Origin of the sequence: Paucisalibacillus globulus DSM 18846 (assembly GCF_000482485.1) — a bacterium.
Taxonomy (GTDB): domain Bacteria; phylum Bacillota; class Bacilli; order Bacillales; family Amphibacillaceae; genus Ornithinibacillus; species Ornithinibacillus globulus.
The window spans coordinates 1-115,343 of record NZ_KI519437.1 but is presented as its reverse complement, the minus strand read 5'-3'; the positions used below and the strand labels follow the sequence as shown (position 1 = coordinate 115,343).

General features: G+C 36.6%; 120 protein-coding genes, 1 pseudogene and 2 riboswitches (1 of these 123 running past the window's edge). Of the genes and pseudogenes, 67 read left to right on the top strand and 54 right to left on the bottom strand.

The window, feature by feature from the left end; genetic code table 11:
* The 5 genes and pseudogenes from dltA to K332_RS22760 form a co-directional block, all read left to right on the top strand.
* Window positions 1-417: the 3' portion of a D-alanine--poly(phosphoribitol) ligase subunit DltA gene (gene dltA, locus K332_RS0116015; RefSeq protein WP_026908378.1), read on the top strand. It extends 1,086 nt beyond the left edge of the window; 417 of the gene's 1,503 nt are visible here — the last part of the coding sequence; the start codon falls outside the window, past its left edge; the stop codon is at window positions 415-417.
* The gene (gene dltB, locus K332_RS0116010; protein WP_026908377.1) at window positions 414-1,571 is read left to right on the top strand and encodes a D-alanyl-lipoteichoic acid biosynthesis protein DltB; all 1,158 of its coding nucleotides are present in this window, start codon (window positions 414-416) and stop codon (window positions 1,569-1,571) included. Before dltA ends, dltB begins: the two co-directional genes overlap by 4 nt.
* A 15-nt stretch (window positions 1,572-1,586) precedes the next feature.
* Complete coding sequence (dltC, locus tag K332_RS0116005; protein ID WP_026908376.1) at window positions 1,587-1,823, top strand: D-alanine--poly(phosphoribitol) ligase subunit DltC; 237 nt, start codon at window positions 1,587-1,589, stop codon at window positions 1,821-1,823.
* Entirely contained in the window at window positions 1,823-2,983 is a 1,161-nt protein-coding gene (gene dltD, locus K332_RS0116000; RefSeq protein ID WP_026908375.1) for a D-alanyl-lipoteichoic acid biosynthesis protein DltD, read from the top strand. The genes dltC and dltD overlap by 1 nt, the downstream gene beginning before the upstream one ends.
* A 323-nt stretch (window positions 2,984-3,306) precedes the next feature.
* Window positions 3,307-4,661, top strand: a pseudogene (locus K332_RS22760) (SLC45 family MFS transporter).
* Window positions 4,662-4,823: 162 nt separating this feature from the next.
* Here K332_RS22760 and K332_RS22755 read toward each other — a convergent pair.
* Window positions 4,824-5,300 carry a PAS domain-containing protein gene (locus tag K332_RS22755; protein ID WP_051359501.1) on the bottom strand — a complete coding sequence of 159 codons (477 nt, stop codon included), beginning with the start codon at window positions 5,298-5,300 and terminating at the stop codon, window positions 4,824-4,826.
* A gap of 577 nt (window positions 5,301-5,877) precedes the next feature.
* On the opposite strand from K332_RS22755, the gene K332_RS0115980 reads away from it, so the two are divergent.
* Window positions 5,878-6,462: a DUF1062 domain-containing protein gene (locus tag K332_RS0115980; protein WP_026908373.1), complete on the top strand. Its 585-nt coding sequence runs from the start codon at window positions 5,878-5,880 to the stop codon at window positions 6,460-6,462.
* A gap of 90 nt (window positions 6,463-6,552) precedes the next feature.
* On the opposite strand, the gene K332_RS0115975 is transcribed toward K332_RS0115980, so the two are convergent.
* Window positions 6,553-6,756: a resistance to Congo red protein gene (locus K332_RS0115975; protein ID WP_026908372.1), complete on the bottom strand. Its 204-nt coding sequence runs from the start codon at window positions 6,754-6,756 to the stop codon at window positions 6,553-6,555.
* A gap of 347 nt (window positions 6,757-7,103) precedes the next feature.
* Here K332_RS0115975 and K332_RS0115970 point away from each other — a divergent pair, with 347 nt between their 5' ends.
* Window positions 7,104-9,173 carry a methyl-accepting chemotaxis protein gene (locus K332_RS0115970; RefSeq protein WP_036689145.1) on the top strand — a complete coding sequence of 690 codons (2,070 nt, stop codon included), beginning with the start codon at window positions 7,104-7,106 and terminating at the stop codon, window positions 9,171-9,173.
* A 316-nt stretch (window positions 9,174-9,489) separates the two neighbouring features.
* Entirely contained in the window at window positions 9,490-9,927 is a 438-nt protein-coding gene (locus tag K332_RS22750; RefSeq protein WP_026908370.1) for a hypothetical protein, read from the top strand.
* A 240-nt stretch (window positions 9,928-10,167) separates the two neighbouring features.
* Here the strand turns inward: K332_RS22750 and K332_RS0115960 are convergent, their stop codons facing one another.
* The 3 genes from K332_RS0115960 to K332_RS0115950 all read right to left on the bottom strand — a co-directional run bounded on the left by K332_RS0115960 (window position 10,168) and on the right by K332_RS0115950 (window position 12,310).
* On the bottom strand, window positions 10,168-10,563 hold the full coding sequence (locus K332_RS0115960) for an NUDIX hydrolase (RefSeq protein ID WP_026908369.1): 396 nt from the start codon (window positions 10,561-10,563) through the stop codon (window positions 10,168-10,170).
* Between the two features lie 118 nt (window positions 10,564-10,681).
* Window positions 10,682-11,704: a serine hydrolase domain-containing protein gene (locus K332_RS0115955; protein ID WP_051359500.1), complete on the bottom strand. Its 1,023-nt coding sequence runs from the start codon at window positions 11,702-11,704 to the stop codon at window positions 10,682-10,684.
* 183 nt (window positions 11,705-11,887) lie between these two features.
* A complete protein-coding gene (locus K332_RS0115950; protein WP_026908367.1) occupies window positions 11,888-12,310 on the bottom strand; it encodes a PH domain-containing protein in 423 nt (140 codons plus the stop codon).
* A gap of 1,070 nt (window positions 12,311-13,380) precedes the next feature.
* On the opposite strand from K332_RS0115950, the gene K332_RS0115945 reads away from it, so the two are divergent.
* A complete protein-coding gene (locus K332_RS0115945) occupies window positions 13,381-14,631 on the top strand; it encodes a hypothetical protein (RefSeq protein WP_026908366.1) in 1,251 nt (416 codons plus the stop codon).
* Window positions 14,632-14,708: 77 nt separating this feature from the next.
* Here the strand turns inward: K332_RS0115945 and K332_RS24730 are convergent, their stop codons facing one another.
* A complete protein-coding gene (locus K332_RS24730; protein WP_281170930.1) occupies window positions 14,709-14,843 on the bottom strand; it encodes a hypothetical protein in 135 nt (44 codons plus the stop codon).
* Window positions 14,844-14,989: 146 nt separating this feature from the next.
* Here K332_RS24730 and K332_RS0115935 point away from each other — a divergent pair, with 146 nt between their 5' ends.
* Window positions 14,990-15,325 carry a MazG nucleotide pyrophosphohydrolase domain-containing protein gene (locus tag K332_RS0115935; RefSeq protein WP_026908365.1) on the top strand — a complete coding sequence of 112 codons (336 nt, stop codon included), beginning with the start codon at window positions 14,990-14,992 and terminating at the stop codon, window positions 15,323-15,325.
* A 102-nt stretch (window positions 15,326-15,427) separates the two neighbouring features.
* Here the strand turns inward: K332_RS0115935 and K332_RS24250 are convergent, their stop codons facing one another.
* The 6 genes from K332_RS24250 to K332_RS0115910 all read right to left on the bottom strand — a co-directional run bounded on the left by K332_RS24250 (window position 15,428) and on the right by K332_RS0115910 (window position 18,284).
* Window positions 15,428-15,547, bottom strand: a complete 120-nt coding sequence (locus tag K332_RS24250; RefSeq protein WP_169727370.1) for a hypothetical protein — start codon at window positions 15,545-15,547, stop codon at window positions 15,428-15,430.
* Between the two features lie 176 nt (window positions 15,548-15,723).
* Window positions 15,724-16,002, bottom strand: a complete 279-nt coding sequence (locus K332_RS22745; RefSeq protein ID WP_245604724.1) for an SDR family NAD(P)-dependent oxidoreductase — start codon at window positions 16,000-16,002, stop codon at window positions 15,724-15,726.
* A gap of 130 nt (window positions 16,003-16,132) precedes the next feature.
* Window positions 16,133-16,300: a hypothetical protein gene (locus K332_RS24570; protein ID WP_245604722.1), complete on the bottom strand. Its 168-nt coding sequence runs from the start codon at window positions 16,298-16,300 to the stop codon at window positions 16,133-16,135.
* 114 nt (window positions 16,301-16,414) lie between these two features.
* On the bottom strand, window positions 16,415-16,726 hold the full coding sequence (locus tag K332_RS24565; RefSeq protein ID WP_026908363.1) for a DUF1565 domain-containing protein: 312 nt from the start codon (window positions 16,724-16,726) through the stop codon (window positions 16,415-16,417).
* 599 nt (window positions 16,727-17,325) lie between these two features.
* On the bottom strand, window positions 17,326-17,790 hold the full coding sequence (locus K332_RS0115915) for a hypothetical protein (RefSeq protein ID WP_026908362.1): 465 nt from the start codon (window positions 17,788-17,790) through the stop codon (window positions 17,326-17,328).
* Between the two features lie 14 nt (window positions 17,791-17,804).
* Window positions 17,805-18,284 carry a GyrI-like domain-containing protein gene (locus K332_RS0115910; protein ID WP_026908361.1) on the bottom strand — a complete coding sequence of 160 codons (480 nt, stop codon included), beginning with the start codon at window positions 18,282-18,284 and terminating at the stop codon, window positions 17,805-17,807.
* Between the two features lie 98 nt (window positions 18,285-18,382).
* On the opposite strand from K332_RS0115910, the gene K332_RS0115905 reads away from it, so the two are divergent.
* From K332_RS0115905 to K332_RS0115880, 6 genes are all read left to right on the top strand, one after another.
* Window positions 18,383-19,345: a helix-turn-helix transcriptional regulator gene (locus tag K332_RS0115905; RefSeq protein WP_026908360.1), complete on the top strand. Its 963-nt coding sequence runs from the start codon at window positions 18,383-18,385 to the stop codon at window positions 19,343-19,345.
* A 320-nt stretch (window positions 19,346-19,665) separates the two neighbouring features.
* Complete coding sequence (locus K332_RS0115900) at window positions 19,666-20,703, top strand: phosphate/phosphite/phosphonate ABC transporter substrate-binding protein (RefSeq protein ID WP_026908359.1); 1,038 nt, start codon at window positions 19,666-19,668, stop codon at window positions 20,701-20,703.
* A gap of 110 nt (window positions 20,704-20,813) precedes the next feature.
* A complete protein-coding gene (gene phnC, locus K332_RS0115895; protein WP_026908358.1) occupies window positions 20,814-21,587 on the top strand; it encodes a phosphonate ABC transporter ATP-binding protein in 774 nt (257 codons plus the stop codon).
* Between the two features lie 5 nt (window positions 21,588-21,592).
* Window positions 21,593-22,408, top strand: coding sequence for a phosphonate ABC transporter, permease protein PhnE (gene phnE / locus K332_RS0115890; RefSeq protein WP_026908357.1), 816 nt, complete (start codon window positions 21,593-21,595; stop codon window positions 22,406-22,408).
* Window positions 22,409-22,422: 14 nt separating this feature from the next.
* Window positions 22,423-23,229 (top strand): phosphonate ABC transporter, permease protein PhnE, encoded by an 807-nt coding sequence (gene phnE / locus K332_RS0115885; RefSeq protein WP_026908356.1) that lies wholly within the window; start codon window positions 22,423-22,425, stop codon window positions 23,227-23,229.
* A gap of 120 nt (window positions 23,230-23,349) precedes the next feature.
* A complete protein-coding gene (locus K332_RS0115880) occupies window positions 23,350-24,924 on the top strand; it encodes a bifunctional metallophosphatase/5'-nucleotidase (RefSeq protein ID WP_026908355.1) in 1,575 nt (524 codons plus the stop codon).
* Between the two features lie 682 nt (window positions 24,925-25,606).
* Here the strand turns inward: K332_RS0115880 and K332_RS22735 are convergent.
* From K332_RS22735 to K332_RS0115855, 4 genes are all read right to left on the bottom strand, one after another.
* Window positions 25,607-26,590, bottom strand: coding sequence for a M23 family metallopeptidase (locus tag K332_RS22735; RefSeq protein ID WP_245604720.1), 984 nt, complete (start codon window positions 26,588-26,590; stop codon window positions 25,607-25,609).
* Between the two features lie 204 nt (window positions 26,591-26,794).
* Window positions 26,795-27,487 carry a YetF domain-containing protein gene (locus tag K332_RS0115870; protein ID WP_026908354.1) on the bottom strand — a complete coding sequence of 231 codons (693 nt, stop codon included), beginning with the start codon at window positions 27,485-27,487 and terminating at the stop codon, window positions 26,795-26,797.
* A gap of 249 nt (window positions 27,488-27,736) precedes the next feature.
* Window positions 27,737-28,771, bottom strand: a complete 1,035-nt coding sequence (gene adhP, locus K332_RS0115860; protein ID WP_026908353.1) for an alcohol dehydrogenase AdhP — start codon at window positions 28,769-28,771, stop codon at window positions 27,737-27,739.
* 95 nt (window positions 28,772-28,866) lie between these two features.
* The gene (locus tag K332_RS0115855; protein ID WP_026908352.1) at window positions 28,867-29,625 is read right to left on the bottom strand and encodes an SDR family oxidoreductase; all 759 of its coding nucleotides are present in this window, start codon (window positions 29,623-29,625) and stop codon (window positions 28,867-28,869) included.
* Window positions 29,626-29,924: 299 nt separating this feature from the next.
* On the opposite strand from K332_RS0115855, the gene K332_RS24560 reads away from it, so the two are divergent.
* On the top strand, window positions 29,925-30,077 hold the full coding sequence (locus tag K332_RS24560; RefSeq protein ID WP_245604719.1) for a hypothetical protein: 153 nt from the start codon (window positions 29,925-29,927) through the stop codon (window positions 30,075-30,077).
* Window positions 30,078-30,115: 38 nt separating this feature from the next.
* Window positions 30,116-30,820 carry a GGDEF domain-containing protein gene (locus K332_RS22730; RefSeq protein ID WP_245604717.1) on the top strand — a complete coding sequence of 235 codons (705 nt, stop codon included), beginning with the start codon at window positions 30,116-30,118 and terminating at the stop codon, window positions 30,818-30,820.
* A 114-nt stretch (window positions 30,821-30,934) separates the two neighbouring features.
* Here K332_RS22730 and K332_RS0115845 read toward each other — a convergent pair whose 3' ends face one another.
* Window positions 30,935-32,176, bottom strand: a complete 1,242-nt coding sequence (locus K332_RS0115845; protein WP_026908351.1) for a metal-dependent hydrolase family protein — start codon at window positions 32,174-32,176, stop codon at window positions 30,935-30,937.
* Window positions 32,177-32,218: 42 nt separating this feature from the next.
* Window positions 32,219-33,388 (bottom strand): hypothetical protein, encoded by a 1,170-nt coding sequence (locus K332_RS0115840; RefSeq protein WP_026908350.1) that lies wholly within the window; start codon window positions 33,386-33,388, stop codon window positions 32,219-32,221.
* Window positions 33,389-33,826: 438 nt separating this feature from the next.
* On the opposite strand from K332_RS0115840, the gene K332_RS0115835 reads away from it, so the two are divergent.
* Window positions 33,827-34,183, top strand: a complete 357-nt coding sequence (locus K332_RS0115835) for a hypothetical protein (RefSeq protein ID WP_051359499.1) — start codon at window positions 33,827-33,829, stop codon at window positions 34,181-34,183.
* A 55-nt stretch (window positions 34,184-34,238) separates the two neighbouring features.
* Here K332_RS0115835 and K332_RS0115830 read toward each other — a convergent pair whose 3' ends face one another.
* The 4 genes from K332_RS0115830 to K332_RS0115815 all read right to left on the bottom strand — a co-directional run bounded on the left by K332_RS0115830 (window position 34,239) and on the right by K332_RS0115815 (window position 38,054).
* Window positions 34,239-35,243 (bottom strand): FecCD family ABC transporter permease, encoded by a 1,005-nt coding sequence (locus tag K332_RS0115830; RefSeq protein WP_026908348.1) that lies wholly within the window; start codon window positions 35,241-35,243, stop codon window positions 34,239-34,241.
* Window positions 35,240-36,250, bottom strand: coding sequence for a FecCD family ABC transporter permease (locus K332_RS0115825; RefSeq protein WP_026908347.1), 1,011 nt, complete (start codon window positions 36,248-36,250; stop codon window positions 35,240-35,242). Before K332_RS0115825 ends, K332_RS0115830 begins: the two co-directional genes overlap by 4 nt.
* A 93-nt stretch (window positions 36,251-36,343) precedes the next feature.
* The gene (locus tag K332_RS0115820) at window positions 36,344-37,258 is read right to left on the bottom strand and encodes an iron-hydroxamate ABC transporter substrate-binding protein (protein WP_026908346.1); all 915 of its coding nucleotides are present in this window, start codon (window positions 37,256-37,258) and stop codon (window positions 36,344-36,346) included.
* Window positions 37,212-38,054: an ABC transporter ATP-binding protein gene (locus tag K332_RS0115815; protein ID WP_026908345.1), complete on the bottom strand. Its 843-nt coding sequence runs from the start codon at window positions 38,052-38,054 to the stop codon at window positions 37,212-37,214. Before K332_RS0115815 ends, K332_RS0115820 begins: the two co-directional genes overlap by 47 nt.
* A gap of 189 nt (window positions 38,055-38,243) precedes the next feature.
* Here K332_RS0115815 and K332_RS0115810 point away from each other — a divergent pair, with 189 nt between their 5' ends.
* On the top strand, window positions 38,244-39,293 hold the full coding sequence (locus tag K332_RS0115810; RefSeq protein WP_026908344.1) for an NAD(P)/FAD-dependent oxidoreductase: 1,050 nt from the start codon (window positions 38,244-38,246) through the stop codon (window positions 39,291-39,293).
* 491 nt (window positions 39,294-39,784) lie between these two features.
* Here the strand turns inward: K332_RS0115810 and K332_RS24555 are convergent, their stop codons facing one another.
* Window positions 39,785-39,934 (bottom strand): hypothetical protein, encoded by a 150-nt coding sequence (locus tag K332_RS24555; protein ID WP_245604716.1) that lies wholly within the window; start codon window positions 39,932-39,934, stop codon window positions 39,785-39,787.
* 191 nt (window positions 39,935-40,125) lie between these two features.
* On the opposite strand from K332_RS24555, the gene K332_RS0115795 reads away from it, so the two are divergent.
* The 7 genes from K332_RS0115795 to K332_RS24885 all read left to right on the top strand — a co-directional run bounded on the left by K332_RS0115795 (window position 40,126) and on the right by K332_RS24885 (window position 44,895).
* The gene (locus K332_RS0115795) at window positions 40,126-41,295 is read left to right on the top strand and encodes an amino acid deaminase/aldolase (RefSeq protein WP_245604743.1); all 1,170 of its coding nucleotides are present in this window, start codon (window positions 40,126-40,128) and stop codon (window positions 41,293-41,295) included.
* Complete coding sequence (locus K332_RS0115790; RefSeq protein ID WP_026908341.1) at window positions 41,295-42,632, top strand: D-arabinono-1,4-lactone oxidase; 1,338 nt, start codon at window positions 41,295-41,297, stop codon at window positions 42,630-42,632. Before K332_RS0115795 ends, K332_RS0115790 begins: the two co-directional genes overlap by 1 nt.
* 219 nt (window positions 42,633-42,851) lie before the next feature.
* Complete coding sequence (locus K332_RS24035) at window positions 42,852-43,094, top strand: DUF3159 domain-containing protein (RefSeq protein ID WP_156914219.1); 243 nt, start codon at window positions 42,852-42,854, stop codon at window positions 43,092-43,094.
* 141 nt (window positions 43,095-43,235) lie between these two features.
* On the top strand, window positions 43,236-43,490 hold the full coding sequence (locus tag K332_RS24030) for a hypothetical protein (protein ID WP_156914218.1): 255 nt from the start codon (window positions 43,236-43,238) through the stop codon (window positions 43,488-43,490).
* A gap of 297 nt (window positions 43,491-43,787) precedes the next feature.
* Complete coding sequence (locus tag K332_RS0115780; RefSeq protein WP_036689142.1) at window positions 43,788-44,210, top strand: hypothetical protein; 423 nt, start codon at window positions 43,788-43,790, stop codon at window positions 44,208-44,210.
* Window positions 44,211-44,319: 109 nt separating this feature from the next.
* A complete protein-coding gene (locus K332_RS22715) occupies window positions 44,320-44,691 on the top strand; it encodes a transposase zinc-binding domain-containing protein (protein ID WP_051359498.1) in 372 nt (123 codons plus the stop codon).
* Window positions 44,692-44,769: 78 nt separating this feature from the next.
* Complete coding sequence (locus K332_RS24885) at window positions 44,770-44,895, top strand: transposase (protein WP_084288071.1); 126 nt, start codon at window positions 44,770-44,772, stop codon at window positions 44,893-44,895.
* 44 nt (window positions 44,896-44,939) lie between these two features.
* Here K332_RS24885 and K332_RS0115770 read toward each other — a convergent pair whose 3' ends face one another.
* The 5 genes from K332_RS0115770 to K332_RS0115745 all read right to left on the bottom strand — a co-directional run bounded on the left by K332_RS0115770 (window position 44,940) and on the right by K332_RS0115745 (window position 50,088).
* Complete coding sequence (locus tag K332_RS0115770) at window positions 44,940-45,527, bottom strand: hypothetical protein (RefSeq protein ID WP_026908339.1); 588 nt, start codon at window positions 45,525-45,527, stop codon at window positions 44,940-44,942.
* A gap of 61 nt (window positions 45,528-45,588) precedes the next feature.
* Complete coding sequence (locus K332_RS0115765) at window positions 45,589-45,792, bottom strand: hypothetical protein (protein ID WP_026908338.1); 204 nt, start codon at window positions 45,790-45,792, stop codon at window positions 45,589-45,591.
* 225 nt (window positions 45,793-46,017) lie between these two features.
* Window positions 46,018-48,108 (bottom strand): anthrax toxin lethal factor-related metalloendopeptidase, encoded by a 2,091-nt coding sequence (locus tag K332_RS24305; protein WP_211237426.1) that lies wholly within the window; start codon window positions 48,106-48,108, stop codon window positions 46,018-46,020.
* A 257-nt stretch (window positions 48,109-48,365) separates the two neighbouring features.
* A complete protein-coding gene (locus K332_RS0115750) occupies window positions 48,366-48,812 on the bottom strand; it encodes a GNAT family N-acetyltransferase (protein ID WP_026908337.1) in 447 nt (148 codons plus the stop codon).
* Between the two features lie 85 nt (window positions 48,813-48,897).
* Window positions 48,898-50,088: a coenzyme F420-0:L-glutamate ligase gene (locus tag K332_RS0115745; protein WP_026908336.1), complete on the bottom strand. Its 1,191-nt coding sequence runs from the start codon at window positions 50,086-50,088 to the stop codon at window positions 48,898-48,900.
* 128 nt (window positions 50,089-50,216) lie between these two features.
* On the opposite strand from K332_RS0115745, the gene K332_RS0115740 reads away from it, so the two are divergent.
* On the top strand, window positions 50,217-51,101 hold the full coding sequence (locus K332_RS0115740) for a LysR family transcriptional regulator (protein WP_026908335.1): 885 nt from the start codon (window positions 50,217-50,219) through the stop codon (window positions 51,099-51,101).
* A 321-nt stretch (window positions 51,102-51,422) separates the two neighbouring features.
* Here the strand turns inward: K332_RS0115740 and K332_RS0115735 are convergent, their stop codons facing one another.
* The 7 genes from K332_RS0115735 to thiW form a co-directional block, all read right to left on the bottom strand.
* Entirely contained in the window at window positions 51,423-51,608 is a 186-nt protein-coding gene (locus K332_RS0115735) for a hypothetical protein (RefSeq protein ID WP_026908334.1), read from the bottom strand.
* A gap of 241 nt (window positions 51,609-51,849) precedes the next feature.
* Window positions 51,850-53,286, bottom strand: a complete 1,437-nt coding sequence (gene pdxR, locus K332_RS0115730) for a MocR-like pyridoxine biosynthesis transcription factor PdxR (protein ID WP_026908333.1) — start codon at window positions 53,284-53,286, stop codon at window positions 51,850-51,852.
* A 210-nt stretch (window positions 53,287-53,496) separates the two neighbouring features.
* Entirely contained in the window at window positions 53,497-54,123 is a 627-nt protein-coding gene (gene thiE, locus K332_RS0115725; protein ID WP_036689140.1) for a thiamine phosphate synthase, read from the bottom strand.
* Window positions 54,124-54,125: 2 nt separating this feature from the next.
* Entirely contained in the window at window positions 54,126-54,896 is a 771-nt protein-coding gene (gene thiM / locus K332_RS0115720) for a hydroxyethylthiazole kinase (protein ID WP_026908331.1), read from the bottom strand.
* Entirely contained in the window at window positions 54,893-55,699 is an 807-nt protein-coding gene (thiD, locus tag K332_RS0115715; protein WP_026908330.1) for a bifunctional hydroxymethylpyrimidine kinase/phosphomethylpyrimidine kinase, read from the bottom strand. The genes thiM and thiD overlap by 4 nt, the downstream gene beginning before the upstream one ends.
* On the bottom strand, window positions 55,692-56,384 hold the full coding sequence (gene tenA, locus K332_RS0115710) for a thiaminase II (protein WP_026908329.1): 693 nt from the start codon (window positions 56,382-56,384) through the stop codon (window positions 55,692-55,694). Before tenA ends, thiD begins: the two co-directional genes overlap by 8 nt.
* A gap of 13 nt (window positions 56,385-56,397) precedes the next feature.
* Window positions 56,398-56,886, bottom strand: a complete 489-nt coding sequence (gene thiW / locus K332_RS0115705) for an energy coupling factor transporter S component ThiW (RefSeq protein WP_026908328.1) — start codon at window positions 56,884-56,886, stop codon at window positions 56,398-56,400.
* Window positions 56,887-56,968: 82 nt separating this feature from the next.
* Window positions 56,969-57,084: riboswitch (TPP riboswitch) on the bottom strand.
* A 364-nt stretch (window positions 57,085-57,448) separates the two neighbouring features.
* On the opposite strand from thiW, the gene K332_RS0115700 reads away from it, so the two are divergent.
* From K332_RS0115700 to aspA, 8 genes are all read left to right on the top strand, one after another.
* Window positions 57,449-58,714, top strand: coding sequence for a DUF5068 domain-containing protein (locus tag K332_RS0115700; protein ID WP_036689181.1), 1,266 nt, complete (start codon window positions 57,449-57,451; stop codon window positions 58,712-58,714).
* A 303-nt stretch (window positions 58,715-59,017) separates the two neighbouring features.
* Window positions 59,018-59,758, top strand: a complete 741-nt coding sequence (locus K332_RS0115695) for a MerR family transcriptional regulator (RefSeq protein WP_245604711.1) — start codon at window positions 59,018-59,020, stop codon at window positions 59,756-59,758.
* Window positions 59,758-60,693, top strand: coding sequence for an ABC transporter ATP-binding protein (locus K332_RS0115690; RefSeq protein WP_026908325.1), 936 nt, complete (start codon window positions 59,758-59,760; stop codon window positions 60,691-60,693). The genes K332_RS0115695 and K332_RS0115690 overlap by 1 nt, the downstream gene beginning before the upstream one ends.
* Complete coding sequence (locus tag K332_RS0115685; protein ID WP_026908324.1) at window positions 60,690-61,421, top strand: ABC transporter permease; 732 nt, start codon at window positions 60,690-60,692, stop codon at window positions 61,419-61,421. Before K332_RS0115690 ends, K332_RS0115685 begins: the two co-directional genes overlap by 4 nt.
* 92 nt (window positions 61,422-61,513) lie before the next feature.
* A complete protein-coding gene (locus K332_RS0115680; RefSeq protein WP_026908323.1) occupies window positions 61,514-62,536 on the top strand; it encodes a DUF2804 domain-containing protein in 1,023 nt (340 codons plus the stop codon).
* A gap of 188 nt (window positions 62,537-62,724) precedes the next feature.
* Window positions 62,725-63,222, top strand: coding sequence for an LURP-one-related/scramblase family protein (locus K332_RS0115675; RefSeq protein ID WP_026908322.1), 498 nt, complete (start codon window positions 62,725-62,727; stop codon window positions 63,220-63,222).
* A gap of 229 nt (window positions 63,223-63,451) precedes the next feature.
* Complete coding sequence (locus tag K332_RS0115670) at window positions 63,452-63,727, top strand: amphi-Trp domain-containing protein (RefSeq protein ID WP_026908321.1); 276 nt, start codon at window positions 63,452-63,454, stop codon at window positions 63,725-63,727.
* 106 nt (window positions 63,728-63,833) lie between these two features.
* Window positions 63,834-65,258 carry an aspartate ammonia-lyase gene (aspA, locus tag K332_RS0115665; protein ID WP_026908320.1) on the top strand — a complete coding sequence of 475 codons (1,425 nt, stop codon included), beginning with the start codon at window positions 63,834-63,836 and terminating at the stop codon, window positions 65,256-65,258.
* A 236-nt stretch (window positions 65,259-65,494) separates the two neighbouring features.
* Here aspA and K332_RS0115660 read toward each other — a convergent pair whose 3' ends face one another.
* A complete protein-coding gene (locus K332_RS0115660; protein WP_026908319.1) occupies window positions 65,495-65,917 on the bottom strand; it encodes a pyridoxamine 5'-phosphate oxidase family protein in 423 nt (140 codons plus the stop codon).
* 180 nt (window positions 65,918-66,097) lie between these two features.
* On the opposite strand from K332_RS0115660, the gene K332_RS0115655 reads away from it, so the two are divergent.
* Window positions 66,098-66,610: a hypothetical protein gene (locus tag K332_RS0115655; RefSeq protein WP_026908318.1), complete on the top strand. Its 513-nt coding sequence runs from the start codon at window positions 66,098-66,100 to the stop codon at window positions 66,608-66,610.
* A 169-nt stretch (window positions 66,611-66,779) separates the two neighbouring features.
* The gene (locus K332_RS0115650; protein ID WP_026908317.1) at window positions 66,780-67,004 is read left to right on the top strand and encodes a hexameric tyrosine-coordinated heme protein; all 225 of its coding nucleotides are present in this window, start codon (window positions 66,780-66,782) and stop codon (window positions 67,002-67,004) included.
* Window positions 67,005-67,231: 227 nt separating this feature from the next.
* On the opposite strand, the gene K332_RS0115645 is transcribed toward K332_RS0115650, so the two are convergent.
* Entirely contained in the window at window positions 67,232-68,650 is a 1,419-nt protein-coding gene (locus K332_RS0115645) for an MDR family MFS transporter (protein WP_026908316.1), read from the bottom strand.
* A 307-nt stretch (window positions 68,651-68,957) separates the two neighbouring features.
* On the opposite strand from K332_RS0115645, the gene K332_RS0115640 reads away from it, so the two are divergent.
* A complete protein-coding gene (locus tag K332_RS0115640; protein ID WP_026908315.1) occupies window positions 68,958-70,466 on the top strand; it encodes a malate:quinone oxidoreductase in 1,509 nt (502 codons plus the stop codon).
* Window positions 70,467-70,834: 368 nt separating this feature from the next.
* Entirely contained in the window at window positions 70,835-71,851 is a 1,017-nt protein-coding gene (locus K332_RS0115635; protein ID WP_026908314.1) for a DUF1646 family protein, read from the top strand.
* Between the two features lie 126 nt (window positions 71,852-71,977).
* On the opposite strand, the gene K332_RS0115630 is transcribed toward K332_RS0115635, so the two are convergent.
* The 4 genes from K332_RS0115630 to K332_RS0115615 all read right to left on the bottom strand — a co-directional run bounded on the left by K332_RS0115630 (window position 71,978) and on the right by K332_RS0115615 (window position 75,640).
* A complete protein-coding gene (locus K332_RS0115630; protein WP_026908313.1) occupies window positions 71,978-72,484 on the bottom strand; it encodes a universal stress protein in 507 nt (168 codons plus the stop codon).
* Window positions 72,485-72,652: 168 nt separating this feature from the next.
* The gene (nadE, locus tag K332_RS0115625) at window positions 72,653-73,486 is read right to left on the bottom strand and encodes an ammonia-dependent NAD(+) synthetase (RefSeq protein ID WP_026908312.1); all 834 of its coding nucleotides are present in this window, start codon (window positions 73,484-73,486) and stop codon (window positions 72,653-72,655) included.
* 89 nt (window positions 73,487-73,575) lie between these two features.
* The gene (locus tag K332_RS0115620; RefSeq protein ID WP_026908311.1) at window positions 73,576-75,024 is read right to left on the bottom strand and encodes a nicotinate phosphoribosyltransferase; all 1,449 of its coding nucleotides are present in this window, start codon (window positions 75,022-75,024) and stop codon (window positions 73,576-73,578) included.
* Between the two features lie 58 nt (window positions 75,025-75,082).
* Window positions 75,083-75,640, bottom strand: coding sequence for a cysteine hydrolase family protein (locus K332_RS0115615; RefSeq protein WP_036689136.1), 558 nt, complete (start codon window positions 75,638-75,640; stop codon window positions 75,083-75,085).
* Window positions 75,641-76,046: 406 nt separating this feature from the next.
* On the opposite strand from K332_RS0115615, the gene K332_RS0115610 reads away from it, so the two are divergent.
* From K332_RS0115610 to nagE, 3 genes are read left to right on the top strand one after another with little or no spacing between them, the layout of a single operon-like run.
* Window positions 76,047-76,535, top strand: coding sequence for a PTS sugar transporter subunit IIA (locus K332_RS0115610; protein WP_026908309.1), 489 nt, complete (start codon window positions 76,047-76,049; stop codon window positions 76,533-76,535).
* A 37-nt stretch (window positions 76,536-76,572) separates the two neighbouring features.
* Window positions 76,573-77,397, top strand: coding sequence for a PRD domain-containing protein (locus tag K332_RS0115605; protein WP_026908308.1), 825 nt, complete (start codon window positions 76,573-76,575; stop codon window positions 77,395-77,397).
* A gap of 19 nt (window positions 77,398-77,416) precedes the next feature.
* Entirely contained in the window at window positions 77,417-78,877 is a 1,461-nt protein-coding gene (gene nagE, locus K332_RS0115600; RefSeq protein WP_026908307.1) for an N-acetylglucosamine-specific PTS transporter subunit IIBC, read from the top strand.
* 135 nt (window positions 78,878-79,012) lie between these two features.
* Here the strand turns inward: nagE and K332_RS0115595 are convergent, their stop codons facing one another.
* Complete coding sequence (locus K332_RS0115595; RefSeq protein ID WP_051359497.1) at window positions 79,013-79,711, bottom strand: copper homeostasis protein CutC; 699 nt, start codon at window positions 79,709-79,711, stop codon at window positions 79,013-79,015.
* 72 nt (window positions 79,712-79,783) lie between these two features.
* Window positions 79,784-80,608, bottom strand: coding sequence for an SAM-dependent methyltransferase (locus K332_RS0115590; RefSeq protein ID WP_051359496.1), 825 nt, complete (start codon window positions 80,606-80,608; stop codon window positions 79,784-79,786).
* Window positions 80,609-81,357: 749 nt separating this feature from the next.
* Here K332_RS0115590 and K332_RS0115585 point away from each other — a divergent pair.
* The 4 genes from K332_RS0115585 (at window position 81,358) to K332_RS24535 (ending at window position 83,176) form a co-directional block, all read left to right on the top strand.
* On the top strand, window positions 81,358-81,891 hold the full coding sequence (locus tag K332_RS0115585) for an HD domain-containing protein (protein WP_026908304.1): 534 nt from the start codon (window positions 81,358-81,360) through the stop codon (window positions 81,889-81,891).
* Window positions 81,892-82,081: 190 nt separating this feature from the next.
* The gene (locus K332_RS24550; protein WP_026908303.1) at window positions 82,082-82,267 is read left to right on the top strand and encodes a hypothetical protein; all 186 of its coding nucleotides are present in this window, start codon (window positions 82,082-82,084) and stop codon (window positions 82,265-82,267) included.
* Window positions 82,179-82,433 carry a catalase gene (locus K332_RS24545; RefSeq protein WP_342665467.1) on the top strand — a complete coding sequence of 85 codons (255 nt, stop codon included), beginning with the start codon at window positions 82,179-82,181 and terminating at the stop codon, window positions 82,431-82,433. The genes K332_RS24550 and K332_RS24545 overlap by 89 nt, the downstream gene beginning before the upstream one ends.
* An 8-nt stretch (window positions 82,434-82,441) precedes the next feature.
* Complete coding sequence (locus tag K332_RS24535; protein ID WP_281170931.1) at window positions 82,442-83,176, top strand: catalase-related domain-containing protein; 735 nt, start codon at window positions 82,442-82,444, stop codon at window positions 83,174-83,176.
* 44 nt (window positions 83,177-83,220) lie between these two features.
* Here the strand turns inward: K332_RS24535 and chbG are convergent, their stop codons facing one another.
* Together chbG and K332_RS0115565 are read right to left on the bottom strand one after the other, a co-directional pair.
* Window positions 83,221-83,919, bottom strand: coding sequence for a chitin disaccharide deacetylase (gene chbG, locus K332_RS0115570; protein WP_026908301.1), 699 nt, complete (start codon window positions 83,917-83,919; stop codon window positions 83,221-83,223).
* A 52-nt stretch (window positions 83,920-83,971) separates the two neighbouring features.
* Window positions 83,972-84,697, bottom strand: a complete 726-nt coding sequence (locus K332_RS0115565; RefSeq protein ID WP_026908300.1) for a GntR family transcriptional regulator — start codon at window positions 84,695-84,697, stop codon at window positions 83,972-83,974.
* A gap of 233 nt (window positions 84,698-84,930) precedes the next feature.
* Between K332_RS0115565 and K332_RS0115560 the strand changes: the two genes are divergently transcribed.
* From K332_RS0115560 to K332_RS0115545, 4 genes are read left to right on the top strand one after another with little or no spacing between them, the layout of a single operon-like run.
* Window positions 84,931-86,241, top strand: coding sequence for a 6-phospho-beta-glucosidase (locus K332_RS0115560; protein ID WP_026908299.1), 1,311 nt, complete (start codon window positions 84,931-84,933; stop codon window positions 86,239-86,241).
* Window positions 86,242-86,253: 12 nt separating this feature from the next.
* Window positions 86,254-87,543 carry a PTS sugar transporter subunit IIC gene (locus K332_RS0115555; protein WP_026908298.1) on the top strand — a complete coding sequence of 430 codons (1,290 nt, stop codon included), beginning with the start codon at window positions 86,254-86,256 and terminating at the stop codon, window positions 87,541-87,543.
* 3 nt (window positions 87,544-87,546) lie between these two features.
* Window positions 87,547-87,885 carry a PTS lactose/cellobiose transporter subunit IIA gene (locus tag K332_RS0115550; RefSeq protein WP_026908297.1) on the top strand — a complete coding sequence of 113 codons (339 nt, stop codon included), beginning with the start codon at window positions 87,547-87,549 and terminating at the stop codon, window positions 87,883-87,885.
* Window positions 87,885-88,190: a PTS sugar transporter subunit IIB gene (locus tag K332_RS0115545; protein WP_026908296.1), complete on the top strand. Its 306-nt coding sequence runs from the start codon at window positions 87,885-87,887 to the stop codon at window positions 88,188-88,190. The genes K332_RS0115550 and K332_RS0115545 overlap by 1 nt, the downstream gene beginning before the upstream one ends.
* Window positions 88,191-88,311: 121 nt before the next feature.
* On the opposite strand, the gene K332_RS0115540 is transcribed toward K332_RS0115545, so the two are convergent.
* Entirely contained in the window at window positions 88,312-88,794 is a 483-nt protein-coding gene (locus K332_RS0115540) for an acyl-CoA thioesterase (RefSeq protein ID WP_026908295.1), read from the bottom strand.
* A gap of 162 nt (window positions 88,795-88,956) precedes the next feature.
* Window positions 88,957-89,135, bottom strand: a riboswitch (cobalamin riboswitch).
* A 137-nt stretch (window positions 89,136-89,272) separates the two neighbouring features.
* On the opposite strand from K332_RS0115540, the gene K332_RS24240 reads away from it, so the two are divergent.
* Both K332_RS24240 and K332_RS0115530 read left to right on the top strand, forming a co-directional pair.
* Window positions 89,273-89,422, top strand: coding sequence for a hypothetical protein (locus K332_RS24240; protein ID WP_169727369.1), 150 nt, complete (start codon window positions 89,273-89,275; stop codon window positions 89,420-89,422).
* A gap of 139 nt (window positions 89,423-89,561) precedes the next feature.
* Entirely contained in the window at window positions 89,562-90,113 is a 552-nt protein-coding gene (locus K332_RS0115530) for an NADPH-dependent FMN reductase (protein ID WP_036689133.1), read from the top strand.
* 46 nt (window positions 90,114-90,159) lie between these two features.
* Here the strand turns inward: K332_RS0115530 and K332_RS0115525 are convergent, their stop codons facing one another.
* Both K332_RS0115525 and K332_RS0115520 read right to left on the bottom strand, forming a co-directional pair.
* Window positions 90,160-91,179: a LysM peptidoglycan-binding domain-containing protein gene (locus tag K332_RS0115525; protein ID WP_026908293.1), complete on the bottom strand. Its 1,020-nt coding sequence runs from the start codon at window positions 91,177-91,179 to the stop codon at window positions 90,160-90,162.
* 268 nt (window positions 91,180-91,447) lie between these two features.
* Complete coding sequence (locus K332_RS0115520; RefSeq protein ID WP_026908292.1) at window positions 91,448-92,077, bottom strand: homoserine/threonine efflux transporter; 630 nt, start codon at window positions 92,075-92,077, stop codon at window positions 91,448-91,450.
* A 160-nt stretch (window positions 92,078-92,237) separates the two neighbouring features.
* Between K332_RS0115520 and K332_RS0115515 the strand changes: the two genes are divergently transcribed.
* The 7 genes from K332_RS0115515 (at window position 92,238) to K332_RS0115485 (ending at window position 98,876) form a co-directional block, all read left to right on the top strand.
* A complete protein-coding gene (locus K332_RS0115515; RefSeq protein ID WP_026908291.1) occupies window positions 92,238-93,065 on the top strand; it encodes a TrmB family transcriptional regulator in 828 nt (275 codons plus the stop codon).
* A gap of 35 nt (window positions 93,066-93,100) precedes the next feature.
* Window positions 93,101-93,877, top strand: a complete 777-nt coding sequence (locus K332_RS22695) for a tyrosine-protein phosphatase (RefSeq protein ID WP_051359495.1) — start codon at window positions 93,101-93,103, stop codon at window positions 93,875-93,877.
* Between the two features lie 113 nt (window positions 93,878-93,990).
* Window positions 93,991-95,520 (top strand): sensor domain-containing diguanylate cyclase, encoded by a 1,530-nt coding sequence (locus K332_RS23350; protein ID WP_026908290.1) that lies wholly within the window; start codon window positions 93,991-93,993, stop codon window positions 95,518-95,520.
* Window positions 95,513-96,007 carry a hypothetical protein gene (locus K332_RS0115500; protein WP_026908289.1) on the top strand — a complete coding sequence of 165 codons (495 nt, stop codon included), beginning with the start codon at window positions 95,513-95,515 and terminating at the stop codon, window positions 96,005-96,007. The genes K332_RS23350 and K332_RS0115500 overlap by 8 nt, the downstream gene beginning before the upstream one ends.
* Window positions 96,008-96,226: 219 nt before the next feature.
* The gene (locus tag K332_RS0115495) at window positions 96,227-96,934 is read left to right on the top strand and encodes a response regulator transcription factor (protein ID WP_026908288.1); all 708 of its coding nucleotides are present in this window, start codon (window positions 96,227-96,229) and stop codon (window positions 96,932-96,934) included.
* Complete coding sequence (locus K332_RS0115490; protein ID WP_026908287.1) at window positions 96,931-97,932, top strand: sensor histidine kinase; 1,002 nt, start codon at window positions 96,931-96,933, stop codon at window positions 97,930-97,932. The genes K332_RS0115495 and K332_RS0115490 overlap by 4 nt, the downstream gene beginning before the upstream one ends.
* A 224-nt stretch (window positions 97,933-98,156) precedes the next feature.
* On the top strand, window positions 98,157-98,876 hold the full coding sequence (locus K332_RS0115485; protein WP_425414465.1) for a sulfite exporter TauE/SafE family protein: 720 nt from the start codon (window positions 98,157-98,159) through the stop codon (window positions 98,874-98,876).
* A 67-nt stretch (window positions 98,877-98,943) separates the two neighbouring features.
* Here the strand turns inward: K332_RS0115485 and K332_RS0115480 are convergent, their stop codons facing one another.
* Window positions 98,944-100,323, bottom strand: coding sequence for an amino acid permease (locus tag K332_RS0115480; RefSeq protein ID WP_026908285.1), 1,380 nt, complete (start codon window positions 100,321-100,323; stop codon window positions 98,944-98,946).
* Between the two features lie 157 nt (window positions 100,324-100,480).
* The gene (locus K332_RS0115470) at window positions 100,481-101,683 is read right to left on the bottom strand and encodes a PLL family lectin (RefSeq protein WP_026908284.1); all 1,203 of its coding nucleotides are present in this window, start codon (window positions 101,681-101,683) and stop codon (window positions 100,481-100,483) included.
* Window positions 101,684-101,853: 170 nt separating this feature from the next.
* Between K332_RS0115470 and K332_RS0115465 the strand changes: the two genes are divergently transcribed.
* From K332_RS0115465 to K332_RS0115450, 3 genes are all read left to right on the top strand, one after another.
* Window positions 101,854-103,641: a cation:proton antiporter gene (locus K332_RS0115465; RefSeq protein WP_026908283.1), complete on the top strand. Its 1,788-nt coding sequence runs from the start codon at window positions 101,854-101,856 to the stop codon at window positions 103,639-103,641.
* Window positions 103,642-103,781: 140 nt separating this feature from the next.
* On the top strand, window positions 103,782-104,288 hold the full coding sequence (locus K332_RS22685; RefSeq protein ID WP_245604706.1) for a YjbE family putative metal transport protein: 507 nt from the start codon (window positions 103,782-103,784) through the stop codon (window positions 104,286-104,288).
* Between the two features lie 258 nt (window positions 104,289-104,546).
* On the top strand, window positions 104,547-105,401 hold the full coding sequence (locus K332_RS0115450; RefSeq protein WP_026908282.1) for a carbon-nitrogen hydrolase family protein: 855 nt from the start codon (window positions 104,547-104,549) through the stop codon (window positions 105,399-105,401).
* A 166-nt stretch (window positions 105,402-105,567) separates the two neighbouring features.
* Here the strand turns inward: K332_RS0115450 and K332_RS0115445 are convergent, their stop codons facing one another.
* Both K332_RS0115445 and K332_RS0115440 read right to left on the bottom strand, forming a co-directional pair.
* Window positions 105,568-105,741 (bottom strand): hypothetical protein, encoded by a 174-nt coding sequence (locus K332_RS0115445; RefSeq protein WP_156914216.1) that lies wholly within the window; start codon window positions 105,739-105,741, stop codon window positions 105,568-105,570.
* 230 nt (window positions 105,742-105,971) lie between these two features.
* A complete protein-coding gene (locus K332_RS0115440) occupies window positions 105,972-106,691 on the bottom strand; it encodes a YebC/PmpR family DNA-binding transcriptional regulator (protein WP_026908280.1) in 720 nt (239 codons plus the stop codon).
* Between the two features lie 270 nt (window positions 106,692-106,961).
* On the opposite strand from K332_RS0115440, the gene K332_RS0115435 reads away from it, so the two are divergent.
* A complete protein-coding gene (locus K332_RS0115435) occupies window positions 106,962-108,857 on the top strand; it encodes a PrkA family serine protein kinase (protein WP_026908279.1) in 1,896 nt (631 codons plus the stop codon).
* A 184-nt stretch (window positions 108,858-109,041) separates the two neighbouring features.
* Entirely contained in the window at window positions 109,042-110,211 is a 1,170-nt protein-coding gene (yhbH, locus tag K332_RS0115430) for a sporulation protein YhbH (protein ID WP_026908278.1), read from the top strand.
* A 159-nt stretch (window positions 110,212-110,370) separates the two neighbouring features.
* On the opposite strand, the gene ymzB is transcribed toward yhbH, so the two are convergent.
* Complete coding sequence (gene ymzB, locus K332_RS0115425; protein ID WP_026908277.1) at window positions 110,371-110,721, bottom strand: protein YmzB; 351 nt, start codon at window positions 110,719-110,721, stop codon at window positions 110,371-110,373.
* Window positions 110,722-110,936: 215 nt separating this feature from the next.
* On the opposite strand from ymzB, the gene htpG reads away from it, so the two are divergent.
* Window positions 110,937-112,820, top strand: a complete 1,884-nt coding sequence (htpG, locus tag K332_RS0115420) for a molecular chaperone HtpG (protein ID WP_026908276.1) — start codon at window positions 110,937-110,939, stop codon at window positions 112,818-112,820.
* A 47-nt stretch (window positions 112,821-112,867) separates the two neighbouring features.
* Here the strand turns inward: htpG and K332_RS0115415 are convergent, their stop codons facing one another.
* Window positions 112,868-113,857, bottom strand: coding sequence for a metal ABC transporter solute-binding protein, Zn/Mn family (locus K332_RS0115415; protein WP_026908275.1), 990 nt, complete (start codon window positions 113,855-113,857; stop codon window positions 112,868-112,870).
* Window positions 113,858-114,013: 156 nt separating this feature from the next.
* On the opposite strand from K332_RS0115415, the gene K332_RS0115410 reads away from it, so the two are divergent.
* Window positions 114,014-115,343: SpoVR family protein (locus tag K332_RS0115410; protein ID WP_026908274.1), on the top strand; the 1,330-nt coding region annotated here is incomplete at its 3' end.

Below are 115,343 nucleotides of genomic sequence, written 5' to 3'. Positions count from 1 at the left end.
GAAAGTGCATTTGGTACTTTAAACGAAATGGACACCTATCGTACCGGAGATGCCGGCTTTATTCAGGATGATTTGGTGTACTGCCAGGGTAGACTCGATTATCAAATCAAGCTACATGGCTACCGGATGGAGCTGGAAGAGATTGAGTTCCATCTTAATCAGTCTGATTATACTAAGGCTGCAATTATTATCCCTTATGCACCAAACGAGGAAATTGAATACTTGATTGCGGCAGTAGTACCAGCGGATCATAACTTTGAGAAGGAATACAAACTAACCGCTGCTATTCGAAAAGATCTTGCTTTGCGATTGCCAGCATATATGATTCCGCGTAAGTTCACGTATCATACTGCAATTCCAATGACGATGAATGGGAAAGTAGACCGTAAGAAAATGAAGGAAGAGGTATTCGTATGACCCCATATAGCTCCTTTCTTTTCTTTATCATTCTAGGTATTTTACTACTGCCGACGATGATTCTCGGCATAATGGGTAAGCGCCTGCGTTATTATAATGCATTTGTATCTATTGTTGTATTGGCTATTATATTTTCAGGTGGGAAAGAAGGCTTTTTCTCGTTAGTAGCATTCACCATCCTTCAGGTTGTACTGGTCAAAGGTTATATTAGTTATCGACAGGTAAAGAATAGTAGTCTTGTATTCTATATCATTAGTTTTCTATCAATCCTGCCTTTGATTTTATCCAAGGTTTTGCCAATTTTGGCAGTAGATAACTGGGCAAGTTTTCTAGGTATCTCCTATCTGACATTCCGAGCGGTCCAAATCATTATTGAAACAAGAGATGGATTGATCAAGGAGCAGCTCTCGATTTTTCAGCTTGTCAATTTTATGCTATTTTACCCGACCATTTCATCAGGTCCGATTGATCGCTTCCGAAGGTTCCAAAAGGATGAAGAAAAGCGTTGGGCACCGGAAGAGTACAAGGAACTGCTTTATAAAGGGATTAATAAAATATTTGTTGGTTTTTTGTATAAATTTATCATTGGCTACAGCATTAATACGTATTTCATTATGAATCTTGATTATATAGCAGATGGTGAGTTTACCAATAATCTGTTGTATATGTACAGCTATAGCTTGTACTTATTCTTTGACTTTGCCGGTTATACTGCGTTTGCGGTTGGAGTCAGTTATATCATGGGTATCCGGTCACCGGAGAACTTTAATAAGCCGTTCATCAGCCGCAACATCAAGGATTTCTGGAACCGATGGCATATGTCACTGTCGTTCTGGTTCCGTGATTATGTGTTCATGCGTTTCGTATTTCTGATGAAGAAGAAAAAGTGGATACAGAACAAAATGCTCGTTTCGAATTTAGGTTATATCCTGTTGTTCTTGTTAATGGGGGTATGGCATGGATTGGCGATTCAGTACATCCTTTATGGAGCATATCATGCTTTGATGATGGTAGGATTTAACTTCTTCGAGACCTGGAATAAAAAGCATAAACGCTGGCCAACAGGAAGAACAATGACAATAGTGTCTATCGTTATCACTTTCCATGTCGTATGTTTCGGTTTTTATCTGTTTTCGGGCAGACCATTTCAATAAAAGGGGAATATAATAATGGATTTTAAAGAGAAAGTATTACAAGTTATTGCAGAAGTTTGTGAAGATGATGTTGTGAAAGAAGAGCATGATTTGGATATATTTGAAGCAGGATTAATTGATTCGTTTGCTACAGTGGAATTACTTGTTCAATTCGAGGAGCAGCTTGATATTAATGTACCAATTACAGAGTTCGATCGAGATACTTGGAATACACCAAATGCTATCGTTGAACGTCTGAATGAGCTGAAATAATGAAGAAGAAGTATTTGTTCGGACCAATCATTCTAGCATTGGTTCTGTTTGCTGGGGTCGTATTTGTACCCGTATCATGGCTGGCTAAGTTAGTTCCAGCAGACCGTTTAGAGGAATCGGCTATAAGTTTGGAGCCAACGATGTTCCAAGGAACTTATTTGCAAGGGGAAATGCTTAAAAGTTCTACGTATGTTCCAATCTATGGTTCTTCTGAATTATCGCGTTGGGACCCGTTCCATCCATCGAATTTTTTCGAAACGAATGATGCTGCTTTTACACCTTATTTAATCGGAAAAGGCGGAATGACTTCGATTATTCATAATTTAAACTTTGCTATGCATGCCGATCAATTGAAGAACAAGAAAATGGTTATTATTGTATCGCCACAATGGTTTGTAAAGCATGGTACAGACGAGCAGCACTTTGCACCAAACTATTCTGCACTACAAGCGTACCAGCTTCCTTTCAATAAGAAAGTGGATGAGCAGGTGAAACGAAAATTGATGCAACGCCTGATAACATATGATTCGGTCAAGAATGACACGATGCTTTATCAGCTTTACGATGCGTATCTGAATGACAAGAAGGCTTTGTTTAATATTTTATCAGTTCCTTCAGAGGCTTACATATCCATTCTTAAGAAGAAGGATCTGTACTACACGATTCTGAAAGATAAACCAACTAATCGTCATCAGTCAGATGAAGTGAAGGACAAGACATGGGAGGAACTAAGGGCAAAGGCTGATGCTTATGGTGAGAAACGAACACAGCATTCCCAATTTTATATAGATGACAACGTGTATAAGTATCGGAAAGACTACATCAAGAGAATGGAAGGAAAGAATAAAGATCATTCCTATGCAGAATCGCTTGAATACGAGGATTTCCAATTGATGCTTGATATTCTTAAGGAATCTGATGCGGAACCGCTTTTTGTTATTATTCCTGTGAATGGAGCGTATTATGACTACACAGGATTCCCAGAAGAAGGACGCCAAGATTACTATACTCGTATAAAGAAGCAGATTAATGATAGCGGCTTTACCTACGCCGATTATTCCGACCATGAATACGATCCTTATTTTATGCGCGACACGATTCATATTGGCTGGAAAGGCTGGGTTTATTTAGATGAGGATATGCAGAAGTTCCTCGAATAACACGAAAGCCATGGGGACAGGTACCTCGGCCCTGCCGAGGTACCTGTCCCCATGGCTTTATCTTCATTAAAAGTGCAAACGATTGCATAGATAGCGGAAAAATACTATAATAAACTATAATTTCATATAAGATGTTCGTATTGTTGTAGTTTCTTATTGGTAGTTTTTCTTATTTGAAAGTCTTGATAATACTGAATATTACATAGTTCTATTCATTTGGGTGATTGAAAGCCTTTACCATCGAATTTAATGCAAACGATTGCATTATTTGTTGAAAATAAAAAAACAGTAGAGAACCTATAGAGTTATTTTAGGAGGATATTATGATAGTGGAACAGCGTGAAACAAATAGTGAGGTAGTAGTTAAAAAGCAGTTACCTACACTTCCAGTAAATATGATTTGGATGATAAGTTTTGGCTTCTTAGGTGTACAAATGGCTTTTTCCTTACAAAGTTCAAATATGGGACGTATCTTTCAAACGATTGGTGCCGATCCTCATACATTAGGATTCTTCTTTATATTACCGCCACTAGCGGGTTTAATTGTTCAACCCCTAGTTGGATACTTTTCGGACCGAACTTGGATACCTAAACTTGGGCGACGTATTCCTTACTTACTTGTTGGGGCCATAGTAGCAGTCATAGTGATGTGTTTGTTGCCGAATGCGGGTAGTTTTGGTTTTGGCCCAATAGTCGCTCTTACTTTTGGAGCAGTAACAATTTTGTTTATGGATGTTTCATCGAATGTTGCCATGCAACCATTTAAAATGATGGTAGGAGACATGGTTAATGAAGAACAAAAGGGGTTTGCATATTCTATACAAAGCTTTCTTTCTAATAGTGGTGCCGTGTTAGCTTGTATTTTTCCTTTTCTTCTAACAATACTTGGTGTTTCAAATAGTGCACCAGAGGGTGTTGTACCACAATCAGTAGTTATCTCCTTTTATGCGGGAGCTGTTATCTTAATCATTTGTAGTCTTTTTACCGTATTTAAAGTAAAAGAGTACTCGCCAGCTGAGTATGCTGCTTATCATGGGATTACGACTGAAGGGAAAAAGGAAAAGGTAAGTGTAATTAGATTGTTACGTAATGCACCAAAGGTATTTTGGACCGTATCCTTGGTACAAATGTTTTGCTGGATGGGGTTTCAGTATTTATGGACATATGGCACAGGTGCAGTTGCGGCAAATGTTTGGCAAACAGCTGAACCATCAAGTGCAGCATATCAAGCAGCTGGTAACTGGTTTGGTATCCTTTCCGCTGTGCAATCTGTAGCGGCGGTGCTTTGGTCACTTGTACTTTCACGCGTGCCAAATGACAAACGAAAAGTCTGGTATGCCCTTAGTTTAATATTAGGTGGTATTGGTTTCGGATCCGTATTTTTCATATACAATCAATTTGCATTAGTTGTTTCATTCATCTTAATTGGTATTGCGTGGGCTGCTATGATGACATTCCCATTCACCATGCTAACAAATGCCTTATCTGGTGGAAGGGTACCTATTTAGGGCTATTTAATGGTAGTATTTGCTTGCCACAAATTATTGCCTCTTGTTTAAGCTTTATTTTATTCCCTGCATTAGGTTCATCGATGCCGGTCATGATTTTAGTTTCAGGTATTTTCCTTGTTGTAGGAGCATTTAGTGTTTTAATCATAAAAGAAACCTATGCTAGATAGAACCTACATGTAATGGATACATGGACTATCTTTTCATAACGTTTTTCATCATGATGGAGAACAACTTTACCCCTTCTTTTCAAAAGAAGGGGTATTTTTTATTGGGCCATTATACAAGCATCTATAAAGAAAACTCATTGATTGGGGGATTAAGTATATTTTTTATTTAGGATTAAAGGCCAAAAATTCGTCAATGGTTTCAGGGGTGCGTTTCCCATCTTTTCCTTGGAAAAGGTTGATATTAACGGTCACATCCATACATCCAAGATATTTACCCTCTTCATCACGGACTGCCATGAATTTTTGGTAAATTTGACCGGACTCTCCAGATCGTTTTGGGAACCAAAACTCCCATTCATCGCGTGCTCCTGAATGAAAATCATTCAGCAACTTTTCAACGTGTTGAGCCACCTTAGGGTGAAGCTCAAGCACATGGCGACCAATTGCTTCTTTACGACGACCATGTACGCGGTTTGGATTATTTGAATACCAACGGAAAATATCATTTGCATCGCAAAAACCCATTTCAAATGGCAAAAGATTAATAATGGAATCCAAAGTGCTTGCTTTAATTGCACCAGTTTCAAAATTAATCACTGCTTCAGGACTAATTAATTCTGACAATTTACCTTTAGACACTTTTATCTCTCCTTCATGTAATCTCTCTTAATAAGAAGATAATGATAGCACTAATGTTAGTTAGAAAACTCCTATTAATCTTATGTGGTCATTATCTAACCTCACTAATAATGATAGCATTCACAAGGATAATACATTGTGATTTATCTCACAAAAATTAAAATCTGTTGAGGCTTAAATCGGTGAGTTATTAATTTAACTTATTTAGTGTAACTATACCTGGGTCGCAGGTTTACTTTTAAACATCAAGTATAATAGATAATTAAGGTTGGGCTGTTGTGGTCATTGACATTGAATATAATTATTGTATAATTCTAACTAGGAGAAATACGGAAGGTGGAATTAGATTTGCCAGCATACTTGTAATGGTTAAGCAATTAAATAGTACATTTCTTTTTGAACAATATGTTCAGACGATGGGAGAAGTGTGCCTATTTTTAGCCATTACAGGGAACGCGGGATAATCTGTTTTTAATTCCAAGCGGGATACCTATAAGGTATTCTGCTTTTTTTATGGGAAATTGTTCTCCATACAGCTATTATTGGCGTTCCTCTGGATAAATTGGAGGAGCGGGTTATGAGTTATTTAAATCATGAAGTTACTTATGAAATTATTGCTCAAGAAACACCTAATGTAATAAGGAATTGTAGGAACTGTAAGCGAAGCTCAGAATACTTTTGTAGTGAAAGATTCAGGGTGAATGCCAATCAGAAAGTAGTTGATGTTTGGCTTATTTATAAGTGTGTACATTGTGAGGGTACTTGGAATTGCCCTATTTTAACAAGAGTACATGTAAATCGATTGGATCCATTATTACATCAAAAGTTTATGAATAATGATAAAGAGACCATTTGGAATCATGCTTTTCAAATCAATAAATTAAGAAGACTATGTGATGCTGTGAATAATGATATTAATTATGAGTTAAGAAAGGAAAAGTCTGATTCCAATTTGAATGAAGTGACAATTAGAATTTGCTGTAAATATGATTTTGGACTTAGAGTAGATAGATTGATAGCAGAAATACTGAATATTTCAAGGTCAAAAGTAAATAAGATGGCAAAGGCAGAAATGTTTTTATTAAATCCCAATCTATCAATGAAAAGCAACGTAATAAATAATTTACAAATAACAGTCAAAGGGAAGTATGAACTTAAGTAGTTCCGTATTAAAAATAAAAATGAGTATCAAATTATAGCATGGTTTGATACTCATTTTTCTACTGCACTATGGACATGGAAGGGAAGGAAGCTAGCTTAAAGGAAAGTCGTCACCTATTTTATGCCTTACTTCATCCAAGGCTTTTTCTGTATAAATCCTCTCTGACACGCTTGCACTTTTTGCGCCCTCTTGAAAATTTGTTTTTATTTTCCTTCTCTTTGCTATCCAATCAAATACAAGACCAATAATTAATAATACCCCAAAAATGATAAGCAGCAATATCCAAAAAGGCATATCATCACCTCCTAATCATTATTTGTATTTTGTTATTTCTCTACGAACTACAACGAATACCTCTTTTTTAGCGAGTCATTCTCTTTCAAATAAATAAGAAATTACTTCTATTAATATGATAACATAAGATTCATAATTATCAATTAACTGGAGAGTTATGTTAAATGTAGTAACTATACACATTCGAGGCAAGATAGTTTTATCAAATCCAGCCAGTTTATTAGTTTCTTTATGGATAAAATAAAGTTTTCTTTATTTTTTTTCTGAAATTTGCTAATCTATTATTTGTCATAATATTGTTGGGGTTCTACCCCCATATACACCAAAGAAAAAATGAGGTAAGTAAAATGATAAATAATTCAAAGATTAGATTTAGTCGTTTATCCATTCGAACAAAATGGATACTTTTTATGTGTATTTCTTTTTTACTTGTGGTTTTATGTTTTAGTGCTTTTAACTATTTTGTCGTTCGTGGCATTCTCGAAAAAAATAATGAAGTGTCCGTAACTGTTAATTCCCACAATGCTGTGGAGCAGGTGAGCTTAAGTCTAAATAACTACAAGACTTCTATTGAACAGTTAGCAAGTTTAGTAACATCAGAGATTAATGAAGAGGATGCGATTCCAACAATTGAAAAATCGCTTCAAACTGTACAACAAGGAAATGATACATTAATCTCAGTTTATTTCATGGATTTCCAAACTGGAAAATTACACATTTCCCCTTATGCGGATTTTGCTTCAGATGTACGTGATACCCAAACTTATAATCAACTTAAAAACGACCCAAAAACAAAATGGATGGATGTTTATGAGGATAAAATCAATAAAACTATTATGACATCCATTGTTACTCCGATTATTTCCAATGGTGAAATGATTGGTGCATTAGGTTATGATATTGACCTTTCGACTATAGGAAAGACAAGAGAACTGATTGAAAGTCAATCCAATAGTAAACTAGTTGTTCTAGATGCTAAAGGAATTATTGTTACTTCCTTTATGAAGAATGCAGATGGAAAAAATATGAATCCAGCACAGAGTGGTTTAACGGAAGGCGTAACCGATTTAATTAATGATAAAAAGGAATTTAGCCATTTCAATTGGGTGGAGGATCTTTATACATCGGATTCTGTTATGGAACAAGGATTAACTTGGGAAGGAAAGGAATACTCTGGGCAAATAAGAACTATTCCCGAACTAAGTTGGAAAGTCATTTCCCTAATTCCGAATGAAATACTTGAATCTAACATGAATAAGTTTATAAAAAATTCAATCTTATATATATTGCTAGGATTATTTGTCGGAGTCTTATGTGCCGTATTCCTTGCAGGAAAATTAAAAAAGGTAATAAACAATTTCCAACGAACGCTCGAAAAGACTGCAGAAGGAGATTTGGTATCTGAATTTGTGGTTGACTCTCATGATGAAATTGGACAACTTGCAAAAAGTTATAATAAGATGCTCCATAATATAAGAGGTTTAATTAAAAAGGTTGATGAAAATGTACACTCTATCAATCATGCATCCAATGGTTTGACAGAAATTTCTAATGAGAACAATTCAGCAATAGCTGAGGTTTCTAAGTCTATTGAGGAAATAGCTTATGGTGCTGAAAATCAATCAGAAGAAATTGAAAAAGGTTCAAGTGCTGTTCATCAGCTAAGTAATGAAATAGAGGGGTTATTACAACAATCATCTACTATCCAATTGGATGTGGAAGAAGCTTCTGAACAACTAGGTCAGGGAAATCATCAAGTTCGAAACCTAGAAGAATCGTATCAAAATCTAGAGTTGGCATTTGAAAAAGTAACTGACATGATTACACAGCTAAATGAAAAATCAAAATCCATTTCAGTTGTTACCAGTGCTATTGCGCAAATAGCTGACCAAACTAATCTATTATCACTTAATGCATCCATTGAAGCTGCAAGAGCAGGAGAACATGGAAAAGGTTTTGCTGTTGTGGCAAATGAGGTGAAGAGTTTAGCAGAAGAATCTAAAAATGCAACACAGGATATTCAAAATACCATCAATAGCGTGTTGGCTGACACAACGATGTTAGTTGAGGTAATGAATGAAACAAATGATATTAGTAAAAACCAAAAAGTTGCCGTAACAACGGTTCGCACCGCTATCAATGAATTAACTAAAGCATTAAATAAAATGGTGTCATCTATTGAAGGTGAAACCGTAAGTATAAATAGAATTACGGCACAAAAAGATATCGTTGTTAACATGATAGAAGGAATTGCAGCAGTATCCCAAGAAACATCTGCATCATCGGAAGAAATTGCAGCGACAATGGAAGAACAAGCTTCTTCCATAAATGAAGTAGCTCAGCATGCAATACAACTTGCAAGATTAATTGATGATCTGAGTGATGCTGTTGGGAAATTTACGATTGATAATAAGTAATTAGAATAGAATGATGAGATGAAACTCTAGGAATAGAGGGTTGTCTCATCATTTTTTGTATATGTATGCTTCACCGTAGTTGACGTTTCCTCCATGTTCTTATAGTAGTCTCGGGTGCAAATATTAGATTTGGCCTAGCAAATGGTGAATTTCATCAGGTTTCCCAATGAAATTAGATGTCCAATATGAAAAAGCAAGATTGAGAGTGACATCTTTTATATTTAAAAACAAACTACTTAACTATCTAACCTGTCCACACACAATCTAGTATCAATAAATATATTGATAGTATCGTAGATGAAAGGAGGGAATAGATATGCCAGGGAAAGGAAAAAAGGGTGAAAAAGGGCCAAAACACCGCGATGAGCAGGTAGAAGTAGTAACAAAGAAGTGTGAATGTGATGGCACTAACATTGATATTAATATTTCTTTCGTCATTAATATTGGTAACAAAGAAATCCATGTAGAACAAAGAGCTGAAGGGGGCGGACAAATAAATAGGAATGTCGGGACGAACGCGAACCAAGGTGGGCAAAATGCGATTGATCATAGTAAATCAAGAAATGATCAATCAGATTTTGCAGATGGAAATGGAAGAAGTGGTATTGCTGGAAATGATAATGATGAAGCGGGTGGACAGCAAGGAGTCAAAGTACGGGACAGTATCGTGAAGAAGAGCATAGTAGGATCATCTTCTGAGCAAAATGAAGGCATGGAACCACCAGAAGAAGGAATGGTTGAAGAAAATAACTAATGTATAAACCAGAAGCACCTTTTGAAATGCCATCTTCTTAGGTGATTGTATAATCAAACAGCACTCCCCTATAAGTGGGGAGATGCTGCTTTCGTATGTAAAACTCTACTATAACAATCAAATTATCTACCGCCATATTAGATTAATAATGTCAATTAAATACTATTCCAACATTAAAATGAAACTGTTTAACCAAAAACGGCAAGGACAATTGTCTCACTTTGTATAACTATTGGGGCATTACTTGAATAAGGATTGAACTTTTAATGCAACTTCTTTTGGAATAATATTAATAGAAGATAACCTTTTTACATCTACCCAAATGGGCAAATAAGTACCTCTATTTCTTTCTAGGTTTGTGTACTCTTCACCTTGTCCAGACCCGAATGTACCTTTTACGATTTCAGATAAGAAAAAGTATTGAGTTCCGTTATATTCAACTTCTTCTATACACTCATTGACCTTTACTTCTACTCCCAATTCCTCGAGTGCTTCCCTTTTAGCTCCTTCTTCCGGTGTTTCCCCTTTTTCTATTCCGCCACCAGGAAATACATAATAAATGGAGCCATTTTTAGTTCTTTGAATTAGTCCAACCTTTCCATTTTCGATTATTACTACCGATCCTCTATCTCGCATATCTATAACCTCTTTTTATTGAGAAAATACCAAACGTATGGAAGATCTCCTTGTTCTACTAAAGAATCCCTTAGCAGAATAAAGAATTCCATAAACTGGCTACTTTATTTAACACTAACTATAAATTTTTCAAACTTGAAATCACCAGGTTTCCAAACATTTGAATATCCTTTATATAATCAAAACCTACGTTCTCGTACGCATTAACGCTATTGAACATTCTAACAGCTACTGCATTGTATTCTGGAATGACAGTGCAAGAACATCCAGAAGCCCCAAGTATTTGATAGGATCCAACTGGTAAATTTGAACCTAATTCATTGTAATCAACAGATACGCCACTATCCTTTACCCACCATAGAAATCCAAACCTTGGAAGATGACGGGGTAAGGAATTGGGGCTTTGAATCGAAGTAATAAGTTCAAAAATCTCTTGTGGAAGTATTGAACTACCTTCAAATACCCCTTTGTTTAAATGTAAATTCCCCCAAAATGCTAATTCTCTAGCACTTAAATATAAATTTCTTTCATCTCCCATATTTGAACCAATTCTTAATGTAGGATAATCTTTAGATAAATCTATATCACAGACTAAATTGTTATTCCCCTCAGTTACCCATCCAGTGTTTCTCCAATTCAAAGGCTTAAACACTCTATTAGTAAGGATTTCATTTACTGTTTTGCCAGTTGCTTTGTATAAGATTTTTGCTAGTATTTCTGGTCTCTTTCCCTCAATATCAGTACCTAAATCAAATGTACGGCAGACGTTATCATTTTTAAATCTTAGACCAGTACACCTTGTTAATAAATGTCTAATTGTTGTATCTCCAAGAACCTCTTTATCATATTCAGATAAATAGTCACTTAATTTAACATCCAAATCCAATAAACCTTCATAAATAGCTATTGCAATTGCGAATCCAACATAAGTAACTCTAACCGAATAAACATTGAATCTTGAATTTTGATCTATCTCTTTTGCCCCTTGCTCAAAATGATGAGTACCCGAATACCATTCGTGTACTAGTTTATTATCTTTTATAACAATCAATGCAGAACCTGAAGCAAGCATATCTTTTCTTACATTTTCGGTATATAAGGTAATATCTTTAAAAGCTTCTTTATTTAAAGTAACCTTCATCTCCATCCACCTTTTTATTAAAATTCATCATCCTTTTGTTGTATCACTAATCTGCGCCATTAGTGAAATAGAGGTAAATAGGAAGTAGTAATGATGACGATCTCTGTTTTTTACTATTGCACCCGTAATTAAATTGAGAATGCATTTACGCTACAATCTTCACGAATCTGGAATAGTTTGATTTTAATCACTCTGATTATTAATAAGGTCATTTTCAATTTGAATATCTTGATTTTTGGTTAATAAAATTTTAATAAAATTGTCTACATCTTTGGGAGAAATAATCGCTGAATTATATTTACCGTGAAGAATCTCTATTCTATCAATAGAAAGTGCAGGTGCTGACAAAGGACTTTTTGTTGCTTTCATTCTTGTTATTTGATCAATCTTTACAATGCTACTAAATGGCCCATATTTAATTTTAATACGTCCTTCTTCAATTTTGTAGCCAGTTCCAAACCATAACCATAAAAGCATCCCTATTATTAGCGAGCTTATAATATACCCTATTACACTATTGTAAATTATCATCTGCCAGCCTATTAAAAATGTTAATCCCCAAACTATTATAGCTAACCAAGTATCCTTCTTAGATGGAAAATACAATGAACTCCCTACCTTATTTTGTCAATTTATGAGTCTTATTTGATAAAAATTAAAAGTTGACCCTTAAACATTTCTGCCAGTAAGATCAGAAAACCTACTTTTGATTACCTTCTTACTATATGCTTTGATTGAAGTTTTCTAATCTTAACTGTCTTTCAGCTTTATTTTGCTCAAAATGAACTCTGACACAGCTAAACTAACCACAATAGATACGCCTGGTATAATAAATTTTCCTATTATGTCATTTAAATTAGGAAAAATAGCACTAATCGCAAAGATAGCTAAAAAAGTAAGTAACAATAATAATAAGTAGTTTTATTAAGAGCAGTTTTAAATCACTCATCACCCTGTATTACCTAAGCTTTCTCCAAATAAAAGGCTTCCAATCTTATTCAATTCTTCCTCCGCGTTAATGAAGTATCTTATAGTTTAGATGAAATGAAAAATGCATTTGATCTTGAAATCACAATTCAACTTAATGCATTTATAGGTGCACATAACACGATTGGCGGCGATACACTTACATTTGTAAGCGAGCCTCTCACAAGCTTAAATTAGTTAATTACAAACATATTCCCTCAAAAGAAAATATTAGAATGGTATTTTAAAAATAGGCCATAGACAGCCGTTTCTTATACTTCTTTTTCCACAAACCTACTAGTTTAGGAACTGAATATTCTCAATATAATATGTTTATTTTAACATAATTAACTAAAACTTCTAAACCTATCTACGGTATTACTTATGAATAGGAAGTAATTCTAGTGTTATTTCCTATGCGAAAAGGGATGCTTTTCGTGAATCACTCATCATCGACGTACAAATGCCTGCCTCCTTAGAATGCCTCAAGGGAGTTGTTCGCTATTTTGTTTAAGAAATGGTGCAACTCATTAACACTTTCTTGAGGCTTTTTAGGGTGAGAGATGGTCAGAGTCAATAGGTATAATAAGTTCATTAAGAGAAAACCATGATTAGAAGTTCATTTCTCTTAAACCTTTGGATTCAATGAATAACATTGGTAAATATTGTTCAAATTATGAAAAGGTTTTAGTAAAAGGAGAATATTTCCTATGCCTCATCAAAATTTTGAGTCCGGTAATATAAAACCACGTTATTCTAAAGGTAAAATATCTGTTTGGGGAACCAACTCAGTATACCCCCGTCCACCTTGGATTGCGGCTTGGTGGTCAGCTGCATTTCCAGGATTTGGGCACATGTTTTTGGGAAAATATCTACATGGTTTAATTCTAATAATATGGGAACTAGTGATAAATAATCTATCCCATCTAAATATGGCAATTGCCTTATCCTTTCATGGCAGATTCGAGGAGGCACAGGCTATATTGAACCAGGATTGGGTTTTACTTTATTTGGCTGTGTATGTGTACAGTATTTGGGACAGTTATCGTTGTGCAGTTGAGATAAAGAAATGCCATATTCTATCTGAAATAGAAGATGCACCTGTTACTCCTTCAGATGTTAGCTTTTTTGATGTTGTCATCCTTGAAAAGAAAAAGCCATTGCTAGGTTTATTCTGGTCCTTCTTCACACCCGGATTGGGTCAGTTATATGGTGGTAGTACGGTTGTTGGAACGTTTATTTTAGCTTGGTGGATATTTGTTTGTTATAAGGCTGTAGCTATTCGTGCCTGGCTTTATTCATTCCTTGGGGATTTTGATAAGGCACTTGAAATTGTGGAATGGCAGTGGTTTCTATTTTTACCTTCCATGCTTGCTTTTGCCATCTATCAAGCTTATGTATCGGTAACGGAAAGCAATATACTGTTTGATATTGAGCAAATACGGTTTCTTAGGGTGAGGGATGAAAACTTGACACAGCAAATCAACATGGAAGATGATTCAACGAAAATAATAGCTACATTTGATCATTCACTCTTTGTGGAGATGGTCATTCATGATATAGAGAAGTTGGGTGTGCCAGCACAAAATATCGTGGCATTGCCGGTGGAAAATCTTGATTCTCAAACACATATTAATGATACTATTCATCGTGTCGATGGCGGAAGCGTTCTCGACGGAGCGATGATGAGTGCAACAATCTTTTCGGTACTGGGAACTATATATGGATTCATTTGGCATTGGGGCCCAATAATTTGGGGATTATTAGGCTTAGTCGGAGGTTTCCTGTTGGGGTTAATTATCGAAGTTGTCATTAATAAAAAGAAATTAAACATAGTAGCAAAACGTAAGAGTGAGGTAATTATCGAGGTGACTTGTAGCGCAGCTCTTCAAGACCAACTAATAAAAGTTCTAAAAATGCGGAAAGCAATGGGATATGTAATAATGCCAAAACGAGCTTAAATGCCATGGGGACAGGTTCCTTGGCTCTTTTTTAAGAGCCAAGGAACCTGTCCCCGCGGCTTTGTCCTGTGCAATAATTATTTCTTTTTTCTCATTTCCCTTAGGTATCCCATGGAGGCGGCAAATGCTGCGGTTCTGTCAGGAATTCCTTTTTTAATTAATGTTTCTGCAACTTCTTCAATTTTTTCTCCAGCACCTGGTAGCTTTTTCAAAGGACTTTCCCTCCTTTATTTTAGTATTTGTAGGAAAATGAAATTTATCACTTTAGAAACCGGATGAATTTAAGTGATATTAAAGGATTTTGAACTCCTTTTATCGAATGTATAACTATTAAAATGGACTAAGAGGAGAATTATTTATGAATCAACTAACATTTGAAGAATTACAACGTTACTTGTCTTTAAAATATAAAGAAGGGCGTACTTCTTCTGCCTTATTTATGAAGTTAGTAGAAGAAGTTGGTGAGGTAGCAGAGGTTCTTAACCAATTGGAAGGAAGAAAAACAAAAGTGGATCATATATCCCTTGAAGAGGAACTAGTTGATGTGATTCATTATACTGTTGCTATCGCTAGTCTAAATAATATTGATTTAACATCAGCGATTATCGAAAAGGATAAGAAAGCGGCTCTTAAATATAATCAATCTCCAAATTTGGAGGGATTTTTGATAAACCAAAACAAGCAGCACCAATAATCTAAAAACGAGCCCCATCCATAACTTTTTCTAATCAAAAAGAGCCATGGGGACAGGTACCTCGGCCTAAAGCCGAGGTACCTGTCCCCATGGCTTCTACCGCTAGATTTTCACATAAAATCCTTCCGTAGCAGTTACTATCAATTCAATGATTTGCCTCGACATATATGCTGGCTCCTCGTGAAAGTCTTCTTCAATCCAGCGAATAATTAGGCCTGCCACCCCGTGGGCTCTATATATGTATACATTTTGGATCAAGGGTGGTGCCCTTACTTAATTGGTAGTCATATTCTGCGATGAATAATTCTTCTATCTTCTTTGCCATTTTGAGCAATTTCATCTGCTTGACCGAAACGATTTAGTAGGCTCAATTGTGGTGCATACTCTTCTTCTGTAAATCAGAATTGTTCTAAAGCACCGCGTAACATTGGTGTATCAATTGCACCAGGTGCAACAGAGTTTACACGAATGTTTTCTGGTCCATTTTCTAGTGCTGCTACTTTCGTCATACCGACAACACCATGCTTCGCAGCAACATAGGCAATGTTATTTGGTTGTGGACGGTATCCACTAACAGAAGAAATATTAACAATAGAGCAGCCACCTTGGCCCTGTCTTTTCATTTGTTGTAATTCATATTTCATGCAAAGAGCTGCACCTTTTAGATCAACAGACATTAAACGATCTCAGTAGTCCTCATCAAATTCAGATGGTGCCCCATCTATGACTAATTCAACGGGGTAATAAAATTTGATTCGTATGCGACTAGGTAAAGAAAACCATTTGCAGTATCCGAATGAAGAAATGTTATTCAACAACTTTTATGACAGGAGAATCCTTTTTCAGTTGAAAATCAAATTTGGTTTCATTTTTATATTTTGGATCGATATAACTTGATTTATCGTCACTTTTTGAAACGATTTTGTACTCTGGAAAAGATGTATATTCTTTCTCTTTCCAAATCCAAATACCCATTACCGTTTCATCTTCCAAATCAGTTGTTAAATCCCTTATAGTTAATCCATCAATGGTAATATAATTCTTATCTGTTATTTTAACTAGGGATGTATCTCCTTCGACATCCTTTAGCTACTTCCCACTGAGGATTACCTTTTCGTTTTGATAGGCCTGAAAAATAATAGGATTTGATTTTGTACCGCTATGTTTCACAAGGAGCTCTTCATAATAGGTTCCCTCTCGAATTAACACGGTGGACCCTGCTTCAGCTTTAGAAGCTGCTTTTTTGATTGTGCGAAATGGTTTTGTTTTTGAACCATCATTTTGATCGTTTCCTGTTATGGATACGTATATAAAATTAGAATCTTCCTGTTCAATATGGACTAGATTTAAAGCAATTAAAGTGACAATGACAGTAGTAACTAGAAGGATAGTTTTTTTCATATAATCATTTCCTAGAAAAAATAATCTTTTATTCCTTTTCATCATACACGAATGGGAGAGGGACTGGAAAGCCTTTTTATCGAAATCATATATGTATTTGCTATTAAAGGTTGGAGTCACTTTACATTAACGTTCATGTACCTCCATTCATCTGTTCTATCGCTTTTCTGTATTTTTCTTATCTGCTCTGAATAGAAAGGAGAACCCTTCCGCTTCATTCACCAAACTAAATGGATTTCCATCTAAATCAAAGAACTACATATCCCCAAAGAGGCATCAATTTTAGTAGTTGTAACACTTTTATTCATAAAGTGTTGATGGACGGTTTCTATAGTCAACAACAAAACTATAATTGGAGTTTTCTGGATTCCCTTGATATTAAATAAATTTAACAGTACGCAAACAACTAAAGGCTTCTGTAAGAAAGTAAAAGCACCCCCTGCTTTCACAGAGAAGTGCTGTTTTGTAATTTAGCACCCTGTGCTAATGGTTGCTAGAATATAGCTACGTATTTAAATATTTATTCCATCAAGTTCTTTTTCTGTGAAGAAAGTACATGTTAAATAAATATATGTTAACTTGGTATCTTGCCTTTACGCTTAATATTCCCCTTTAATCACAAAAAATGAGCCACGAATCGTTCCAGCAAGTTTGGATTTCTGCCTAGCAAATTTAAACTTTCCTTCCAACTCTTTTGGTACTTCCATCCCCTCAGAAAGCTTGAAACCAACAGCACGCTTCTTCGGATTATCAATCGTATACATAACATTAACCTCAAGTCCACTCTCATAAAAAACGTATGCCCATTTGATATTTTCTACTTGGAAAAGTGATGTTTCTAATGGTTTGGCCGCAAAGGTAATATCACGTTCTACTTTTAAAACTTGATTCACATAATCAAGGATTTCCTGGCTCTCACTAGCAGGAACAACCGTAAATTCATGCTTATATTTGTTCATAAAATAACGAGCCTCGTTAGCTCGTAACCCAGCAAGCGTTTCTGCTACAGGTGAGGATTCTAAACCAATAGTACTCACATTTTTGAAATCAACAATATAGGACATTTTCATCCCTCCATTTATTTTCTTACAACAGGAATCCACATCTCTCCATATACCAAGCCATTTCGCTCTCCCATCACAACCGCTGCATTTGGACCACCTACATAGGCAACGTGATTTGCTTCTGCTAATACTTCACCAAATGCAATGCCAGTAACTGTGTTGCTTAACTCTTCAGCTGTTTTCCCTTCCCCTTTTACAATGATGTACTCTCCTTTAGGGAATTGGATAATTCTTGATGCATCTGGTAGGTTTTCTTCCGTCATAACACCAGCATAGTGCATCATCTTGTTATTAACCGCTTCGTTTACGACAAAAATATAGTCATTTGTTGCAACAGATTTTAATAAATCAAGCCTTCCATCTTTATGGACCCCTTGCCAAAAATCTGCCTTCTCCTTATTGATTCCAGCAAAATCTGTGTAGTTGCTTTTAAGCTCTGTTCCAATTCCCAATACGGTAAAACTGTCTTTTTCTTCTAATGTGTAATTTGCCATTGTTCAAACAATCCCTTCTAATATTAATTGATTTTTTTTTTGATAAGTTTATAATAACCTTTAATCATGTCAAAAGGTGACACTGTTTAGGAGGTCCAATGAAAAAAGTTGAACGGATAAACACGATCATGCGGTATATTAATAACCGCTCCCACTTTACCATTTCTGAAATCATGCGCGAATTTCATATCTCTCGATCAACAGCGATTAGAGATATTAGAGAAATTGAAGCAATGGGAATGCCACTTGTAGCAGAAGTTGGAAGGGATGGAGGTTATTTTGTTATGAATAATTCTATCCTACCTACTGTTCGCTTTACGGATAACGAGATTAAAGCATTATTTATTGCTTTTATGGCTACGAGAAATCAGCAGCTCCCCTATTTAAAAAGTCGTCAATCTTTAGCTGAGAAATTACTGGGACTACTCTCCGAAAATCAGCAGGAGACGTTAGTTCTATTGAATCAACTCCTACTTTTTGAAGGGACCAATCCTAATAATCCCGACTTACTTGATTTGTCAGATTTACCCCACCCCATGTTAGAACAACTTATCCAAAACATCCTTTTGGATAGCTATTTATGGATTACAGTCCAAGAAGACAAGCGAATAAAGTCCTATCCCATTTATCTATTACACCTTTATCGTGAAAAGAGTATTTGGTTAATTGAAGGATTTCACTTAAAGGAAGAAATAAAACAAATTTTTTCCGTGGATAATCTCATTGATGTGAAACCTTACAAGACAAGAAAAAGATTAAGTAGGAAAAAGATTGTAGAAAAACTTAAAAATCAGGAAGAAGTATTTAATCTTGTCCTTGAGCTAGGTCCAAAGGCTATTACACAGTTTAAAAAATATCATCCTATGGAGGTTTCTATCTCCTATACCAATCCTTACCAAACTACGGCTATTTTAAAAACTTTTATCCATGTTAATAATCATGATGAAATGGAGGAAATAATGAATTGGTTACTTTTCCTAGGGGAAGATATAAAGGTCAGGGAAGTTCCGGATGAAGTTTTGAAGGGCATACAAGATAGGTTATCGTTATTTTATCCATAAGAAATGTCGTGATTACTTGGAAGTGAACGATAATGATGGGAACGGGATAAAGAATAAATTAAATTGCTCTTTTTATGCATAAAATTTAGACATAACCGAGGATGTTATAGGTATGCTAGATTACTTTTTGGTTGGATATAAGAAAAAGGTCTAGTGAAAACACTAATTTAATCAAAAAAAGTTGGAATTAACGGAAAATATAGGAGTAATAAAAGTATGTAAAGATAGTGAAAAATAACTAATATACACTTGACTATTGTATTACTTCATCGCTACAATTTAAGGGTTGGTTTTTATAAAACTTCTAGGAGGAAATAATAATGAAAAAAGTCTTGTTGTCGCTAATGGCGGTAATGTTCATTGCTGTACTTGCAGCCTGTGGAAACTCTGATGATAAATCCTCAAACGATACAGCATCAGATAATGGAAACAAAGTAATTGAAAAATTATCGGTTGGTTTTGTACCTTCCAGAGAACCGGAAGAAATTATCACAGCAACTGAGCCATTAAAAGAGCTTTTAAAAGAGGAATTGTCAGGTCTTGGCTATGATGTCGAAAATGTAGATATTACTGTTGGAACAAACTATGAAGCGGTTGGAGAAGGTCTTTCTGCTGGTACGGTTGATATTGGACTTATCCCTGGTGGAACATATGTATTATATGACGATGGCGCAGAAGTTGTATTAACTGCAACTCGAGCAGGTTTAAATAATGATTCTGATAATGCAAAGGATTGGAACGATAACAAACCAACTGAGGCATCAGATGAACAGGTAACTTATTATCGTTCTCTAGTTATTGCTGGACCTTCTAAAAAGGGACAAGAATTAGCAGAGAAAGTAAATAGTGGGGAAGAATTAACTTGGGACGATATTAACAGCGCTAATTGGGCTGTCATGTCATCGTCATCACCAGCTGGTTATATTTATCCAGCAATTTGGTTAAGTGATAACTATGATAAAACAATTACTGATCTTGACAATGTTGTACAAGCAGATTCATACGGTAGTGCATTCGCCCGTTTAGCAGCAGGACAAATTGATGTTGTTGTTACATATGCTGATGCAAGACGTGATAATGTAGATAGCTGGAATGGTGACAACTCTATTTGGGATGATACCAATGTTATTGGGGTAACTCCTGGTATTTACAATGATACAATCAGTGTAAGTAATAACTCTAAAATTATGGACGCTGACTTGAAAGAAGCAATTCAAAAAGCATTTATGAATATTGCAGAAACAGATGAAGGAAAAGAAGTTATTTCCATCTATAATCACGAAGGCTATCAAGAAGCTACAGATTCCGATTATGATAACGAAAGAAAAGCACAAGAAATTGTAAGAAGTCTAAAGTAATCGGTTAAGTAATGAATTTAATGAGGTTGTTCCGAACAAGGTCTGGCCCCTTAAGAGGGTAGCTTTACCCTTTGGGACATCCTCATTTTTGACAAGATTGGAGACCAATAATGATTGAATTTATCAATGTTGAAAAAACATATGGAAACAATGTAAAGGCTTTAGAAGATATCAATTTGAAAATTGAACAAGGGGAATTTGTGGCTATTATCGGCCTATCTGGTGCTGGTAAGTCAACCTTGATTCGCTGTATTAATCGTATGCATGATATAACTGGTGGAAAGTTAATTGTAGATGATGTGGATGTTAGTTCCTTAAAGGGTAGTGAAGTTCGTAAGTTTCGTAAGCGCATTGGGATGATTTTCCAATCCTTTAACTTAGTTACAAGAACTTCCGTATTAAAAAATGTACTTGTTTCTTTTGTTCCAGAGCTTCCTTTCTGGAGAAAGTTAACTGGAGTATTTTCAAAGGAGCATAAGAAGAAAGCCCTTAGCGCGTTAGATCAGGTTGGTATTCTTGATAAGGCATATGTTCGTGTTGATCAATTGTCGGGTGGACAGCAGCAGCGTGTGGCATTAGCTCGTACAGTAGCTCAAAATCCTGATATTATTCTTGCTGATGAGCCAATTGCCTCCCTTGATCCTGTAACTGCCAAACAAGTGATGAATGACTTTAAGCGGATTAACCAGGATATGAATATTTCCGTCATTATTAATATTCACCATGTGGAGATTGCACTTGAATATGCAGACCGAATTATCGGTGTTCGGGATGGAAAAGTTGTATATGATGGGAAAGCACAGGATGTAACGGAAGAGGTGCTGGATTACATCTATAAAGGCCAAATGGAAAAGGAAACTATGTCACAGGATAAAGGGGAGTAGACTATATGTATGATAAAATTTTCCCTCCAAAAAAAATAGCTCTTCCTAATGGAAAGGTTGTATTGGAAAAAAGATCCCGCACCCCGATTATTTTGGTCCTACTTCTCATCGTAACATATATTTCAGTGAAATTTACCGGATTTAGTCTAACGGTTTTAGCTGATCGTTGGGATGAATTTTTCGTTATTATTTTAGATATGATTCCACCTCAATGGGATTACACTCCTTATATATGGCAACCATTACTTGATACGATTAAAATGTCACTACTTGGATCGGTTTTGGGTTCACTTGCTGCCATTCCGATTGCATATCTAGCATCTGCAAATGTTGTAAAAAGTAAAGTAATTGTAGCGGCTACAAAAGTATTCTTAAGTATTTTAAGAACGATGCCGACACTAGTGACTGCTCTAATTGCTACGTTTATTTTTGGTCTTGGTACTTTTGCTGGTACAATTGCTATTTTTATTTTTACAATTGCATACGTCGGTAAGCTTCTCTATGAGCAAATTGAAAACGTAAGTATGGGTGCTTTTGAGGCAATGGAGTCACTTGGGATGAATCGGGTACAAGCTTTCCGATACGCCATCTTCCCACAAGTATTACCCAATTATCTATCAACATCCTTATTCTGCTTCGAAGGAAATGTTCGTTATGCTGCTATTCTAGGGTATGTTGGTGCAGGCGGAATAGGATTATTGTTAAATGAAGGGTTAGGCTGGCGTGATTATGCAAGTGTTGGTATGATTCTACTTATGCTTGTTATTACGGTCTTTATCATTGAAAGAATCAGTGAACACTTCAGGAAAAGGTTAATCTAAGGAGGGACGGCATGATGAATACTATTGAAAAACAACTAAGTGCATCACCTACTAATAGAAGGTATATAATTGTCGTTACCGCAATTATATTAATCTTATTTGTGTGGTCATTTACTGCGATTAATTTAGAAAACTTCCAGGAAAGTGGCTGGGAAATTGCTTCTGGGATCCTTACGGGTATTATACATCCTGATTTGGATTTATTACTTACCTTTACGAAACAAGGCGTTCCGTATTTATTAGTGGAAACGATGGCAATTGCCTTCCTAGGTACCATTATTGGTTCGATACTAGCTATTCCGTTAGCTTTCTTATCGGCTTCCAATGTGGTTCCGGCACCAGTATCTTGGCTAACACGCTTGTTGCTAATTTTGATTCGGACGGTTCCATCACTGGTTTATGGTTTAATGTTAATTCGTGTATCTGGACAAGGCCCGTTTACCGGTGTTTTAACTGTTGCGTTAATTTCAATTGGAATGTTAGCGAAATTATTTGTTGATGCCATAGAAGATCTAGATACTAGTATTTTAGAATCTATGACCTCCATTGGTTGTACAACATTTGAAAAAATACGATTTGGTATTCTACCGCAGCTGTTTTCCATGTTTTTATCGACGATTATCTATCGATTCGATATGAACTTAAGGGAAGCTTCTATACTTGGATTAGTTGGTGCAGGAGGTATTGGTGCACCACTTATATTCGCGATGAATTCTTACCGTTGGAGTGAAGTGGGCTCTATACTAATTGGGTTAGTTGTCTTAATCCTAATTGTGGAATTAATTTCTAACAATTTACGAGGTAAATTAGTACGAGGGTAAACACAAGTGGGGATAGTCTGTCTGTAAAGGTGGTTTACAGATGAACTATCCCTTGTTTAGTGAAGAGGCATTCATATGAGGTACAGACTATCTAAATCTAGAAAGTGAAAGGGTTTGAAAATGGAAACTTTTAAATTAGTGTTATTAGAAACAAGTGATATACATGGTAATGTATTTCCGCAAAATTATGGAACAAACGAAAAAGCTGAGTTAGGTATTGCTAAAATAGCAACCCTTATTAAGCAAGAAAGGGCATTGAATGAACATACAATCACAATTGATAATGGTGACATTATTCAAGGTACACCCTTAACGTATCACTATGCCCGTTTTCAGCAATCATTGCCAAATCCTATGATTACTATTTTAAATGACTTAAATTATGATGCGGGTGTTATTGGTAACCATGAATTCAACTATGGACTTGGTCTATTAAATCAAGCTGTTAAGGAATCATCGTATCCTTGGCTTTCAGCAAATATTGTGGATACAGAGACTGGCCAACCATATTTTGGGAATCCATATCTCATAAAATCCTTCCCTGATGGACCTCGGGTAGGTATACTAGGTCTTACAACGAAATATGTACCTAACTGGGAAAAAGAAGAACATATCCGTGGTATGCTTTTTGAAGATACGATTGCTACAGCTGAAAAGTGGATTAAAGTACTGAAAGAAGAGGAAAAGGTTGACCTAGTTGTCGTATCCTATCACGGTGGCTTCGAACGTGACCTAGAAACTGGGGAACCGACTGAAACCTTAACAGGTGAAAATCAAGGATATGAGCTATGTATGAAAGTAAAAGGTATGGATGTCCTTTTAACCGGTCATCAACATCGCCAGATAGCTGGAAATAAAATTAATGGCGTTTTAGTTGTTCAACCAGGTTGTAATGGTCTTACACTTGGAAAAGTCACAGTGGAATTCCATAAAGATGAAAGTGGCTTCCGTGTTGTGGAAAAGGATTCAGAGTTATTAGTAGTGGACGGGGTGAATGCCGATCAGGATGTTCTTTCATCCATACAAACCTATGAAGATGCGGTTCAAGAATGGCTTGATCAACCGATTGGGAAAATAAAAGGCGATATGATGATTACTGATCCGATGGCCATTCGATTAGGGGACAATCCATTAATTGAATTTATTAATAACGTACAAATGGACGCAGCAGGTGTGGATGTTTCCAATACAGCATTATTTGATAATATTTCCCCAGGTTTTCCAGTAGACGTTACGATGCGTAGTGTGGTTGCCAATTATATCTATCCAAACACATTGGTTGTATTAAGAGTGACAGGTAAGATTGTTAAGGATGCACTCGAGAGATCAGCAGGATATTTTGAACTTCTTGATGATGGAACTGTTGGAGTTAGCAAGGAATTTACTACACCAAAGCCGCAGCATTATAACTATGACATGTGGGAAGGAATTCAGTACGAATTAGATATTAGAAATCCGGTTGGTGAGCGTGTTACAAAATTAGATTATGACGGTAAAAATCTGTTGCCGGATCAGGAACTAGATGTCGTTATGAATAACTATCGTTCCGGTGGTGGTGGTGATTATATGATGTATAAAGGTCGTCCTATCGTGAAGGATATTCCAATTGATGTCTCGGAATTGATTGCTAATTATATTCTAGAGTATAAAGAAATTGAAGCAACGGTTAATAACAATTGGAAAGTAGTCTATTAACACACTTTTTATGTTGTTTTTTATTTCTAAAATGGGATATAACTTTTGTCAAACAGATGCAGCCATGAATCCATGATCTATTTGGATTATTTGGCTGCTTTTATATACCTTGATCTTTAGATATGTGGAATTATTAGGTAGCGCTTTATATCTTTTCCATAAACGTATAACCATCTTTGAATCAAACTAATACCTTTATTTAATTTGTAATCCAACTCCGCAATGAATAATTCTTCAATATTATTTGAAATCTGATAACGAAAATCTGTCCGAATAGATTGCTCCATAACAAGCGAAAAAGTTTGATGTTTTCTTGAAAATAATGAAATAGAGTTAAATCATGGAATTATTTCGTGAAAGTTAACCTTTGCAATCGATTCATATGGCATACGGATTTGATACCGTGGTAAAACACATGTTTTTAAAATATGGTTCCGTTATAAGGTGAAAATCTATAATAATATTTAAGATAACAATATTCTAAAGGAATGCTATATTTACTTTAATATAGTACTTAATGTTTAAACCTAACAGGATGACAATAGCTATTATCAGACGTGAAATTCACTTGCTATAGTTATTTCTGGTATAAATAAAGCAATGAGCTAATTAAAATCAATTTATTAATAGGAAGTCTAGTTCAGAGAACTCTGTTAAGTTTCGTTTTCTTTAATCGGTACTATTACTTAAAAAAAGAGCCGATAATTCGAGGAATAAGCAAGAAAACATCGGCTAAAGTGAATGCATTTTCAACTTTATCAAATGTATCCATTTTTTCTTTCTCTTTTTGAGTACTTTGTGTAACTGTATCCCCTTGAATTGGTTCTAGGCCGTCGTTAAAACGGATACGAATTGACCGACAAGTCATATAATCCGGGGAATCCATCACTTGAAAGTGAATATGTGGTTCGGATGAGTTTCCTGAATTTCCACATAACCCAATAATTTGACCTTGCTTCACAACATCTCCCTCTTTTACAGCAATGGATTGTTGTTTGAAATGGGCGAGTAAACTATATTCTTTATTTGGATGCTCTAAAATAACATAATTTCCTGCTGGTTGTGATTCATTCATCTCGCCAGGAGTGTTGTCGATAATAGTATTAATCACTTTTAAGACCTTACCATCAGCAGGTGCAACGACTTCTTGTTCGAATGCAAAGTAATTTTTATTACGCATTGTGTTATTTTTATAGGTCTGCTTATCTTTCATCACAACTAAATCATACGCATAGCGTTGTGATTCAAAAATGTAGTGATAGTTAATGAATTCATTTGTTCCACCCCAGAAAACAAACCATTCATTTTTAATCGGCATGATATATGTATTTTTTGAATAATGGTTGTCACTTTCTGGAAAGGTTATGTAGGGCTTTAATAAAAGGTGTTGTATCGTGTTCATAGAATCGAATGCAACACTGATTGCTTTATCACTATGGTTATCTAACCATAAATATTGAGTAGATGATCCTAGCAATGTCGTATCAATTAATTGGTAGCTTTCGACATTTTGATTATATGACTGTACCAATTCCTTAAATTGTCCAATGGTTACTAACTTTTTGAAGTCTTTATTACATTGTTTATATATTTTTTCAGGATTACCTTCTAAAAAGAATGCACCAAAATTGTCTGGAGATATGTAATCGACTGCATCTTTCATCATAATATGCCTCCATATTCTTTTTCCTATTTGTTTCTTTTACTTTATACGTTTTAAATGAATAGGAGTTTCAAGTTTAAAATTATTATGGAAAAAAATCTAAAAAAGGTCCCAGCATTTCTAATGACGAAACCTCTGGATATGTATTTGTAACTTGAAATATTGCTTATTACGAGCATGATGGGGTTACTGAAGATTATTTAGCCCTTAAAGATAAGGACTGGATTCCTTTTGAATTACATACAGTCCGTCACCTTCCAACCATTCTGCGAAAAGAACATCTTCTATATTGACTATTCCTTTCATTTTTAACTGTTCACTTAGCCAAAGGTCATCTTTATTTATCTGCAAGAAGTTTTCAGTAATTAACTTTCCGTCTCTAATAATTGTTATTGGAAGATACACAGCGTGGGATGGTAAATTTAAATCCTGCAAGGTTGTTTTTTGATAGGTAGACTTTTTTAAGATGCTTATAGCTCCATTTGGTTCGATTAGAGCAAATGCAACTTCACGAATAGAAAAAATCTCACTTTGGCGAAGGAGACTTTGAAGTTGATTAATATTCATGCGACACTTCTTTAATTGGTCCAGATCAATTTGTCCATTACGGATAACAATAGCTGGGTTTCCTTCTAGGTTTGTTCTTAAAAATAAGGATTTCTGAAAAATATATTCAACAGTAAATAATATTCCACCCCAGAAGGCAATGGTTAGTAGGATCTCAAAGATGGATATATTCTTTTCATAGACGGCATTTCCTAGTAATTCACTTAGTACAATGGCGGCGATAAAATGGTACGGAGTAAACTGGCCAATTACGGCTTGGCCAACAATTCGTATTAAGAAAAATAATAAAATAAATCCAATCAATAGCTTTAACAATATTTGAATGATTTCCATCGATCTGCTCCTTATGGATTAGCATAGTTTAATAGATTGATTACTCAATCTAGCACACTATTATCGTAGACAAAAATTATCAAAAGCATACATGAGAAAGCCATGGGGACAAAAGCCATGGGGACAGGTACACTGGCTTTGAGCCAAGGTACCTGTCCCCATGGTTTTTCTGTAGTTGTTGTGGGCTTGTATTTTTTTATTCACCAAGAATTAACATTTAAACTAGTGGGTATTTAATAATACTATATTCTAGCAATGACATGCGTGTTGTTTAAAATCAATCACCATACGCCCTTGAATCTTACCTTGTTCCATTTCTTCAAATATGTCTTGTACTTCATGTAAGCAACGAGTTTGAACAATTGGTACTACTTTACCCTCTGCCCCAAATTGGAAAGCTTCCTCTAAGTCTTTGCGAGTACCAACTAAGGATCCGACCACTTCTATACCATCAAGTACTAAGCGTGGAATATTTAAATCCATCGTTTCAGATGGTAAACCTACGGCAATTACCTTACCACATGCACGAACTGCGTTGACTGCTGAATTAAATGCAACTTTAGAAACCGCAGTAACAACAGCGGCATGTGCTCCGCCAACCTGTTCTTGGATAACTTTATCGGCATCCCCTTCTGTGACAGGGTTAATTGTTAAATCCGCACCAATTTCTTTAGCTAATGCTAATTTATCATCATTAATATCAATAGCTATAACATTCGCATTAAATACATGCTTAGCATATTGGATAGCAAGATTACCTAGCCCACCACAACCATAGATGACGATCCATTGTCCAGGTTTAATGTCTGCAACCTTGATAGCCTTATAAGTAGTTACCCCAGCACATGTAATACTGCTAGCTTGGGCTGGGTCTAATCCCTCAGGAACCTTTACCGCATAGTCAGCTGTTACAATACATTGTTCGGCCATACCGCCGTCCACACTATAGCCAGAGTTCTGAACATCACGACAAAAAGTTTCTCTGCCTGTTGTACAATACTCACATCTACCACAAGCTTGGAACATCCATGCAATGCTAACTCTATCTCCAATCTTTAAGCTAGTAACACCATCCGCCACTTTTGATACAATACCGATGCCCTCATGGCCAAGAATACGACCGTCCACCTTACCAAAATCACCAGCAGCTACATGGAGATCCGTGTGGCATACCCCACAATATTCTACATCAACTAGTGCTTCACCTGGCTTTAATGGACGTAATTCCTTTTCAATAACTTCAATGTTTGCTTTACCTTTTGGATTAACTACTACTGCTTTCATATATGCTCTCTCCTTTGTTGTATTACTATATTAAACCAGCCATGGGGACAGGTACACTGGCCTTAAGCCAGTGTACCTGTCCCTGTGGCCTTGATTTAGTAAGCAGTCCAGCCGCCGTCGGCTGTGATGACTTGTCCGTTTACAAAGCTAGAGTCTTCGGAGCCTAAGAATAGTGCGACAGTAGCAATTTCTTCAGGCTCTCCACTACGCGGGTTATTTTGCGATCCGCTCATTGCTCGCTCCATACCAAATTTGCTTGGGTTATTCATGGTGGTGCCAATGTTTGTGTTTACGCCACCTGGAGCAATCGCATTACAGCGTATTCCTTCCATGGCATATTGGAAACCAATGTTTTTAGTCAGTCCAATGACGGCATGTTTTGATGCTGTGTATGCTGTACCAGCACGGGAACCATAAAGCCCACCGACAGAAGCGTTGTTAATGATAACCCCACTCTTCTTTTCTAAAAATATCGGTAATGCTTTACGAATTGCTCGCATGGTACCGGTTGTGTTTACCGCCAATATTCTTTCCCATAATTCATCTGTTAGTTCTACAGCAGGTACAAAGTTATCCATTATTCCTGCATTATTTACTAGAATATCTAAAGTACCATACGTTTCAACTGCAATATCAATCATCTTTTGAACATCTTCTTCTTTGGCAACATTTGTTACAACAGGTGTAGCTTCTCCACCTGCTTCTATAATTTCGTCGGTTAAAGATTGAACACTTTCCTCATTAATATCTGTGGCAACTACTTTGGCACCTTCTTTTGCATAGAGTAAAGCGATTGCTCTTCCCATGCCAGCACCAGCACCAGTTATAACAGCTACTTTATTTTTAAGCTTCATACAATTAGCACCTCCGAATAATAATTTGTTTTCCACAGCTTTATAATAATACTAATATTTACTTTGCTCAATACTTCACATACTTTATTCACAATATAGACATTCTTTTATGAAAGAATTGTAGCGTTTATTAAACCGACCATGGGGACAGGTACCTTGGCTTCATGCCAAGGTACCTGTCCCCATGGTTCCATAGTTCCATAAGAACGTTGCTTAAGCTATAATGAAAAGGTAAAGCAATTATATTGTTTCATAAGAATCGAATATACATCTATAAGACGGGAACAGGAAGAGTAACTATGGTTGAAAATAAACTAATACATCGACGAAATGTGATTTTGTTCAGTTTAATTAGTATTTTTTATTTTATACAAGTAATGATTAATATCTCTATTGAAGGATTAGCAAGTATTTTTCCTCCAGCATTTCTATTTATTTCTATTTCCTATTAAATAATTCTCCCTATCTAGTAAATTATCTTTTCATGTGGTTGGCTCTTCCATTAAGTGCCATCTATCAAAGTTTCCGATTGATCATAATTGCCGGTTTTGCTTCTGTCATTCTTACGTTATATTCTTATTTTTACTTTCAAGATGAAATTTTTCCGAATGTCGTGAGGACGGATGTAATTTATCTCGTTTTATTTGGCATATTTATTACTGCCTTTTTAGTAACATTTGTTCATAGAATAAGAAAGGCAAACACAGAGCTACAGGATATAGCCTTCCGTGATTCGCTAACTGGGGCAGCAAATCGGTTATTACTCAAAGAAAAATTTCAACTATTAAAGGATTTAAAAACGCCTTCTATTGCACTGCTATTTATTGATATGAATGGGTTTAAAAGAATAAATGATACATATGGACATGAAGTTGGAGATTACGTATTGGAGAATGTTGCTTGGAGGGTAAATAATCTATTAAGAGATTCCGATTTACTTTGTCGATTAGGTGGAGATGAGTTTGTGATCTTATTGTCCAACATCGATCATCAAGTACCGGAAAGGATAGCAGATCGAATTAAACTTGCATTGGAAAATCCAATGGAGATGAACGACCAAATGATTGAGGTTTCAGCTAATATTGGCTGGACTTACACAACAAATGTTTCAGATGCAGATTTAGAGAAAATGCTTAAAGAGGCAGATAGAGCTATGTATCGATCTAAGTGTGCCAGTCGAATCTTGGATGTATGAAGGATTGATAGCGTGTTAGGGGGAGTCCTTCTAACTAATGCAGTAGCCGGCAGTTCTCCGAAGTCAAGAAACTCCGGGAAATGCCAGCTTTACAGTACTTCTTATATGTGTAATTTATAATAGGTTTTTCTCCACTTTCCCATCCTTGATGACGACCTGGATATTATCGTTATTGGCAAGGGAGTAGATATCCTCCAATGGATTTCCTTTTACAACGATTATGTCCGCAAGCTTACCCTTTTCAAGTGTCCCAACTTTATCTTCCCAACCCAGACATTCCGCTGCTGTCTTGGTGGATGCAATAATCGTATCCATCGGTGACATGCCCGCATCCTTCATTAATCCAAGTTCACGGAGATTGGTACCATGCTTCATGACGCCAGCATCGGTACCCATCGCTATTTTCACACCGGCTTTATAGGCCTTGGTGAAACTTGCTTTATGATGCTCGATGACTTCCCTGGATTTTGCGACAGCACTCTCAGGCATCCCTACTTCTGCGGCGTTTTCTAATACGGCAACAGGAGCTAATAAAGTTGGTACTAAGTACGTACCATTCTCTAGCATAAGCTCAACGGCCTCATCATCGATAAAAATCCCATGCTCGATGGAATGGACTCCCGCTTTTACAGCATTTTTAATTCCTTCAGCTCCTTGTGCATGAGCCATGACCTTTACCCCTTTACGGAAACGCCCTTCTTCTACAATGACTTTTAATTCCTCTAGGGAAAACTGGGTGAATTCTGGATGATCGGTTGCACTTAATACGCCTCCAGTTGCATGCACTTTAATGACCTCTGCACCAGCACGCAACATTTCTCGTGTCTTTTTACGTACTTCTTCCACACCATCACATTTCCCACTTGGCATGCCCGGATAGTCTGAAGGTAAAAGATCCAATGTATTCCCTGATACGGTGTAACCATCCCCGTGACCGCCTGTAATCGTGAGTGCATTGATACTAAGTTGTAAACGTGGACCGGGAATTAGACCTTCTTCTACAGCCTTTTTTACCCCTAAATCTGTGCCAAGCGCGTCCCTTACCGACGTAACACCAGCATATAATGTGTTTTTCAAGTAATTTGCTGCTTGATAATACATAAATGAAAATGGCGTTGTAAGTCTTTCGGAAAGGGGTGCATATTCCATCATCATATGGACATGTGTATCAATTAGTCCTGGTAGAACGGTACCGCCAGCTGCATCAACAATAACTTCTTCCCCAGTCGGTGAATAATCTGCTTCTTGTCCGACATATACAATGCGTTCATCCTCTGTAACAACAACGTATCCCTTTTTTGGTTCCCCACCATTACCATCAATCACTAATCCATTTTTAATCAATTGTTTAGCCATATTTCATTCCCCCATTTAAGTTAATTAAAAAAAATTGCTAGATTACAATGTCTGAACTAATACACCGGCAATAATAACGGACATGATGGTTACCGTTGTAAATCCACCAATGAGCATTGGTGCTAGTAATTCATTGAAAATCAATTTTTCTTCCTGTTTATTTCGTCCGATACTTCTTGAAACTTCCTCACAAAGTATATAGTCTCCAGGAAATCCGAATAACGCGGTTAAAGCAACGGGCATACCTTTATAGGGGTGCCATTTTACTAATCTGGATGTTAAATATCCGCCAATAGAAAGCCCGATCGTACCAATAACAAGAATGGTTACAACACTAGGTAAATTACTTAACGCATCCTGTGGGGTTACTCCTGCCATCGTTCCCATCACCACAAAAATAATACCGATCATAGTTAGGGTAAATGAATTTGATTTTTCCAGTGTCTTCGGTTCAAATAGGCGAAGCTTCAGACCAACAATTCCTATTGCCAAACACCATAGACTATAGTGAATTGGTGTTACCTCTCCGAGTGCAATTCCGATAGCGGCGCCAACGAATACGAAAAATAATTTCAATGTCATACTGTCTTTTACTGGGTTTGAATTGGTTTCTTTTGTTGATTTCCCATTTAGTTCCTCATCTGTTGCCATTGGTACAAATTTGTTATTATCAATATCCTTTTGGAGTTTTAAAGCATATCTTCTCATAAAGTTCAGAGCTAATGGCATCCCTATAACTCCCTGAAAGGCAACAATTAATGCCGGGACGACTATCAAACTCGATAAGCCTATTTCAGTCAATTTTTCAGTGGTAACCAATAAGGCGATGATTCCTCCACTAATCGGACCGACGCCTGCAACTGCCGTAGGGTAATCGAAAATAAGTGTTACGAGAGTTAAAATTAAAATACCTGATACTAGTAAGCCACCTAACGAAATAAGTACCGCTTTGATTTGACTTTTTAGTAAAGAAAAAGGAATCATGGTGCCCATATGTAGGATGGCAGGGCCAATAAGAATAGCACCTAATGCCGCAAATTGAGATTTCTCCAAGATGTCCTCTGGAAGTAAGCCTGTCCAGCCCACAATCATAAAACCTACCATTGCTGTTAGTAACATTGGGATTCTTGCTCTTGATTTAATGGAAAGCCATTCCCCAAATGCAATAAATGCAAAGATTACTACGGTTGCGATAAGTGGATTATTTAACATAAGATTCCTCCTCCTCAAGATTAGTTAAAAATAATTTTCATTACTATATCATGATTAATAACACCTGTCTACATACTTTTCATAATTATCTAATAAATCATTCTAGTATGAAAACGCATACTTAGTTGGTGTATATGTATTCTGATTAATTGGAAAAATATTTTTGGAGGGGATGATTGGGGGATAAAAAGATAGCGGTAGTAGGACGTAATGCTTGAGAAGTCGAATTAGTTTATGTACAAAGGTTCCAATTGATTATATTCCTAGGTTGATTCCATATTTAATAAAGAAGTAGATAATTACATGAATACTGTCGAAATAGTATTGTCTAGAGAGTGGTAGGTTAATATCTAGTTTCATGGACAGTTGCCCAACAACTTATTTAGGCAGTCGCATATGTTGTATGGACGGAGAAATTAGGAAACGAGGGATAATGATATGAATAATGAATGGTATCAAACAAATCCAATGCCTTATTTATATGAACAAGAAAATGGACAGGTGGAAATGATGAGGGAACCTAAGCATGGACATGGAGGTGGGCATCATGGCCCGCATGGTAATCCAGGTTATCATGGTGGCTATGGTAAACCATCTCACGGACCACAGGGAGGTTTTCAAGGTGGGGGTGGGCTTCCATTTTTAGGTGGTTTAGCAGGTGGGTTACTAGCAGGATCGCTAATTAATTCTCCCGGCCCCTATCCCTATCCGTATAACCCCAATCCATATTACGGATACTATCCAGGTTATCCTCAGGTAGGCTACCCACCCTACCCATACGGTGGATACTATTAAGACCATGGGGACAGGTACCTTGGCTCAAAGCCAAGGTACCTGTCCCCATGGTTCTTTACTTTTTCAACAACAAATAAACAAAATAGGGTGCTCCGATTATGGAGACCATTATTCCGGCGGGGATCGTGGTTTCTATTATATTTCGGCCTAGTGTATCAGCGAATAATAATAGCCAAGCTCCAAGTAAAATAGAAATTGGAATAAAAAGTTGGTTTCTTGGTCCTATTAAAGCTTTTGCAATATGTGGAGCCATTAGACCGATAAAGCTAATACCTCCTGTGACAGACACGGCCGCAGCTGCTAATGCAACAGCTGTTAGAAGTAACACGATCCGTTCTCGTTTAATAGAAACGCCAACCCCAATGGCAACTGGTTCACTCATTGCTAATAGATTTAGTCGGTTTGCTTTGTATAACGTAAATGGAATCAGGATGACTAGCCACGGAAGAAGCGCCCATATAAATGGCCAATCGGTTCCCCATATATTTCCTGCCAGCCATTTTGCTATGAAATCAACTTTTGTCCGCTCTGCAGAAGATATAATTACAATCATAGCTCCGGAAAGTGCAGTGGAGAATCCGACCCCGACGAGAATTAAGCTTATAGGTTGCATTCCATTACGTTTATTATAGGAAAACAAATAGATAAGAAATCCAGTTATCATCGCACCAATAAATCCGACCAGTGGAATCATATAAACAAAAGGTCCAGCCTCTACCGGGAAAAGTAAAAAGAAAACAGCTACAGCAACACCTGCACCAGAATTAATCCCGATAATACCTGGGTCTGCTAAATCATTTTTTGTTATTCCTTGTAAAATGGAACCGGATAAAGCAAGAGCCATCCCCGCTAATAACGTTATCAATATTCGAGGTAATCGAATAGAGAATAAAATGAATTCCTCTTTAAAGGTACCGTCACCTAAAAACGTTGCTATGAGTCTATCAAAGGATAAACTAGCAGACCCTATACCCATTCCTAGAATAACGGTAGCTAGAATGAGTAGTAAAGTAATCGTAATAATAATTCGCTGTTTTTTAATGAGCGCCGAATGTATCATAAGAATGCCCTTCCTCCCTTTCTGACAATGATTAGGAAGAATGGTAAACCGGTGATAGCAACAATTGCTATTACAGGTGTTTCATAAGGTGCATTTAAGGTACGGGCTAGTGTGTCGGCAAATAGCATAAAAGTAGCCCCAGTAATGGCTGCCATAGGCAAAACAAAACGATAGTCGGTCCCAACAATGGCACGAACAATATGAGGAATCATGAGACCGATAAAGGACATGTTTCCAACAAGCGCTACAGATGCACCGGCAAGAATAATAATGACCACAAATAGAAAAACCTTAATCCTAATGGTATTTTGACCTAAACCAACGGCTACTTCTTCGTTTAAGCTAAGTATGGTAAGTTGACGTGAAAGGAAAAAAGAAATAATAACCCCAATTACAATAAAAGGTACGATAATTTGTAGTTGGTTCCAATTAGTTCCAATTAGTCCGCCTGCAGTCCACATGGAGATGTCTTTTGAACTTTTAAAGTAAAGGCCAATTCCTTCTGCAATCGCAAATAAGAAGGCAGAAACAGCAGAGCCCGCCAGTACAATGCGTAAAGGAGAAAATCCCCCTTTTTTCATCGAACCAATCCCAAAAACAATCAAGGCACCGATAGCGGCACCGATAAAACAAACTACCATTGTTACAAAATAATTAGCAGTTGGAATAAAAGCAATGGTAATCGCTAGCGCTGCGTAAGCACCAGCAGATAATCCGAGCAAACCTGGATCAGCGAGAGGATTTCTAGTAATCCCTTGCATAATTGCCCCAGAAACAGCGAGCCCAGAGCCAACAAAAATAGCAGCAACCTCACGAGGTAAACGGATATCACGGATTATCGAAATATGCTCACCAATTGCAGAGGGTGACGTAAGAGACAGCCATACATCGTTAACCGATACGTCAGCGGCTCCATATACCAATGCAATAAAAAACATGACGATAAATGCTAGAATACCTAGGATTAGTTTCCAAGTAAATGAAGAAAATAGAGTGATAGTTTTCATGGGACTCTCCACTTTTCCTTTTTAGAGTGGATAGAGGGTAGAAGAAAATGGCTTTCCTACAAACCCTCTCTAATGCAACTTTACGTAATGATTCTAGTTTCCTAGAAATGCTTCTTTAAAGAATTCTAGTTGATTCTCTAGTGTGATTGGATCAGTGAATGATGCACCCTCTCCTTGCATTTCAAAGACATGCCCATTTTTCACAGCAGGAATGTTCTTATATGTATCTGTTTCTTGGAATGATGTGTCAGCATCAGAATACTTACTGAAAATAATATAATCACCCGCATATTCCGGAAGCACTTCAGTGGATAATGTATAGTATCCAGCCTCTAATGCATCATTCTTTACCTTTTCAGGCATTTCTAATTTCATCGATTGGTATAAGATTTCAGTACCACGTGCCCAATTATTTCCATAGACATAAAGGTCTTTCCCGAACCCCTCAATAACGGAGACAGTTGCATCCTCGCCTATTTTTTGGCGAATCTCTTCTCCGATTTTTTCCGCGCGTTGCTTAAAGTCATCCACCCATTCTGAAGCTTCTTTTTCTTTGTTTAGTAGTTTACCAATCTCAATGTGTTGGCTTAGATAATCTAGTTTTCCCCATGTATATGTTACAGTAGGTGCAATTTCACTTAATTTATCTAGATTTTTAACTGTCGATAAAGCAATGATTAAATCTGGTTCCAATTCAAGGATTCCTTCTAAGTCATCCTCTGAAACTTCTTTTACATCTTTTAATTCCTCCGTAAAGGTTGGATTGGTTTTTGACCACGTATCCACACCTACAACAGGAACGCCTAAGTCCAAAATGTTTCCAGTGTAGCCTGATAATACTACAACTCGTTGTGGATTATCCGGAACCTCAATAGGTCCTGTTTCCGATTGGTATGTAAAGGTGTCTGCCTTTTTTTCTGCTTCGGCATTATCTTCTTTTGTACTTGTATTACTGCATGCACTAATAATAAGAATTAGCAGCAACAATGGGACTAATAGTTTCTTCATACGTAACATCTCCTTTTAATAAATTGTAAGTAATACAAATAGGTTTATTTGTCCTTGGATCGCGGCTAATCACTGCATCAATTTGAAATACTTCACGGAGTACTTTAGGAACGATTATTTCCTCGGAGACCCCGGCCTTTACGACCTCACCGTTCTTTAATGCAATAATATAATCTGCAAATCTAGCTGCTTGATTTAAGTCATGAAGTACCATAATAATGGTTCTGTTTTGCTCGTGATTTAATTTTTGTAATAATTCTAATACCTCAAGTTGGTGTGCCATGTCTAAATAGGTTGTTGGTTCATCAAGAAAAATAATGTCTGTTTCTTGTGCAAGTGCCATCGCAATCCAAACCCGTTGCCGTTGTCCACCTGAAAGTGTGTCAATAGAAAGCGACTTATAGTCCGCTGTACCAGTAACCTCCATTGCCCAATCAATGATTTCATAATCTTTCTTCGTTAAACGACCAAAGCCAGATTGATAAGGAAACCTCCCGTAGGATATTAATTCTCCAACGGTTAATCCCGCAGCACCTTCAGGAGTTTGTGGGAGAATTGCCATTTTTTTTGCCAAGGACCTGGTATTTTCCTTGGTAATTTCTTTTCCATCTAACAGAACAGATCCTGATTGATGAGCAATAATACGTGTAATTGCTTTAAGTAAGGTGGATTTTCCACAACCATTGGATCCGATAATGGCTGTGATTTTTTTATCAGGAATCGTTATGTTGAGATTTTTAATAATTAAACGGTCCCCATATCCAATATGTAAATCCTCAGTAAACAGACGTACCATATTTCCCCTCCTTATTGACATCCAACAATATAAAGTTGATAATATTACCAGTGAGAATGATTATCAATATCAATAATATATATTTTAATGTATGTTAAGTCAACATGAAATAAGTACTTAAAATTAATTTTGTACGTAGGTAGATTCAGAATGAGTCATAATTAATCAAAAAATTGGGAGTGATTGGGGATGGGTCAACAGGAGTTATTTGATGTAACGGTTATTGGCGGAGGACCAGCGGGGTTGTATTCAACTTTCTATAGCGGGTTAAGGGAAATGAAGACGAAAGTTATTGAATTTCAGTCAAAACTTGGTGGAAAAATTCATGTCTATCCCGAGAAGATGATCTGGGATGTTGGTGGCGTTACGCCTAAATCTGGGGAGAAGTTAATGGAGCAATTGGTTGAGCAAGGCTTAACCTTTAATCCTACAGTTGTACTTAATGAAAAAATAGAATCAATATCTCGTAGCCAAGAGGGAATATTTTTGTTGAAAGCAGCATCCGGCCAAATTCATTATTCCAAAACAGTAATTGTTGCTGTGGGAAGTGGCATTTTACAGCCTAAAAAGCTCAAAATTGATGGGGCAGAACGCTTTGAGGTTGCCAACATTCATTATACAATTACGTCACTTGCTAGATTCAAGGATAAAACAGTGATTATTTCAGGTGGCGGCAATACGGCCATAGACTGGGCAAATGAATTAGAGCCTATTGCCAAAAAGGTATACATTACTTATCGAAAGGAAAGTCTATCTGGTCACGAAGCACAAATTACACAGTTACTGAATAGCTCTGTAGATTTTCTCCCGAAAAAGAGTATTACAAGATTAATAGCTTGTGAGAATCAGGAAAGAATTAAAACGGTTGAATTAACCGATCAAGAAATGGGCGTGCCTATCTATGTAGATATTGATGATGTCATCATTAGTCATGGCTATGAGCAAGATACGAGTTTATTAAAAAACAGTGACTTACATATTGAAATGGTAGATGACTTTTACATTGCCGGTAACTCTCATAGTGAAGCGTCCATTGCAGGTTTATATGCTGCTGGGGATATTCTTAGTTACGATGGGAAGTTACATTTAATTGCAGGTTGCTTCCAGGACGCAGCAAATGCAGTAAATAAAGCAAAACAATATATAGAACCATTAGCAGAAAAATTTGCTATGGTATCCTCCCATAATGAAATCTTTGAAAAGAAAAATCGAAAACTAATCAAAGAAATGATGGGATGAAATAAGCCATGGGGACAGGTACCTCGGCTCGGAGCCGAGGTACCTGTCCCCATGGTCTTCGCGAACCGAGTTCATTTAATGTTAATATATTAGCTAGTCCTTCGGAGATTACCGCAATTTTTCCACTGAAAAAAATACAACTCGAATAGGTGAATGCAGATAAAATTCCAACCACAAAGCCTTTAATTGGTGGTCTTTGTATGTCCCCATTTAAAATGTTTGAAGCGAAAAGTACTCCCCTCAAGATCAATAGGATAGACAAAATAGTGATAGTTTTTGATTTGATTTCTCGTGAAAGCCGACTCTAAAATGACTCCAATCCATACAAACTGGAACATTAGAATGATGGTTAATGATGCAGGGAGATACTGCATTGCCCCATAGTAAAATATGCTAGTTAACCCGACAAGACAGCCTGACATCATAATTGGTATGATGTTCTTTTTATTTACTCCTTTGAAACTAGAACGTTTATTTAACAGAGTAAGTCCCTATAGTAATAGAAAAGAGATAAGCATTTGAACAATGGTAATTTGTCCAAGTGAGAAACCATAGCTAAATCCCAACTTTGCAAATACAGGTGTAAAGCCAAAACATCCAGCGCCCACTAATACTAATAAAATTCCCTTATTAAAATTCATGATGTGGTCTCCTTGATGCTAAAACTAATCCTACTATATATATCATAAAAAATCAGTAGTTTTTTCATGGACAGCTAGTCTCTCATTTAAGAAGGCATGGTAATCAAACAATTAATTTCAGAATATTTTAAAGTAATACTTTATTAATATTCACTAGTCGTTTACTATAAAAGTGAGAGGTGATGTACGTGATAACGGAAAATTTACCAGATGATTTGTCCCTTCCTGCTCTTTTATTGGATCTAGATGCCTTTGACCAGAATTGTAAAATGATTGCTGAAAAGGCAAATGGAAAAACGATACGAATTGCTTCAAAATCAATACGTTCTGTTCCGGTACTAAAAAGAATTTTTGAGTCAAACGAGGTTTTCAAAGGACTCATGTGTTATAGTCCATATGAGGCTATCTTCCTTGCAGAACAAGGCTTTGATGATATCCTTCTTGGTTACCCATGCTGGGATCCGGAAGCACTTGCCCAAATTGCCGCACTTAATGGTGCCGGTAAACAAATTACTTGTATGGTTGATTCTATGGAACAAATAAGGCATCTAAACAAAATTAGTGAGAAAGTAAATGGGCTTATTTTTGTATGTATTGATGTGGATATGAGTACGACATTTGGTAGCCTCCACTTTGGTGTCAGGCGCTCTCCTTTGAAAACGGAGAATGATGTTATTCGATTGGCAATGGTAATAAAAGATTCTCCTAATCTGAAGTTTCTTGGAGTTATGGGGTATGAAGCACAAATAGCAGGGGTGGGTGATAGACTTCCTTCTCAACAAGTGAAAAATCATGTAGTCACAATGTTAAAGAAGAAGTCTATCCATACAATTAAAAGGCGGAGAGAACGGATTGTTCGGGCTCTTGAAAAGGAGGGGCTCAAACCGGTATTGGTAAATGGTGGTGGGACAGGTAGTCTAAATACGACGTCAAAAGAGGAGTGTGTTACGGAACTGACTGCGGGTTCTGGATTCTATTCCCCTTTACTGTTCGATTACTACCGAGATTTCCACTTTAAGCCGGCTTTGTTTTTCGCATTGCAAGTTGTTAGAAAACCTGCTTCGAATATCTACACTTGTCTTGGCGGAGGGTATATTGCATCTGGGCCACATGGTAAAGACAAGGTGCCTCAACCTGTTTATCCACCAGGTGGGAAGTTACTATCTTTTGAGGGTGCGGGGGAAGTGCAAACCCCAGTTTATTACGAGAGAGAAACATTGGAAATTGGTGATCCTATTATCTTCAGAGCAGCAAAAGCGGGAGAAATTTGCGAGCGGTTTGATGAAATCCTGTGTGTTGATCAACAACAAGTTGTGGACCGATATCTTACTTACAGGGGGGAAGGAAAATGTTTTCTGTAATTAAAGCGGTACAAGGGAAACGATGGAGGAATTGGTCGCATACATCGGAAAGCACACCGGAAAAAACCTTTTATCCATCCTCTATAGAAGAAGTTGTTTTTATTGTTCAAGAAGCTTTAAGGCAAAAAAAGAAGATTAGGGTAGTAGGGGCAGGGCATTCATTTACTAAGTTAGTAGAAACGAATGATTGGCTCATATCACTTGATTCACTCAGTGGGATTGAACAAATTGATGAAGCGAATGGCATGGTTACCGTTTTAGGTGGGACGAGACTATATCAATTAGGAGAGGGGCTTGGACTTGCAGGATATGCACAAGAAAATTTAGGGGATATTAATGTGCAAAGCATAGCGGGTGCTATTTCAACTGGAACGCATGGCACCGGAGTGGGATTTGGAAGTATACCTTCCCAAGTAGTGGAGCTTACGATAGTAACCGGAACAGGGGAGATTCTAACTGTCTCTGAAAAACAAAACGGTGATTACTTTAAGGCTTGTCTTGTATCACTAGGCAGTCTTGGAATTATTGTGAAGGTTAAGCTGAGAATAATTAAGAGCCCGGTTTATGAATATAGAAGTGAAAAGGTGGAATATGGAATTTTTTTGGAGCGGCTTAAGAACTATATCATCGAAAACCGCCATTTTGAATTCTATCTGTTCCCTTATTCCGATGTTGTACAGGTGAAGAGAATGAATAGTACAAGTCGTAAGCCTCAGCGTTTGTTTTTCCATCACTTCAAAAATCTTCTGTTGGAAAACTATTTATTTTTTGCGCTGTCAGAGTTTAGTAGATTGTTTCCAAGAAGCAGTAGCACAATTAGTAGATTATCTGCCAAGGGAGTTGGTAAAACAACTATTGTAGCTACAAGCCATAAGCTGTTTGCCACTCCAAGATTGGTGAAATTTAGAGAAATCGAATACTGTATTCCTCTTGCCAATTTAAAAGTCGCAATTCAAGAGGTTCGAGAATGTATCGAGGTGAAAAAATATAATGTGCATTTTCCGATAGAATGTAGGACCGTTAAAGCGGATGATATTTGGCTAAGTCCATCTTATCAACGGGAATCTGCATATATTGCATTTCATATGTACAAAGGTATGCCCTATGATGAATACTTTCGTGATATGGAGGCTATTATGCAGAAATATGAGGGAAGGCCACATTGGGGGAAAATGCATAATCTTGGCAAGCGAGATTTATTTAAAATTTACCCTAAACTAACGGGATTTTTGGCTATAAGGCAAGAACTAGACCCACAGGAGATCTTTTTGAATGACTATATCAAAGATATTTTGGTTGGAAAGGAAGTAGACAAATATTTGCAAGAGAATCGCTAATAACAGTCGAGTTTAGTCGGTTGGTATTGATACAGTATTTGTATGTGAAAAGATATTTCTCTTTGATTGATAGACAATCGTTGTAAAAAACATACGTCCAAGTTGATGCTAGCTCGAATTTAACCCCTGAGTGTAGATCCATCACGAGAAACGATTGGATAGATTTAAAGCCGAGGGACCTGTCCCCGCGGCCTCTAATTTTCAAAGAAGGTGATAGAAGTGAAGAGGAAGCTTATTCTTTTTGATATTATATGTTATGTTGCATTACCGTTTGTGATTTGGAATTACGGTAGGGATATAATCGGTGACTATCCCGCAATGCTTATTTCAACAATTCCAGGATTCATTTATACTGCTTACCGCTTTGTAGTTGAACGGCAATTTAACATTGCAGGATTGTTTATCATTAGCTCATTGTTCATTAGTACAACAGTAAATCTTTTGTCAGGTTCAGCAGAATAAATGCTGTGGAATGGGATATACCTGGGGCTATTCTACGTTTTAATACATTTCATAGCGTTTATTATAAAACGTCCACTGGCTTTGTATTTTGCGGTTGACCTTGTGTATTTGCAAGGATGGCAAAGAGAGCAAAGCACCCCTGTGTTTTATACAAAGGGAATTTTCAAATGGTTTCAGATTATACAATTACTATTTATTATACGTGGATTATTCATAGCGGGTTTGAAAACATGGTTGCTGCAAAAATACGGTGTAGATAGCTATGAACAGATGCTAATCTACAGGCAAATAAGCGAATGGTTTTTTGGATTACTTATTACTGCAGTATTTATTTATACAAATGTGCCTATCGGTAAATATTTTGAACAAAGGAAGATGGAAGAAAAAGCAGAATGACTTTAGCGCTAAAAATGTATTCATAACAAGAAAGAAATAATAGAGTAATAATGCACACTGTAGCGTTGTATTTTGTTAGAATAAAACATTGACTGTATTTAGTAAGAAGGTCAGATCGTGGAGAAGAATACGATCTGACGATACCAAAAAAGCATCAATATGGACACTCTAAAAAACATACAAAAGGCTTGGCTACAACGCTCTTTCTTTCTTTCAATTTGCATATTCAAAAAAATAACCCCTTATGTGAGGTATTATTATTCATTCTTAGGTTACTCTAAAACTGAGGTGATTCATGTGCTTCAGAAAATGTTACTTTCAATTGTTTTTGTTTTCTTCTTTTTTAATTTATCTGGGGTAAACGCTGAAAGTAATAAAAATATTGAGATTATGGATATTGAAAAAAATAAGATAATTAAAGTAACACCTATAGATTCTAATATTCAGTTAGAAACTGAGAAAATCATTAAAGAAATCAATGGTGTCGTTAAAGCATTCAAGCCGATTCCAGATAAGGGTTATATGATTAAAATCCCCTTGGAGCCATCTTATCAATTAGAGAATAGATGGATTAATGCTTTAATTGATGAGGTTATCTTAATTATTCCTGAAACGGAAAACCCGTTCTTACTTACCTTTGACGATGAAAATAACTCTTATTTTTTTACTTTTCCAGTAAAAATTGATAAGTTATTAAAAACATTAGAATTCCCCATTTAAAAGACCTTTTTTGGTCTTTTTTCTTGTTGTTTAGGAAATTATAAAATTCTGTGATTGTGGATAACTTTGTGTGGTAAACTTCAATTATCAGTTATAGAGGTAGATAGCCATGTCTAAAGGTTCTGGCGTAATCAAACTAATCTTAAAAGAATATTTCATTGGATTTTGGGAGTTGCATTCTAATCGCTTTCCGGAAGAGTATCGTAAGGACATAAAAGAGACTGTTAAAAAAACAATCAGTTGTGGGAGTTCTGATCTGGGTTATGCTAGATATGAGTGTTTTGGTAACGTAGGAAACAAAATACCAAAAATAATCTGTTATACTTGTAAAAGTAGATTCTGTCATCGATGTGGTAAAAAATATACAGATGATTGGTCTGACAAGCAACAGGAAATGATATTTAATGTCCCCCATCGACATATGGTGTTTACTATTCCTAGAGAATTGAGAGACGTATTTTATGATGATAGAAAGAAATAAAAGGAACTAAGTAAATAGGTAGAAGTATTCTAATACCACAATTATAAGAAAAGTAAGAAGAGGGGCTTTCGCTCGGGCATTATCACTGTTATACATACATTTGGACGTGATCTAAAGTTTAACCCACATATACACGCTTTGGTTACAGAAGGTGCCTTGGATAATAATAAAGAATGGGTTTCCTGGGAATCAAAAGGTAATTAATCTTATCAATACGTTATACCAAAGATAAAAAACTAGGGACTTTTTCACTGGTCTCGTACTGTCCCCGTAGCTTTTATTGATCTAGAATATCCAAAACAATCTCTAAAGAGCTTTCTGCCGAGATAAGAATGAAAGTTTTCATACTTATCTCTATGGTATTCGTTCCAATAGCTAATCATTCTCTGGTAGCTTTTGCAAAAAGAATCCGCATTTTCAAGACAGAATTTCTTTAAAGGCTCAGTGTCTTTATCTTTTAAATGTTCATAAGTCATTTCTAATATCTCTACCACATATTCATCACAGATTTTTACGATATAAGGAATTGCCCAGTATTCATAATCCATCTGAAGTAAGGAATAAATATGCTTTTGGCGAACAAAGCCGTCACAACTTCTGGAGAAAATGCAATGTAAAATCATCTTTTGTTGTAAGCTTAGTTTGTCTATAATTTTATCTGTATTATCGATGTAGTATATGCGATAAGGAAACTGAATTACATTATTCTCTTGTAGGTAGTGGATTCTTTCTTGGGATACATCAATTTTGACACTATTAAATGTTTTGTTTGTAATCAGTCCAATCACTTTCGTAACATCATCTCTCAAAAATTGTGGAAATCCAACTTGAAACAACATATCACATCCTTACTCAGGTAATCAGTCTTACTTCCCTACCTAATCATGACAGTTTATGTTAGTTATTGTCTTGGCAGGAAAATGAGTATTTTAAGGTAAAAAAGTCACTTTCAATTTTCGGCATTCCACCTTTTTCATAACATCGATCACTTGCAAAACTAATTTCTTTGTTATTAAAGTAGGATTGTGCACTAATTAAAAAGGTAATTGTTACTAATGATACGACGCTTAATGCAATTACTATTTTCATTTTAACTTTCATTAGCTCACCTTCTCATTATCCTCATTTCGTTTAATGGTATTTTCATATTAATAAATTTCCCTTTGAAAGCCAACCATAATACGTTTAAGTGTTACCCATCTTATTAATTTGGCAGATTCTATTGGGAAAGTCTACACCAAAATTGCGATAATCCTCAGGGACAGGTACCTTGGATCAAAGAGCCGAGGTACCTGTCCCCATGGTTCCTTTATATCATCTTTATCATTATTTTGCTAAGCGTAATTTGCGACTATATAATGTGAGACCACCTAACAGCGTGAGAATTAAACCAATTAGCATATGTGTGTACATATTCGATGCAGTAGATGGTAATGGTTTGCCATCTTTATTTTTATCAACAATTGTTCCTTCATTTTTATCTGTCTCTTTATTATCCGTATCTTTTTCTACTGGAGGTTTCTCTTTTGCCTCTTTAGCTGTTGTGATTGCTGCGTGTAGTAAGGCTTCTGCTTCGTCCACTTCTTTCTGTGTTGCATTTACGTCTTCACTTACACGAATTGCATGTGCTAGTGCTTCTGTTAATTCAGTTGTAACAAGTTCTTTATCGATTGCTTTAGCTTCTTTAATTGCTTTATTTAGTGCATCTTTATTTGCTGGAGTAGCTGGAACTTCAGTAGCGTCTTTAATGGCTGCACGTAAAGCTGCTTCTGCTTGATCCACTTCTTCTTGTGTCGCATTTGGGTCTTCACTTACACGAATTGCATTTGCTAGCGCTTCTTCTAATGCAGGTGTAACAAGATTCTTATCCATTGCCTTTGCTTCTTCAATGGCTTCATTTAAACTTTCTTTATTTGTTATTATGCCTAGGTTTTTAATAAACGCATAGGTTTTTGGTGCGCTTTCCTTTAATTCTGCGTTTGTTTCATCATTTAAGAAGTAATATGCAAAAGCCTCGGCAAAATACTCCTCAGGATACTCGAAATATACATTCGGTAAAAAGATTGGCTGTTCTTCAGCAAGGATTTTTAAAAATGTATCAGAACTACTTATATCATCAAGAACGTAATGATCAATAGGATGGGCAATTTCATGAAGTTCTAAGTTAATAGCACTATGTCCCATTCCGTAGTCACTGTATCCGATTCGGGCGACGGATGTTTGACCACCAGCTCCTGGAACATCGTCCCAAGTTAGGCCAGTACCTTCCCATCCTCTAGGAACTTCCCCTTTAAGATATTCGTATTCAGCTAATTCTGTAATCTGGAAGTTTACTAGCTTCATTACAACATCATGTTCAACAAGTCCTCGTAATAGATTCGCATGAACACGTTGGATACGATAGACCATTTTTAATGCTTCTTCTCGGTCGTAATCTCCTTTTGTGACAATTGTAATTAAATCATCAATTACTTCCTCAACTTGTGGTAATGCATTTTTGATTGCTCTTCGTAAATTTGTGTCTGCTTCATTAATTTCTTCTTGTGTTGCATCTGGATTATTAGATACAGCAATTGCATGTTCCAATGCTTCTGTAAGCTCAGGTGTTACATGTGCTTCATCGAATGCTAGTGCTTCTGCAATCGCTTCATTTAAACTATCTTTTGTACTTTCAACCGGACCTAAATTCTTAATAAACTCATGGGTTTTTGGTGCTTCTTCTTTTAATTGTGCATTTGTAGCATCATTTAAGAAATAGTAAGCAAATGCCTCTGCAAAATATTCACTCGGATAAAATTCAAAGTATACATCCGGCAAGAAACTCGGTTGTTCTTCTGCATGGATTTCTAAGAACGCAGAAGAATTACTAATATAATTTAAAACGTATCCATCAATAGGATGAGCGATTTCATGTAATTCTAAGTTAACCGAAGAATGTCCCTCTCCATAATTGCTGTACCCAATCCGAGCAACGGAAGGTTTACCACCTGCTCCAGGCACATCATCCCATGTTTTCCCAGTGTCTTCCCAACCTCTAGGAACTTCTCCTTTTAGATGGGAAAATTCTTCTAGCTCTGTAATGGGGAAATCAACAAGGAACATTATAATGCCATTATCAATAAGTCCTTGTCTAAGATTGGAATGAATTCCGTTAATTCGTTCAACCATTTTGCCAGCTTCTTCACGATCGTAGTCCCCGTTACTTACAACCGTAATAAGCTCGTCAATCACTTCTCTTATCTGATCAGAGTCATCATATACCTGAAGCTGTTTTTGTTTTAAACCTTTTAATTCATTTGTAGCTTGGTCATCTACTAGATTATCGTATGCATGATTTGTATCTGCAGCTGTATTCATTGTAAATGACATTACAAAGATAATAGATAAAAAAATAATTTTAAATAAGCTAGATTTCATCTTGTACCTCCATCAATGATTTTGTTTTTAAGAACACAGAAATACATTCCCTCACTTTTGAATATTCTGTAATCTCTTGATGTAAAAGTACAGTAACTATATATAACCCCCTTTCAATCTAATGCTCTAGTAAATGCACTCGTTGTTTATATGATATAATAGATTTAATATTCAATCCATTTAAAACACCAAATGAGAGCCATGGGGACAGGTACCTCGGCTCTTTAGGCCGAGGTACCTGTCCCCATGGCTTAATTTCAGATATTTAATTCTAACCATTCATCTGTCTCTTGGAATCCAAATTTTTTGTAGACTGGTCTTCCCATTTTTGATGCACCTAGCCATATTTTTGAAACCCCTAAAGTTTCTACTTCAGCTACTAACCTTTTTAATATACTCGTTGCAATACCTTGTCCACGGTAATTTTCTTTTGTATACATATTGGTGATATAGGCCTTTTTTCCACTTTTGTTTGTATAAGTTGGAGGAAATTCATATAGAATTACCGCACCACAAGCAATAATTTCTTCATTCTCTTCAACTAGCCACTGAATTAAGGAACCATCACTTAGTTTATTTACAAAAAAGTTATTGAGTTCCTCATCTATCTCAATACTTGGTTTAATTCCTTCATCTACTAATTGTCTTTTTCTTAGTTCAATCAGTTCATTCATATCACCTAAAGTTGCCTTACGATAATTCAGCATCTTAACACCTCAGCTATTAATAGGACCGCGGGGACAGGTACCTTGGCTCTTTGAGCCAAGGTACCTGTCCCCGCGGTTTTCTCTACTTAGTATAATTATCAAAATACCCTTGGATATAAATCATTGGTGTTCCTTTATCTCCACTGCCAGATGTTAAATCTGATAGGGATCCTATTAAGTCTGTTAATCGACGAGGTGTAGTACCTTGTGCTTCCATTGCACCAACGAGGTCGTCATTTTTGTTTTGAATGTATTCGGAAATAGCTTGTTTTAACTCTTCACCACGTAAATGAGAGAAGTTGTTATCAGCTAAATATTTTAATTTTACTTCGTTTGGTGTGCCTTCTAGCCCGGCAGTAAAACCAGGTGATACAACAGGATCAGCAAGCTCCCAGATTTTACCCACTGGGTCTTTGAATGCTCCGTCCCCATAAACCATTACTTCAACTGTTTTTCCAGTTACTTCTTTTAACTTAGCTTGAATGCCATCCACAATGGGTTGACAGTTATTAGGGAATAACTTAACACTTTCTTCTGTCGATTTATTGGAACCAAGTAGGCCGTAATCTTCATTAAAGCCACTGCCGTTAACGGATTCTACAAGAATATCATCTAGGCCAAATACTTTCTCAGCGCCGTTGTTTGTCAGAATGCGTTTTGTTCTTAAACGAGTGTGAATATCACATGCTAATACATTCTTTGTATAGTCTAAAATAGTTTTCGCATTGTTGGAGAAGATAACTTCACAAGTTGCACCTTCTGATTCAATCAACTCTTTATAGTACTCGATATAGTCAACACCGGTAAATGGATGTTTTTTATTACCAAAGTGTTTACGGAAATCAGCTTCAGATAATACGTCTGTCCATGGATTAATGCCTTTAACATCTAGTTCATCAATATCTACAAGGTGATTACCTACTTCATCAGCAGGATAGCTTAACATTAAAACGATACTTTTAGTTCCTCTTGCAATACCTCGTAAACAATTTGAAAAGCGGTTGCGGCTAAGGATTGGGAAGATGACACCAACTTTTTCCTCACCAAATTTTGCTTGGATGTCTGTGGCGATATCATCAATAGTTGCATAGTTTCCTTGGGCACGAGCTACAACGGATTCGGTTATTGTTACAATGTCACGATCTTCAATAGAAAATCCTTCTACCTCCGCTGTATGTAATACCGTGTTCACTACGATTTCTTCAATATTATCTCCAGTGTTTATGATCGGTCCGCGGAGTCCGCGTACAACTGTTCCAACTACTCTTTCCATAATTATCTCTCCTCAAATAAGAGTTTACTTCCTAATGGGTATTATTTATTCAACCCTCTGTTACTATACCCTGTAGATTGCTATAAGTAAAATTAATATTTATAATACCAGGTATAAGGGGTGTTTATATGATTGGGAAGTTAGATTTATATCGGATATTTCATGTAGTTAGTAGGAATAAAAGTTTTTCCAAAGCGGCTATTGATTTATATATGACACAGCCTGCTGTCAGCCAAGCTATTTCAAGACTGGAGAAAGAACTGGACATACAGCTTTTCAATCGAACATCAAAGGGCGTTGAGTTAACCGATGAAGGAAATCTATTGCAGGATCATGTGACGTCAGCGTTAGGTATGATTCAGGTTGCGGAAGATAAACTATCTGATTTTAAAACTTTACAAACGGGGCAATTACGTATTGGGGTTGGGGATACTATCTCTCGGTATTTTCTATTGCCATATTTAGAGGAGTTTCATAAAAGATTCCCTGGTATAACCTTGAACATTTTAAATAGAACTACATCTGAAATTATCAATCTAATTAAATCCGGAAAAGCAGATGTTGGGGTATGCAATTTACCTGTAGAGGACGATCAACTCCAAGTTATACCCTGTAAAGAGATTCAGGATACGTTTGTATGTGGAGAGAAGTATAAGGATATTACCGAAAAACCGATGAGCTTAGAGGACTTAATCAAGCTCCCATTAATATTTTTAGAACGGAAATCAAATTCCCGAATGTTTGTAGAGAATTTCCTTAAAAAGAGGGGCTATCAAGTTGCACCAGTATTTGAACTTGGCTCGTATGATTTAGTGTTGGAATTTACCAAAATTAACCTAGGCGTTTCGTGTGTTATAAAAGAGTTTGCGAAGGATAACCTAGACAGAGGTGATTTGTACGAGATTAAGTTAAAAGAGGAAATTCCTAGAAGGAGCATCGGCATTTGCTATTTAAAAAATGTTCCTTTATCACGTGCAACACGGACATTTGTGGAAAGTATTCATGGTATTTAAGCTTGGGAAGAAATACCTGTAAATGATTAGGGAAAGGCTGAGAGAGTTTTTAAATTTATATTTAAAGGCTCTTTTCGTATAGATTGTTGCTATTATTAATCTCATCATCCATAGGTAATAAGAAAATAGGCATTAATAAAATTTTCCTATTACCTCAACTGTTGAATTGACTATAAATATAGTTAGCAAGCATAGTAAAAACAATTTCTACCATTTCATATGTTGAACTTCTTAAATTATTGATTTATTATCAAGAATTACACATTAAAAGAATAATCCTTGGGTTTTAATCAGTGGTCATTCTAATGAAGAATGTTGGTGCTATAAAATAATCCACAGTATTATTCCACCTATAATGGCCACTGGAATTGTAATAAGGTATATCATAGATAGATTGGAGAAGCTTTTTTGACTATTATAATTTGTATCGGTGGAATTGACAGCAATCACAGTAAAAATTAGTCCAATGATACCTAAAAAGATTCCTAGAGCAATAAGAATTTTCATGTTGTTCCTCCTATAAATGTTGTTGCTAAAATTGACCTAATTTCTGTAGTTTTTGTTTAAACCTCTTTAAAAATAATATAGTTTAAATTCGCTTCTTTATCACCATCCAATTGTTAGTTTTTCTTCCCATCCACTTCATGAAAAAAGAGTGATTCTTAGTTTTGACCAAGATTCACCCCAATAGAAAATTCAAATAATAATGAGTTACAGTACAATTTTGTTTTCCTATACTATTTCAATCCTAACGTCCTAAATTATTCAACGCACGTACAAATCTAGAAATACCCTCTTTTATTAATTCACTTTCCCCTCTACCATAAGTGAAACGTACGTAACCTTTTTCAGTACCAAATATGCGCCCAGGAACAAAGGCAACCCCTTCTTTTATTGCAAGATCTAGTAATTTGTATTCATCAATCTCCTCGATTAATTTATACCAAAAATGAATTCCACCCTCTGGTACTATAAAATTCGATTTATCATTTGTTAACTTAATTAGGGTTGAAATCATTAAATCTCTTCGTTCTTTAAGGTCATTCCTTAGTTTTACAATATGTTTATCAAATTGGTCTGAACCAATAAATTCATTAGCAACCCATTGAGGAAAAACACTGTGCCCAAAATCTACTTGTTGTTTAGCATCTGCGAGACGTTCAATAACTTTTTGTGGACCAATGATCCATCCAATTCTTAGTCCCGATGCTACAATCTTAGAAAGAGAACTAATATATACCACATTACCGTTATAATCCATTGATTTCAGATTTGGACCTATTTCCCCATCAAAAGAAGTTAAACTATATGGATCATCCTCTATAATTGGAATTCCGTATTCAGAAGATAATTCAAGAATCCGTTTACGTCTATTAAGTGACATTTTCGTCCCTGTTGGGTTTTGGTGATCAGGATTTAGAAAAAGCATTCGAATTCTATGTTTTTTCTGTAATGCTACAATTTCTTCGGGATCTATACCGTCCTTATCAACAGGTAATAATAATGTTCTTAGTCCAGCAGACTGAAAAATGGGTAGAGAATATGAATAAGATGGATTTTCGATTGCCACAGTATCTCCCGGTTTAAGTAAACATTGAACAATTAGATGTAGGGCTTGTTGTGCACCCGAAGTAATGAGAATAGAGTCTGGGCTAACAGAAATATTTTTATAATGTTGTACGTGCTTTGCTATCGTCTCCCGAAGTTCTAAATTCCCTTGTGGATGATCATAGCCCAAATGACCATTAAAAGGCTGATTAGCTAGAATAGAATGAAACTGTTCCACAGGTAGTAAATCTGGTGCTAATTCGCCACTTGCTAAGTTGATTAACTTGTTTTTCTGTGTTTCTGTACGAAGTTTCTGTACTAAAGGAAGATTTGGCAGAAAAGAACCATCTTCTACATACCTTCCCCAGTTTGGCATTCTTTTATGGGATATCCCCCAAATGTCCGTACTTATATGTGTGCCACTTCCTCTTTTTCTTTCCACTACTCCAATGGATTGTAATTCATCATAAGCAGCTACAATAGTACTACGATTAACATTTAGTTTTTCTGCTAATGATCTTTCTGAGGGCAAAGGATGATTAGGAGATAGCGCTCCATTTGCAATCCCCTTTTCTATGTAATCAGCAATTTGTTTATAAATAGGTTTTTTTGAAGTCCGATCGATTGTAAAGTTCATTTGTAACTCATCCCTATTATTCGTATTTAGTGGTGCCTGTCACTTCCCGGATTTCATCGAATATTGTCGAAAGTATAAACGTTTTTGTTCTAGACTGCAAGCTTGAATAATAAAAACCCCTTTTAACCCATGGAGCTAAAAGGAGTTATTATTCGTCAAAATATGACAAAAAGCGGGAAGTGACAGGCACCCCCCTACACAGGCACCCCCCTACAAATTACTCACTGCCCGTTTCATATCGGCTGCACTTGTAATGGCTGATATAACGGCCACTCCGTCTGCACCTGCATTCATAACGGTTCGAGCATTTTTCGTGTTAATGCCGCCAATTCCAACTAGTGGTATAGTAGGATACTGTTTGCGTATAGCTGTTATCCATTCTACACCTACAGGCTTTTTTGCGTCCGCTTTTGTTGTCGTACTAAAAATGGGACCAACACCCAAATAATCCACTAGTTGAATGGGGCTTTGTTTTAACTCTTCTGTATTTGATACAGAAAGACCAATGATTTTATCTGGCATTAGTCTTCTAATTTCATGCACGGATAAGTCATCTTGCCCAACGTGGATCCCGTCAGCTTCTAAGGGTTCTACAAGGTCAATATCATCGTTAACAATAAACAAAAGATTATACTCCCAGCATATCTCTCTTAGTTTTTTCCCTAATTCTAATTTATCTTTGCCAGTTAAGGGAGCTTTTCCCTTTTCTCGAAATTGGAAAGCTGTTATGCCTGATTCTGCTGCAAGCCTTAATGTTTTCACTGGGTCTTGATAACAGTTTTGCGACCCCATGATAAAATACTTTCGCAGTTTTTTTGCAAGTAATATGTTGTTCATGACTACCTCCCCAGTAATGTTTCTGTATCCATGGATAGCGCATCTATAAAATGCGGAATGAATGTGCCTGGCCCTTTTACCTCTGGCTTTGACGCGGTATATTTTGCTGCTAATCCATAAAAAGATATTGCTGTTAATGCCTGCTGTTCTATCGGGTCGTCCGTTGTTAAGCAGGCTGTTAAGATGGAACCAAGTAGACACCCAGCCCCAGTCACTTTGGTTAATAACTCATGTCCTAATTGGTTATGGATTAGCTTTGCATCAGAACATAAGATGTCTGTTTTTCCAGTTAGGATTGTAGTAGTCTGATAGATCTCTGCAACCTTCATTGCAACAGCTTCGGCATCCCCACTACCAATGGCATCTACACCTTTTGACTCCCATGGAATATTAGCTAAATGGGCAAGTTCACTTGCATTCCCTTTTATAGCCGTTGGTTTGACTTCTTGTAAAATCTCCTTTACAATACTCGCTCGAAATGGGGTTGCAGCAACTCCAACTGGGTCTAAGACAACGGGTATATTTCGTTCATTAGCGGTTTTACCGGCAAGGATCATTGCCGGAACTTCCTGCTTCGTTATCGTACCAATATTCAATAATACGCCATCAGCCAATTGAGCTATTTCTTTTGCTTCCTCCCTTGCTTTAGCCATAATGGGTGATCCTCCAAAAGAAAGCAAACCATTAGCGGTAAAATTGATTGCGACTTGATTGGTTAAATGATGGATGAGTGGGTTCTTTGTCCTAACTTTTTTGATGATAGAATCGTTCATCTTGTTACCCCCTTCATCCGCGCTGCGAAGTGATTTGTCGGCCCGTTACCATTCCCGAGAGGAAAGGCAAATTGTATAGCATTCGTAATAAATTGCTTGGATTTTTCTACGGCGATAGGTAATGCTACCCCTTGGCTTAAATAGGATGTAATGGCAGCTGAGTACGTACAGCCTGTTCCGTGAGTGTTATTGGTATGTATGCGTTTGGCACTAAATGTATAGAGTTTATCCCCGTCATAAAGAATATCAATTGCTTCACCAACTAAATGTCCACCCTTTACAAGAGCAGCTCCAGCTCCATACTGGTGTACAATTTCATTTGCGGCATCCTCCATATCTGCAATAGTTTTAATGGATTTGCCAGTAATGAATTCTGCTTCTGGAATGTTTGGGGTTACGATGGTCGCTAAGGGTAAAAGATGGTCCAGTAAATAACTACGGGCATCTGTATGAATTAGTTCATCTCCACTCGTTGCAACCATTACTGGGTCCATGACATAAGGAATAGTAAGGTTTTTAATTTTTTCTTTGATTACTTTCATCATACTAATAGTCGCGATCATGCCAGTTTTATAAGCGTGAATAGGCATATCGGATAAGATAGAATCTAATTGCCTGGTTATCATTTCTTCTGGTACGTGATGAACTGCTTGAACCCCAGTTGTGTTTTGTGCAACGACAGAGGTAATGACAGACATGCCATACGTTTTCAGTTCTTGAAATGTTTTCAGGTCTGCGTGAATCCCTGCCCCGCCGCTTGGGTCTGTTCCTGCAATGGTAAGTGCACATGAAATATTATTCACTAGTAAGCACCTTCTTTTTTGATGGCCATTCCTCACAAGTGAATGCCATTTCCCAAAACTTCCATTCTAATTGACAGCTTTTACGAAAAGCATCTTGAGCTCGAATAACCTCTTCCGGAGATGCTTGTTCCATATATTTATCAAGGAGCTCTCGCATTTCCAGTGTGGTTTTTTCAACGACATCGTCTGCATAAAAGCTAATCCAATGGTAAAAAGGATGTTCTTCCGTTGGATTGTATTTTTTCATTAGTTCTTTTCCAATTTCTAGATAGGTCCAAGGGCAAGGAAGTAGAGCAGCTAATATTTCTCCTAACGTCCCTATTTGAGCATGATACATCATATGTTTGATATAATGATCAGCTGTTGGGGGTAGCGGATGCCCTTGTAATTCCTCATACCCAACCCCGATATACTCACAGAAATTGTGGTGGGGGTGGGTCTCATCATGTAAAACAAAACTGATTTTTTCATGGAAAAAGCTAATGTCTTCCCGACTTGTAGATTTTGCGAGTGCCATTCCATAGATTTTCATGAAAGCATTGAGGTATTCAAAATCAGCCTTTACATAATGGGTAATGGCCTCTTTGGCTATATCGCCTTTTCCAATCCCTTCAACAAATGGATGGAAAAAGATTAATTGATAGATATCATCATTTTCTTTACGTAATTGTTCCGTGAATTTCATTTAAAAAACCTCCCTAATATGTTTGTATTCGTTTTTCAAGATTGATTCGTGATAGGATAAACCAACCAATGAGACCTCCAGAAATACTGCTTATGAGAAATGATGGTAGAAAGGCAAAAGCCCCAATCGAGCTTCCCATTAGTAGAATGGCAAAGGGTACTGCGAATATAGATCCGAATATGCCGGTACCAATTGCTTCTCCAATGACAGCTACCCCATTTTTTCTAAACCTTTGGTAAAGATATCCTGCCAGGAAAGCTCCAATCATTCCCCCGGGAAATGCTAGCAATGTTCCTAGGCCAAGCATGTTTCGCAGCAAGCCAATCATAAAAGCAATTGCAACTGCAGGCCATGGTCCTAGTGTCACTGCTGCCATTACATTCACGGCATGTTGAACAGGATATGCTTTCGAAATTCCAGCTGGAAACCATAAAAGCTGTGCGCCTAATGTGCCAATTGCGACTAGTACTGCCATTGTTGTTAATAAACGTGTTCGATTCATTTTTCCCTCCTATTTTAGGGGAACCAAAAAAGCCAGGTCCTAAGGGAGGGACCTGGCTAAATAAGCTGAAATAGAATGGACGTATGTCGTCCGACTACTTCCCTCCGCTGGTACTAACCAGATCAGGTACGTAAGAGTCAGAAAGCTACCGTGCTTTCCTCTCAGCCCACGAATTCTTGGGCACCCCTAGTAGTTGATTTTGAATATTTAATTGTTCAGATATACCATAACAAATGATCTTGGAATTGTCATGCGAAATGAAGAAAAAGGGAAATAGGACCTAAATTGTGGTTTAGTCTTGTTGCTTTATCACAATAGATTTACGGAGGTTGGAAATCTCCTCACTCTGAATATGCTGGATCTGCAATATGAATAATTGTGTAAGAAGGAACTCTTTTTTAAATGGGTTTATCCGTCTAAAGTAGCAAGACTTGCGACATGCTTATGTCATACTTTCTACTTATAATTTAATCCCTTTGCCTTATATTACCAGAAAAAATAATATGGTAAGATGTAATCAGTTTGTAAAAATGGAGGTTGGAAAATATTGGGCAGAATAGGCATGCTTCTTGTCACGATATTACTAGCAATGCTTATTGTTAGTGGTTGCGGTAATGATAAGGATGAAGCAAAAGCAGATGAGAAAGAAAAGGTCACAGAAGAAAAAGAAACAGAAACGGAAGAAGAAGTTCAAGAAGAAGAGGAAGAAGAACAATCAGAAGAGGAAGAAGAAGTAGCGACTAAAGCAAGTGCTACAAGTGATTTCTCAGAATTAATTACTTTTATGGAGAATGAAACAGAGGGAACAGCGAATATTCTTTATGAAAAAAAGGAACCACAAGTACATACTATGGAAGGTGTAGAAGTCTCCTTAGATGCGTATACACTTGTTGAGTTAAAAGATTTCCATACAGATTTTAGTATCCCTTTTAATGATGAAACCGATGGTGGTGTCATCATTGCTCAATATACCGTGACGAATGACACGGATAATGACGTGTATTACATGCCTGCTTTTTACCTTTCATTCACAGGTGCTGAGAAGGCATATAACGATTATAGAGATTTATTACCAGAAGAAGATCGTTTAAGTGAAATATTGTCACCAACAAATGATTATGAACTTAAAGCAGGAGAATCGGTGACAGGATATTATGCATATCCTTTTGGTAAATCCCATTTACAAGTAGCATTAGACGTATCGACTGTAGCGGTGGAAGTTCCTGCTGCTGAATCAGTAAAAGGTGACTTTGGTAATCCAATTGGAAAAGTCGGCCAGTTCACTTTAAGCTTAAATGAAGCTGGTGCAGAAAAAGTTGCAGCCAATGAGGCTTTTTATAAAGATAAGATAACAACAGATGATATGGGCGAAAAGAAAATGCTTAAGGAAGAATCTGAAATTGGTAAAAGCGAAAAGTTAGGTGAAGTGACCGTTACGTTAGACGGGTACCAGTTTACAGAATTCACTCCAAATGAAATAGAGGCACCGAGGTTTGCAGATTGGACAAATGGAATTGTTGTATTGACAGTTAAGTTCAACCTTGATAATAAGGGATCTGACCCTATTGGTCTATCATCGATGAGCTCCAAACTGATAGTTAACGACGGTGACCAGTATATGTTCGATCAAGGAATGTTACTAGATTATAGCTACAATGATTTAATAGAAACTGGAAATTCTGGTGAGTATCTACAAATATACTTATTAGATAAAGAACAATATGATAAAATTTGGAAGGAAAAATCTTTCCAAATTGAATTTGGACCTATTAAAGGTCAGGATGCAAAGGATCTTTCTAAAGGGAAGACAGCGAATTTTGAGCTTTAATTATTAATGATTTTATCTAGAAAGAACGATAGAATACAGATTAGTAGAGTAGTGCGTGATCTAATCTAAAAAACAGGAGAACCGGTTGGATGTATAGATAATCGGCTCTCCTGTTTGTTTTTTTCTAAGAAGAATGCGTTAAAATAGATTTATATAGTAGAGGCCTTTTTAGGAAGAGTAATACGATATAATGATCGATTACTCTTTTTTTGTTGTGTAATTTATTTTTTTCTAAAAATTTTTACACTTCCCTATTGAACAACACGTAACGTGTTGTTTTATACTGGAGGAAAAGATAAGGGAGTGAGGAAAATATATACAATTGGCAAGCTATCTAAAAATACCGGTGTAACGGTTAGGACGCTAGATTATTACGATGAAATTGGATTAATTAAACCTTCGTCGAAAACTGAAGGTGGGCATCGGTTATATAACGAGGATAATGTTATGCAATTAGAACGTGTCTTGGCATTGAAGTACATGGGATTTTCACTTGATAAAATTAAAGAAATATTGAAAAGCTCCACATTAAACTGGAAGGAATCTATCGAGCAACAATTGGAGATGGTAAAGCGAGAACAGGAGCGCTTACAGATGCTAGAACGAGCTCTTCTTAGTGTGTCATACTCCATAGATTTTGAGGAACAGATTAATTGGCCAATTATTTACAGTATTATTCAATTCTATCATCAGGATCCAGAGGAGATACTTCAGCCATATAACAATTATTTAGGGAGGGAAGAAATGCAGAAGATAATGGAATACAATGCAAAGATGAGCGAAGAGGACATTCATGAATGGATGGGAACCATTCAAGCTATAAAAAAGCATCATGATATTGATCCAAACTCAGCATTGGCTCTTGAGCTTGCCCAGCGGTGGTTAAACCAGGCTGAAAAGATATTTGGGAATGATGAAGAGTTACTCGATGACTTGTGGGAATCGCTACAAGATTTGCAGGAAGGTATTGCATTTTACCCAATGGATAAGGAAGTTATTGGATTTTTACAACGTGTTTCTGAAGCACATAAGGAGGCGAAGTAATGGTACTTGATGTGAGAAATGTGACAAAGATATTTCGTGGAAAGGGAAAAACACGTGTGATTGCTAATGACAATCTCTCCCTTCAAATAAAGGAAGGGGAAATATTCGGGTTACTTGGTCAAAATGGTGCTGGGAAAACAACATTGGTCAATCAAATTGTTGGATTAGTAGCGCCTGATCAAGGAGAAATTAATCTATTTGGCAAGTCTGTATTAGAGTCCCCAGAACGTGCTCGGTCTATTTGTTCAGTACAACCACAGTCTCAGGTACCGCTTGGTTTCCTTACTCCGAGGCAGGCAGTTTCAATCATGGGGAAAATGCGTGCAGGGAAGAACTATAATCCGAAACGACTGGATATGCTGTTTGAATCACTTGGTATGGGAGAGTGGGCAGATAAAGAAGGTGAAAGGCTGTCTGGCGGTGCGCGCAGACTAACTGCTTTTTGTATGGCGGTAATTGCTCCAGGAAAATTGGTTATTCTAGATGAGCCGACTAATGATGTGGATCCGGTCCGAAGACGTTATCTTTGGGATGTGATTCGTAGCCTAACGAAGGATGGTACTTCTGTCATTTTAGTTACACATAATGTGTTGGAGGCGGAGAAGGCTGTGGATCGGGTTGCAATCATTGATAAGGGGAAAATTTTAACAAAGGGCACACCTTCTGAAATAAAGAGTTCCATAACTAACCAAATGCGAATGGAATTTACTATTAGCAATATAGAGAATATACATGTTCCTGAATGGGCAATTGCTACGCATCAAAGCGGAACACGAATGATTTGTCAAATCAACCCCTCGAATATATCAGACGTAATAGAGTGGGCGAGACGTGAAGTAGATAAAGGGGTTGTAGTCGATTATTCCATATCCCCAACAACAATAGAGGACGCATATATTGAATTAACTTCAAAGAAGGTGGTGGTATCGTCATGAGTGTATTTAATGAATTCAAGTATATATTTCAAATGCAATTTTTACGAAATGCCGGTTTTCTTATTTTTATGGTGTTGATTCAAATCCTGATATCCATAGGGATTGTCATTGGTTTTACTTATTTAATACCTACTCCTGATACACAATCCATTCTTTATTTAGCAACCGGTGCACCAACAATTATTTTAATTTTCACAGGGTTAGTTATTCTACCCCAACAGGTTGGGACATCAAAATCTGATGGATTTTTGGAATTTATGCGGACATGGCCTGTTAAGCGTTCGGCTATCTTAGGTGCTGATACAACCATCTGGTTACTGATTACCATCCCGGGTATTGTAATGGCTTCTATAGTTGCGCATCTGATGTTTAGTCCTGGATATGATGTGTCCTGGACAGTAGTTCCTGCCCTTCTTATGATCGCCTTAACCTCGATTGGAGTTGGCTATGGCTTCTCTTATTTATTATCACCAACAACCTCATTAGCGTTATCACAAGTCATTGTTTTCGGAGCGCTTATGTTTTCACCAGTTAATTTTCCAATGGAAAGACTTCCTGAATGGCTACAAGCACTTCATGAAGTTCTACCAATCTACTCGATGGCAGAAGTCATGCGGGAATCGTTAGCAGCGTCTACTTTTGATGCAACGATAGGGAATTATATTAATTTACTGATATGGTGTGTGTTGGGCTATGGTGGGGCGATTTATATTTTGAATAGGAAATAGAATAAAGGGGAATGGGATATATTGGTATGGAAAATCTACTGAAAATAGTAGAATAGTATAAAACAATGAAAATATAGAAAGGGAGATTTTCTATGCCACCCCATGAAATTACGAAAGCAGTAAATTTAAGTCTTAGGAATGGTCGATTAAATGAAGAAAGTATTGGATGGGCTCGAATGCCAATAATAAACTGTAATGTAAAAGGGAGCTTTCTTCGGAAGAAAAAATGGAATTATTGGTGTGTCACAACAGCAGATGTTTTGTTCTCGGCGACCATCTCTCATATTGACTATGCTGCTGTTATATTCGTTTATATACTAGATTTGAAAACGCTAAAATTCTATGAAAGAACTTCAACATTATTGCTATTTGGAAAAAATGTTAAATTGCCTGACGGTGTACATGAGACTGTATCATACGAAAGTGAAGAGATGACAATCCAGTTTAATGAGTCTGGACAGGAAACTGCAATCCATGTTCTTTGTCCAAACTTTAATGGTAAAGGAAAAGTTCTCGAAGCGGATATCGTATTAACAAGACCAGATGATTATGAATCTCTAAATGTTGTTGTTCCATGGAGTAAGAGTCGTTATCAATTTACTTCTAAGCAACCTACGATACCAGCTGAAGGGAAAATTGTTTGGGAGAATAAGGAGTATCAGATAAATAAGGAAGATTCCTTTGGGTGCCTTGATTTTGGACGTGGAATTTGGAAATATCATTCTACCTGGAATTGGGCCTCCGCATCGGGTGTTGTTAATGGTAAAAGAGTTGGCCTTAATTTTGGTGGACAGTGGACGGATGGTACAGGCCAGAATGAAAATGGTCTACTTATTAATAACCGATTGCATAAAATCCACGAAGATATTGCATGGGAATACGATACAGATGATTTTATGAAACCATGGAAGCTGTCTACCGTTGGCACGAACCGAGTATCGTTAGTCTTTACACCCTTATATGAAAGAATTGCATCCACCAATGCACTCATTATTCAATCTAACGTTCATCAAATGATAGGGCACTTTGATGGTATTGTTGTAACGGAAAATGGCGAAGAGATAAAGATTAAGAATATGCTAGGTTGGGCTGAGGATCATATGGCTAAATGGTAAAGTTTTTTTATAATGTATTTCTAATTTGAAAACGGTTCTCTTTCTGACAGGATACTGGTAGAAGGGGAACCGTCTTTATATATCCTATCCCACTATATTTAGTGATTGAATATTCTAATAGTGTTAGTGGTTTTTGCGTTATAATAAAGAAAAAAGAATTGAAGTGAGAATAAAGGGGGTAATAGGGGATGAAGCAGTTTTATATTAAGCAGAAGGTATTTAGTCTAAGTGGAAAATTTACAGTTAAAGATCAACAGGAGAAGGATGTTTACTATGTAGAGGGAAGTTTTATGAAAATTCCTAAGTCCTTCTCCATTATGAACACAAAAAGAGATGAAGTGGCACTCATTACGAAAAAGATGTTCAGCTTTTTACCAAAGTTTTTTGTCGAAGTGAATGGCCAAGAGGTGTTAACAATTAAAAAAGAACTGTCCTTTTTAAAGGCACGGTATTCAATTGATGCGGCGGGAATTGAGGTAAATGGTAATTGGTGGGACATGAATTTTCAGGTGTCGAAGCATGGTGAAGTCGTCGGTAAAGTAAAAAAAGAATGGTTCACCTGGGGCGATAGCTATAAAGTGGAAGTATTAGACGAAGAGATGGAGGCAATTGTCATTGCGATTGTAGTTGCTATTGATTGCGTAAAGGCAGACCAAGCTACAGCAGCTTCAGGAGGAGCAAATTAGGGGAGCTAACCATAAAAGGGCAGTATATTGAATCAGAGAAATCGTGAGGTTTTGAGATGAAAGAGTTGTACTAACTATACTATTTCCCATTTGCTATTGTTGTTAAGATATGATATTAAGAAATTAATGGTGAACTGGGTATAAGACAAACATGAAAAAGAAATGGTGTCTTACATTTCGGTTACTGCGCGGATACTTCTTTCACCGAATATACAAAGGAGGAATTGATATGGAAGAGAAACAAGCTACAACTCAAAAGTTAATTGATCACAAAGAAAAGCAAAGTGTCATCGAGTTTGCCACAATGCTAGAGAAAATGGCAAAAAAATTAAAGGAAGATGGTAAATTCACTTTTGTGCAGGGGACGGAACGTATAGAAGTTTCGCCTACCAATCAACTAAAGATGGAGTACGAGTATGAGGTAAAAGGCGACAAACATGAGTTTGAGATGGAAATTGAGTGGAATGCAGGGGAGAATACTGTTAAGACGATGGATATTGAATAAATTTTTTAACACCTTGATTTTTCCTATATAAGTTCTATAATTAGCCTCGGAGACCAATTATTTTAATAGATTTATATATATAAATGGTATATAGAGGAGAAGGAACATGACACTCACAATAAGCAAAACACGTATCGAGAAGGACTTTTTAGGAGAAAAGGAAGTTCCAACTGATGCTTACTACGGAATCCAAACACTAAGAGCGGTGGAGAACTTTCCAATTACAGGATATCGAATTCATGAAGAATTAATCAAGGCCATGGCTATCGTGAAGAAGGCAGCGGCACTTGCTAATATGGATAGTAGACGCCTTCAACCTGAAATTGGTGAAGCAATGGTTCAAGCAGCAAATGAATTAATGGACGGAAAATGGCATGATCAAATTATTGTCGATCCAATTCAGGGTGGAGCTGGAACCTCGATTAATATGAACGTAAACGAAGTAATTGCCAATCGTGCTATTGAATTACTGGGTAAGGAAAAAGGAGACTACTCTGTTTGCAGTCCGAATACGCATGTCAATATGTCACAATCAACCAATGATGCATTTCCTACAGCTATTCATATTGCAGTTCTTAATTTTATTGAAAAATTAACGCTAACAATGGATGAAATGCAAATTGCTTTTGGGCAAAAGGCAATGGAGTTTAGTAATGTAATTAAGATGGGACGTACTCATCTTCAAGATGCTGTTCCTATTCGACTTGGACAGGAATTTGAAGCATATAGCCGTGTTATTGCACGTGATATTAAACGAATTAATCAATCGCGTCAGCATTTATATGAATTGAACATGGGGGCAACTGCAGTTGGAACTGGATTAAACGCAGACCCTAGCTATATAGAAAATGTATTAAAGCATCTTACAACTATTAGTGGCCTACCTTTAACAGGTGCAGAACATCTTGTAGACGCTACGCAAAATACGGATGCCTATACCGAAGTATCTGCTGCATTAAAAATATGTATGATGAACATGTCTAAAATCGCCAATGATTTACGCCTAATGGCTTCTGGACCTAGAGCAGGATTGGGTGAGATTTCATTACCAGCAAGACAACCTGGATCTTCCATCATGCCAGGAAAAGTAAATCCTGTTATGCCAGAACTAATAAATCAGGTAGCCTTTCAGGTTATCGGAAATGACCATACGATTGGTCTTGCATCTGAAGCGGGTCAGCTAGAATTAAATGTCATGGAGCCTGTTCTAGTATTTAATCTACTACAATCTATTAGTGTGATGAATAATGCATTCCGTACATTTACAGATCATTGTGTAAGAGGGATAACAGCAAACGAAGAAAGATTAAAAGAATATGTAGAAAAGAGCGTTGGAGTTATCACGGCGGTTAATCCACATATTGGATATGAACGAGCTGCTCAACTTGCATCAGAAGCAATTCAGACTGGCGTACCTGTTAGAGAGCTATGCTTAAAGTATGGTGTGTTGACTAAAGATGAATTAAATCTAATCTTAGACCCTTATGAAATGACACATCCAGGTATTGCTGGTCATGGGTTGCTTAAATAAAAGTAATTAAATTATTAATTAAAAATAGCAAGAAACAAGAATGACTGTCACTTATTTTGAAAAGTGGCAGTCTTTTTTAGATAGATAGCGAAGAATAGAAACTTTACCTGCCTGTATAAGAAAAACGAGCCCAGCAGGCGTTCATTGTATACAGGATTATTCAAAGGTGTCTCCCTCATAGGATTTACACGAAGTTCAAGTGAATGTTGAATGTTAGTTTTTTATAAAAACGTATTTCATAGTTCTAATAGGATAGGGGAATCGCCCTTATTATTCATGAGTTTAATTTGAGTTGGTTCAATTTGAAGGATGATTAATTTCGGGTCATCAGGACCATTAAACCAGACGGCCAAATGGTCGTTCCATAATCTCTTTTTAAGTTCTATATCTTCCTTAATAGTAACAGTGCCCGTGTAATCTACATAGGAATCTCCATAACCCTCTCCACCATATCCGATTAAGATATGTGTATTGGGGTTCTCCGCAAGCTCCTCAGCTTTATCTGTATTTTTACTAGTGGGTGTAAACAACACTAAATCTTCGTGATAGAAGGTCATATAACGTACATGTGGCTTATTTCCCTTTACAGTAGCCATCATGCCTGCGTTGTCACTTGCTAGGATTTCCTCAATAGACTTCCTTATCTCTTGTTGTTCCATTAAATACATCTCCTTCATGAATACATTGTTCTAGAAATTTTATTGAACTGATATGGCATTCCAATATTATTATGAAATATAAATAGGCAGATATACGCAATTTCTAAAAAATTACGTTCTGTATGATTTGATTCATGATAAAATTAAGTAAATAAAATATAGAAAATCGGAGTGATTGGCATGTTCGAATTCCATAACTATTCGCCTAAAATTTATACGTATGTTTCGGACATCATAATGGATTACAAGAGCCATCTCATCCATCTAAAGGGAAAAAAGATTGTTGATATTTGGATAGCTTGGGACAAGGATAATAATGAATGGTTTAATGACTGTCCTGTTCTTATAGGCTTTTATGATTGTCAACTAGAGTTATGTGCTTATAAATCCGATGAATATAAAATTTCCTTTAATCAAATCCCGGTTTCCCAATCGATTGATTGGTATGGGACTGATTTTAAATTGGAATGGGTGAAGAATAAGCTGCCTTCCCTAACTTCTTTAAATAATCAACTTGTAAAGCATATTGAGATCATTGAAGTTTATAGTGGAGGTGTAGGGACGTCTCTTTCCTTGTATGGAGTTGGCTTTCAGTTAGTCGAAGGTTACTTTGCAGTTTGCAATGGATTGGACGAGAATATAATTACTACAGAAAGGCCAGACAGCCTGAATTATAAATGCACGATAATCTAAACTTGTTGTAATTGCGAATCGAGACAGTTTGATTTAACGGTGGCGCGACACTCTTTCAGGTAGCATTCAAAGTATCTCATCCAGTAATATGTTATTTTCATTTATATTTATGAATTTTTTTGAGATTCCCCTATAGATTGTAGTATGAGATTGAAAGGGGGATATTGAAATGAGTGAGCGGATTACGAGTTTAAGAACAAAAACACCGCAAGAAGGATTTGAATTGGCTGTAAAACTGGCACAGAAGGGGGTTCTCGTAACCCAGCCTTCTGAGACTATTAGGAAAAAGTTAAGGCCGAAGTATTCAAAGGACGCGGATAGCCTGATTATGGCTTCCCAGGTAATTGCTATCCATTTTCAGACTGTTGCAGCTGCGAATAATTATTGGAAATGATAGCATTAATAAGCGAAAGGAGCCTTATGGACTTCTTTTGCTTTTTTAAGTAGGAAGTATATTAAACAATTCGCACCTCTAGAAAAATGAACACAACCATAAAAAGGTGTGCTAATGTGTTAGTTGTTCTAATAGTATCGATGTTCCTGGCCTCGCGATGGAACTTTTTGTCAATCTTTTGAAGTTCCCGAATTCCGATTAACGTTTCTTAATTATATACCCCAACCTCATTCCACATTCTTTTGTTGCTCCAATATCTTCTGATGTGACGGAAGAAAGATAGCTACAATTAATGCAATTATCGCTACTATAAAAATCATAATAAAGATTTGATGAAGTGCATGAGCAAGGGCTTCTACTTCTATGGTGGAATGATTATGTTCCCTTGCATACCGGGCGACAGAGGCGTTAAACATGCTGCCTAATACTGTTATTCCAATGGTTTGGCCAAGAGAACGTACAAAAGAATTCGAAGCAGTTGCCGCACCACGCATTTCCCAACTAACAGCAGATTGTATTAAAACAGTAGTCGGCGTTATCGCATACCCCATACCAAAGCCAAGAACAATCATCAGACCGATAAAATACCAATAAGGCGAATCAAGCTGGATAGCTAATGTCCATGTCGTAGCAAGTGAGACAAGCAGGACACCAATTAAGGTTGTTCGTTTAGATCCAATTCGGTACATATACCTGCCTGCGAATGTTGATGCTAGCGGCCAGGCGATGGACATCGGCATTAATGTAAGTCCTGAACTGGTCGCACTATGATGAAGAATAGTTTGTATCCACATTGGTAAATATACGTTAGCTCCAATCAGAACAAAGCTCAATAAAAATCCGAGGATGTTAGATATCGATATCACCCTAATTTTAAATATGGATAACGGCAACATAGGCTCCTCCACTTTTGTTTCTATCCATAGGAACAAAATAATTCCCATTAAAGAGCCTACCAACAATAGAAGGATAGTTGGACTATTCCATGCATGGGCTGTACCACCATTTAGTAAAGCATAAAGAAGTGCTGTAATTGCTGCAGTAAACACGAGCGCACCCCAGTAGTCTATTTTCTTCGATTTACGTTCTACCGTTTCATGTAAAAACTTTAGAACTAGTATCAATGAGATTGCTCCAACGGGGACATTGATATAGAAAATCCATCGCCATGAAAAGTGGTCAACAAACATGCCACCAACTAATGGACCAAGAAGTCCTGCGATTCCCCACACACCACTGAAAAGGCCTTGCATCTTTGCGCGCTGTTCCCCTGGATAAATATCACCAATAATTGTAAAAGTAACTGGCATGACTGCTCCGGCACCAATTCCTTGAAAGGCTCGGAACCAAATTAATTGCTCCATCGACTGGGCCATCCCAGATAAAACGGACCCAAGAACAAAGAGGATTACACCAACGATAAAGATAATTTTCCTACCAAAAAGATCAGCTAATTTTCCATAAATAGGTGTTGTTACACATGTTGTTAATGTATAAATTGCAAAAACCCAGCTATATAAACTAAGACCCTGTAATTCTCCTACAATATGTGGCATAGCAGTACTAACGACGGTTACATCGATGGCGGTTAGGAAGACAGCGACCATCATGGCGATAGTAACCATACGACGATTAGTTTGATTGATCAAGATTTACACCTCTATTATAAAAAACTTAGAAATTTAGATTGTTATGAAATAGATAAATAAATCATACAGGAATGGAGGAAGGATTTCTATAACTATTGGATAAGACAAAATTAAGCAATTGATTTTTCACAGACTTTCTAGTAGTTTTACTTGAAACAATTATCCAGTATATTAGAAAACTAAAAATAATTCTGCTAAACTATTAATATGATATAATAGACACAGAAAAGATGTATTTCTAGGTTGCATCCTAAACTTTTATTGGAAGCGCCCGCATCGTTTTCTGCACTTCTAGAAGATAGGGATGGGGAAAATGGGCAACAAGGAAAATAAGACAGATGTTATTTTAATTGGCGCCGGTATTATGAGTGCAACATTAGGAGCGCTACTAAAAGAATTGATACCGGAATGGAATATTACTGTATTTGAGCAACTTGACAAGCCTGGTGAAGAGAGCTCTAATGAATGGAATAACGCAGGGACGGGGCATGCTGCGTTATGTGAGCTTAATTACACACCGGAAAAAGCTGATGGATCAATCGATATTACGAAAGCTATTAACGTTAATGAACAGTTCCAGCTTTCTAGACAATTTTGGTCTTATCTTGTGAATAAAGATTTAATTCATAATCCACAAGACTTTATCATGCCGCTACCTCACATGAGTTTAGTTCATGGAGAAAAGGATGTAGAATTTTTAAGAAAAAGATTTAAAGCGCTATCAAATAATCCGCTGTTTGAGGGTATGGAATTTTCTGATGAACCAGAAGAACTGAAAAAGTGGATTCCGATTATCATGGATGGTCGTACAACGGATGAACCTATTGCTGCAACAAAGATTGAGTCAGGAACGGATGTTAACTTTGGTGCGTTAACACGTACATTAATTACTCATTTAGAAAAACAAAACGTTAAAATTAACTATAAGCATAGTGTGAAAAATATGAAACGTACGAGTGACGGTTCGTGGCAATTAAAAGTGAAAAATATTGAAAGCGGAACCGTAGAGCGTCATACAGCTAAATTTGTATTCCTTGGTGCTGGTGGTGGAAGCTTACACCTCTTACAGAAGTCCGGAATTCCTGAAGGTAAAGGGATCGGTGGTTTTCCTGTAAGTGGGTTATTTATGGTATGTAATAATCCAGAAGTGGTTGAGCAACATCAAGCAAAGGTCTATGGTAAGGCAAAGGTCGGTGCTCCACCAATGTCTGTACCACATCTGGATACAAGATATATCGATAATAAAAAGTCATTGCTATTTGGACCTTATGCGGGTTTTTCACCTAAGTTTTTGAAAACGGGTTCATATCTTGATTTATTGCTTTCTGTAAAATTGCATAATGTTGTAAATATGATTGGTGCAGGTTTAAAGAATCTTGGGCTTACTAAATATTTAATTCAACAAGTTCTTTTATCCAAGGAAAAACGTATGGAGGAGCTACGCGAATTTATCCCAAATGCTAAGAGTGAAGATTGGGATATGGTTGTTGCGGGGCAACGAGTACAAGTAATTAAAGAATCCGAAGCTGGTGTTAAAGGTACACTTCAGTTTGGTACAGAGGTTGTAAATGCCGCTGACGGATCCGTTGCAGCATTACTTGGTGCTTCTCCAGGTGCCTCAACTGCTGTTCACGTTATGCTTGATGTGTTATCCCGGTGCTTCCCAGAGCGTATGGACGAATGGGAACCAAAAATAAAAGAAATGGTCCCTTCTTATGGTGTATCACTAACGGAGAAACCAGAATTTGCAAGAGAAGTTCATGTGGCAACCGCACAGGCTCTTGAATTAACAAATATTTATCAAGAAGCTTAATAATAAGAATAAGTGGCAACTCTACTATAAGAGTTGCTATTTTTTTTAATAGGCTAAAGTTCACTAGCTATAATACCACTAAAACAACATAGATTTTGCTTAACGTTTTACTTTTAATCTTTCTATAATAATTATCTATTGATATGATACATGATAAAGTAATATTGTTGAAAGGTAAAATGACTAACCATAAGGGGAAATGAAAATGGGTAAAGCTAAATGCTAGGGACTGTTCGGATTAAGGGGATGAATCTTTTTAATAAAATTTCTTGTTAACTTTAGAATGGAATTAACTGGTATTTGAATATTAAGTATTTTGTATCCCGAAATAATTGAAGGGCGCAAAAGGGAAATTGGAGGCTAAGACAATGATTGTTGGTCTAATCATCATTTTATTACTAGTACTTCTTTTACCTTTCTTTGTAAAAGTTGTAGAAAAAAACTTAGAACCATTTTTATTTTTAATGGGATTATTGGCGGCAATTGTCAGTGGTGTATGGAACTGGGAATTATTTATCCATGCATTAGAAGATCCGATCTTTATCACATTAGCTGTACTTATTGCTGGATTACTATTTAAGTGGTTGAAGACACCGATTGAAAGTGGAATTCTAAAAGTAAGTCGAAAAATGAGTGTTCGCTTGTTTCTAGCAATAATAATTGTAGTACTAGGTCTTGTGTCTAGTTTAATAACTGCGATTATCGCTGCTATCGTGCTTGTTTCTATTGTGAGTATATTGAAGCTAGATAGGAAAACAGAAATTTATACGGTAATCTTAGCTTGTTACTCTATCGGATTAGGTGCGGTGTTGACGCCGGTTGGTGAGCCTCTATCTACTATTACAACGAGTAAATTACAAGAGGACTTTTTCTATTTATTTAATTTAATTGGGATAGAAGTTGTCATATCAGTAGTAGTGATTGGAATAATAGGATACATAATCTTAAAACCACGAGGAAGTGGGAATAGTCTAATAGGAGCTAATGAAGCGGAGAGCTATGCAGAAATAATTGTTCGTTCCTTAAAGATCTATTTATTTGTTATGGGCTTAACATTACTAGGCGCTGGTTTTGAACCACTAGTAAATAGATTTTTACTTGATTTACAGCCAGGTATACTATACTGGATTAATATGATATCGGCTATATTAGATAATGCAACACTTGCTGCAGCGGAGATAAGCCCAGCTATGAGTGATGAAACGATTCGATTTTTACTATTTGGATTAATCATTAGTGGAGGAATGCTTATTCCTGGAAATATTCCAAATATCATCTCTGCTAATAAGCTTGGCATTACAAGTAAAGAATGGGCAAAATTCGGTGCCCCATTCGGATTTATCTTAATGGTTGTATTCTTTGGTTATTTATTGATTGCTGGTTAAAAAAGTTGGTCTCTTGGTTCTCTTGATGAGAATGGAGGGTTTTTTCGTTTGAAAAGCTCTTAGATGGAAAGGTAATGATTAAGAAGGCCCCTGGTAAATATACGAGGTATTTACCAGGGGATTCTATTATTTAACAACTAAAACTGGACAGTCAGCCTCATCTAATACTTTTTTACTCACACTACCAGTAACTAGCTTTTTAATTCCACTAATACCACGGTTACCCATGACAATTAAATCAATACCCTTTTCTGTTGCATATCCTGTAAGTTCGTCTGCTGGTTTCCCTGCGAGTATTTCATAATCTGCGGATACTATGTTAGAAAGTCGTAATTTTGCATCGGAAATTACTTGATCAGGTGTATTATCTTGTAAATGTGTATCTTCCGTTTCACTATAGATTCCTTCGCCAGTGGTTGGCATGGTCCCAACATATGTGCTTGAATAATATAATCTGGGATTATCCTTTGGTGTAACTCCCGGTTTAATATGTGTTTCCGTAGATGGGTCATGTACAAAAGCTACTGTTAAATGGGCTCCACTTAATTTTGTAAGTTGCTCCGCTGTTTTTAGTGCGGTAACACTTGTTGCAGACCCATCAAATGCTAGTAAGATATGATTAAATCCTTCCACGTTTCTACACTCCTTCCTGAGTTTCCTGTATTAAAGGATATACCTTTCTATTCACTCTTTTAGGAAATGACAAACATGAATGAGGATTAAAATTGCGTGACATGAATATTACAGTTCGTCCAGAGGAAAAAGTAAAAAGCATTGGAACACTCCAATGCTCTAAAGCTGCTAGTTCTTCATTTTCCACCATTCGTCATAAATAGAAACGGCTGCATGACGTTTGTGTTTGGAATTAGTAAATAACGATTCAATTCGTTCTTTACTAGTTTGTGGAACTTCTTGTCCTTCTAAGTATTTATCGATATCTTCATAGGTAACACCTAATGCCACTTCATCTGGCTGTGCAGGTTTGTTTTCTTCTAAGTCAGCAGTAGGGGTTTTTTTGTATAGATGTTCTGGACAACCAAGCTCTTTTAGTAATAGTTTTCCTTGGCTTTTATTTAATCCAAATAATGGCACTACATCGCATGCCCCATCTCCATGTTTCGTGAAAAATCCTGTAATAGCTTCACTCGCATGATCAGTCCCAATAACAAAACAATTATGAGCACCACCAATGCTATATTGCACCTTCATTCTTTCTCGTGCTTTTTCGTTGCCTTTCAAAAAGTCACTGATGGTTACACCGGCATTAAGAAGGGAAGCCACACTGGCATCTACTGCATTCTTTATATTTACCGTAAAGACCTTAGTTGGATTGATAAAATTAATTGCATCCTGACAATCATCTTCATCAAATTGTTCTCCATAAGGAAGGCGTACAGCTAGGAAGTGATAGCCACCTGAAGTGGATTCATTTAATTCATCTACGGCTAATTGGGCAAGTTTTCCGGCCAATGTGGAATCCTGACCACCAGAAATTCCTAAAATATATCCCTTTGAAAAACTGTGTTTGAGTAGATACTGTTTTAAAAAGTCAATTCGGTTTCTGATTTCTTCTTTTGGGTCTATAACGGCTTTTGTTTTCAATTCTTCAATGACCATTTTTTGTAGCTTATTCAATTTGGTTCCTCCTCATCCAGCCCAGCCGTGGGGACAGGTTCCTTGGCAGTTGCCAAGGAACCTGTCCCCACGGCTCTTTTGGCCACTTTTTATTTGCTTATTTTATTCCGGACACTTTCGATTTTTTTCATTTTGTTTTCCCATGTTTTTGTACTTAGGTCAACGGGGTATTCCTCGGGATTGATGGTGCGTTTATATTCATCCCATAGTAGTTCTAATTGCTTTTCTACATAGTCTTGTATAACCGTTAAACTTGGTGTGGTATAAACTAATTGCCCATTCTTGAATATTTCATGGTGCAATTCAACTGCTTTAAAAGAGGTAACAAATTTACTAATATAGGTGTGGACTGGATGAAACATTTTTAGTCGCTCTTCTTGATTTGGATTTTCCTCCTCGAGGGTGATGTAATCCCCTTCTGAGCGATGGTTGGTCATGTTTATGATACGATACACTTTCTTTTTTCCTGGTGTGGTCAATTTTTCTGGATTTCCAGATATTTTTATCGTATCTTCCAATTCACCTTTATCATTTTCAATGGCAACTAATTTATAGACTGCACCTAAAGCGGGTTGGTCGAAGGCAGTAATAAGTTTAGTTCCTACTCCATACACATCAATCTTAGCTCCTTGAGTGTGAAGGCTTGAGATAGTGGATTCGTCTAAATCGTTAGAAGCATAAATTTTTGCTTCCTTAAAACCAGCTTGATCTAACATTTTCCTAGTTTCTTTAGATAGGTATGCTAGATCACCACTATCAAGACGAACACCTAGAAAATTTATAGTATCCCCTAATTCCTTAGCTACACGAATGGCATTTGGTACGCCAGACTTTAAAGTATCATACGTATCGACTAGAAAGACACAGTTTTTATGACGTTCTGCATATTTTTTAAATGCAACATATTCATCTTGATATGCTTGAACCATTGCGTGTGAATGAGTACCCGCAACTGGTATTCCAAATAACTTTCCAGCTCTAACATTACTTGTTGCGTGGAATCCACCAATGAATGCTGCACGAGTTCCCCAGATTGCTGCATCCATTTCCTGTGCTCTTCTTGAGCCGAACTCCATTAACGTTTTATCCATGGCAAGGTGCTTAATACGAGAGGCTTTTGTTGCAATTAATGTTTGGTAATTAATAATATTTAAAAGGGCAGTCTCAAGTAATTGAGCTTCTACCAGTGTTGCTTCTACACGTAAAAGTGGTTCATTACCAAATACAACTTCACCTTCTTGCATGGACTTGATGGAGCCCGTAAAATGAATGGATTTTAAATAATCTAGAAAATCTTCTTTATATCCTAATTCAGTTAAATACTGAATATCACTTTCACTAAACTTGAATTTTTTAAGATAGTCGATAACTTTTTCTAGACCCGCAAAAACGGCATAACCATTGCCAAAGGGTAATTTACGAAAATATAAATCAAAAATTGCACGTCGTTCGTGGATACCGTCCGCCCAGTAGGTTTCTGCCATATTAATTTGATATAAGTCGGTATGGAGTGCTAGGCTATCATCCGTCAATTCCATGACTTAAAACCTCCCAATCGTGGATGTTTTATTATTCTTTCCCAAATACTTTGTACCATTAATTTTTTACAACTTTAGCATTTAGGCAGTTAACAAAATGGTCTAAAGCCCATTCATGTCCTTTTTGATTAAAGCTCGCTACTCCTTTTTCATGAATTACAATTTCAAAGCCTTTTCCATATGCATCAACAGCAGTGTGTAATACACATATATCTGTGCAACAGCCAACAATATGGATTTCCCTAATATCCCGTTCCCTGAGCATCAGTTCTAAATTGGTTCCAACAAATGCAGAATATCTTGTTTTATCCATCCAATGCACATTTGGCTTTTCTTTATTTTCCTCCCAAACATGACGTAGTTCTCCGTAAAGTTCTCTTCCAGCAGTGCCAACAATGTTATGAGGAGGGTATAACTTAGTTTCCGGATGATATGTGTCATTTTCCAAATGTCCGTCAATTGCAAAAATAACTTCATCTTTGTTATCAATAAATTGTTTGGTGATACTAACGATATACTCCTCTATTTCTTGACCAGGCTTTCCGCAAGTTAATGCACCATCTTCTGCAATAAAATCATTGGTGTAATCTACATTTAATAGTACTTTCTTTGTCATGATAGACACCTCATTAATTTATTTTTTTGTAAATCATAAAATGGATTATTAAAACGTTTGAGAACTCTTTCTTTTAATCATATAGCATCTGTGGTAATTTTTCGATTGTAAAGGACTCTTGCTCACATAATATTCTTCAAGGAATATACCAGTAACTAATAGAGATGGTAGCGTTTGCGGATATATTGCAATTAAAAAAGGTTAATGGTACTATAAGTTCATAAAAGTATATGGATCACATGTTACTGATACGATCAGGCATGGTGGTAAACTCGGGGGAAAGACTATTTCCCTTTAGTACCACTATGTCTTTTTTTGTTTTGCGGATATCCATTAAAAGTGGGTAAAGCTAAACAAAATACGAATACTAATAATTACTTCTTAGATAAAAGAGGATGTGAAGAGTATGTTTAAAAAACTTTTTAACAAATCAAAGGAGACTCACTTTTATGCTCCGGTAAATGGGAAAATTGTCTCCCTTGAAGATGTACCAGATCCAGTATTTAGCCAAAAAATGATGGGGGAAGGTATAGCTATTATTCCTTCAGAAGGTAAGGTGGTAGCACCTGTCAATGGTGAAATTATTCAAGTTGCACCTACAAAACATGCTATAGGTATTTTAGCAGAGGATGGTTCAGAAATATTAATTCACTTTGGATTAGAAACGGTCGCATTAAATGGAGAAGGATTTGACGTACATGTTAATCCAGGTGATCAGGTGAAAGTTGGCCAGCCGCTTATGGATGTTCGTTTAAATGTAATCCAAGAAAAGGCTAAAGATACGATTACACCAATTGTTATAACTAATGGGAACCAAATAAATAAACAATATGACTTTACAGAACCTAAAGAGGGTAAAGCAGGGGAAACTCTTATTTTTTCAAGTAGAGATTGATAAACGGTAGGTTGTGGCGGGTAAGGATGTGTCATAGGTGAAGATTAAGAAAATCTTAAATAATAATGCAGTGGTTGTATTAGACGAAGGGCAAGAGAAAATTGCAATCGGTGCAGGAGTTGCTTTTAACAAGAGTAAAAACGATATTGTAAACCAACATCATATTGAAAAGCTTTTTGTACTTAAGGAAAATCAAAAGCTTGAGCAGCTTCTACATCGGATTCCAGAAGAACATTTTATCTTAGCAGAAGAAATTATTTCCTATGCAGAAAAGCAACTTTCTACTGAACTGAATGACCATGTCTATATCGCACTTAGTGACCACCTTTCATTTGCTATCGATCGACATAAACAAGGGATGGAATTAAAAAATAAGCTGCTGGATGAGATTAAGGTGCTTTACCCTCGTGAATTTTCTATTGGACTGTGGGCAATTGATTATGTGCATGAGAAAACAAATAGTAAACTCCCAATCGATGAAGCAGCTTTTATTGCCCTGCATATACACACAATGAAACTTCAGGGAGGTGATTTACGCAATACAATACGGCAAACTTCCATCGTAAAGGATATGGTTGATACGATTGAGGAATTTCTAGGTGTTGAAATTCACGGGGATCCATTATCTTATGAACGCCTTATCACTCATTTGCGTTTTGCTCTTATCCGAACGGAAGAGAAACGTGCCAGTACAATGGATGAGGAAATGCTTATTATGATTAAAAAGAAGTTTGAGCAATCCTTTCTGTGTGCTAGTAGAGTTAGTGAGGATCTTTCTGCGACCCACGGTATTGTATTGCCGGAAGAAGAGCTAGGATATATCACCCTTCATATCGAGAGGATTAAAAAGTATCACTTATAATGTATAGGAGGAAAAAACAATGATGAAATTTCTACAACGTTTAGGTCGCTCATTAATGTTACCGGTTGCAGTATTGCCTGCAGCAGCCATCTTAATGGGTATTGGGTACTGGATTGACCCAGATGGCTGGGGTTCAGGTAATGCGATTGCAGCATTTTTGATTAAAGCAGGTAGCTCTATTATTGATAATATTCCAATTCTTTTTGCTGTAGGTGTCGCACTAGGCATGTCTAAGGTAAAGGACGGATCTGCTGCTTTAAGTGGGTTAGTGGGTTATTTGGTTGTAATTACGTTACTTGGAACTGATTCTGTTGCTATGCTTCAAGGAATTGAGATTAATGCAGTTGACGCAGCATTTGCAAATATTGAGAACGCATTTATCGGTATTATTTCTGGACTTGTTGCTGCTAGCATGTTCAATCGCTTTAGTGAAGTTCAATTACCAAGTGCACTTGCATTCTTTAGTGGAAAACGTCTTGTACCAATCATGACGTCAGCAGCAATGATTGTTGTTTCTGCGATACTATTCTTTGTATGGCCAGTGGTTTATGGTTGGTTAGTTTCTTTTGCCGAAGCAATTGTTGGCTTAGGTGCAAGCGGCGCAGGTTTATATGGATTCTTCAACCGTCTGTTAATTCCTACAGGATTACACCACGCACTGAACTCAGTATTCTGGTTTGATGTTGCAGGGATTAATGATATCGGTAACTTCTGGTCGGGTAATGGGGAGAAAGGTGTAACGGGTATGTATCAAGCTGGTTTCTTCCCAATCATGATGTTTGGTTTACCAGCCGCAGCTCTTGCCATGTATCATACGGCTAAAACAAAGCGTAAGAAGCAAGCTGCTTCATTACTATTGGCTGCAGGATTTGCAGCATTCTTTACAGGGGTTACAGAACCACTTGAATTCTCATTCATGTTCTTAGCTCCTGCATTATATGTGGTTCATGCACTATTAACAGGTATTTCATTATTTATAGCAGCAACATTCCAGTGGACAGCTGGTTTTGGCTTTAGTGCAGGGCTAGTTGACTTTTCTTTAAGCTCGGCCTTACCACTAGCAAATAAACCATATATGTTATTACTACAAGGTTTAGTATTTGCTGTAATTTACTATGTGTTATTCCGTTTCTTAATTACAAAGTTCAACCTTAAGACTCCTGGCCGTGAAGATGATGATCTTGTTGCGGAAACTGAGGGTGGACAAGTAGCATCTGCAGGAGATAAGAAGAGTAAATTTGCTGTCATGGCAGCACAAATCTATGAAGGCCTGGGTGGAGATGAAAACGTTACTTCCGTGGACAACTGTACAACACGTTTACGCTTAGAAGTAAAAGATACTGCTAAAGTTGATCAAGCAAAAATAAAAGCTACTGGTGTACCAGGAATTAATGTAATTGATAAAAACAATATTCAGGTAGTTGTTGGAACAAATGTACAGTTTGTTGCAGATGAAGTAGCTAAATTAAGAAAAAATTAATTTATTAAATAGAAAATCTCCTAGGTAAGTAATCCCTAGGAGATTTTTTTGTAGTAGGGAGATATAAAATCTTTCCGTACGTATAGAAAGAACTAGTACTTTGCTAAGAAAGAGCAAAGTACTAGTTCTACTAAATTATGCCTTTTTAAATAAAGCTTTCTTAACCATATCGACCTTTACAGGATCAAGTGCTTTAGAAAAATCACTATCCATTCTTACGCCAGAACCAATATGATATTCACTGGCACCAACCTCATTATGGATTATCCCGATGTTTTCTGGTGTAATCCCGCTACCAGGTAAAATAATCGGACCACCTAATTCTTGTGATAATTCGATTAGGTTTCGTAGTTCAATTGTTGCTTGAGTAGCTTTTGGTTTGCCCCCAGATGTAAGTATTCTTTTAACGTGCTTGTTGTATTTGGCAAGTGTTTTATAGGATTCAATTTGAGACTGCACTTCGTCAAATGCACGGTGAAAGGTAATATCTAATTCTGGACCATGTTCAATTACTTTGGATAATAATGCTTCATCTATTTCGCCATCTTCCGTAATACAGCCAAACACAATTCGATTACCCCCGAGCTCTTGAATGATTGAAATATCTTCTTTAATGATTTTCCAGTCATCCTCACTATATACAAAGCCATAACTATGTGGTCGAATCATTATTTGGACAGGAATGGATACACTGGAGAGAACATGTTTCAATACTCCATAACTAGGAGTTAATCCGCCCTCTTGCATAGCACTTACTAATTCTAGACGATCTACACCTAATTGCTCAGCTTGTAAGGAATCCGTTACATTTTGGGTAATTACTTCTATCATCATTCTATACACCTCAATTTTTTTACTATGTTACTTATCCATTATTACATGAATAAAAAGGAAAATAAGGATTCATTATTCGGCAATGATAACAATACTATTCAATGACTCATTTCGTTCACGTGGTTGATTCATTAATTCATAATAGCTATTTATAAGCGTTTGTATTTTTACAGGTGATTGATTAAAATCAGATCGTATACTGTTAGCATAGTCTCTTTCCCAATTCCCATCCTGTAGATAGGAAGCATCTACTAAACATTTCTTGGAAATGGTAAATCCTGCATCAACAAGAAGTTCTTGAATTTGTGTCTTATGGAATAGGTTTTGGATATTCCCATCATTAGTTACGAAAGAGGAATATAATGCCAAAATAGTTGCTGCGTAGAAATGGCCTCGCTGCGAATCGTTATTATAATCAAGATCCCATTCGGCAAAACAAACACGTTTTGCTACTTGTTTTATTTTTTGGAAGTATGTTAAAAGGTGTTCTGGTTGCTGAAAGTACCATGACGAGTGGGATAATACAACAACGTCAAATGTTTCTTTAACCTCGAATTCAGCAAAGTTCATTTCGAAATGAAATGTAATCTGGTTGCCTAGTCCGGAGCGTTTAATAATATTTGTAGCTTGTCCTAAGGTTAAAGGTGCTCCATAATCTGGGTCGGCAATATCGATGGCCACCACATGTCCGGTACTCCCAACGGCATCTGCCAAAGCAACCGTGGTGTCACCTTGACCACAACCAATTTCTAATACACGCATTCCTTCTTTTATCTCAAAAGCACTCACTAAATCCAAACGGTGTTGTAATTGAATTTGTTGTATTTGGTCATTATTAAATAAGTTATATTTTTTAATAAGATCAGTTGTTTTTTCTTTTGTATTAAATTGCTTCAATGTCAGTTCCCTCCCATAAGTTAATGGAATACTGTATACATGAGGAGTTTTAAATGGCTCTCCTACTAAAAGATTTTTCGTTTAAAACTAACATCAATTCATCGACTCCTTAGTTAGATAATTTTAGTCTATCATTTGCACAGTGGTATGTATATTGTTCGAATTAACAAAGGACTAGTTTAAAGGTGAATCATATATTTTCTATAGACTGTGCGGTAACTAAAGAAATTACCGAGCTATCCATCACTTGAAGCAGATACTTAAGTGAAATGACGAATAGAACCCCGCTATCCATCATTTTGAAGTAGATACTTGGGTGAAATGATGAATAGAACCCCGCTATCCATCATTTTGAAGCAGATACTTGGGTGAAATGATGAATAGAACCCTGCTATCCATCATTTTGATGTAGATACTTGGGTGAAATGATGAATAGAACCCCGCTATCCATCATTTTGATGCAGATACTGGAGTGAAATGACGAATAGAAACCCGCTATCCATCATTTTGATGCAGATTACTGGTGCAAAATGACGAATAGAACCCTGCCATACAACATTTTAATGCACAATCAAACACTATTAGTTACCGCACAATTCCCATCTATAGTGCAATTAATAAGAATAATAATCAAATAGTTTTAAGAAGTGATTAGGAAGCATAACGACGTAAGTTCCTCGAATTTCCAATTGAATTTTGACTTTAAAGATGATAATATAGCGATAATTTAACCGTAGGAGGTATGAAGAATGCGAACTGTAACATTAACAGATATTTATAACCATCCAATTACACAGAAATATGTTAGACGTTCTGGAATGGCCCATGCTATTGCTGTAGCCCACCATGCCTTTGAATTAGCCTTAACGTTCGGTGTTAATCCTGATTTAGCAGCAAAGGCTGGCTTTTTACATGATATTGGTCATTACGAATGGTATACAGGTGGAGAGTGGGATTACGGGCTTTATCGTGATTATGATATTCATCCGATTAAAGGAGCAGAGCGTGCTCATAAATTATTAGTGCGTTTGGGTGAAGATAAATTTGCGGCAAAAGAGATAGCCCATGCAATATTATTTCATACGGACTCTGCACTTCCAGAGGGGAACTTTCAATTATCTCCATTACAAAAGGTAGTCCATTTAGCAGATGAATCAGACAAACAACCTGGAGATTTTCATCATTATCGAAACAGTGATAAAGAAAAAGAACGTAACCTTATTCAGGAACTTGATCGAAAAATTGATTACTATTTTTCCCTTCCTAATAGAATGGAAGGATAATTACCTTTCCTTCTATTCCTTTCATGTTAGGCTGTAGAAACAGCCTCCATCATACATACACTTCGGAAAAGATTCAACTAAACGCATTAAAGACAACCTTCCTATTGGATGAAACAATATCACTTTTATGAAACTTTCATACGATGTAATTGGGCTTAAACATTATTTTTACATCTAGGAGGTAGCATAAGTGGATAAGGATAGAGACAATAATCCGATGAATAAGAAGGACGAACAGTTAGAACAGTATCGTCATAAAAATACCGGTCCTGGAAAAGAAATGACCGATGATACTGGTGCAAAAGTTTCAAATGACCAGACTTCACTCAGGGCGGGAAAACGTAGTACATGCCAGAGGTTTCACAGTTTATGGTGATTTTGAAACATATAAATCCTTAAAGCATCTTACAACAGCTCACTTTTTGCAGGAGGTAGGAAGAAAAACTCCTGTAATTACACGTTTCTCTACTTTCCAAGGAAGCAGAGGCTCGAAGGACACTGCGGTGGATATTCGTGGTTTTGCAGTAAAGTTTTATAAGTAGAAGGGGAAATTACAAGGGAAGAGCCTAGTGAATCATTCAATGATTTCTTTACACAACCAAGAATCCTTTGGAACAGTTTATCACCTGTTGAGAGACAGGACCTTGCACAATGTTTACTATACCACCTTCAGTATGTTGGTAGTAAATCGGTTAGACAGCAAAATGTCGACTTGTGGGCAAATGTAGATACAGGTTTGGCAAATACATTAGCTGAAGGATTAGGTGTGAATCCAGCAAAGGGGTCTCATGTATCTGTTGATATAAGCTACCCTTCCTTGAGTCAGTTCAATACACCATATTTAGCTGCTACACAAAGGGTAGGTGTTTTAATTGGCAATGGATTTAATGGTCAAGAAGTGAAAAATGTATTAAGATTTTTAGAGGAAAATGGCGTATTTGTTCAGTTAATTAGTGAAAATCTTGGGGCAGTCACGCCAGCAGATGGAACGAAGGTTAAGGTAGATGAAACATTTTTAACAAAGTACCCTGTTTTATATGATGCGCTTTATGTTGTTGGGGGAAGTGCCGAAAATCAAGCAAAGTTAAACCAAGACATCGCAGGTTTTATCCAAGAAGCATACAAACACTATAAGCCAATAGGTGTAGCAACTACCGGGAATGGTTTTATTAATAGGTCAAAAAATAATAACTTAGCTGGTGTTGTATTTGCCACCGATAACCCTGATTTCAGAAAAGATTTTGTTGCCGCTATTGCTAAACAGCGCTTTTGGGATCGAACATGACTTGTATGTAGGGAACCCACAGTGGGGTTCCTTTTTTACTTTTTTTATAATACTTCTATCCATTTAGGTATTTTCAATGAACAGAGTATTTCGAGCTCGCGCTTTCGCTTATCAGTGTAAGTGCTAATTGAACGTAAATCATCATCTATAATTGCAGGATGAGTCATTACTTCTATGGATTGCTTTTTAAGATTGTGTAACTGTTCAAAAATATTGTTTTCGATACCATTACCATAGAAATCAAGATAAAGTGATTCTGTTAAAAGTACGTCAGGATAATCGCTTAATGATTCTACATAACGTACAGGTACATCATATTCTTTTGCAAGTTTCAAAACAATTTCTTTTAACGGCTCCCAACCATGTACATGGTGATGACTATCAATGTGATTAAGCTTCAAGCCAGTTTCTAAAAATCTCTCAATTTGTGATCGCCATTCTTTTTCTACTTCCTCCATGTTTGGGGCACCCATATCCAGGTAATTACTTTTATATTTAAAATATCCATTTCTATCTAGTAAGTTCGGGACTTGATTTGAAATAGGCTTTCCCCAGGTTAGAACAAGGTGAATTCCAATTTTAAAATTTGGATATTTCTTTGCTTCATCGACTGCATAATTAAATGCTTTTCCGTTCACCATTAATGTTGTTGAACCAACAACACCATTCACATGTGCTTGGATAATTCCATCTGTTACACCCTTTGTTAAACCAAAATCGTCTGCATTGAATAGTACCTTCATCTACATTCCCCCCAGTTCAAAATTAGTTTATGATGTTATTCCTAAATCCTGGTTAATCAAGAGGATAATGTCTTTCAATCATAAAGTTTGTTTTATCGCCGCGAAAATAGGACCTAGAGAATTCTATTTTTTTTCCACTGTGATCTTCGGCAATTGTTTCAATGTAGAAGCATGGAAGACCTTCCTGACAATCTAGTCGATTACCGACGTTTTCATCCGCTAGAGTAATTTCAATATGCTCGGTTGTTTTTCCAATATATACATTAAATGTATCTTTTAATGCAGCATATAAAGAGGTTTCCGCATGGTCTTTCGTAATACCGGGAGCGACATCCCAAGGAATATAAGCAATTTCATATTGTGTTGGTTCCCCACTTGCTTTCCGGATTCTCTCTATCTTTTGTATTGGAGAATTAAGTGTCACTTCTAAGGTACTAACAAGTTTTTCGTTTGCTGGGATAACATTTAAGGCAATTAAGGCTATTTCCGCTTTCTTTCCTTGTACCGCTACCTGGTCACTGTACCTCTTCACTGTGTTGGAAAGGGTTTGCTTCAGCTTTTGATCAGCGACGTATGTTCCCTTACCTTGTTTTCTTACTAGATAACCTTCCATGGTTAACTGATTTAGAGCAGCTCGTACCGTCGTTCTACTAACATTAAAATCTTTGCAAAGTTCAAGTTCAGGAGGAATTTGCTCTCCAATTTTATATTGATTTGATTTTATCCTATCGAGAAGTTCTTCTTTAATAAAGACATGTAAAGATTGATTTTTTTCCATCGTTTGTCACCTCGGTTATTCATACATAAAGTGTACAATACAGTACAAATAATGACAATATAAAACAAATGTTATAACAATATAAAAAATAATATTTAAATGTATAGACAATTAAATATTTGTATGATACATTTTGATTATTGAAAAGTAAAACGTTTACATTTTGTGGGGATACTTCGTGGTATAGAAACCGCAACACAACCTAAATTAAATCATCTAAGGAGAGGCCCATTATGTCATTAAAAGTAGTAGTAATAGGTGGAGGTTCTAGTTATACACCAGAAATCATTGAAGGAATGATACGTCGCCATGATAGTTTCCCGGTAACTGATATCGTGTTAGTGGATATTGAGACTGGAAAAGAAAAGTTAGAAATCATTGGTGAACTAGCAAAAAGAATGATTAAAAAGTCAGGAAAGTCTATTAATCTATCGTGGACTTTGGATCGAAGAGTAGCACTACAAAATGCTAATTTTGTGTCTACGCAAATTCGTGTTGGAGGTTTAAAGGCAAGGGCAATGGATGAACGAATACCACTAAGCCACGGATTTATTGGCCAAGAAACAAATGGGGCAGGGGGTGTTTTTAAAGCATTTCGAACAATACCGGTATTAATGGATATTGCAGAGGACATTCACACGATTTGTCCAGATGCTTGGATGATTAACTTTACGAACCCAGCAGGAATGGTAACAGAGGCTCTTTTAAAATACGGCAAACATAAAAAAGTTATAGGTGTATGTAATATTCCTTTTAATATGCGCCATTCTGTAGCAGAGATATTAAATGTTTCACCTCAAGAAGTGAAAATAGAATTTGTTGGTATGAATCATTTTGTATTTGGCAGAAAGGTATTTGTTGGAGGGGTTAATCGAACAGAAGAGGTTCTGGAAAAACTAATAAATGAAAACGTTGATTATTCACCCGCAAATATTGTAAACCTTGGCTGGTCGAAGACATTTATTGAATCAACAAGGCTATTGCCAAATCCATACCATCAGTATTATTTCCAAACAAAAGATGTATTGGAAAAAGATTTAAAAGCTTATGGAGAGCATGGGATAAGAGCAGAGATTGTGCAAGAACTTGAGGAGTCATTATTTGAAATATATAAAAACCCTGGTCTCTATGACAAGCCAAAAGAGCTCGAGCAACGTGGGGGGGCTTTTTATAGTGATGTTGCATGTAGCTTAATGGACTCTTTATACAACAATAAAGAGGATATTCAAACGGTAAATACGTTTAATAATGGCACAATCTCAGACTTGCCAGATGATTCTGTAATTGAGGTTAATTGTGTCATCACTAACGATGGGCCAAAGCCAATGGCTATAGGTTCTTTACCACTTGCAATCAAAGGAATTGTGCAACAAATGAAAGCGTTTGAAGAACTAGTGATTCGTGCAGCGGTAACTGGTAATTATAATGATGCGTATTTAGCTTTTGTAATGAATCCACTAATTTCCGATGAGAAACTTAGTAAAGTAGTATTGGATGAGCTATTAGAAGCACATAAGGAGTATTTACCACAATTTAAATTCTAGGGGGAGAATATTGTGAATAATAAATTCATGCAAAAGTTTATTGAAATTGCTGGTCGTATTGGAGCGCAACGACATCTAGTCGCGATAAGAGATGGATTTGTAGCTATTATGCCACTGATTATAGTTGGGTCTTTAGCTGTATTAATTAATAACTTTCCGCCATTTGGTAGCTTTAATCTCGTTTCGATATTGAATGGTATCTTTGGAGAAGGTAATTGGCAAGAAGTTGGAGGGTCTATTTGGAATGGTACATTTGCTGTTCTGGGGTTACTCATTGCTTTTTCTATCGCTTATAACCTTGCTAAATCTTATGATGTTGATGGACTAGCAGCAGGTTTACTTTCTGCAGCGGCCTATATTATGCTTGTGCCTGTTACAGAGGATTGGGGATTAAACTTTGCTTGGTTAGGGGCACAAGGATTATTCGTAGCAATTATTTTATCACTTATTATAACTGAATTGTTCCGAGTGTTAGTTCGATCTAAATTTACAATTAAAATGCCTGAAGGGGTTCCAGAAGGTGTTGCAAAGTCATTCAAAGCATTAATTCCATCAATTTTAATTTTGATTTTAGTTGGATTATTCCAAGCGCTAATGAATGTATTTGCTGAAATGAGTATTTTCGAAGTTATTTTTAATGCGATACAAAAGCCATTACAAGGATTAAGTAACACATTACCAGCTGCAATTATTATTGCATTCCTTAACCACTTATTATGGTTCTTTGGATTGCACGGAACAAATATTTTGGGATCTGTCATTGAACCCATTTACTTACCGTTAATTGAGAAAAATGCAGACCTTTTTGCTAGTGGTGTGTCTGCATTTGATGTGCCTTATATTGTAACAAAACCATTTCTTGATTCTTATGTATACATGGGAGGGTCCGGTACTACGATAGCACTAATCATAGCGATATTTATTGTTGTGCGAAATGAACAGAAACATCCTTATCGAGAAGTAGCTAAACTATCGGCACCTGCAGGATTATTCAACATAAATGAACCTGTAATATTCGGTTTACCAATTGTTTTAAACCCAGTAATGCTTATCCCATTTATTTTAATACCAGTCACATTAACAATCATTTCCTATTTTGCAATATCAACCGGACTGGTACCGAAGACAGTTGCAATTTTACCATGGACAACACCACCAATTTTAAGTGGTTACCTTGTTACAGGTGGTAGCTGGCGTGGTATTGCTTTACAAATATTTAATATTGCACTTGCTGTAATCATGTATATCCCTTTTGTTATGGCTGGAGTAAGAACACTAAAACAGAAAATGGGAGGTTTGTAATGAATGGCAGAAACTATGGAAGACCTACAATTGCTTTCGTTTAACATAATTCTTCACGCAGGAAATGCACGTTCATTTGCGATGGAAGCAATTATGCTAGCAAAAGAATACAAGTTTAAAGAGGCACGGGAAAAAATTGAAGAAGCAGAAAAAGAATTTATTGAAGCGCACCATATCCAAACGAATCTTTTACAGGAAGAAGCAAGTGGTAATCAAAGTCAGGTTACTGTGATTCTTGTACATGCGCAGGATCATTTAATGACATCTATGGCAGTTAAAGATTTAGCTAATGAAATGATTGATATGTATGAAAGAATGCAACAAATGGAGGGGGAAAAGTAATGAAAATACTATTAGTTTGTTCAGCTGGTATGTCTACATCTATGCTCGTTAAAAAGATGCGTGCAGCTGCTGATGAGAAAAACCTGGTTGCGGAAATCGAAGCAGTTCCGGAATCGCAATTAAAGAACAGTCTGGAAGGACTTGACATAGTTCTAATTGGTCCACAAGTTCGCTATCTTGAGAAAAAAATCCGAGAACAAGTAGAGCCTAAAGGGATTAAAGTTGATGTTATTGATTCTATAGCATATGGCATGATTCAAGGAGATAAGGTATTAAATCAAGCAATTGAATTATTGAATAAATAAATAATGATATAGTTAGAAACCCAAAAGGCTTGTAAAAGTACAGCGCCCTAAAAGTTAGTTCTTCCATCCTAACTTTCAGGGACCACTACTAAATGTACAAGCCTTTTTGACATTGAACAAGTTATTCAAGCTTTTCTTCGCGTACTTGTAATCGCCGTTTCCTTCTTTTTTCAGCAGTGAGGAATAATTGCTCTTCTTGATTAGTCTCAGGTATTACACCAAGTACAGGGGTAGGCTTTCCTTCATCATCTACTGCAACCATTGTTAAGATGGCCGTAGTGGTTAACGTCTTTTCTTTTGATTTCAGACTTTGGCATTCTACTTTTACATAAACCTCCATGGAAGTTCTTCCGGTAGATATAACGACTCCCTCTAAATGTAAGATATCTCCCACCTTTGCAGAGGAAAGGAAATTAACGGTATCAATCGACGCAGTCACAACTACTCGGTTACTGTGCTTCATAGCTGTAATCGCTGCAATCTCATCAATGTAAGATAAAACCGTTCCACCGAAAATGGTCTCTAAATGATTGGTATCTGGAGGTAATACTAGTTTTGTTTGGCTAGTTCTGGAAACACTTGCAGGTAGTCCTTCTTCTTCCATTCGAAATTCCTCTTTTCTAGTCAGTTGTTATCTCAGTGAAAAGGAAAGATAAAAAAAGCCATCACAGACGGATGGTTTAAGTTACAAGAGAATATAACATTGTAAAAGAATACACTGTTATTATGGGTTCCCTCGCTTTACCTCCCCAACTCCCGAAGAAGATAATACGCTTTAATACTGGCAGGTCTCCTGACTTATGCTTTCACCTACTCTAATCCCTTCCCGTTTAAAAACAGTGGATATGATTATTTCGTCAGCATTTACAGTTGCGGGTACAGTTCTGGAATTTCACCAGATTCCCTATTAAGTCTAAATAAAACACCAATATTAATGGTCAAATTATTTAATTTCCTTACATAGCACAATATACTAAAAAAATAATGTTTTTACAAATTAACTGGAGTGCTAAGCTTAGATTTATTTACTGGAATAACATATAAGTACCAAGGAAAAACTACCGAAAAAGGAGGTTATAAAAATGAAAAGGTTCTTATTATTGTTATTCTTAATCATTCCTACTTTCTCCCTTGCAGCTTGTGGAGACGATGAGCTACCTGAGGAAGGGGAAGATGTAGAGGAAATTGAAGAAGAAGATGAAATTGGGGACGGAGAAATAGATGATGAGTAAGGTGGAATAACGTAGGAAAAGCAGCACCATCACGGGTGCTGCTTTTCCTTTATCTCCGACATTAGACAAACTTTTTTGACTTTATTAATAATTTTCCTTACAATTGTCCATTATAAACAAATCTATTCAAACAAGGATGATGAGTGTGAAAAAGGTTGGAGTTTTAGTTGGTAGTTTGCGGAGAGAATCATACTCTAAGAAACTAGCTAACAATGTGGTAACATTATTTCCAGATGGGTATGAAATAGAATGTATTAAAATTGGTAACCTCCCATTCTATAATCAAGACTTTGATGATGAAAATAATGTACCAACAGAAGTTGTAGATTTTCGTAATAAGCTAGGTGAGTTCGATGCCTTTTTATTTATAACACCTGAATATAATCGTTCTGTTCCAGCAGTTCTAAAAAATGCACTTGATACAGGATCCCGTCCAAAAACGGAAAATAGATGGGGTGGAAAGCCAGCCGCAATTATTAGTCAATCACCTGGAGGAATTGGTGGATTTGGTGCCAATCATCACTTACGTCAATCCCTTACTTGCTTAAATATGTCAGTACTCCAACAGCCAGAGGCATATATAGGTAATGTTGCAACATTATTAGATGAAAGTGGTTCTCTTACAAACGAAGGTACAGTAGAATTCCTGCAAAAGTTTGTAGCTAAGTTTGTAAAGTTAATCGAGAAATAGAAATAGTAACTATAAAGATCACCGTTAATTACCTAGATGATTGTAATTAACGGTGATTTTCTTTTACAGGATTCTGATGGACTGTTTCTTGAATTTCTTTCATTTTTTCTTCGACTAAGGGATAAAAATATTCCCTTGCACTTTCCGTTGAATTCCCACCAAAAAAGTTAGTTCCTGGGCAGGATTTGACTTCATTGCTTTTGGCATCATCAAGTACCCGTTCTTTTGTTTTAAAGTTCCACCAATGATGATAGGTAATTGTATCAATGGAAGGGATTAAATCGAACTTTAAACTAAGTAGTGCCGTGATGTACACAATCGTTTCTTTCTGCTCCTTCGTCATTTTGTCATGCCCAAGATCGAAGTTTCCAAGGTTCTCAATAGCAATCCCATGTTTGTTTGCCTTTGGTCCAATAGATCCTTCAGGTGCAATGTTCAAAGGTCTAGATACAGCAATCTTTCCATCAGGGAAGGTAGTAATGTTTTGAGCGATATTACTCCAACCCATTGCTTTCATATGGTGATTTTGCATGCTATTTAATAATTGAAAATGATTATTACCTCGAAAGTGTTTGTAGGATGGTTTCCAAGTGTGATGTTGTTGAATTAAATAAATATCTCTTGTCATTTGTTGATTAAATAACCAATCTTTAAATTCCTGTTTTGACATCAGAATATGTTGACCTTCCATTGTCATTTTCTTTGGTTTGACTTTTAGTATTTGACCTGGGTATAAAGTGTTTGTTGTAAGATTATTGGTTTCTATAATTAATGCAGCAGTTGAATGATGGGTCAAGGCAATTTCTTCTAATGTCTCTCCTGGAGATACTTCGTGGAAAACTGGTACCCGTAAACGTTGCCCTTCTACTAAGAAATCAGATTGAAGACCATTCGTTACTTTTAAATCAGTGGTAGTAGTATTAAAACGTTTGGCAATGCTTGGTAAGGAATCACCAGATTGGACGATATGTATATTAGCTGATGTAAGTCCTTTAGCATAACTAGGGGATGCTGATACCAGCAATATGAAAGTAAAAAATATGACAACCCAACCTCTTGTCTCCATTCTTCATTTCCTTTCCTTTATCTTTTTAATTATTCTCAGATAAAATCTTGTTTCTATACAAAGAAAAACCGCCCCCCTTAAGGAACGGATTAATTATCAGACCTGAAAATATAATAAAATTTCCTACAAGGAACAGACTGCTATAGCGTTATTGGAATTATTTCAAACACGAACCAGTATGGAAATGATTCATAGGAAGTTCTCCTAAATCATTTCCATCACTAAACGAGGATAAAATGATGTATAACATCTTTGCAATTTGTTTTTCTTAAATTGCTGTTTTAATACCAAAACTAACTAATATAAAACCGGTGGACCTTTGAAAAATCTTTTGAAATCGGGGATTGTTCATCCATTTTTTAGCGTAATCGACAATTTGAACTAGGATTAAAAACCAAAGAACTGCAAGAACGGTAAGGATTAATCCTAATAAGATTAGTTGTTGATTGATATGATAATGAAAGTCAATAAATTGCGGCATGATTGTAATATAAAGAAGAACAGTTTTGGGATTGAGAATGTTGCTAAGTAGGGATTGCAAAAAGGACTCTTTATACCCCTTTTGACTCACTTGCTTCAAAGGCTGCTTGGCATGTTCTTTGAAGTCTTCTAGTGAAAACATGTTCTTGGAAAAAAAGCTCTTAATACCTAAATAGATTAAATATGCTGCACCTAAATACTTAATAGTATTGAATAATACAACTGATTTTGCGATGGTCATTGATAAACCGAATATCGCAATTAATGTCCAAAAGGTAAGACCTGCCGCAGTGCCAAGTGCTGAAAAGCGTCCTGCTTTTCGGCCATAAGTAAGTGTGTTTTTAATAAGAAGCATTGTGTCTGCTCCAGGTAATACAACCATAAATGTTGCTATCAGTATGTATGATAATAAGTCCATACAACTTTCTCCTCTCAGCTATGCTATTATAAAGCCTTCATTTTATAGTGACTACCCTAGTAACTACTTTTTGTATATTTTATCAGAAAAATTTCAAAACGCAAGTAAGTTTTGTTAAAATAAGAATTACTACCTAGCGAACCATTGCGGAGGAGGGAAAATGATCAAGAACATATTAGAGACCTTGAAAAGCTTACAGTTTACGGAGTATGAAGCGAAGGCATATGTAGCGTTATTGGAGGAATCGCCTCTAACAGGATATGCTGTTGCCAAAAACTCTGGGGTACCACGTTCGAAGATATATGAGGTATTAGAAGGATTAGTTGCAAGAGGAGATATATTCATTAGTCATGGTGAAAAACCACAGTATGTCCCTGTTCCAGCTAAGGAATTAATTAGAAATCGTCGCAAGAAAGCTAAAGCAGATTTTGACCAGGCCGAGAAGCTTTTTGAACAATTTAATCAATCCTCAACTGATCGGGAGAACATCTGGAATATTAGGGGAAGTAAAGACATTTTGGAAAAAGTGAAGGCATGTATTACTGGGGCAAAAAAACGAGTATTATTAGAGGTTTGGAAAGAAGAATATCTTGAATTGGAAGCCGAGCTTAGGGATGCGGCAAAGAAAGGGGTCAATGTTACACTAATTGCTTATGGCGATGTAGAAGCTGATTTTGCAAATGTATACTTAAATGAAATGAGCCAACAGATCACGGAAGAGTATAGTGGCAGATGGCTTGTGTTTAGTGCAGATGACTCGGAGGTAGTCGCGGGCATTGTTTCTTTAGGAAAAGATAGTCGTGCAGCTTGGACGATGCATGTCGGACTAGTAATGCCAATAACAGAAGTAATCATCCATGATTTATATATTTTAGAAATGCTAAAAGCTCATGGGGATATATTAGAAAAAACCTTTGGAAAAAATCTCAAAGATTTACGCAGAAAGTTTTCGATACATCCGGACTTTAAGAAACATTACGTTAAGTAAATATACATGAAATTTAATATGTGGGGGAGAAGAATATGGAGAAAGTCTTACGTGAGATAGTTTTGGAAGGTTGTTTTAATTTTCGTGAACTAGGTGGCTATGAGACTAGTGATGGACGTCGTGTGAAAAGTGGTGTCCTATTTCGTTCTGGAAATTTGAGTAGATTAACAGAATCTGATAAGGAAGCCTTAAAAGGATTGGGTATTAAGCATATTGTTGATTTGCGAGATGATGATGAGATAGAGAAGCACCCAGATCCGGCAATTGATGGTGCGAAATGGCATCATATCCCTTTGATTAAGGATGAAAAAGTAGTAAGACAAGCAGGCGATTTGAATCAATTTGAGAGTAAGCTTGTCGGAAGTAAGCCAGGAGAAATGTTAATTTCCTTGAATCGTGGGTTAGTGGCCAATACAGCTGGATTTGCAGAAGTTTTTAAAATCTTGTTAATGGATCCTGACAAGCCGTTATTATTTCATTGCATGGCAGGGAAGGATAGGACAGGTGCTGTTGCTGCCCTTTTATTAAGTGCACTTGGTATACCTCAAACTGTAATAGAAGCGGATTACATGTATACAAATAATTCATTAAAAGAAATGGAAAGGGGCTTTGCTGAAATTGGTTATAGCATGCCTGACTTTATTGATATTGATGTTGTTAGGGCTATTTATGAGGCACGTTTGGAATATATCCGAGCATTTTATGATGAAATCGAAAAGAATTTTGGCAGTATAGATGTATACCTTTCTGAAGGATTAGGATTATCGGCAAATGATTTAAGTACATTACGAAGCCGTTTGCTAGATTCCTAAAGCGAATGTATTAATATGGAAATATGTAACTTTTTGTAGTAATTAGTCCGATTCTTTTAACCTATTATATGGTAAAATAGTACTAAAGTTCTATATCAATGGGAGAATTGCAAATGGTAATCGATTATATTTTATTCCTGACAATAGCGTGTAGTCTTGCAATCATTGCAAACTTTCTGCGATTTAAAGGAAGAGACACCGTTAATAAGTGGGTATTAATTCTTTCAAGTTTAGTATTCATAGAAATCTATGGATTTTTATCTGATTTTACCTATTTTAGTTTAAGCCTTTTGTTAGTCATTAGTATTTCTGTGATTAGTTTTGGACTAATTGGGGGAATCACTAGTTCTTTACTCGCATTTTTACAGATAGTAGTACTCCAAGATGAGAATGCAATCTTAATAGTTTCTGGTTATATAGTATTTGTAGTCGGTTTATTTTTTGCTACTAGATATATGAGAGCGGTTACTTCGGAAAGCCATGATAGGTTATCCATTTTACTTAACAATTCAAAGCAACTTAATTTATTTCGTGAAGTTAGTCTGACAATGCAGCAAACATTGAATTTGGAAAAACTGTTACAAACCATACTCACTACCGTAACCGCAGGCTATGGTTTAGGATTTAATCGAGCGATTATTATGCTAACTGATAAGAGTGGTACAAGGCTTAAAGGTAAGATGGGGACTGGACCGATGACAGTTGCAGAAGGTTTGAAGACCTGGGAGGAAATTTCTAGGAAAAAGTATGACTTAAATGATCTGATTCAAATGAAGGGAAAAGTGGAAACTACAGATCAAAAGCTGAATGACCGTGTAAAAACATTTGAAATCTCACTGGAGCAAGAAAGTTTCTTATCGAGGACATTGGAAAGTGGTATTCCTTGTCATTTGGATGGATTGGATCAAACAGACGAAATATTAAAGGGATTTGTTGCAGAGTTTAATATAGCGGAACTGGCTGTTTTCCCACTTGTAAGCCAAGGAAATAAGGTTGGAGTACTCTTAGTGGATAATCCGGTAAATAAAAAGTCTATTACTGCAGCAGAGATTGATAGTGTTATTCCACTTGCCAACCAAGCAGCTATTGCCATCTATCAAACACATCTATATAACCAAATTGAAAATATGGCTCTTCGTGATGGCTTAACTAATCTTTTAAATCAGCGAGCATTTCAAAACCAATTAGAAGAGTTTAGTTTGGTTGGGGACGGGACAATCTTATCACTCATTATGATAGATATTGATTCATTTAAGCATTTTAATGATACGAACGGGCATTTGATCGGTAACCAGGTTCTAGTTAAACTATCCGAAGTTATTCAGAATACACTCGCAGATGGGCAACTAGCTTTTCGGTTTGGTGGAGAAGAATTTAGTGTCTTGTTATCAGGAGCGGATACCAAACGTGCAGTAGAAGTTGCAGAAAGTATACGAGAAAATGTAGCCAATACATCTTTTCCCTATGAAGAAAAGCAACCATTTGGCAACTTGACGATAAGTGTTGGTGTTGCTACGAAAAAGGTAACAGATTCTATGCAAATTCAGGAGCTAATTGATTCAGCAGATAAGGCACTTTATGAGGCGAAGCGAACTGGGAAAAATAGAGTTGTAGCAGGTAAAGGGGTGCTACATGATGAGTAGTGTTATTATTTTCATTGGTATGGTTGTTTTTATAGGAATACTTATATTTACTAGTCGGGTCTTTTACTTAATGGAGTTAAAACGTTTTACAAGAAAGATGACACGACAGCTTGGACTAGATATTTTGGATCTATCGTATTCTTTTGACCAAATGGTTTATGTTGTTTCATTACCAAGTAGTATAGAGAATATTAAGAATGCCAACAAAAATGATCTTTTAATTGACCGGGAATATACTTCTTATTTTTTCCCTGAACTAATAGGTATAAAAATATATTTAGAAATAGACCATAGTAAACAAACCATCGCCTATTTGCCGATTAAAAGCTTTAGACTTCCGAAGCTGGATGAACTGTTAGAACAGGGTAAAATAAATGAAGCTGATTATTTAAAGATTAGTACATTTAAACTAATTCATGAGACAACATTAAATGATATTTCTGAAGAAGTTTACAAACAACTTATGTATAATAAAAATATAGGATAAATTGATATAATAGTAATATAATGTGAAGAGTCTAGAAGCGCATCTGAAGGTGTACTTCTAGTTTTTTTTACTAGTTAGCAAAGTATAAAAAACTTTCCGTTGACATAAGAAAAACTAATACATTCGCAAAAGGACGAATGAATGTGAGTTTTTCTAAACTTAAATTAGTGAATTTTTTTCTATCAATATGATGACTGTTTCGGAAATGGAGAAAAACAGATGCAAAAGATAATGATTGTAGAAGATGACCCAAAAATTGCAGAACATCTTCATATCCACATTGAGAAGTACGGTTATGGGGTTTCTGTTGTAACAGACTTTGACCATGTGATGGATGAATTTCATAAAAGACAACCACAACTCGTTCTACTTGATATAAATTTACCAAGCTATGATGGGTATTATTGGTGTAGGCAAATACGGAAAAAATCTGTTTGTCCGGTTATCTTTATATCTGCACGGGTTGGCGAAATGGATCAAATTATGGCACTGGAAAATGGTGGTGATGATTTTATCACAAAGCCGTTTCACGCAGAAGTTGTCATGGCAAAAATAAGAAGTCACTTAAGACGCGCATATGGAGAGTATGCTACACGAGCTAGTGAGCGCGTGTTAGAGAATACAGGTCTTAAACTTTTTCCTGAGAGGCTAGCACTAACATTAAAAATGGAAACTGTTTCATTATCCAAAAAGGAATCGGATATTATAGAAAGCTTAATGGAACGATATCCTAGGGTAGCCGGTCGTGAGGATTTATTGGAAAAGCTCTGGGATGATCATTCGTATGTAGATGAAAATACATTAAATGTAAATATAACAAGGGTGCGGAAAAAGTTTCAGGAAATTGGTATCCAAGATGCTATTGAAACAGTGAGGGGCGCTGGGTATCGTTTAGTTGTTACATGGAACAAGGAGGATGAAGTATGAGACTGTTCATGAAAGAACATTATCTGCTTGTTTCCATACAAGTAGTTCAGTTGTTAACTTTTCTATCAATTTTTTGGCTAGATGGCTATCGTGATACAAAAATTTTTCTTTATGCCGCTTTTCTTAATTTTTTCTTTCTTGGTTGTTACCTCATCTTTCATTATTTGAATCATCGTAAGTTTTATAAACGACTTGATAGCCCAATCGATTCCTTAGATGAGTCCTTTCAGAGAACGGAACAAGCGCCAATGTCAGTGGCACTTGATCATTTAATACAAGGACAATATAGATTACTTCAGAATCAGCTTAGTCAATTAGAGCATCAACAAGAGGAGTATCGAAAGTTTATGGATCAATGGGTACACCAAATGAAAACACCACTTTCGGTTATCGAACTGACTGCCCAGGGCTTAGATGAGCCAGATTCATCCAGTATACGCGAGGAAACAGATCGCATGAAAACAGGTCTGAATACGGTTCTTTACATGGCTAGGCTTCGGACAATTGAACAGGATTTTCATATTAAGCCGGTAACCTTAGCCAATATCGTTCATGAGGTCAATGGTGAAAATAAACGATTTTATATTCGGAATCAGGTTTATCCTAAGTTAGAAGAAGAGAAAGAGGGAATAACTGTAGAGACGGATGAGAAATGGTTGTTTTTTATTTTATCCCAGATCATTCAAAATGCAGTTAAATATTCCGCGGGAAAAAGTAATCGTATTGTCATTTCTATTTATGAACGGGATAAAGAAGCCGTATTGGAGGTAACAGATTTCGGAATTGGTATACCGGTTGAGGATAGGCGGCGGATATTTGATCCGTTTTACACAGGAGAAAATGGAAGGAAATTTAGAGAGTCTACTGGAATGGGGTTGTATTTAACAAAGGAAACAGCTAATTACCTTGGTCATCAAATAGAAATGGAATCAGAATTAAATAAGGGCACGACATTTCGAGTGACTTTTTCCGAAACACAAAACCTTACAATCTTGTAGATACCGTGGAAGAAAATCAATCGCTTATATTTTTCATAGTACAGTGTAGTAAATGGTGTGTTCCTTTCATGTGTTCATTTCTTTTATAAGACACAGGTTAAATGAAAAAAGTAAATAATCAGGGACCTTCCTTTAGAATAAGGAAGGCGTTTTTTATGCAATAAGCATGGCAACATCCCTATAATAAAGGGTTTAATAAATGATTAATAGTTAGAAGGGCGTGGATTATGGAAATTTTGCTTTTCTTCATCATTATCTTAATTGCCTCAATCCTACAAACGAGCACAGGATTTGGGTTCTCCATTTTAGCAACACCATTTCTTCTCCTGTTATTTGGACCAGCTGAAGCAATACAAATAAACTTAGTACTTTCGCTTATTATTTCCATTGCACTAATTTGGAAGATTAGAAGCGATATTGATTTTACCATTGTTAAAAGACTTGTCGTGGGAAGTGTATTCGGGCTTCCAATGGGTATAAGTATATTTTTGATGATGGATATAGACAAACTAAAGATAGGTATCAGTCTTGTTATTTTAGTCTTAACCCTGCTACTCATTCTTAAGTTTCGGATTAGCTCTTCAAAAGGAAGGGATTTAGTTGTAGGGGGACTCGCAGGTGCTTTAACAACTAGTATTGGCATGCCTGGGCCGCCACTATTGTTGTATTTCTCAGGGACCAATACACAAAAGGAAACGTTAAGAGCTACAACACTTTGCTTCTACTTATTTATCTATCTAGTTAGCCTAATCATACAAGTTATTTTTGTTGGAACAAATAAAGTTGTCTGGATCTCTAGTAGTGTTGCTTTGCCACTTGTATTACTGGGTTTATATCTAGGCCAAATATTATTCACTCGGATTAATCAACATATCTTTCGTATCGGTACATATGTCATTCTGCTTTTCACTGGAATTTACTTGTTAATAGAAGGATTGTATTAAAGAGAGGCTTGGACCCAAGTGTTTTACAGTACACAATACTTTGATCCAAGCCTCCACTTAGTCTTTGTTATTTATTCATTAAGCTATGTCTTCTTCCGTAAAAGAAATAGATGATTAATCCAAATAGAAACCAAATTCCAGATGCTATTAATGTATCAATGGATAGTTGTGTGATTAAAAAGATACACGATACAAAGGATAAAATTGGTATAAAAGGAAATAGTGGAACTTTAAATCCACCGCTTGAGACTTTTTTATTCTTCCTTAAAAAGATCACACCAATTGATACAATCGTAAATGCGAGTAAAGTACCCATATTCGTCATTTCAGCAAGTTTGGATAATGGTAATAAACCTGCACATAAAGCAATAAGGATGGAAAAAATCCATGTGCTAAAGACTGGTGAGTTGTTATTATTTAAGCGACTCATTTTTTTGGGCAATAATTGATCTCGACCAAGTGCAAAAAGTAATCTAGTTCCTCCGTACAGTAGTACAAGAATCACTGTCATCATCCCAACTATAGCACCAAGTGAAATAAACCCGGCAATCCAATTCTGGTTTACCATTTCCATTGCAAAACTAACAGGGTCACTAACATTCAAGTTGGTATAGGAAACCATTCCGGTTAATACAAGGGAAACTGCTACATATAATAATGTACAAATTAACAAGGAACCAATAATACCAATTGGCATTGTCCTTTGCGGATTTTTAACCTCTTCTGCAGCAGAAGAAACAGCATCAAATCCAAGATAAGCAAAAAATACAAGTGCTGCACCCGAAAATACACCATCCCACCCAAAAGGTAAAAAGGGCTCCCAATTCATTGGTTTTACGTAGAAAACTCCTACAATAATAAACAGCAATATCACACTTATTTTAATAAATACCATAATTTTATTCAGTCGGTTCGATCCTTGTAATCCAAACGAGAGGAAGAAAGCTAGCGATAGAACAATCACGATAGCAGGGAGATTAATATAGGTTCCTTCTGCTGGATTAAAAGGCCCTGTAATTGCAGTTGGAATGGTAATGTTAAAACCCTCTAATAAGGAAACAAAATAAGCAGACCACCCTGTTGAAACAGAAGCAGCGGCTAGACCATACTCCAGTACTAATGCCCAAGCCACAATCCAAGCAACAACTTCCCCAAATACAGAATAGCTATAGGTATAAGCACTTCCTGTTATTGGAATGGACGAAGCAAATTCGGAGTAACACATCGCAGCTAACGAGCAAACCATCGCTGCAAGGATGAATGAGTAAATAATAGCGGGACCAGAATGTAAAGCAGCCACCGTCCCTGGTAAAATAAAAATACCAGTTCCAATGATCGCTCCGACCCCAAGCATTACTAAATCAAATGCTCCTAATGTGCGCTTGAGTTGTATACCATCTTTCTGATAAATCATTTGATTAATATCTTTTTTTCTAAGTTTATTCACATGAAACCCTCTTTTGCTTTTCTAGATGTTGATTTGTTTTAAGTAGACTATTACTTTCTTTGACAGTAGTTTTTACTGGAAAATATCTTTCCATTATACCAAATTGAAAAAGGGGCACAAGATTAAATTGTACCCCTTTAGGTTTAGTGCTTTTGAATTATCTTTCCAACCAGGTATGGATTAATGATTGATTTTGACCTCTAGCGAAGACGTCAATTCGATTAGGATTCCAAGAAACAGCTGCTGGAGCAGATGTTAAGCTACCGTCGAGATTCTCCCAGTTTTCCCAACGTGTGCCGTTCCAGGTGCGTTTATAAAGTCTATTTCCCGTACCACGAACAAATACATCTAGTTGATTCGTTCGGCGAGAAGAGACAGCTGGTGCGCTAGTTAATGTTCCACCAAGGCTTTCCCAATCACTCCATCTGTTTCCGTTCCACCATTTATGAATTAAATCATTGTTCCGGCCTCTAGCGAAAACATCGATTCGATTTGGCCCCCAAGATACTGCTGCTGGATCAGAATTTAAGTTTCCACCAAGATCCTCCCAATCTAACCATCGGGATCCATTCCAGGTTTTCATATAAAGGCGATTTCCATTCCCGCGTACAAACACGTCTAATTGATTAGTACGGCGAGAAGAAACAGCCGGTCCACTGGTTAGAACACCACCAAGGTTTTCCCAATCATTCCAGCGGGATCCATCCCACCATTTGTGGTAAAGCGAATTATCTGTTCCACGCACAAACACATCAATGCGATTTGGTCCCCAAGAAACAGCGGCAGGAGGACTTGTTAGAACGCCACCAAGGTTTTCCCATTCACTCCATCTACGACCGTCCCACCATATGTGGTAAAGTGAATTATCGGTCCCTCTTCCAAATACATCTAAACGATTAGGTTGCCAAGATGCCGCTGCCGGTGCTGAAGTAAGAACTCCACCTAAGTCTTCCCAACTAGCCCACCCATGGCCAGGCTGACCTTCATCATCCTTGAGTAGCTCTAGCGTGATTTGAATTACCCTTATTAATACACGATCGGCAACATTTTGTGGAACATTATGCTGTCTAAATAGCAAATTAAACCATGGAACCTGTCTTTGAAATTGATTGTAGATTTGATTTGCATTTTGATTCGTATTGGCTTGATTGATTACATAGTTCACCATAAAGAAAAAAACGTATTCTGTAATTTGCCTGTTCATTCCTGCATCTTCAAGTTCCTGATATAAATTATTATGCTCCGAACGAATAGTTTGTAAAATTTGTTGGACACTTGGTTGCTGTCTATTCATATATAATGGTTGCCCGTAGTATTGTACTGGTACAAATTGAGGGAAATAATATTGATAATAAAACATTCGCATTCCTCCGCTTTTTAATTAGAATATGCGAGTGGTTTTTAGTTGGCAGTGGTAAATAAGCCTATTTCATGGAAAGGAAAAGAGTGATGATGGGAATACCACCACATATAAAAAACTAAATAAGAAATAATTAAAAGGAAGAAATAAAACAAAAAGAGTGATGAAATATGGAAAATATTGCACTGTACAGTATTGTTGTCATAGTAGTTCTAGGTATCTTTTCACAATGGTTAGCATGGAAAATTCAATGGCCATCAATAGTTATCATGTCGATAGCAGGTCTTTTAATTGGCCCTGTATTCGGTCTGGTTAATCCTGACCAAGCGTTAGATGAGTTTTATAGTCCGATTATTTCATTGGCGGTAACTATCATATTATTTGAGGGGAGTTCTAGTCTAGACATTCGCGAGTTAAAAGGCATATCAAAATCTGTTTTGCGAATTGTAACGATTGGGGCATTCCTTGCTTGGATTGGTGGTTCATTAGCAGCTCATTATATTGCTGGATTGGGATGGGAAGTTTCTTTTATTATTGGTGGGTTATTTGTCGTAACTGGTCCAACCGTCATTATTCCACTTTTAAGGCAGGCAAAATTAAAACCTAGAGTGGCTGCAGCGTTGAAGTGGGAAGGAATCATTGTTGACCCAGCAGGCCCGTTGCTAGCCCTATTTGCGTATGAGGTTGTTAAAGTAACTTCTAGCAATTCCGGTCTAAAGGAGATGGTGCCATTCTTTTTCTGGGCTATTATAGCTGGTGTTGTAGGGCTGGCAATAGGTATCCTTGTTAGCATTATGATAGGTCGGGGATTATTACCAGAGTACTTAAAATCACCGATTATTATTTCCTTTATTCTTATAGTGTTTAGCGCAGGAGAATTTCTCATGCATGAAACTGGAATGCTTGCGGTTACTGTTATGGGAATTACATTGGGGAGAAGTAAAAAATATGTTTCATCTATAAAAAGTACCACGCATTTTGTAGAAAATGTCTCTGTTCTACTTACTTCTACTGTGTTCATTTTGTTAACGGCATCTTTACCTCGGGAAGTTTTTGAACAAATTTTAAGTTGGCCAATTATTACCTTTGTTCTTGCAATGCTCTTTCTCGTTCGGCCTTTATCGATATGGATTGCGACAATAGGTACAGAGTTGACGAATCCAGAGAAGACGCTCATTTCCTGGATTGCGCCAAGAGGAATTGTGGCTTTAACTGTTTCAGGGTACTTTGCTAATATCCTGTTAGAAGATGGTTATGAGGAAGCAACAATACTTACCGCAATCACATTTGCATTGGTCTTTATCACAGTTTGTGCCCATGGTTTTACGATTACCCCTTTTGCAAAGAAACTAGGCTTGGCAAATACAGAGCCCCCAGGAATTTTAATTGTTGGAGCAAATGAATTTTCAGTTGCGTTTGCATCGTATTGTAAGGAGATGGGTATCCCAGTATTGATTGCAGACCATACCTTGGAGCATTTGATAAAAGCTAGGCAACAGGGAATCAAGACCTTTTATGGGGAAATACTGTCAGAACATACCCAGTTTAGTATTGATCTAACATCATATCAGTCTATTTTATCCATGACTGATGAAGCTGCATACAATGCCCTTGTCTGCCAGTCTTACGTACCAACTTTCGGTTATCATCATACATTTGCACTTCCAGTTACATCCCTTGATGAGGATTCCAAAAAAGGAGTTCCACCATCATTAAAAGGAAATCTTCTTTTTGGGAAAAGTTATGAAGAACTTCATCATAAAATTAGATCTGGCTATACATTTAAAACCATTGAGATGGACGACCAGGATAAGTCACTAGTGAAGCAAGAGGAAATGCAAGGGGAGGATAGTTGGTTATTTATCCGGAAGAAAGATGAGTCACTTACATTCGCTACATTAAAGCAACATTTAACATTAGAAGAAGGAGACCAGTTGGTAGTGTTAACAAAGAAATAGGTTTAAACGGGAATGCCGAACAGTTGTGATGCTGTTCGGTTATTTTATTTAAGAAGTAATGGAATAACTTTTTTATTCATAGTCTTTTTAAGGACAAGTTTTTTTACAAAGTCAATAAGGGAATGGGGTGAGAACCTTTATTGGAATTCATAGAGCCCTTTGTGAAGATATTGATAATCAATTTAATTTTAAGCGGGGATAACGCGGTAGTAATTGCCATGGCTAGCCGAAATCTACCTTCCAATTTGAAAAGTAAAGCCATTATTTGGGGAACAGTTGGTGCAGTATTATTTCGGATATTATTTACGGTTATTGTTATGTATTTGTTAAAACTCCCGTATATCCACTTAATCGGTGGAATTCTTCTTTTGTTGGTGGCTTATAAGCTTCTAGTAGAAAAAGAAATGGAGGAAAATAAAATTAAAACAGGTAATTCTTTAAAGGAAGCAATCGTTATTATTATATTCGCTGATATGTTAATGAGCTTAGATAATGTATTGGGGATCGTGGCGGTGGCGGGTAACAATATGTTGTTAATTATAAGTGGGATTATACTAAGTATTCCAATCATGCTATTTGCCAGCCAATTTATATTAAAAATTATGGAAAAGTATCCTTTTGTCATATACATAGGCTCTGCACTATAAGCATGGACAGCAGGGGAAATGATGGTAAAAGAAAAATTCATTCAAAACTTTACTTCAAATACGTCGATAGAACCAGTGTTGTTATTTGGATTAATTGTTGGTACGCTAACGATAGGAGGAGTACAAAGGAAGCATCGGTAATTTCTTTCGTAATGGGTACTTTTCATGTCATAAGAAATACGGAAATAATTATGATTGAAGAAATGGAAGCAATGAAATATAGTACAAATATAAATGACTAAAAGGAGTATACTTCATATGAAATTACGAGTATCAGCGGTACAATACCACCTAGAAAAAATAAATAGTTTTGAAGACTTTGCCGCTCAAGTGACACATTATGTTCGAACAGCAAAAGAGTATGATTCTGAATTTGTTCTGTTTCCAGAGTTCTTTACTACCCAGTTGCTATCAATATCTGATGATACGGTAGGACTTGTTAATGAACTTCCAAATTATTCACTAAAATATCTGGAATTGTTTCAAGGCTTAGCAAAAGAAACAGGTATGCACATCATCGGTGGAACCCATGTAACAAGAAAAGGCGATAAATTATATAATACAGCCCATCTATTTTATCCAGATGGTCAAGTAGCTGAACAACCAAAGCTTCATATGACTCCAACAGAGAAAAGAGATTGGAATATTACTCCAGGTGAGTCTATTCAAGTTTTCGAGACGAATAAAGGAAAAATTGCTTTATTAACATGCTATGATATGGAGTTTCCGGAAATTGTTCGGATGGTCCGTGGCATGGGGGCGGACGTTATCTTTGCTCCATCTTGTACAGATGACCTTCATGGCTTTAATCGTGTACGCTATACATGCCATGCTCGAACAATCGAAAATCAATTGTATGTCGTAACAACTGGTACGGTTGGTGCACTACGTAATGTGGACTTTATGCATGCTAATTACGGACAAGCAGCTGTGATCACACCAAATGATATTCCTTTTCCGAAAAACGGAATTTTAATGGAAGGTGAATTTAACCACGATATGATTATCACCGCTGATCTAGATTTATCACTGTTGTATAAAGTTAGGGAAGAAGGATCGGTAACAACTTGGACGGATAGAAGACTAGATTTATACCCCGATCTTAGTAAATAAGATGGGATTGGATGTATTTGTGGTTAGGAAAGTATAAAGACTTTCCGACGACATAAGCGTCTACTAAAAAGGTGATGAGTATTGTACCTTCTCACGTAAGAAGTAGAGGGGAAATCTATAAGGGAAGCCCCAAGTGTATGGAAGGCTTCCCTCGTTTGTATTCGTATTATTCCTGATCCTCTTCAGTGTCTGAATCTGTTTCAGCATCTCCGGAGTCTTGTTGTTCCGTCGTATCATCATTTGTATCTGGGTCTTCTTTGTCATCTGATGAACATGCAAATAAAACTCCTGTTGATAGAATCATGATTAACATAGTCAAAAATAACTTTCTTAATTTCACTTCGATCACCTCATGAATTTTATTTGGTACATGTATCATTGTATCGTCTTACTATTAAGAGGCTATGTAGCTACGGTAAAGATACCTTCTGAATAATTTGTCGAAATATCGTTACTTTGTACTATTTTTTAGGAGTTAGTGGGTAAAGAGTCATATTCTTATTAGTTAGTAAATACTTAGGACTTACTAAAAAGAACATCCTTTAATACAAGGACGTTCTTTACGTTCTGTTATTCACCTAAATCAACATTATGGTAAACCTGCTGAACATCTTCCAGGTCTTCCAAAACATCAATTAATTTTTCAAATTGTGCTTTGGATTCCTCATCCAATTCTACTTCATTTTGAGGTAGCATCGTTAATTCAGCAACGGTAAACTCTGTAATGCCAACGTTGTTGAAAGCCTCTTGTACAGCATGGTACTGATCTGGCTCTGCATAAACAATCACAGTTTCCTCTTCTTCTAATACATCACGAACATCAATATCAGCTTCCATTAAAAGCTCTAGTACTTCATCAGCAGTTTTTCCTTCAACACCGAATACTGCAGTTGCATCAAACATATAGGCAACAGATCCACTAACACCCATGTTACCACCGTTTTTTCCAAAAGCAGCACGTACTTCTGATGCTGTTCTATTTACGTTATTTGTTAATGTATCCACAATAAGCATAGAGCCATTTGGTCCGAATCCTTCGTAACGAAGCTCGTCATAGCTTTCGTCATCTCCACCTTTGGCTTTATCGATTGCTTTTTCGATAATATGTTTTGGAACACTATAGGTTTTTGCGCGTTCTAAGACAACCTTAAGTGCTTGGTTCGCCTCAGGATCTGGCTCACCCTGTTTAGCAGCAACATAAATCTCGCGTCCGAACTTAGCATAGATTCGACTCGTGTTTTTATCCTTTTCTGCCTTTTTATCTTTAATATTATTCCATTTACGTCCCATGAAAGACATCTCACTTTCTTTATGACTCTGAATAAAATTTTAATATAGTTACTATAGGGTTTCAACCCATCGACTTCATTATTATACATCAGAATATTTTCCTTGAAAACTTGCAGTGGCATTTAAAAAGAATAAAACATGAAATTGATATACCATACTTACCTTTGGGTGCTCACGCCTGGACATCCCTTTGCCTAAACTTGTCGGCATCTCAGCACCATATCTTGCATAAGCTATATAAACCGCGTCCAAGATGGAGGGAATTCAAACATGGATATTCTTAACAAGGTGAAGAGTTATCGTGAGGAAGAGAATCGTCTGAAGTGGGAAGGTACATTCGCGGAGTATCTAAATATAATCAAGGAAAGACCTGAAGTTGCCCAGACTGCTCATTCGCGAGTTTATAATATGATTAAAGCATCTGGGGTTAAAGAGCGTAATGGTCGTAAGATGTATGAGTTTTTCGGGGAAGAAATATTTGGTTTAGAAGAAGCAATTGAGCGACTTGTTGAGGAATACTTTCATCCAGCCGCAAAGCGATTAGATGTAAGAAAACGTATTTTACTATTAATGGGCCCGGTTAGTGGGGGTAAATCTACTATTGTAACTATGTTAAAGCGAGGGTTGGAAAAATACTCCCGTACGGATGAAGGTGCCGTTTATGCAATAAAAGGCTGTCCGATGCATGAAGATCCCTTACACCTCATTCCGAATCATTTACGCGAGGACTTTTCCAACGAATATGGTATTCGTATTGAAGGTAGTCTCTCGCCCCTCAATACTATGCGGTTAGAAAAAGAATATGGTGACCGTGTTGAGGATGTTATGGTAGAGCGTATCTTCCTTTCTGAGGATAAGCGTGTGGGAATTGGAACCTTTAGTCCGTCAGATCCGAAGTCTCAAGATATTGCTGATCTAACTGGTAGCATTGATTTCTCTACGATTGCTGAATATGGCTCAGAGTCTGACCCGAGAGCATATCGTTTTGACGGGGAATTAAATAAGGCAAATCGTGGGATGATGGAGTTTCAGGAAATGTTAAAATGTGATGAGAAGTTCTTGTGGCATTTACTTTCGTTAACACAGGAAGGGAATTTTAAAGCGGGCCGGTTCGCGCTCATTTCTGCCGACGAACTCATCGTTGCGCACACGAACGAATCGGAATACCGTTCATTTATTTCGAATAAGAAAAATGAAGCTCTTCACTCCAGGATTATTGTGATGCCAATTCCATATAACCTAAGAGTGAGTGAAGAAGAACGTATTTATAAAAAAATGATTAATCAAAGTGATATAGCACATGTTCACATTGCCCCACATGCATTACGTGTTGCTGCCATTTTCTCGGTGCTAACGAGATTAGAAGACTCGAAGAAACAGGGAATGGATTTATTGAAGAAAATGCGCCTCTATGATGGTGAAAATGTGGAAGGCTATAACCAAGTAGATGTGGAGGATTTAAAAAACGAGTACCCGACAGAGGGAATGGATGGTATTGATCCGCGTTATGTTATTAACCGAATCTCATCTGCTATTATTCGAAAAGAAGTACCATCCATCAATGCACTTGATGTATTGCGTTCCTTAAAAGAGGGGTTAGCACAGCATGCATCGATTTCAGAGGAAGATAAAGAGACCTATATGAATTATATATCCATTGCAAGAAAGGAGTACGATGAAATTGCTAAGAAGGAAGTTCAGAAAGCATTTGTGTACTCCTATGAAGAATCTGCAAAGTCGTTAATGGATAATTACCTGGATAATGTGGAGGCTTATTGTAATAAAAACAAGCTGAGGGATCCGTTAACGGGAGAGGAAATGAATCCAGACGAAAAGCTAATGCGTTCGATTGAAGAACAAATTGGAATTTCAGAAAATGCAAAGCGCTCATTCCGTGAAGAGATATTAATTCGTATATCGGCTTATGCAAGAAAAGGAAAGCGATTCGATTATAACTCACACGAAAGACTTCGTGAGGCAATTCAGAAGAAGTTATTTGCAGATTTGAAAGATGTGGTGAAAATTACCACCTCATCGAAGACTCCAGATGAATCCCAGCTTAAGAAAATTAATGAAGTAATTGCTAGATTAATAGATGAACATGGGTATAATTCCGTTTCAGCTAATGAATTACTACGATATGTTGGAAGTTTATTGAATCGATAAATATGCATGACGATAAGGTAACAAGATTGGCTAGGGTAGCTAGTCTTGTTACCTTTTTTTAATCTATTATTTTTAATAAAATGCAATAATATGCGCCTAGCTGCATATTATAGAGAAAAGTATCGAATTTTCCAGAAGAAATCGATACTTTTTCAATACCCAAAATGAATAGGAGGGGATGTTCGTGCAGGAAGGTAAACAAAACTTTGTCATCTCCGAGGAAAACTGGTCCCTCCATCGCAAAGGCTTTCAAGATCAACAGCGCCACATGGATAAAGTAAAGGAAGCCATTAAGAATAATCTACCTGATTTAATCAGTGAAGAAAGTATCGTGATGTCAAATGGGCGAGACGTAATCAAAATTCCAATCCGTTCATTAGACGAATACAAAATCCGATACAACTACAACAAATCAAAGCATGTAGGGCAAGGGAACGGAGATAGTAAAGTTGGAGATGTAGTAGGAAAAGACCCAAATGCAAAAGGGCAACAAGGAACTGGTCCTGGCGGTGGAAAGAAGGCAGGCGATCAGCCTGGAAATGACTACTATGAAGCTGAGGTGTCGTTAGAAAAGTTAGAGGAAGCCCTATTTAAGGAATTAGAACTACCAAATTTACAGGAAAAAGAAAAGGCTGAGATTGTAACAGAAAGAATAGAGTTTAATGATGTACGGAAAAAAGGGTTGATGGGGAATGTTGATAAAAAGCGAACCATTTTAACAGCATTGAAGCGAAATGCAAGAGAAGGTAATCCAGGAATCGTGCCAATCTATAATGATGATTTGCGATTTAAAACCTGGAATGAAATAGTGAAACCAGAATCGAAGGCAGTTGTTCTAGCCATGATGGATACAAGTGCCTCGATGGGGTCGTTTGAAAAGTATATGGCAAGAAGTTTCTTTTTCTGGATGACTCGATTTTTAAAAACGAAATATGAGCATGTAGATATCGCTTTTATTGCCCATCATACGGAGGCAAAAGAAGTAACAGAGGACCAATTTTTTAATAAAGGAGAAAGCGGTGGAACCATCTGCTCTTCTGCTTATACAAAAGCGATTGAACTAATTGAAACGCGTTATAATCCCACACGCTATAATATCTATCCTTTTCATTTTTCAGATGGCGAAAATATTACCTCTGACAACCCAAAATGTATCCGTCTTGTTAATGAGATTATGGATGTCTCCAATATGTTCGGCTATGCGGAGGTAAATATCTATAATCGCCATTCCACATTAATGCGAGCTTACAATACAATTGAAGATCCGAAATTCCGTCATTTTATTTTAAAGGAAAAACGAGACGTATATCATGCGATGAAAAGCTTCTTTCAGCGTGAAGCAGTGACGGTTTGATGTATGAAAATCCCCAGGAGAACGTTCCTGGGGATTGCTTTGGTCTGAATCATTCCAATCGAGTATAAAATGAAGAATAGAGCACTTCTATACATCATTTCAATCGAAGCAAGTATTCAAAATGAGGAATAGAGTACTCCCATCCCCATACAACCACTCTTAAGCTAACTCAATCTTATAAACCCCACGCTCTGTAGTAATAAAAAACTTCTCCCCATCAAATTCATAAAGTGAATTATCCTGTAGAGGAATTTCATAACTAGAAGATGGAAGTGGCTGACTGCTCATAGCTGCTAGTGTTTTGATATGGCCCTCTCCATTTAAAAGCAAATTATGCATTGGTACATAATCATCTATTCGACGTGTGTTCCGTTCATATGCTATATCCTTTAGATTCATTACTGTTTGATCCACATCATCCATTTCGTGCTTGGTGATTTTAACGGACTTTCCATTCCATTGCTGAATAAGTGAGTTAAATTCTTCAATAGATAAAAATTGGTGATTCATAGTATCCCTCCTGCCCTTAAATTCTCCTAAATTATGTGGAAATATGCGGGGGTCCATTATTGAAAGAAAATCTACCAAGACAATTGACATAACCAAATATAATATGTTATTTATTTGATAGTGAAAAAATTAGCACTCTCAAGTGCGGAGTGCTAAAATATAAATATCTATTTATTATTTCCTATCTAAAATAAGTACTAAAGGAGTTGTTTGAAATGGGAAAAAGGGAATTTAAAGCAGAATCGAAACGTTTATTGGAACTAATGATTAATTCCATCTACTCACAAAAAGAGGTGTTTTTACGTGAATTAATCTCTAACGCAAGTGACGCAATTGATAAGATTTACTATAAAGCGTTAACAGATGAAAATTTAACATTTAACCAAAGTGATTATTATATAAAACTAGAGGCGGACAAGGATTCACGGACTTTAAAAATCACTGACACTGGTATCGGTATGACGGAAGAAGAACTAGAAAACAATTTAGGTACCATTGCAAAAAGTGGATCTCTTAACTTTAAAACAGAAAATGAAATTAAAGATGGTTATGATATTATTGGTCAATTTGGTGTTGGCTTCTATGCTGCATTTATGGTTGCAGATGAAGTAATTGTTACGAGTAAAGCACTTGGAAGTGATCAAGCTTATAAATGGGAATCAACAGGCGCAGAAGGTTATACAATTGAGCCAACGGATAAAGAGACAGTTGGTACGGAGATTGTATTAAAACTTAAAGAAAATACAGAAGATGAGAACTACGAAGAGTACCTAGAAGAATATCGATTAAAAGAAATTATTAAGAAGTACTCAGACTTCATTCGTTACCCAATTAAAATGGAAGTAACAAAGAGTAAAAAAGAAGATGATAGTGAAGAGTATGTTGATTACACGGAAGAAGAAACAATCAATAGCATGGTTCCAATTTGGAAAAAGAACAAAAGTGAACTTACCGATGAAGATTATGAAAACTTCTATCAAGAAAAGCGCTATGGTTTCGATAAACCATTAAAGCATATTCATTTAAGTGTCGATGGATCAATTCGTTATAATGCGATTCTTTTCATACCGGAAAATCGTCCGTTTGACTATTACTCACAAGAGTACCAAAAAGGTCTTGAACTATATTCGAGTGGCGTGTTGATCATGGAAAAATGTGCGGATTTAATTCCAGATCACTTTAGCTTTGTAAAAGGTCTTGTTGATTCCGAGGATTTATCATTAAATATTTCTCGTGAAATGCTTCAGCATGATCGCCAGCTTAAATTAATCGAAAAGAATATCAATAAGAAAATTAAGCAACAGCTACTTAGCCTACAAAAAGACGATAGGGAAGGTTATGAGAAATTCTTTAATGCCTTTGGTCGTCAATTGAAGTTCGGTGTGTATAATGAATTTGGTGCGAATAAAGACACCTTAAAAGATCTGCTGTTGTTCCATTCGTCTAAAGAGAAGAAGCTTGTTACCTTAGCAGAGTATGTGTCTAGAATGCCAGAAGACCAAAAATATATTTACTATGCCACAGGTGAATCTATTGAGCGCATAGACAAGCTTCCACAAACTGAACTTGTAGCGGATAAAGGATATGAAATTCTTTATTTCACAGAAGAAATTGATGAATTTGCGATTCGTGTTCTAATGAGCTATGAAGAGAAAGAATTCAAGTCTGTATCTAGCAACGATCTTGGAATTGATTCTGAAGAAGAAAAGGCTTCGGAACAAGAAACAGAAGAGAACAAAGAGATTTTCGGCTATATGAAAGAGAAATTAGCAGGAAAAGTGAAAGAAGTTCGTGTATCTAAACGCCTAAGAACACACCCCGTTTGTCTAACGGCAGATGGAGAAATCTCCATTGAAATGGAAAAGGTTATTAACGCAATGCCAGATAACCAGCAAATTAAGGCAGATAAAGTACTAGAAATTAACCCAAATCATGAAGTATTCCAAACCTTAAAGGATGCTTTCGAAAAGGATAAGGATAAACTAGACCTTTACACCAATATTCTATTTAACCAGGCATTATTAATTGAAGGATTACCTGTAGAAGATCCGGTTGAATTTACAAATAATATGTGTAAAGTGATGGTCGCTCAATCATAAATAGTAACCCAGTGTTAGAAAGTAGTCCTAGCACTGGGTTTTTCTTATTAATTTAAGGCCTCATTTAACGTTTCAAGGTTCTTCTTCATTAAACTAAAATAATCTTCCTTATTCTCTAAATCATCCTCAGTTAATGTAGAGAGATTATGCAAGTAAAGGGCTTCAGCATGAATTTCTCCCTGAATTACTTCCGCAACTTTTGGCGTGACATTTTGTTCAAAAATGACATACTTGATTTCTTTTTCTTTGGCTAATTCAATAATCTCAGCCAACTCACTTTGAGAAGGTTCTTGACTAGAAGATAGTCCAGCGATTGGAATTTGTTTAATTCCATAGCTTTCCTCCCAATAACCATAGGCTGCATGGGAAACCATCATTTCAGGGTTTTCTTTTGTTTCCACTAATTCATGGAACTGTTCATCTAAAGATTCTAATTCCCCTTTTACATCCTCAAAGTTTTTCTCAAACTCTTCCTTTGCATCTGGTTTTAGAGTTACAAGATTATCTTTGATATTCTCGGCAAGAATAATTGCTCGGTGTGGATCAAGCCAAATATGTGGGTCCTCATCTCCGTGGTGATGATGGGTATCCTCTTCATGTTCGTTTCCACTGCCTTCTTCCTCATGCTCATGCTCGTGAGATTCTTCCCCATGGTCATGTTCATGCACATGTGCTATTGCTTCTGCACCCTCTGAGGCGATCACCATTAGGACATCCTCATCTTTCAATGTATCATGAATATTTTCTGCATAGGATTCCATACCAAGTCCGTTGTAAATAAAGGCATCTGCTTTTGCAATATCCAGGACTTCCTTTGAGGTAGGCTCATATGTATGGCTATCTGCACCAGGTGGAATAAGAGTTTTCACATTTACATGAGAACCGCCAATTTTTTTAGTGAAATCTTCTAGTGGATAAATTGATGTATAAATGGATAAAGTGCTTTCGTCGTTGTCCGTAGAACTTACATTACTACCACATGCACCTAACAATATTAGCAAACTTAACAAACTAACTATGAGTAAACTTTTTTTCATAAATACTCTCCCTTTTTTTAAAGTCAAAAATGATTATATCGTAATGATTACGATTTGTAAATAGTAATGGTTACGATTTATGTTTATTCAGGCATCTTGTTCATCATTCCTACTTTTGTTCATAAACTGTATAAAGCACATATGGAGGGATCATCATTGAACGATACAAAAGAGCTGCATAAGGCGATTGCGGAAATTACAGAAATTGCGAAAGGCTTTGGATTAGACTTTTTTCCAATGCGTTATGAGATTTGTCCAGCTGAAATCATTTATACATTTGGTGCATATGGGATGCCAACACGTTTCTCACATTGGAGCTTTGGAAAGCAGTTTCATCGGATGAAGTTACAATATGACTTAGGCCTGAGCCAAATATATGAATTAGTTATCAATTCGGATCCTTGTTATGCGTTTTTGTTAAATACGAATAGCTTAATCCAAAATAAACTTATTATTGCACACGTTCTAGCACATTGTGATTTCTTTAAAAATAATGTTCGTTTTTCCAATACGAGAAGAGATATGGTGGAAAGCATGACAGCGACGGCGGAACGGATTGCAGAATATGAATTAATCCATGGTAAGGGAGAAGTTGAAAAGTTTTTGGATGCTGTATTAGCTATTCAGGAACATATTGATCCGTCTATTGTTCGACCAAAACTAGGTGAATACAAATGGGAAGAAGAGGAATCACCAATAAAAAAATCCAAAACACCTTATGATGATTTGTGGGATATGGATGATAAAGAAGAAACTACAAAGCCGAGAGTAAAACGGCGTAAAAAATTCCCGCCAAAACCAGAGAAGGATATTCTTTTATTTATTGAACAATACAGTAGGGAACTGGAAGACTGGCAGCGTGATATTCTTACCATGATGCGAGAGGAAATGTTGTATTTCTGGCCACAGCTTGAGACGAAAATCATGAACGAAGGCTGGGCTTCATACTGGCACCAGCGCATCATGCGTGAATTAGATCTTACTTCTAATGAAACGGTTGAATTTGCAAAGTTAAACTCCAGTGTTGTGCAACCATCGAAGCAGCGGATTAATCCATATTATTTAGGATTAAAAATATTTGAAGATATTGAGGAGCGATACAATAATCCAACAGAAGAAATGAAAGCCCGTGGGGTTAAAGTAGGATCTGGTCGTGAAAAGATGTTTGAAGTTCGAGAAATTGAATCCGACATCTCCTTTATTCGAAATTACCTTACTAAGGACTTGGTAGAACAAGAGGATATGTATCTTTTTGAAAAACAAGGTCCTTATTACCGGATTTCTGATAAAGACTATGAAAATATCCGCGATCAGTTAGTATCGATGCGCGTAAATGGAGGATTTCCATTTATTACAGTCGTGGATGGGGATTACATGCGTAATGGAGAATTATACATGGTGCATGGATATGAAGGGACAGAGCTTGACCTACACTATTTAGAAAATGTGTTGCCTTATATTTATCAATTATGGGGTAGAAAGGTTT

Bases quoted from the DNA above. Each gene is read 5' to 3' on its own strand.
- dltB (WP_026908377.1), top strand. From the start codon at position 414: ATGACCCCATATAGCTCCTTTCTTTTCTTTATCATTCTAGGTATTTTA.
- dltC (WP_026908376.1), top strand. From the start codon at position 1,587: ATGGATTTTAAAGAGAAAGTATTACAAGTTATTGCAGAAGTTTGTGAA.
- dltD (WP_026908375.1), top strand. From the start codon at position 1,823: ATGAAGAAGAAGTATTTGTTCGGACCAATCATTCTAGCATTGGTTCTG.
- K332_RS0115980 (WP_026908373.1), top strand. From the start codon at position 5,878: ATGAGTTATTTAAATCATGAAGTTACTTATGAAATTATTGCTCAAGAA.
- K332_RS0115975 (WP_026908372.1), bottom strand. From the start codon at position 6,756: ATGCCTTTTTGGATATTGCTGCTTATCATTTTTGGGGTATTATTAATT.
- K332_RS0115970 (WP_036689145.1), top strand. From the start codon at position 7,104: ATGATAAATAATTCAAAGATTAGATTTAGTCGTTTATCCATTCGAACA.
- K332_RS22750 (WP_026908370.1), top strand. From the start codon at position 9,490: ATGCCAGGGAAAGGAAAAAAGGGTGAAAAAGGGCCAAAACACCGCGAT.
- K332_RS0115960 (WP_026908369.1), bottom strand. From the start codon at position 10,563: ATGCGAGATAGAGGATCGGTAGTAATAATCGAAAATGGAAAGGTTGGA.
- K332_RS0115955 (WP_051359500.1), bottom strand. From the start codon at position 11,704: ATGAAGGTTACTTTAAATAAAGAAGCTTTTAAAGATATTACCTTATAT.
- K332_RS0115945 (WP_026908366.1), top strand. From the start codon at position 13,381: ATGCCTCATCAAAATTTTGAGTCCGGTAATATAAAACCACGTTATTCT.
- K332_RS0115935 (WP_026908365.1), top strand. From the start codon at position 14,990: ATGAATCAACTAACATTTGAAGAATTACAACGTTACTTGTCTTTAAAA.
- K332_RS22745 (WP_245604724.1), bottom strand. From the start codon at position 16,002: ATGTCTGTTGATCTAAAAGGTGCAGCTCTTTGCATGAAATATGAATTA.
- K332_RS24570 (WP_245604722.1), bottom strand. From the start codon at position 16,300: ATGGGTATTTGGATTTGGAAAGAGAAAGAATATACATCTTTTCCAGAG.
- K332_RS24565 (WP_026908363.1), bottom strand. From the start codon at position 16,726: ATGAAAAAAACTATCCTTCTAGTTACTACTGTCATTGTCACTTTAATT.
- K332_RS0115915 (WP_026908362.1), bottom strand. From the start codon at position 17,790: ATGTCCTATATTGTTGATTTCAAAAATGTGAGTACTATTGGTTTAGAA.
- K332_RS0115910 (WP_026908361.1), bottom strand. From the start codon at position 18,284: ATGGCAAATTACACATTAGAAGAAAAAGACAGTTTTACCGTATTGGGA.
- K332_RS0115905 (WP_026908360.1), top strand. From the start codon at position 18,383: ATGAAAAAAGTTGAACGGATAAACACGATCATGCGGTATATTAATAAC.
- K332_RS0115900 (WP_026908359.1), top strand. From the start codon at position 19,666: ATGAAAAAAGTCTTGTTGTCGCTAATGGCGGTAATGTTCATTGCTGTA.
- phnC (WP_026908358.1), top strand. From the start codon at position 20,814: ATGATTGAATTTATCAATGTTGAAAAAACATATGGAAACAATGTAAAG.
- phnE (WP_026908357.1), top strand. From the start codon at position 21,593: ATGTATGATAAAATTTTCCCTCCAAAAAAAATAGCTCTTCCTAATGGA.
- phnE (WP_026908356.1), top strand. From the start codon at position 22,423: ATGAATACTATTGAAAAACAACTAAGTGCATCACCTACTAATAGAAGG.
- K332_RS0115880 (WP_026908355.1), top strand. From the start codon at position 23,350: ATGGAAACTTTTAAATTAGTGTTATTAGAAACAAGTGATATACATGGT.
- K332_RS22735 (WP_245604720.1), bottom strand. From the start codon at position 26,590: ATGATGAAAGATGCAGTCGATTACATATCTCCAGACAATTTTGGTGCA.
- K332_RS0115870 (WP_026908354.1), bottom strand. From the start codon at position 27,487: ATGGAAATCATTCAAATATTGTTAAAGCTATTGATTGGATTTATTTTA.
- adhP (WP_026908353.1), bottom strand. From the start codon at position 28,771: ATGAAAGCAGTAGTAGTTAATCCAAAAGGTAAAGCAAACATTGAAGTT.
- K332_RS0115855 (WP_026908352.1), bottom strand. From the start codon at position 29,625: ATGAAGCTTAAAAATAAAGTAGCTGTTATAACTGGTGCTGGTGCTGGC.
- K332_RS24560 (WP_245604719.1), top strand. From the start codon at position 29,925: ATGGTTGAAAATAAACTAATACATCGACGAAATGTGATTTTGTTCAGT.
- K332_RS0115845 (WP_026908351.1), bottom strand. From the start codon at position 32,176: ATGGCTAAACAATTGATTAAAAATGGATTAGTGATTGATGGTAATGGT.
- K332_RS0115840 (WP_026908350.1), bottom strand. From the start codon at position 33,388: ATGTTAAATAATCCACTTATCGCAACCGTAGTAATCTTTGCATTTATT.
- K332_RS0115835 (WP_051359499.1), top strand. From the start codon at position 33,827: ATGAATAATGAATGGTATCAAACAAATCCAATGCCTTATTTATATGAA.
- K332_RS0115830 (WP_026908348.1), bottom strand. From the start codon at position 35,243: ATGATACATTCGGCGCTCATTAAAAAACAGCGAATTATTATTACGATT.
- K332_RS0115825 (WP_026908347.1), bottom strand. From the start codon at position 36,250: ATGAAAACTATCACTCTATTTTCTTCATTTACTTGGAAACTAATCCTA.
- K332_RS0115820 (WP_026908346.1), bottom strand. From the start codon at position 37,258: ATGAAGAAACTATTAGTCCCATTGTTGCTGCTAATTCTTATTATTAGT.
- K332_RS0115815 (WP_026908345.1), bottom strand. From the start codon at position 38,054: ATGGTACGTCTGTTTACTGAGGATTTACATATTGGATATGGGGACCGT.
- K332_RS0115810 (WP_026908344.1), top strand. From the start codon at position 38,244: ATGGGTCAACAGGAGTTATTTGATGTAACGGTTATTGGCGGAGGACCA.
- K332_RS24555 (WP_245604716.1), bottom strand. From the start codon at position 39,934: ATGAATTTTAATAAGGGAATTTTATTAGTATTAGTGGGCGCTGGATGT.
- K332_RS22715 (WP_051359498.1), top strand. From the start codon at position 44,320: ATGTCTAAAGGTTCTGGCGTAATCAAACTAATCTTAAAAGAATATTTC.
- K332_RS0115765 (WP_026908338.1), bottom strand. From the start codon at position 45,792: ATGAAAGTTAAAATGAAAATAGTAATTGCATTAAGCGTCGTATCATTA.
- K332_RS24305 (WP_211237426.1), bottom strand. From the start codon at position 48,108: ATGAAATCTAGCTTATTTAAAATTATTTTTTTATCTATTATCTTTGTA.
- K332_RS0115745 (WP_026908336.1), bottom strand. From the start codon at position 50,088: ATGGAAAGAGTAGTTGGAACAGTTGTACGCGGACTCCGCGGACCGATC.
- K332_RS0115740 (WP_026908335.1), top strand. From the start codon at position 50,217: ATGATTGGGAAGTTAGATTTATATCGGATATTTCATGTAGTTAGTAGG.
- K332_RS0115735 (WP_026908334.1), bottom strand. From the start codon at position 51,608: ATGAAAATTCTTATTGCTCTAGGAATCTTTTTAGGTATCATTGGACTA.
- pdxR (WP_026908333.1), bottom strand. From the start codon at position 53,286: ATGAACTTTACAATCGATCGGACTTCAAAAAAACCTATTTATAAACAA.
- thiE (WP_036689140.1), bottom strand. From the start codon at position 54,123: ATGAACAACATATTACTTGCAAAAAAACTGCGAAAGTATTTTATCATG.
- thiM (WP_026908331.1), bottom strand. From the start codon at position 54,896: ATGAACGATTCTATCATCAAAAAAGTTAGGACAAAGAACCCACTCATC.
- tenA (WP_026908329.1), bottom strand. From the start codon at position 56,384: ATGAAATTCACGGAACAATTACGTAAAGAAAATGATGATATCTATCAA.
- thiW (WP_026908328.1), bottom strand. From the start codon at position 56,886: ATGAATCGAACACGTTTATTAACAACAATGGCAGTACTAGTCGCAATT.
- K332_RS0115700 (WP_036689181.1), top strand. From the start codon at position 57,449: ATGCTTCTTGTCACGATATTACTAGCAATGCTTATTGTTAGTGGTTGC.
- K332_RS0115690 (WP_026908325.1), top strand. From the start codon at position 59,758: ATGGTACTTGATGTGAGAAATGTGACAAAGATATTTCGTGGAAAGGGA.
- K332_RS0115685 (WP_026908324.1), top strand. From the start codon at position 60,690: ATGAGTGTATTTAATGAATTCAAGTATATATTTCAAATGCAATTTTTA.
- K332_RS0115680 (WP_026908323.1), top strand. From the start codon at position 61,514: ATGCCACCCCATGAAATTACGAAAGCAGTAAATTTAAGTCTTAGGAAT.
- K332_RS0115675 (WP_026908322.1), top strand. From the start codon at position 62,725: ATGAAGCAGTTTTATATTAAGCAGAAGGTATTTAGTCTAAGTGGAAAA.
- K332_RS0115670 (WP_026908321.1), top strand. From the start codon at position 63,452: ATGGAAGAGAAACAAGCTACAACTCAAAAGTTAATTGATCACAAAGAA.
- aspA (WP_026908320.1), top strand. From the start codon at position 63,834: ATGACACTCACAATAAGCAAAACACGTATCGAGAAGGACTTTTTAGGA.
- K332_RS0115660 (WP_026908319.1), bottom strand. From the start codon at position 65,917: ATGGAACAACAAGAGATAAGGAAGTCTATTGAGGAAATCCTAGCAAGT.
- K332_RS0115655 (WP_026908318.1), top strand. From the start codon at position 66,098: ATGTTCGAATTCCATAACTATTCGCCTAAAATTTATACGTATGTTTCG.
- K332_RS0115650 (WP_026908317.1), top strand. From the start codon at position 66,780: ATGAGTGAGCGGATTACGAGTTTAAGAACAAAAACACCGCAAGAAGGA.
- K332_RS0115640 (WP_026908315.1), top strand. From the start codon at position 68,958: ATGGGGAAAATGGGCAACAAGGAAAATAAGACAGATGTTATTTTAATT.
- K332_RS0115635 (WP_026908314.1), top strand. From the start codon at position 70,835: ATGATTGTTGGTCTAATCATCATTTTATTACTAGTACTTCTTTTACCT.
- K332_RS0115620 (WP_026908311.1), bottom strand. From the start codon at position 75,024: ATGGAATTGACGGATGATAGCCTAGCACTCCATACCGACTTATATCAA.
- K332_RS0115615 (WP_036689136.1), bottom strand. From the start codon at position 75,640: ATGACAAAGAAAGTACTATTAAATGTAGATTACACCAATGATTTTATT.
- K332_RS0115610 (WP_026908309.1), top strand. From the start codon at position 76,047: ATGTTTAAAAAACTTTTTAACAAATCAAAGGAGACTCACTTTTATGCT.
- nagE (WP_026908307.1), top strand. From the start codon at position 77,417: ATGATGAAATTTCTACAACGTTTAGGTCGCTCATTAATGTTACCGGTT.
- K332_RS0115595 (WP_051359497.1), bottom strand. From the start codon at position 79,711: ATGATGATAGAAGTAATTACCCAAAATGTAACGGATTCCTTACAAGCT.
- K332_RS0115585 (WP_026908304.1), top strand. From the start codon at position 81,358: ATGCGAACTGTAACATTAACAGATATTTATAACCATCCAATTACACAG.
- K332_RS24545 (WP_342665467.1), top strand. From the start codon at position 82,179: ATGATACTGGTGCAAAAGTTTCAAATGACCAGACTTCACTCAGGGCGG.
- chbG (WP_026908301.1), bottom strand. From the start codon at position 83,919: ATGAAGGTACTATTCAATGCAGACGATTTTGGTTTAACAAAGGGTGTA.
- K332_RS0115565 (WP_026908300.1), bottom strand. From the start codon at position 84,697: ATGGAAAAAAATCAATCTTTACATGTCTTTATTAAAGAAGAACTTCTC.
- K332_RS0115560 (WP_026908299.1), top strand. From the start codon at position 84,931: ATGTCATTAAAAGTAGTAGTAATAGGTGGAGGTTCTAGTTATACACCA.
- K332_RS0115550 (WP_026908297.1), top strand. From the start codon at position 87,547: ATGGCAGAAACTATGGAAGACCTACAATTGCTTTCGTTTAACATAATT.
- K332_RS0115545 (WP_026908296.1), top strand. From the start codon at position 87,885: ATGAAAATACTATTAGTTTGTTCAGCTGGTATGTCTACATCTATGCTC.
- K332_RS0115540 (WP_026908295.1), bottom strand. From the start codon at position 88,794: ATGGAAGAAGAAGGACTACCTGCAAGTGTTTCCAGAACTAGCCAAACA.
- K332_RS24240 (WP_169727369.1), top strand. From the start codon at position 89,273: ATGAAAAGGTTCTTATTATTGTTATTCTTAATCATTCCTACTTTCTCC.
- K332_RS0115530 (WP_036689133.1), top strand. From the start codon at position 89,562: ATGAGTGTGAAAAAGGTTGGAGTTTTAGTTGGTAGTTTGCGGAGAGAA.
- K332_RS0115525 (WP_026908293.1), bottom strand. From the start codon at position 91,179: ATGGAGACAAGAGGTTGGGTTGTCATATTTTTTACTTTCATATTGCTG.
- K332_RS0115520 (WP_026908292.1), bottom strand. From the start codon at position 92,077: ATGGACTTATTATCATACATACTGATAGCAACATTTATGGTTGTATTA.
- K332_RS0115515 (WP_026908291.1), top strand. From the start codon at position 92,238: ATGATCAAGAACATATTAGAGACCTTGAAAAGCTTACAGTTTACGGAG.
- K332_RS22695 (WP_051359495.1), top strand. From the start codon at position 93,101: ATGGAGAAAGTCTTACGTGAGATAGTTTTGGAAGGTTGTTTTAATTTT.
- K332_RS23350 (WP_026908290.1), top strand. From the start codon at position 93,991: ATGGTAATCGATTATATTTTATTCCTGACAATAGCGTGTAGTCTTGCA.
- K332_RS0115500 (WP_026908289.1), top strand. From the start codon at position 95,513: ATGAGTAGTGTTATTATTTTCATTGGTATGGTTGTTTTTATAGGAATA.
- K332_RS0115495 (WP_026908288.1), top strand. From the start codon at position 96,227: ATGCAAAAGATAATGATTGTAGAAGATGACCCAAAAATTGCAGAACAT.
- K332_RS0115490 (WP_026908287.1), top strand. From the start codon at position 96,931: ATGAGACTGTTCATGAAAGAACATTATCTGCTTGTTTCCATACAAGTA.
- K332_RS0115470 (WP_026908284.1), bottom strand. From the start codon at position 101,683: ATGTTTTATTATCAATATTATTTCCCTCAATTTGTACCAGTACAATAC.
- K332_RS0115465 (WP_026908283.1), top strand. From the start codon at position 101,854: ATGGAAAATATTGCACTGTACAGTATTGTTGTCATAGTAGTTCTAGGT.
- K332_RS0115450 (WP_026908282.1), top strand. From the start codon at position 104,547: ATGAAATTACGAGTATCAGCGGTACAATACCACCTAGAAAAAATAAAT.
- K332_RS0115440 (WP_026908280.1), bottom strand. From the start codon at position 106,691: ATGGGACGTAAATGGAATAATATTAAAGATAAAAAGGCAGAAAAGGAT.
- K332_RS0115435 (WP_026908279.1), top strand. From the start codon at position 106,962: ATGGATATTCTTAACAAGGTGAAGAGTTATCGTGAGGAAGAGAATCGT.
- ymzB (WP_026908277.1), bottom strand. From the start codon at position 110,721: ATGAATCACCAATTTTTATCTATTGAAGAATTTAACTCACTTATTCAG.
- htpG (WP_026908276.1), top strand. From the start codon at position 110,937: ATGGGAAAAAGGGAATTTAAAGCAGAATCGAAACGTTTATTGGAACTA.
- K332_RS0115415 (WP_026908275.1), bottom strand. From the start codon at position 113,857: ATGAAAAAAAGTTTACTCATAGTTAGTTTGTTAAGTTTGCTAATATTG.